The following is a 113767-nucleotide window of genomic DNA, read 5'->3' as shown; positions in this document are numbered from 1 at the left end:
TTCCTCTTGCTTCTTCCGAACATAGGAAAGTAGTCGTCGATCCCACTGCTCCTTGTGCTTTGGACGTGGCTTCTTGGCGCGCTTGTCGCCAGTCGACGAACCTGTGCTGTGGCCGTGCCCAGTAGCCTGGTCACCATCTGGCGCATCCTTTTCTCGTGCGCCCTTAGACCCGGTTCCAGGTTGCCCTTGATCGGGCGGCGGCACATCCTTGGGAGGAGCTTTCGGCTCACCTGTCGGCCGACTCGTACCAGGCCGATCCGCTGTGCGTTCTCCGCCTTTGGGCGCGTCGGCTGGCGCGGTATCCGGCTTGCTCTCTGGCTGGTAGCCGGGGTCGGTCGTGCTCCCCATGTCGTCCAAAGCCGACGAGGTCAAGTCATCTGCCTGTCCGCTTGCGCTTTCAGCATCCAAGTACGGGATACCTGCATCGGTCAGTTCTCGGTGAGCCTCCTCAACAGGTATGCTCATCAGCGGTCGAACGCTGAGGGTCAGTTTCGATATCTCGCTTCCAGACTCTTCCGGCATCAACTGGTGGAAGATGGCATTCAGGACGTGGGGCCAGCTGCGATTCCCCACCGGTCGCGCCAAGATCAGCTGGCGTTTGTCGATGTCATAGAAGGTATGCGCTGCCGAGGGTGGAGCCGAAGCCCAATCCCCGCCAACGTGCACGGACGCTTGGATGCGCACGAGCTCGTAGCTAATGGCGGTCAGCTCTGAAAGCGAGTTCCGCACCTTTTGTTTGACTGGCGTCGGTTTGTCGTGGAGCAATCGCGCAAGGATGTCGATCCGCTCCATCAGCTTGTCGGCAAGCTGCGGTTCCTCAGTCTTCTGTCCATCAACGAACTCAAGCGCAACCTCAGCGCTCTCACTGAGCCGCCTGACCCCGACCTTCTCAATGAACGGCCACAGCTCGGGGGCAGGTTTGCACAGCGCCCGGTCAAGCTCCGCATTGAAGAAACCTGCGTGCCACTCGCTGTCCTGAAGAAGCACTTCGTCAGGATGCGTGGGCTGCCCCATGAGGTTCAATATCGTTGGTGCCTCTTGCAACCTTCGAATGTCCGGGGCACCAATCTCCTCACGCTCGTCTGCTGCCGCCACGCCCATCAAGCAGGTGTCGTACACCGATCGATCCGCCCCTGCGACGGGCTTCGACTGCTCGAAGTACTCGCCGACGATGTCCAGCAGGATGTCGACGTAGTCTCGGCCCTCGGGTGCGTTCTTCACTCCGATTGCGGTGAACAGCGGCTTGAACGCCTCAAGATTGCCAGGAATGGTGAAGGCGCAGCGCCCGAGCTGCTGGGGCGACCAGTAAAGCTGATTCGGGCGGACAAAGCTCTTCTGACTCTCGACATAGATGCACCGAGAGCCAGCCAATGTCGAGATCAGCGGATCGGAACGCTGTGCCCGCTCGTTCAGCACCTGGTAGGTCGAAACGTGAGGCTGAGCGCCGGTCTTCACGCAGTACTGCAAATGGTCGATGACCAGCCTCGTTTCCGGATTGATGGTGACGTCCAGATCTTCCAGTAGCTCCGTTTTCAGGCGTGCCGTGTTTCTGAAATCGAGAATGTTGGCCTGCGACCTGAATGCCTCGGCGCGGTATGGCGCGTACAGATCGCCACCAGAGTGCCAGTTCTCCGTATCGCTTTCAGCTGGGAAGCACGCCACCCCACGGAGGCTGTCGATCGCACCCTGGAAGAACGGCTTCTCACTCCATTCCTCGTAGTGCTCACACAGGACGTAGAAGGCATCGCCGCTGGCGCGCTTTGCATCTTCCGTCGGCAGGTACTTCTCTGCGATGAAGAGCATCCGCTCCACCAGGTGCTGCGCAAGTGGTGACCGGCGTATTCCGAGGCTGTCGATGAAAGTGTGGACCGACCGGGCGTTGGGCACCCGACTGGCATCGAGCCAAAGGTGCGTCGCATCGCCAAGCACCTTCACCAAGTCATCGGTGCGCCTGTAGGTGTTGGTAGGGCGCGACCAACGCCCGTCCTGCGTCGGCACGATCGGCAGTGCACCCAACAGCCGGCGGATGTTCTCGTCATTCACGAGCGCCGGATGGCTGGCCAGTTCACTGATCAGGCGGGTGTACTTCTGCGCATCCAGCGGCCCGTCATCATTGAAGAACCTCGGCAGCACGTTCTGTACGAATGCCTCGATCGTCTGCGTCTGAACGCCAAGCTTGCTCGACACGAACTCTCTGGCGGAATCAGTCAGGACGGACGTTTCAAGTAGGTCGGCCTGCCCAGTGGGATCGGTGAAGTTGCCAGGCAGGAGCGCTTGGGTTGCCTTGATCAGACCTCGACTTGATAGCCAGATCGGCAGGTTGCGAAGCGCCTGGTACACCGCCTTCTCGACATTATCCGGACGGTCCAGATCCGCGAACATCGCATACAGGTCGCGCAACTCTTGCTGTTCAACGCCGATGACATCTTCGACGGGCTCGGTGGCGCACATCGAGCCGATATGATCGACGACCGCACCGAGCTCAAGCTGTCGCATCAGTCGCGCAATCTTTGGGAATCCGAGAATGTGATGCGCTGCAATCGCCAGCCTGGGCAGAAGGGAAGCGAAGCGCCCAGCCTCCAGCGCGGCAGGCACCACAAAGGATTGGCTGATCGTGACGGCGTACAGATCTTCTGTGACGACAAAGGGGATAGCCAGCAATCGCTGAATGGCCGGGTTCGTGGGGGGGGTCTGATTCGCAGTCTCCGGCAACAGATCGTTGACGATGCTCCAAAGCGGACGGTAGAAGCTCTCCAGCCTTGCCGCTTCGACTTGCACCTGACCAGGAACCTGCTGCGCCATCGCTTGCTCAAGCAGGGTCACCAACCGGTCGAAAGTGAGGATTGGCGCGCCCAGCTGGTTTATCGCGGTCTGGAACGGCCGCAGATCTTCGGCGACCAACCTTCCACCGACCTCCAGTAGCGTCTTCGCCTGATGGCTTGTCAGTGGGCCGCGCGGCAGGAAGACCCCGCTGGGGCGCTGAACACTACCGTCTTGGGCCAGCGCAATGTTTGCCTGGGTTCCAGTGACCTTCAATCGTTCCCAAAATCGCTTGAAGCAAGTCGGGTGGTTCGATGGTTTCGATAGCTCAAACGCCCGCGCCAGGATCTGCCAGAGCTGAACGTCTCCCAGCATCTTCAGCAGGCCATCAGGGTCTCTGGCAAGTTCGGTAGCGGCGGCATCGATGAGCATCTCGTTCCACGCCTGCTCGTGTTGGTGCCCAGCGAAGATGACTGCCTTTCGATCGGACTCTGGAAAGAAGTCCGCATTGATGTGCATCGGCAATCCGGTCGACTGCTCGGTGGGCAAGAACGCGTAAAGCACCCCCTCGGCCAGGGGCTCGGGATCGATTCGCAACCCGATGCTGATCTTGGTGCCGCGACCGAGAGACTCAAGGCGGGGATGCGAGGCATACAGCAGCGCAGCAGACTCTGCAACATCGGCCCGCAAGATGTGCCATTGCTCCACCTCGCCACTCGGGCGGAAACTGACGATCAAATCAGACCCATCACCTCGGTCCAGGTCGCATGCCAACAGCAGTTCGCCGTTTCGCCGAACTTCCGCTGTCCGGACATGCCGGAGGAACAACAAGCTCTTGCGAAGGACCTTCTGAAAATCTTCGACGAGCTGATCGATGTGAGCGGTGCTGACGTGCGACACCCCAAGCGCAAGTCGAGCTTCGGTATTGGGGTCGTCTGCCCAAGGCAAGAAGAACGTGGTGCCTTCGGGTTGCTCGAATGGCTCGATGAACCACTGTCCTTCTTCCGGGTGAAGTGTCAGCTTGATCCCAGAGGACAGGATCTCCGGGTGGTCCGTGACCTGATAAGTCGAGACGAAGCCGATGCCGAAGCGACCGATGTTTTCGCCACGAGAAAGCTTCCCCCCGCTGCCGACATCCGCGATTCGGTGGTAGTCGCAGCTGTAGTTGTCGCTGGCAATGAAGCTGCAAGGCCGCGTGTGCAGATCACCACAGTAGGTGAACTTGCCACTATTGACGACAAGCAGGCCCCGGTCAGTGATGTCGAAGACAACCGATTCTGCTTTGGCGTCATCCGCGTTTTGGATGAGCTCAAGAGCCATGACGTCGTAGCCCTGCAGCCCGGCAAGGTGGCTCCGTATGTTTCCAAGCAGGTTCGCGGTGTACGAGCCGCTTCTGCGGGGTTGGGTCTGCTGATCCATTTTTGTTCCGAGCCTTTCCCCTGACTGGGCCGTTCTATTTCAAGCGCATTATTCTTGCATTGTTCTTGCATTGTTCTTGTTCAGTCCGTCGCCCAAAGCTGGTCGTTGTCCTGCGTCGCGGCCCAGAAGTCGTCAAACAGCGCCAGCTTGGCTTCACGCACCGTCGGGTACGCCTTCGCGCCAAACCAGTCGCCAATCTTGTATCCCCATCGCCCCGTCTTGGTCGGGTACACCACCAGGTTGCGACCATCGACGTTCAGGAAGCTGTTGCCTTTAGCCGAGACTCGCCACTTGCGGTGGAGCCAGCGAGTGCGACGCGATGCGCGATTCCTGAGTCGCGCCTCGCGGCGCTTGGGACCGTCGTAGTCATCGCTCATCTTCTCCGCGCACACGCAGCCAACGTCCAACGCTTCTTCCACATCGGGGTGCTCCATGATGTGGACATAGCGGATCTTCTCGTTTCCGCACATCTGGCATGTCGCGTAGTCGGTGTCGTCAGCAGGCTCGCCGTCGGCCCGAAGGTCGACGACGTCCACACAGTGCCACCCCTTGTGGGGCACGCCCGGCTGATCCCAACGATTACCGTTCATGCTTGGCCTCCAGTGTCTTCAGTACATCACTTCATAATCACTATGCGACGGATAAACGTCTAATTTAATACGATAGACACATTCTAGAGCAGCTTATATACTTCCCGCAATGACCCGTACATGCCTTCGCTAACCTGAACGAGCACCCCAGGATGTCGAACGAACAGCTAGCAGAACTCACCCAGCCACAGCGCGACCGCCTCGCGTTCGTGGAGTTGCGCGTGCGCTTCATCGGGGAGATCCGCCGCCAGGACCTGGTTTCGCGTTTTGGCATCCAGTCGGCGGCGGCCAGCCGGGATCTGGCGCTCTACAAAGACCTTGCCCCCGGCAATATCGACTACGACTCCAAGGGCAAGTCGTACATCCTGGGCCCGGACTTCCGCCCGGTCTTCGACTTCCCGCCAGAGCGTGTGCTGTCTTGGCTGACCCAAGGTTTCGGCGACGGCGAGCCCGTGCGGCTCAAGGCATGGGTCGCCAGCGAGAGTCCTTCAAGGTTGACGCACCCCGATCTGGATGTGCTGGCGAGCGTGACGCGGGCGATCCACCAGGAATGCCCGCTTGCCATCGAGTACCACTCCATCTCGAATGGCAAGGCCGAGCGCCAGATCGTGCCGTTCGCGCTGATCGACAACGGTCTTCGGTGGCACGTTCGCGCCTTCGACCGCAAGTCGAAGGAATTCCGTGACTTCGTGATCACGCGCATCAAGCAGCCGCAGGTGTTGAAGGGCGAGAAACCAGCGCCGCACGAACTCAGCGACCAGGACATACAGTGGACCCGCATCGTGGAGCTGGAATTGGTACCCCACCCCGATCAGCCGCGCCCTGAGATAACCGAGATGGACTACCGGATGGAGGATGGCTCTTTGCGGTTGAAGCTGCGTGCAGCCACCGCTGGGTACATCTTGCGCAAGTGGAGCGTGGACTGCTCGCCCGACCACAGTCTACGTGGCCACGAGTACCGGCTGTGGCTGAAAGATCCGCTGGCGATCTATGGCGTCAAGAACGCCGTGCTGGCACCCGGCTACCGGTCTCCTGACCAACAGCGGCTCGAAGCCGCGTCGGACTGAGGGGCACTGCGTGCTGGCAAAACTCGAACGACTCATCGGCGAAATCGGCGACCTCAACAGCAAGCTGGTTCTGCTGGTCGGTGCAAGCCGCAGCGGCAAGACCAAGCTGCTGCGCGAGCTGGGCACCAAGCTCAACATCGAGCCCCTGAATGTGGGCCTGGAGCTGGGCCGCCGGTTGGCTGCGACGCCGATCAACAAGCGGGGCTTCTCAGCCGGTGAGTTGCTGCGTGAGATCGCTGACAAGGAACGCACCGACGATCCGCTGCTGCTGGACAACCTCGAACTGTTGTTCGAGAGGGGCTTGCAAATCAACCCGCTTGATCTCGTCAAGCGGCTGGCCCACTCCAAGTGCGTCGTGGCGGTGTGGCCGGGCGAGCTGCGGGGTGATCGGCTGATCTATGCCGACATCAGCCACCCAGAACATCGCGACTACAGCCGTGACGGCGTGGTCGTTCTAGAAATTTGACGTACAGGGGAAGAGAGAACCATATGGCCCTAAACATGAAATACGGAGATCTGATCCAGTTCGAGCAGATCGAGTCAGTCATTCAGCTGCTCGATGCGGGGCGCCCGGACGAAGCCAAGAAGCTCGTCTCGACCTACGTCATCTCCGACGACATGGCCGAGCGGATCTCCAAGCTCATGGTTCCCCAGCTCAGCTTCGACGACTCTGTCGACCACAAGGGCGTGCTGATCGTCGGCAACTACGGCACCGGTAAGTCGCACTTGATGTCGGTGCTGTCGCTGGTGGCCGAGGATGCCGCCTACGCACCGATGATCCGCCACGCCAAGGTCGCCGAGGCTGTCGCCCCGATCGCTGGTCGCTTCAAGGTGTTGCGCATCGAGGTGGGCGGCCTGGAAATGCCGCTGCGCCAGATCATCACGCAGCAGCTCGAACGCTTCCTGGAAAAGCTCGGCGTCAGCTACACCTTCCCGGCAGCGGACCAGGAGCTGAACAACAAGGAATCGTTCGAGGAGATGATGGCCGCGTTCGGCGAGAAATTCCCGAACCAAGGCGTGCTACTGGTCGTCGACGAGTTCCTGGAATACCTGCAGTCGCGCCGCGACCACGAGCTGGTGCGCGACCTGGCCATCCTGCGCCAGATAGGCGAAGTGACCAAGCACCTGAAGTTCCGCTTCGTGGCCGGCGTGCAGGAAGCCATCTTCGATAGCGTGCGCTTCCAGCACGTTGCCGACAGCATGCGCCGCGTCAACGAGCGCTTTACGCAGATCCTGATCGACCGGCAGGACGTGAGCTTTGTCGTCTCCGCACGCCTGCTCAAGAAGACGGCCGACCAGCAGAACAAGATCCGCGAGTACCTGACGCCGTTCGCCAAGTTCTATGGCTCCATGAACGAGCGCATGGACGAATACGTTCGGCTGTTCCCGGTTCACCCCGACTACCTCAAGACCTTCGAGCAGATCCACTTCACCGAAAAGCGCGGCGCACTCAAGACCATCGAAGCCGCCATGCTGGCGATCCTAGACCAGGACGTTCCCACCGACCGGCCACTGTTCATCAGTTACGAGAGCTTCTGGCAGACCATCAAGACCAACTCGGTCCTACGCGCCGACCCGAACATCAAGGAAGTCATGCGCGTCTCCGAGGTGCTGGAGTCGCGCGTGCAGCAGGCTTTCACGCGCCCAGCCTACAAGCCGATGGCGCTGCGCGTCATCAACGCGCTGGCCGTTCACCGCCTGACCACGGGTGGCGACATCCACATTCCCATCGGCCCCACCGCCGCCGAGCTGCGCGACGCCCTGTGCCTGTTCCAGCCGGGTGTGGAAGACATGCCGGGCGAACCTGCCGAGAACCTGCTGTCGATGGTGCAGACCGTCATGCGGGAAGTGCTCAAGACCGTCAACGGGCAGTTCATCTCCAAGGCACCGGACACGGAGCAGTACTACCTCGACCTCAAGAAGGACATCGACTACGACGCGCAGATCGAAAAGCGCGCCGAAGCCCTGTCGGACGATGCGCTGGACCGGGCCTACTACAGCGCCGTCAAGGCACTGATGGAATGCAGCGACGACCTGCGGTACCCCGGCTTTCAGATCTGGCAGTACCAGCTCGAATGGCAGGAGCGTCGTGTCGAACGCATGGGCTACCTGTTCTTTGGCGCCCCGAACGACCGTCCCACGGCGCAGCCCGAACGCGACTTCTACGTCTACTTCATCCAGCCCTTCGACAAGCCCAAGTTCACAGACAACAGCCTGTCGGACGAAGTCTTCTTCCGGCTCACGGGCCTGGACGACGACCTCAAGCGCCATCTGTCCTCATACGCCGCAGCGCTGGATCTGGCGTCAACCGCCAGCGGCGGTGCCAAAGCCATCTACCTCTCCAAGGCCCAAGACTTCCTGCGCGCCATGAGCAAGTGGCTGCAGGAAAAGCAGATGACCGCCTTCGAAGTCACCTACCAGGGCAAGAAAAAGAACCTGCAGGAGTGGTCCAAGGGCGTGTCGCTGCGTGACCGTGCGCGGCTGGGCCCGGATGAGCGCATCAACTTCCGCGACGTCGTGAACGTCATCTCGGGCCTGGTGCTCGGCCAGCGCTTTGTGGACTTGTCGCCCGAATACCCCACGTTCTCGGTGCTGGTCACCGAAGCCAACCGCAAGCAGCTTGTTGGCAATGCACTGCGTGCGCTCGCTGGTGGCACCCGTACCAAGGACGCCGTCGCGGTGCTGGACGCCCTGGAGCTTCTGGATGGCGACCGGGTGGACCCGGCCAAGTCCCGCTACGCGCTGGAGGTGCTGACCCGCCTCAAGGCCAAGGGCCACGGCCAGGTTCTCAACCGCAGCGAATTGCTCTCGGGCACCTCGGACGTCGAGTACTTCGCGCCCGTCAAGTACCGCCTGGAGCCGGATCTGCTGATCACGGTGCTGGGTGGTCTGGTCTATTCCGGCGACCTGGTGATGTCGATCACTGGCGACAAGATCGACTCCGGCAAGTTGGTGCAGCTCGCCGAACGTTCAATCGAAGAGCTCAAGCAGTTCAAGCACGTCGAGGCACCGAAGGAGATCAACCTTGCGGTGCTGCGCTCCCTGTTCGAACTGTTCGATCTGCCTTCCGGCCTGGCGCAGAAGGCCAGCCAGGGCGACACCGAGCCGGTAATCAAGCTGCAAGACAAGGTCAGCGCGCTGGTGCCGCGCGTGCTGAAGGCGGGGTCCGACCTGCAGCAGGGCAAGCTCAGCTTCTGGGGCCAGAACCTCTTGCGCGAGGAAGAAGCCAAGGACTGGCACGTCCGGCTGGACGCGCTGAAGAAGTTCACCGAGTCGCTCACGCCCTACAACACCGTCGGCAAGCTCAAGAACCTGCGCGTCACGCAAGAAGACATCGACGGCCAGAAGAAGAATCTGGAAGTCCTGGCAGCCGTCGAGCGCCTGCTCGAACTGGTGGTCGAGCTTGGTGGCACGGCCTCCTACCTTTCCCAGGCCGAGATGGTGCTGCCGCCCGAGCACGCCTGGGTGAAGCAAGCCGAGGCTGCCCGCAAAGCCTTGCAAGCCAAGCTCAGCCTGGACCGCTCGGCCGAGCATGCCGCCGAGTACCGGCAGACGCTCAACCAGCTCAAGAAGGACTACATCACTGCTTACATCGCCAGCCACAGCAAAGCGCGGTTGGGGGTGGCCGAAGACAAGGCCCGCAATGGGCTGCGCAAGGACGACCGCCTGCTGGGCCTGCGCATTCTGGCCGGCGTGTCGTTGATGCCCACAAGCCAGCTCACCGCGTTTGAAGAGTCGCTGAACGGCTTGAAGAGCTGTTCGTCGCTGGACGAGCCCACGCTGATGACCGCAGCGGTCTGCCCGCACTGCCAGTTCCGCCCATCCGCAGAGCAGATGGAGCTGATCCCGGCCGCCAACCGCCTGCACAAGCTGGACGAAGACCTGGACCAGTTGCAGGCCAACTGGCAGCAAACCCTGCTGGAGAACCTCGAAGACCCGTTCACCCAAGACAGCCTCGGCTTGTTGCCGGCGGCCAGCAAGAAGCTGATCGACGACTTCCTGACATCACGCAAGCTGCCCGAACCGATGACCACCGAGTTCGCCAATGCCGCGCAGGAAGCGCTGTCGGGGCTGGAGAAGATTAGTGTCAAGAGTGATGAGCTCAAGCAGGCCTTGCTTCAGGGAGGCTCGCCTGCCAAGCCAGACGAGTTGCGCAGCCGCTTCGACACGTTCCTGAACGATCGCTGCAAGGGCAAGGACTCGACCAAGCTGCGCTTCGTGATCGAATAATGGAGTAAATCCTATGCTATTAACATCTATCAAGCTTACCAACTTCTTAAGTTATGGAGATCATTCTGAAGCCATACAGCTTGAGCCACTAAATGTGATCATTGGTTCAAATGGCGCAGGCAAATCGAATTTGCTTGAGGCAATTGAACTGATTAAGTCCGCGCCAAAGGATTTGATTGCACCCATTAGAGATGGTGGTGGCGTGCGTGACTGGCTATGGAAAGGTGCCGCAAAACCAATGCCTGCCTCGTTGGATGTAGTAATTGATTACCCCAAAGGGCCATCCGGCCTGCGCTATTCCTTGAGCTTTACCGAGGTATCCCAAGGTTTTGAAATTCTTGATGAGCGTGTTGAAAATGCCAGGCCGGATACTGGCCATCAGGCGCCCTATCTCTATTACAAATTCGAAAATGGGCACGGCGTGCTTAACGTTAAGGGGAAGAACCGTAAGCTACAGCGAGAAGACATTGAGCCGAACCAGTCCATTCTTTCCCAGCGGAAAGACCCTGATCAGTATCCAGAGCTTACATTTCTTGGCAACACATTGACCAAGATTCGGCTCTATCGTGAGTGGAGCTTTGGTCGGTTTACTGTCCCGCGAACGGCACAGAAAGCCGACTTGCCAAACGACTTTCTTGAGCCTGACTGTAGCAATCTTGGCTTGGTTCTGAACCGCCTTCAAGAAAACCATGAGCTTAAACAGCGACTCATCAAAGAGTTGCGAGCCTTGTACGAAGGCATTCAGGACTACTACGTCAAAATTGACGGGGGCACGGTTCAGGTGTTTTTTCAAGAACGGATCAATGCCCGGATTGTTCCAATGCCAGCCACGAGGCTATCTGACGGCACGCTGCGTTACTTGTGCCTGCTCGCCATTCTCTGTCATCCCAATCCACCGCCGTTGGTGTGCATCGAGGAGCCTGAGTTGGGGCTACACCCCGACGTATTGCCAAGACTCGCCCAACTTCTCAAGGATGCGTCTGAGCGTACCCAGTTAATTGTCACAACGCATTCCGACGTGTTGGTTGACGCGTTAACAGATCAACCCGATGCCGTTTTGGTGGCAGATAAAGGTGATAAGGGAACTACGCTTACTCGACTAAGCAAAGAGAAGCTCAAGCCATGGCTGGAGAAATATCGGCTGGGGCAACTCTGGACGCGCGGTGAGATTGGGGGCACGAGATGGTGAAGCTGTATGTCGAGGGAGGCGGGGATACGGCTGCACTCAAAACCGCTTGCCGTGAAGGCTTCACAGCCTTCATCACTAAAGCGGGAATAACCAAGCGCCCTCGAATCGTTGCTTGTGGTAGCCGCCGTGATGCCTTTGAGTCTTATTGCATTGCTATAGCCAGTGGGGAAGAGGCTGTGCTTCTGGTAGACAGCGAAGCACCAATTGCGGCCCTACATCAACAAGGTGCGGATGCCGATAAATGGCAACCATGGCCGCACCTCAAAAATCGTCCGGGTGATGGGTGGGATAAGCCCGAGGACGAACCCGATACCGATTGCCACTTGATGGTGCAGTGCATGGAAAGTTGGTTCCTCGCCGATCGTGCAACGCTTAGAACTTTCTTTGGACAAGGTTTCAAAGAGAACCAGTTGCCAGCTGCCACCAATTCAGTTGAGCAGGTGGCTAAGACCCAGGTCTACGACTCGCTGGCCAACGCTACCAAGGACTGCAAGACCAAGGCGCAATACGGGAAAGGCGAGCATTCGTTCAAGCTTCTGGCGGAAATATCCCCCGTGAGCGTGACTTCTGCTTCGCCATGGGCCAAGCGCTTTATCGATGAATTGAAAAAGAAGATGGGTGCCTGATGGACCTGCTTACCAGAGCACAACAGCAAGGCCCGGTGGATTGCCTCGGTCAGAGCTTTCCGAGCGAGCAGGCCCGGCGCGATCACTTCCTGACGCTGCTGGCCGAGAAGCTGAAAGACCCGGCATTTCGCAAGACGGAAGGGTTCCCGCAGGGCACCGATGAAGCCATCCTGGCGATGTCCGACCCGCCGTACTACACCGCGTGCCCGAATCCGTTCCTCGAAGAATTCGTGCGCCACTACGGCAAGCCCTACGACCCCAGCGCGAAGTATAGCCGAGAGCCGCAAACCATCGACGTGTCAGTGGGTAAAACCGACGCGCTCTACAAGGCACACGCATATCACACCAAGGTGCCGCATCTGGCCATCGTGCCGTCTATCCTGCACTACACCGAACCAGGCGACATCGTGCTCGACGGCTTTGGCGGCTCTGGCATGACAGGCGTCGCGGCGCAGTGGTGCGGATCGGCGCCGGCGGCATACCGGCATGAGTTGGAAATGGAGTGGAAGAAACAAGACAAGGCCGCGCCCAGGTGGGGCTCGCGTCGCGTCATCCTCAACGATCTGTCGCCTGCTGCTACGTTCATCGCAGCCAACTACAACCTGCCATTCGACGTGGAGTGCTTTGCAAAGGCGGCTAAGCAACTCCTCAAGGAAGTCGAGCAGGAACTTGGCTGGATGTATGAAACGACCCATACGGACGGCAAGACCAAAGGTAGGGTTGAATTCACAGTCTGGAGTGAGGTGTTCACGTGCCCGCATTGCGCGGGCGAGGTCAACTTCATTGATGAAGCGCTTGACGAGGACAGCAAAAGAGTTAGGGACACCTTCCCATGCCCACATTGTGGTGCAGATCTGAACAAGGACAACCTCGATCGGGTCCTTGAGTCCCGAGTCGATCCTGCAAGTGGTGAGACCTGGAAGCGCGTCAAGTTTCGCCCCTCAGTAATGTCCTACGTCGCTGGCGGTGTGCGGCGCGAAAAGCAACTCGACCAAAGTGATCTAGCTGTTCTGGCGAAGATCGATGCAATGGCACTGCCGCTGGGCATGCCTACGGTCCGCTTTCCAATCGAGCAGATGTACCACGGCTCACGTATCGAGCCGAAAGGCTTTTCGAGTGTTCATCACTTCTTCTTACCCCGCGCGGGGCACGCACTTGCAGCTTTGTGGAAAAAGGCCAAGGCACAACCAGATGCGCGAATCCGTGAAATGCTGTTGTTCTTTGTCGAGCAGGGAATTTGGGGGATGTCTGTGCTGGCACGGTATGCACCGACCCACTTTTCTCAGGTTAACCAGTATCTGAACGGCGTTTACTACGTTGGCTCTCAACTGGCAGAGTGCAGTCCTTGGTACATCCTTGATGGAAAATTGGGACGACTCATCAAGGCGTTTGGCGAATTCCGAACTAACCCAAACGCAGCAGTCGTCAACACTGGAACTGCTGCCTCACTACCTCTGCGTGACGGCAGCATTGACTACGTCTTTACCGACCCACCGTTCGGCGAGAACATCTACTATGCAGACCTCAACTTTCTCGTTGAGGCATGGCATGGCGTGATCACCGACGCAACGCCGGAAGCAATCGTCGACAAGTTCAAGAAGAAGGCGCTTCCGGAGTACCAGCACCTGATGCAGCGCTGCTTCGCGGAGTACTTCCGCGTGCTCAAGCCCGGCCGCTGGATGACAGTGGTCTTCTCAAACAGCAAGGCGGCGGTCTGGAACGCGATTCAAGTGGCGTTGCAGCAAGCGGGCTTTGTGGTGGCCGAAGTCACTGCGCTCGACAAGGTGCAAGGTAGCTATCGCCAAGTCACCTCCACAACAGCAGTGAAGCAGGACTTGGTGATCTCGGCCTACAAGCCAAACGGCGGCCTTGAGGATCGGTTCAATCAGCACGGCCCGACCGTCGACTCGGCGTGGGACTTCGTGCAGACGCACTTGAAACAGTTGCCGGCAGTCAAAGTCACGTCTGGCTATCCGCAGGAGCTGCTGAACATCGTGGAACGCGACCCGCGGCGCGTCTACGACCGCATGGCGTCTTGGTTCATCCGCCACGGCACGATGGTGCCGATCTCAACGCCCGAGTTCCTGGCAGAGCTGCCGGTTCGGTTCCGTGAGACGGATGGCATGGTGTTCCTGCCCGAGCAATTGGTCGAGTACGAAAAGGCGCGTGCGCGTATCCCGCAAGTCGCGCAAGCGGAGTTGTTTGTCTCCGACGAGCGCAGTGCCATCGACTGGCTGACCAACTTCTTGCTAAAGCGTCCATCCACTCGCTCAGAAATCCACCCGGAGTACATCCCGCAGATCGGCTCGGCCAAGCGCAAGGGCGAGATCATCCCGGAGCTGGACCAGCTGCTGGAAGACAACTTCATCCAGTACGACGGCACCGGCGATGTGCCGAGCCAGATCCACAGCTACCTCTCCACTAACCACAAGGATCTGCGCAGCCTCGACAAGAGCAACCCGGCGCTGGTGGCCAAGGCCAAGGACCGCTGGTACGTGCCCGACCCGAACAAGGCCCAGGACTTGGAGAAGAAGCGCGAGAAGACACTACTCAAGGAGTTCGAGACCTACAAGGCATTCGCCGGCCGCAAGATCAAGGAGTCGCGGCTTGAGGTGCTGCGCACCGGCTTCCGTGCGGCATGGGCCAGCAAGGACTACGGAACGATCATCAGCGTCGCCAACAAGCTGCCCGAGGAGACGCTGCAAGAGGACGAGAAGCTGCTCACCTTGTATGACCTGGCGCTGACCCGTACCGAGTCAGGTGCCTGAGCGTGGCAGAAATCGGCTTCAGCGTGGGTGACTGGTGCTGGCTGACCCGGCAGGCATCGCCCTGCCGGGTGATCGAGCGCCAGGATGTGTGGGGCGAAAGCGCCTACCGCGTCTGGCTGCCGGCCAAAGACGCCGTGGTGCGTACCCGGGCGCAGGATCTTGCGCCGTTGGCAAGCATCCGGCCGACCGTGGAGCAGATTCTGCACACTACGGCGGCGGCCAAGCTGCTGGATGCGCTGGAAGACAACCTGCTGCTGGCGCCGATTCAGTCCAGCGTGGTGCCGCTGCCGCACCAGCTCTATGCACTGAACCGGGCCATCAGCCGCGACCGCATTCGCTACCTGCTCGCCGATGAGGTGGGCCTGGGCAAAACGATTGAGGCAGGCCTGGTGCTGCGCGAGCTGAAGTTGCGTGGCCGGGTGAAGCGGATTCTGGTGGTGGCGCCCAAGGGGCTGGTTCGCCAGTGGCAGGCGGAAATGCGGCTGCACTTCGGCGAGAAGTTCCAGTTCATCGAGCCTTCGGAGCTGGCGGCCTTCCGCCAGTGGCGCAGCGGCGCCGTGGGCGACGAAGACAACCTGTGGCGCATGCATGACCAGGTGATCTGCTCGCTGGACTCGGTCAAGCCTCTGGAGGCACGGCGCGGCTGGAGCCTGGAACAACTCAACACCTACAACCGCGAGCGCTTCGAGGACCTGATCTCGGCCTCGTGGGATCTGGTCATCATCGACGAAGCCCATCGCATGGGCGGCAGCACCGAGCAGGTGGCCCGCTACAAGCTCGGAGCAGCATTGGCCGAGGCATCCCCATACTTGTTGCTGCTGTCGGCCACGCCACACCAGGGCAAGACCGACCAGTTCATGCGTTTGATGCAGTTGCTGGACCGCGAAGCGTTTCCGGACGAAAGCAGCGTCAACCGGGACCGGGTGCGTCCCTTCGTGATCCGCACCGAGAAGCGTGCGTCGATCAACGCCGAAGGCCAGCCCCTGTTCAAGCCCCGGGTCACCCGACTGCAGGCTGTGGCCTGGCAGGCGCGTCACAACGCCCAGCAGCGCCTGTACGAAGCAGTGACCGACTATGTGCGCCACGGCTATAACCAGGCAATGGCCGCCAAGCAGCGCCACATCGGCTTCTTGATGATCCTGATGCAGCGCCTGGTGACATCCAGCACGGCGGCCATCCGAACCACGCTGGAAAAGCGCCAGGCCTTGCTGGAAGCACCACAGCCCCAAGGCAACCTGTTCGAGAGCACCAGCCCCGATGAGTGGGCTGACCTGGACGGGCAATCGCAGGTTGATCTGGCCGTGCAAGCCAGCGGGTGGGAGCTGGAGAAGTCCGAGGTTGAAACCTTGCTGGCGTTGGCGCGCGAGACCGAGGGTTCGGGCACCGATGCCAAGGCCGAGGCTCTGCTGGAGCTGATCTACAAGCTGCAGCAAGAAGAAAACGACCCGGCGTTGAAGGTGCTGATCTTCACCGAGTTCGTGCCGACACAGGCGATGCTGGCGCACTACCTGGAGAGCCGGGGCTTCTCGGTGGCCACGCTGAACGGCGGCATGGATCTGGATGCACGCTCGCGGGCGCAGCAGGTCTTCTCCAAAGACGTGCGCATCCTGATCTCCACGGATGCTGGCGGCGAAGGCCTGAACTTGCAGTTCTGCCACGTCATCGTCAACTTCGACATGCCATGGAACCCGATGCGCATCGAGCAGCGCATCGGTCGTGTGGACCGTATCGGCCAGCACCATGTGGTGCGCGCCATCAACTTCGTCCTGGAAGACACGGTGGAACACCGCGTGCGCCAGGTGCTGGAGGAAAAGCTCGAGGTCATCGCCCAGGAATTCGGCGTGGACAAGGCGTCGGACGTGATGGACTCGGTGGAAGCCGACCCGATGTTCGACGAACTGTTTGTGCACAGCCTCCAGAACCCGGACGCGATCGAGCAAGAGTGCGATGCGGTGGTGTCGCAGCTCCGTACGACCCTCGCCGAGTCAAAGAAGAGCAGCGATTTGCTGTCGGAAGCGCACGATCTGGACGCAGACGATGCACGCAAGTGGCGGGACCACCCCGCGCAGTTTTGGTTGGAGCGGGCGATCACCAGTGGCTTGGCAGCACGCGGGGGCTCGGCGACCAAGGTTGGCAAGGCATGGAAGGTGAAGTGGGCGGACGGCAGCGAATCGGCACAGGCATGCTTCGACGCCCGGACGGCGGACGAAAACCCCGAACTGGATTGGGTGACGCTGGAAGACCCACGGGCACGGGCTGTCATCAGTGAGCTGCCTCGATTCGTCGCCGGCCAACAGCTGCCTGTGATTCGCGTGACGGGCTTGCCCGATTCCGTGCGCGGCATCTGGTCGCTGTGGGAGATCAGCCTCGTCGCCGAGGGGCTCAGCCGCAAGCGCTTCCTACCGGTGTTCGTGACTGAGGACGGGCGCACCTTTGTTCCCACAGCCAAGCGGGTCTGGGATCTACTGCTGACCGAGACCGTCGATGTGCATGCGGTGAGCGGCGCTGAAGATGCGGTGAGATGGTTCGATGCTTCGCAAGCCGCTGCGCGGACGCAAGGTGAACGGATCTTCAAAGAGCTGCTGGACGAACACCGCACCCGGCTCAAAGAAGAGCGCGAGCGCGCCAGCTACGCCTTCGAAGCCCGGAGTCAGGCGATTGGCCGTATCGGCTTGCCGGCAGTGCGGGAGCACCGGCGCAAGCGGCTGCAACAGGAACACGATGCGCGCATGGCATCCCTTGATGACGCCGAGGCCAGTGTGCCGGACCTGAACGCAGTGATGTTGGTGCGCGTCTCCGGAGATGTGTTGCCCGGAGGGCTGCAGTCATGAGCCACTGGACGGATCGAATCCTCAGCCAGTTCACCGCAGACCTGACCCGGCTTTGGGTAGCGTGTGACCCGGACGAAGTGCTGCTCGACGAGAAGCTGCTGGCCGAGCTGCGCAGCCGTGGCTTCGAAGTGATGCTCTATGAGGATCCGTTCTCCTTCCGTGCCGAGTTTGAAGAGCGGTATCGCGGTGCCTGGGATCGTAGAGAGGCTGGCCCGGCGCCGTCGCTGGTTCTGCACTTGCGTGGCGCTGACCAGAACGTATTGCCTTGGGACATCGTGCACCACGGCCGTGTGGCGCGGCTCAGCTTGGCCGAGTTGTTCCCTCGGCTGGCCTACAGCACGGTCAAGCAGGTGGAGCCGGAGCACCTGGCAGTGCTGTTCGATGCCCACGAAGCCGAATTGCAGTCGGCTCGCGGCGAGAACGAGTCCAAGGACTTCATCCTGGAACACGTCTACCAGCTCACGCCGCGATCCATCCGCACGCCCGTCGATTTCTGGCGCGAGTTGCTGCGAATGCACTTCGCCAACCGCTCATTGCCGCCACTTTTTGCCAAGCATGCCGCCGGCATCTTGCAAGGCAAGGGATTGTTCGCAGATCAACCCGTCGCGGCGTGGCTCTCCTCAAAGAGCGTGCTGCTGCGTGTTGTGCAGGATGCGTGGTACCGCTACCTCACCGGTCAGGGTCTGGATGGCTCCCGCACGGGCGAACCCCCGCCGCCAGACTACGTCGCCAAGATCGAGATCCCGTTTGACCACTCCGATGTGCAGGTGCTGGTCGACTCGATGTTCCTCGACGGCACCCTGCATCCGATGGCTGTCCACAGCGTCCCGGCTGCCATGCCAAGCTGGATCAAGGCGGGAATCGTTCAAGACCCGGCTGCATTGCAGGCCCTGGTGCTCAAGGGCGTCGATGGTCTGATTGCATCGATCCCATCGGAAGCGGCGTCGCACAAGGACTGGAGCGAGTTTGCTAAGCGCTACGGCGAGATCCTGGCCCGCGCTCATGGGCTGCCGGGCGCTGAGGGTAGCGAGCAACTCTCGAAGGTGCGCTCGACAATCAATGCGCTGCATGCGCAGACTGACGGGCGACTGCAGGCATGGGTTGCAGCCAAGCACTATGCCGACCTGATGCTTCAGCCGGTCACCAAGGGGCCGGTCATGGTGCACCACATTCCGCGCTTCTTGCGGCATCGACGGGCAGCGGGTGAGACGAAGGTGGCCTTGCTGGTCTTCGATGGCCTGGCATTCGATCAATGGGTGCAGATCAGGGAACGGCTGATCGCCAGCACGAAGCGCTTTGCCTTCGATGAAGGCACGTCCTTCGCGTGGCTTCCCACAGTGACATCGGTTTCGCGCCAGGCGCTGTTCTCGGGTCTCAAGCCACGTGAGTTCGATGACTCCATCGACCGGACCGACAAGGAGGAAACGCTGTGGAAGACCTTCTGGCAGAACGAAGGCGTGAACCCGAATGAGGTCCTGTACCGCCGTGCTCTGCGACAGGTGGATCAGCTCGACGCGCTGGAATCGGACCTGACGGATCGTCGGCCGAAGGTGTTGGGTTTGATCATTGACGAGGTCGACGACCGGCTCCACAAGGAACGCTCCAAGAAGGACGTGGCCCTATGGATCGGGAACTGGCTGGCGACCGGCTTCGTCGATCGCTTGTTCTCGATGCTGCTGGACAAGGGGTATCACATCTACCTCACCGCCGATCACGGCAACGTGGAGTCCACGGGCGTTGGCAGGCCCAACCAGGGCGTCATCGCGGAGACGCGCGGGGAGCGCGTCAGGGTCTATCGAAGTGAATCGCTGTTGGCCGACTCCGCCGCCGCGTACCCCAGCACGGTGAGGCTGGATATCGCTGGACTACCCGCGAACTTCATGCCCCTATTCGCAGGCGGGCGAACAGCCTTTGTTCCCGAGGGTGACCAGGTGGTGGTCCACGGAGGTGTCTCGATTGAGGAGCTGATCGTCCCCTTTGTGAACGTCAGTTATGTGATTGGTACCGAATGAATTCATCATCCCCTCAAATCGGCTTTGATCGGTTCATTCAGCTTGATTGGGCGGCTGCGGCACTGAACATTCGTGCAGGCACAGCCGGACTGGATGATCTGAATGCACTGCTCGCCGAAGCCGGTCTTAGCGTTGAAGCCAAGAAGAAGACTCGCACCGTACTGAATCGACTGTGGCTTGAGCCGCGCGCCAGTCTCGTCGAGTTCGCCGATCGCGGCGTATCCCTCTACAAGGTGCAAACGGACATTCCGATTGCCGCGCTGTGTTGGGGAGTGGCGATTGCGACCTACCCCTTCTTCGGAAAAGTGGCCGAACTGGTCGGCCGTTTGTCCGCCCTGCAAGGTGACTGCGCTTCGGCCGAAGTGCATCGCCGGATGAGTGAAATCTACGGCGAACGTGAAGGCACCCGGCGTATGACCAACATGGTCATCCAAAGTCAGGCGAGCTGGGGCGCCGTGGAACGGGTGGAAAAAGGCAAGCGCGTGATCCGCCTGGCACCCACGACCATCGACAACGACGAACTGACGGCCTGGCTCATTGAAGCCGCTGTGCGCTACACCGGCAAGCCCGTGTCGGTGCCTACCTTGCAATCGCTGCCGGTGCTGTTCCCGTTCACGCTGACACGGCCGTTGGCCTATGTGATTTCGAACAGCCCGGACCTGGACCTGCGTTCAGAGGGGCCGAGCAGTCAGTTTGCCGCCTTGCGCACCACGATCTGAGGACATCGATGAACACAAAAACAGATAACTCGAGCGCACAAGCGAGCTGGTTTGTTGGCGCAAGCTACGGGGGCACCGACGACCAGTTGCCACGCTTTTTGTCCGAGGGGATTTGGGAGAACGGCTACGAGGACAAGCATCTGGACGTGGTGCGATCAATGCGGCCAGGCGATCGGATCGCGGTCAAGTCGTCGTACACGCGCAAGAATGGGCTGCCCTTTGAAAGCCGTGGACAAGCGGTGTCGGTGATGGCCATCAAGGCGATCGGCACGATCACCGAGAACCTGAATGATGGCCAACGCGTCAAGGTTGACTGGACAAAGGTCGAGCCGGTTCGTGAGTGGTACTTCTACACGCACCGGGGGACGGTTTGGCGTGTTCTGCCTGGTGAGTGGAAGACGGATGCATTGATCGCATTCGCATTCGACAACAAGCCACAGGACGTCGAGCGTTTCCGAAACGCGCCCTACTGGCGGGAACGCTTCGGGACAGCGGCACCCGACACGCATCGCTTCGGCTGGACAAAGTTCTACGAAGCGATCGCCGACAAGCTGCTCACGTATCGCGCCAACAGGGCCGCCCTCGTGGAAGGTATCCGGGATATCTCCGTACGTGTCGACGGACTCGGTCACCTGGCAGAGGACAAGTATGCGGATGGCACCACGGGCTTCGTGAAGGACATTTGCCCGTTCACGACGATGGGTCTGTTCAATCGGGGCATCAAGGATTCCAACCGCAAGATCATCGCGACCGAGTTGGCCAAATTCCTGGGCGTCGACGAGCCTGTTCCAGAGACGTTCGAAGGCATCCCGCTGCTGAACAACTTGAAGTCCTGGTACTTTCCATTCGAGATCAATCGCGCCACCGACCACATCGACTCGCTTTGGGGCGTCTTCGCAGCGGGCATCGCGTATGCAGATACCGACGATGACCTTGCCCGCGAGGAGTTCGCCAAGGCTTTCGACAGCGCGAACGGGCGCCGAGGCGTCGCATGGAACTTGACGTTCGGCCTTTACTGGATCAGGCCTTGGGCATTCCTGAGCCTTGATCACAACTCTCAGGTCTACGTCAGTAAGAAGCTCGGCGTGCCGATTGGCCTTCACGGCCCGAAAAGACGCTGCAACTCGGCCGATTATCTTGCTGTGATGGACGCACTGGAGCCACGCTTCCAAGAAGCGTCTTACCCAGTTCACTCCTACCCTGAGCTGTCGCTGGAAGCGTGGGTCTACAAGGACCCCACCAGCGAGGCAACAACTTCCGACGCGGGCACAGAGAATGACGGCGAGGATGATGCCGATGACGTCGCACAGGAGGCCGTACGAGCTGCAGCCCCGATCGTTCCGTACTCTGTTGAAGATATTCTCAAGGATGGGTGCTTTCTTGAGCGGGCCGAGATCGATCTTCTGCTCGATCGGCTGCGTACCAAGAAGAACCTGATCCTGCAGGGTCCTCCGGGTACCGGCAAGACTTGGCTGGCCAAGCGGCTGGCCTTCGCGTTAATGGGGCAGAAGGACGACAGCAAGGTCCGCGCGGTTCAGTTCCATCCCAACCTTTCCTACGAGGACTTCGTGCGAGGGTGGCGCCCGACTGGCGACGGCAAGTTGTCGCTGGCGGACGGTATCTTCATGGAAGCGATCAAAGCTGCGTCCAAAGATCCTTCTTCAAGGGTTGTCGTGGTGATCGAGGAGATCAACCGTGGCAACCCTGCGCAAATCTTTGGTGAGCTGCTCACGCTACTGGAGGCTGGGAAGCGCACGCCCAATGAGGCTTTAGAGCTCTGCTATCCCGATGCAGACGGTAAACGACGTCCCGTCCACATTCCGGAAAATCTCTATGTTGTCGGCACCATGAACATCGCTGACCGATCTCTGGCGCTGGTCGATCTCGCGCTGCGTCGCCGTTTCGCATTCGTTGGTCTGGAGCCAAGGTTAGGCCCTGCGTGGCGGGATTGGGTGGTCAAAGAGAGTGCTGTTGATCCAGCTATGGTGGCGGATATCGAGCATCGGATCGCCGAGCTGAACGACCAGATTGCGGCTGATGCTCGTCTTGGCAAGCAGTTTCGAATTGGCCACAGCTACGTGACACCAGCGCATCGCCTTGAAGCGGGCGACACCAAGAAGTGGTTCCAGCAGGTTGTGGAGACGGAGATCGGCCCGCTGCTGGATGAATACTGGTTCGACGCGCCCGACGAGGCACAGAAGGCGATTGCACGGCTGACGCAGGGTTGGTGATGAACGCCGTCGCAGAACAGGCAAAGAGGACATCCGCGAGCGCAGAGGGATTCATCGGACGCATTCCGGTGCGCAACCTTTGGCTGCTGATGCTCTATGCCTCGGACCTGTTCCGCACTCGCGGTATCGGCAAGGTCGGTCTGGAAGACAGCCCGGACGATCTGCCAGACCTGGTCGCCGAGATCCTTGCCCACGCGGTTGAGGTGCGGCAGCGTCGGCGTCTTAGCCTTGGCTATCGTTCTTGGGATGCCGTACTGAATCGAGTGCGTGGCCGCATCGATGTACTGACCACCGAACGCCATCAGTTGCTGGATCGCGGATTGGTGGCGTGTAGGTTTGACGAACTGACCATCGACACACCGCGCAATCGCTTTGTCCGAGCCGCCCTGGAAACCATCTCCAGAATCGTGCGGAGGAAGGACATAGCCCATCGCTGCCGCTCACTTGCGAGTGGCATGAAGGCCATGGGCGTGTCTGGCGATGCGCCCACGCGAGCCCAAATGAGCGCTGATCGTTTTGGCCGAAACGACGCAGACGACAGGTTCATGGTGACGGCCGCGAAGCTGGCTTTTGATCTCGCGCTACCTACTGAGGCATCTGGATCGAATGTGCTCTCTTTGCCGGATCGCGAGGTCACGTGGGTGCGTCGACTATTCGAGCAGGCGGTGGGCGGGTTCTACGACGTGGTATTGAGCCCACAAGGATGGCGTGTGCAGTGCGGTGGGACGCTGGGGTGGCAAATTGAGCAGAGGACAGCTGGGATCGACAAGATCCTGCCGACAATGCGAACCGACGTGGTGCTCGACCACCCAGCAGCCGGGCGGCGGATCGTGATCGATACGAAGTTCACATCGATCGTGACGAATGGTTGGTATCGCGAGGAAACTCTGCGCAGCGGCTATGTGTACCAGATTTACGCCTATCTGCGTTCTCAGGTCGGGCGCGGCGATTCGCTTGCAGATTGCGCGAGCGGATTGTTGCTGCATCCCGCTATCGGCCAAGCGGTCGACGAGACGGTTGTCATCCAGGGTCAGGACATCCGGTTTGCTACTGTGGATCTGTCGGCCTCGCCGGCTGATATCCGATCGCAGTTGTTGCGCTTGTGCAAGGCGAAGCTTCAATAGCGCGGACCAAGACAGCAGCGCCACTCTACAGCTTGGCTGAAGGGTGGCATTTGCTCCTCTGTTCTCCAGACCCAGGCGCCCTGCGCACCGATTCCCGCAATTGCCTTTTCTTTGGAAAGCCGCTCTTTCGGGTCCGTGAAAGCGCTCACCACATGCAACGGAACCGGCGCCGCCCCGGCATCCAGCAGCAAGGCATTCGGAAAGGCCGCCGCACTCCGGGCGTCATAGCGCAGCGGCTTGACGAAGCGGCGGTGCTGGGCGATCAGTGCGTCGACCAGGGGGAGTTCATGCACGCCCTCGACGGGAATCCAGTGCTCGCTGGTCAGCATCAGACTCGCCGCATCGATTTCGTAGGTGTATTCACGGCGGGCGCGGATCAGGGCGGCCATGACCACTCGGACGGGGTGGCCGGTATCGGCATCGCGCGCCTCGAACAGCGGAGCGAACGCCCGCTCGATCCGCTCCCAACTCCGGCCGGCGATCAACAGCGGCGCATCCGGCATGTGGCGAATCCAGACTCGACAGCCCTGACTCGTCGCCTCGCTTGCCTTGAACTCGCCGATCACGATGGCCAGCGGCGTCTGCCCGTCCTTGGGGCGCAGCACGGCCAGTTTCTCGCGCCGGCGCTGTGCCGCCTCGGCCTTGGCGCTTTCGCTGAAGGGTTCGGGCACATACAGACGCTCGGCCAGCGGCACGCCCTTGACCACGATCTCCTCGGCGGCCTCCAGCAGGTACTTGCGCAACACGCCCTGGTTGCGTTTGCCCGCCATCGCCGGGCTCCAGCGGTTGAAGCCCGCGCGCTCGAACAGGAAATGCATCAACGCCCGCAACGTCATCTGCCGCCGCGGCACGCCGATCTCCGCCACCTCCTGGGGTTCGCCGCGCGGCAAGCCGCGCCCTAGCACCCGTGTCCAGGGAAAATCCACCCGCAATTCGACCCGGCCCGGTTCCGACTCCAGCACCGCTTCACCGACCAGTTCGCCCAGCCCGGACTGCAGGACCTCCGGCTCGTAGGAGGGGCAGCCCGGATGGTGGGCGCTGCCGCTGTCCGGCATGCGCTTGACCACGAACTGGCGATGCCGCGCCACGTACATCTCCACGCCGCCGGGCACGCATAGGCATCTCGGCCGCTCGGGTGTCTCGTAGACATGGGCGAGCGCCTCCTGCAATTGTGGATCGTCCGCGCCGATCACGCGGCCCTTGATGGCGAAGCGTTGGGAGTCCATGGCGAGCTCAAATCAACTCATCGAGCAGTTCCGCCAGCGTCGGCTTGGGCCGGGGCAACAGCTCCCGCACCGCGCTGCGCTCGCCGATGCCCAGGATCGCGCCCACCTGATCCTCGTCGGCCCCGCGCTCATACATCCGCGATATCACGGTGAGGCGCGCCGACTGGGTGCTCAACCCCTTGAGTTCGGCGTAACGGAACAACTTGCGGTAGATCTCCAGCAGCGCCCGGCAGACGTAGCGGTTCTGCCCCGGCTCGCCATTGTTGGGCGTGATCTTGTAGGGCTCGCCGCTCGGGGAAAGGAATAATCGGCTACCCGGGTCCAAGCCACGGTAGATATCCGGCCCACCCAGGCCATGCCCGCCGGCGAGACGCTCGCGGAAATAGGCGGCCAGCGCATCGTCGAGCCGGCTGCTGCTGAAGTACAGTGGCCGGAGTTTGCCGTTGATCGCCGCGTCGGCGCGCAGCTCCGATTCCCTGCACACGCTGCCATCGGCATGCAGGTAGTCGCGCACCTCGATCCGTGCGATCTCGAGGGGGCGCAGGCCCGTGGCGAACAGCATGTAGTACAGGGCCAGGTCATGCCAGGTGCGACTGGTGCGTCCCTTGATGCGCACCGCGCCCTGGGCCACCTCCGGCGCCGACAATACCCGCGCCGGACGGGCGCCGACCGGCGGCTGGGGCTCGAAGCCCTCCAGCGCGACCAGGATGGCGTCCCGATGCAGGCGCAGCCGCCGCACGAAAGCCGCGCCTTCCTCCTTGAGACCATCCACGCCCACCACCTGGGTAAGTTGGACCGCGACGGATTTGATGCGCCGCTCGACCGCCGTGCGTGAGACGCCGAAGCGCACGGCCACCGCCTCGTAGGTCTCACCGGCAATGACGGCACGGAGCATCTCGACCGATTGCAATGCGTTCTCGAAGTGCTTGCTGATCTCCTCGTTGTCCTGCATGACTTGCTTCTCCCATCATCTCTCGATCGTCATGAGCTCGAATGTTCGAGCGCCGACGCACCCTTAGCCAGGCGAAAACGCCGGGAAAGGCGCGGGATTTCGTCATCAGGCCGAGCGCGCCGCCGTCGCCGAAGAAATGGCCGGCCGGACCGATGAGCGCACGCGCGACGCATGTGGCGGGTCGGCGCCGACCCGATCGATACGCGAACGACGCCGCCGTTGCGAGCCGAGCCGGTCCCCGCTCATCCCCATGCCCTTCACCCGGGCTGGCCTTGCTGCGCGATCCATCGGCGGATGTCTTCCGCACGCCAGACGGTCACCCGCTCTGAGAGCTTGACCGGCTCGGGAAAGGTGCGCGCCTGGATGCGCCGCCAGAGCGTTGATTTGGAGATGGGAACGAAGGCCAGCACCTGGGGCTGGCGCAGGAAGCCGGTCTCGGGCAACGTCAGGGTCAAAACCGGAGCGACAGGCGTAGTTGGAAGAGCGCTGGAAGCCGCCACCTTCGCGGCGGTACTGGTACGGATGTTGGGCATGATCGGGCCTCGTCACGGCGGGTGCCGATAAAGGACATGACCTGCTCTGTTGCGGCCGCGCTAGGTCAGGATGGCGCGGGCCGATAGGGAACGCAGAACTCGACGACATGCCGCCGGCGCCCCGGTCGCGCGGCATGGAAGGATGCGCAAGAAAGTGACTCCCACCGCATGACGGCCAAGGACATCCGGGTCGGGAAAGATCAGCCGATCCGCACCGGCACCGCGCAGCACGCGCGACGGCGGATCGTCGGGCAACAGGCAGGTATCGACTGCGACGCCGCCACGAGAGCGGTGCGGGTACCCATGGGGTCAGGTCAGCCTGACGACGTGGAACCTGTCGATACGATATTGAGGCCCGTGGGCCGACGCAAGACGTTCCGGGACGTGCTTGCCTCAATAGGCCGCGTCCGCCAGCGATTGGAGATGGCACGGGTGCCGAAACCATTCCAGCACGCCGTGATCAAGGTCGCGGTCCAGAAGTCGGATCGCTGACGAAGCCGATCCGGCTCGAACCCGCCATGGCGAATAGGGCCATGATGTGAGCCAAGGTTTCGAGGGGCGCCAGGGTATCCGACCGCGGGAAGAGTGTCCGGAGGGTTTCGCGCACGAACTTTGGCCGGGCGGTCCATTTCGCCCGCAATGGGTGGGAATACGTGCTATTTCGAGCGGCTGCCCAAGTAATCACAACAGTTCCGCACGACCGTCATGACGAATGCCCGATCGTCAGACCCCAGTTCGGAAATCCATGCGCCAAAGGTCGCCGCTTCGCTGGCCTCTTCGGGCACTTCCTTCGATAACAGGTCGCCCGCAGAGCATTGGAGCGCCACCGCAAGCCTGTCCAGCGTCGGCAGGGACGGCAAATGAGCTCCGCGCTCGATGCGTGAGATGGTTTCGGCATCGACGCCGACCCGCTCCGCGACTATCTCCTGTGTCCATCCCAGCTGTTTGCGCCGCCCGGATAGGTTTCCCCCCAGTCGCTTCGCCAGACGGGCGGATTCTTTTTTCTTGACCGCCATCGTGTTGTCCTTTCACTCAACAAGAATGACGGTCACTGGACTATCGAAACAGGGGTTCTTATGTGGTTTTGGTTATCATCATCGTTGTTGATACCGGGGGCGCATGACAAACGGGTCCGATGGGATTGCGGCAATCAACGCTAATCACCAACTGAAGGCACCGTGCTTTCCAGGGCTTCCACTAGCCGTACAGCGGCCTCCACCTCCGTCGAAACGACGGCCGGGTCGCCGTCCGACCCGGGCTTGTCCGCGCCACTCACTACGCCCACTGCGACGGCATCTTGCCGGCTTCCTTCGCTACGGCTGTCGCCACTGCGCGCGTCCATGGCGTTCATCCGCCGCCGCAGCCCCATTGCAAAATTCCGTGCGCCATTGGCGACGTCGCGCACCTCCCGTTTGAGAGTGGCACGCTGGACGTCCACCGCCTGGGTGGTGATCACTTCGTGAATCTCCAGGGTCTGCAGCAAGGGCATCAGTTGGTCGAGTTTGCCCAGCACCTCCAGGAACCGGCGCCCGATCGATGACAGCACATGGACGTCCACATCCAGGGGCACGGTGTCGTAGGTTGCCGTGCTGGTGATGCCATGCGCTTTGAATAGCGCTTCGGCGCCGTCGATAGCGTGGTTGAGGTTTGCGGTCACGGCGTCCATTTGGGCTCGAATGGTGTCCTCGATCTTGGCGACGTCCTCGTGTTCGAGCCGCGTGCGGGCGATCACCGAGATGAAGTGGGTATTGAGCTGCAGCGTGTTGAACAGCCGCGCAAAGAAACGCTTGCCCTCGGCGCTGGTGAAACGCGTCGGCATCTTCAGGCTGGCCGCCTCGACGCGTCGGAAATCGGCCTTGGCCTCCTTGGCGAGAATGCGGGCGTTGACGGCCCCCTGGTCTACCTTGACGATCTGGATCTCCGACATGCTGTGCTCCTCGAAATACCGCGTTCGGGCCGATCATCCGTGCCGGCATACGCATTCGCCACTGGAAATGGCCGTGGCCTGAGGGGGCTTTCGGCATCGGGGCCGATTTGGACTGTTTTTCGGGATTGACCTGGCCATCCGGTCGCACTACCTTGATGTCATGCAGTAGCTGGCCCTGCATTCAAACAAGGCAAGCCCTGGAGTTTTCTGTCTGTCGCGTATGCCATCGGCTTTGCCGCTGCCGCGTGCGCCGATCTTGCCGGCACCGATTAGGGTGCCCGTCCACCCGTGCCATCGAGGCAAGTTTTCGAGGCAGGGGCGCGGCGCTTCCGAGCTTCCGTAAGCGCCCCTCCCCCGAAAGCCTTCCTCGATCGGTAGCTGGCATACCGATCACCGCGGTTCTCACCGCCCGTTCAAGCCAGCCCTGGAGCTTCTTCCCATGGCGCCGTTCCGCCCGTAGCGGGCCGGCAGTTTCTCACCCCACGGGGGCATATGCCCCCAGTCGTGGTGCGCGTTGCCTCCAATCTTTTCCTGGAGCCAACGATGCTGAATCAGAGCGTATCCCCCCGAGTTCCCCGTCCCACGCCCGTGGGCCCTGTTTTGCCGCCCATGGCGGCCGCCTCGCGTCACCGTCCGGCGGCGATCCCCGATCGTGCAGCCCTGGACGCTTTGCTCGACGGCGAGGATGTCCCCGTCGAATGGAGCGAGGAAGACATCGTCTTCCTGCATTGGCGCTTGCTGCAGGAGGTCAGCCATCTGGCCGACCCCGCAACGCCGCTGGAAGAGAAGTTCGACACCCTGCGCTGGGTGTTCAGCGAGCGCGAGAAGGACGGCATGCCCTTCTCCTTCGTGAGTTGCTTGCGTGTCGTCGGCTGCAGTCCGCTGTCGCCGATCGCTTACTGCGGTCTGGTCGACGCGGAGGAAGTGCGCGATCGCATCCGCCACAGCCTGAAGGCCTGGTTCAACGCCACGCTCGAGCGCTACCCCGACTGGGTGTGCGAGGCCGTCGTCCACAACCCTGAATGGGTCGAGGCACGGCTCGCCAAGAACCCCCAGTGGATCAACGAGCAAATCAAGCGGATGGCGGTGCAGGGCGACCTGTTTGCCTGACGCCGTCTTCCATTTCTTGGGTTTGTCGCCAACGCGAAAGCCCCACCCCTTTCAAGGAGTCGTCATGACCACTATCAAGGATGTCCTGTGCCTGATGGCGATCTTCGTCGCCTACGGCATCGTCGGACGCCTGGATTATGAAGACGCGGTACGGATGGAACAGATCCGGCGGGAACGGCTGCACGCCGATTGCCTGACGGCGACGCCGACGGACCGCGAGGCGCTGGCGCGGATCAACGATCTGCCCTTCGATCCATCCACCCGCCGCACGGACGGGCGCGCGCCCGAGGACGAGCAGCCCTGTACGCCGCGCATCTTGTGAGGAGGCCGCCATGCATACCCAAACGCGCATGACGAACGACGCCCCGTCCCTGCTGACCGTCCAGGCGCCGGAAGACATCGAGTTCCTGGTCAAGGAAAGCGAAGTCCTCACTGGCCGGGCCGGCCGCACCTTCGTCATCGCCGGCGCCGACTGGCTGGCCTACCGGGTGCATTGGCATCCGATAGGTCTGAAGGTCGAACGGCTCGATGCCGAGGGCCGGGTCCTGAGCGCCCAGCACCTGCTGCCCCGTGAGTTCCTCGGGCACAGCCTGATCGAGGCCCTGGCCGCCGGCCAGTTGTTCACGCCACCGGTCCGCCCCGTCGGCTGACTAGGTGTTCTTCCCCCTTGGCGGGCCCGTCCCGCCAGGATCGGGTTCCGCCTGCACTCATGGAGCATGTCATGCAGATACAGGTTCGAATCAATGAGGAAGGTGCGCTCAGTAACCAGCGCTATGCCTTCACCGATCGCTTCACGCTCGTCTCCGAGCTGTTGCAGAACGCCCGCCGCGCCGGGGCGATGCGCATCGAGATCCATTACGACGCCACGGCGCAGGTGCTGCGGGTGGAAGACGATGGCCGAGGCCTCGATGACTTTCAGAAGCTCTTGAGCTTTCACGAGTCGGGTTGGGATGCGGCCACCAGTGCCGAGGAGCGCCCTTTCGGGGTGGGCTTCTCTAAGTGCCTGTACGCCGCCACGCGCTGCATCGTCGCCTCAAAGCATCAGCGGGTCGATATCGACACCGCGGCGGCACTGGCCAAGGCGTCCATCGAGGTGGAGCCCATCACCGAAGCCGTTGCCGGTACCCGGATCGAGTTGCACGGCGTTGACCTGCCCGACCTGGGCAATCGCATCGAGAGCTTGTGCCTGGGTTTTCCGGTGGACGTGCTGTTCAACGGCAAGCCGCTCACGCGGCGCTTTGCCGCCGCGCATCTGGCGACGATGGCCAGCCCGATGGGTACGGTCCACCTCACCGGTACGCGAGACGGCAAGTTCAGCTACAACACCATGGTCTTCCTCCAGGGCTTCTGTGTCATGAAGCCCAACTACTGCCAGTTCGACGAGGTCAATGTCGTGCACCTGGATTCGCGCCAGTTCATGGCGCGCCTGCCGGATCGCGACAAGCTGATCGACGAGGACGTACAAAGAAAGCGGATCGATACCGAGTTGAAGGCCTGCTGGCGCCAGACTCTGGAGGTCGCCAAGACCCAGCTTTCGCCCGAACGCTTCGTCGCAATCTATTACGCGGCGATGCGCGCCTGGGGTCATGTGGATCTACTGAACGATCTCGACGTGCTGCCCGACGAATTGTTCGATGAGATCGTCGACTATCCGATCCAGGATGACGACCGAAGCTATGTCCGGCAAGTTGCCGTAGCCCCCACCCGCCAAGCCGTCGAAAGCGGCGCGGTGACTCTGGTCTCCCTCGACTGGTTGGACGACGACAACGCGGCGCGCTGGATGTTTGCCCGGGCCAAGGGCTATCTGGTTTTCGACTGGATCGGCCTGAATTCCGAGCACTGGGCGTGGCGCCATGTGCGCTTTCTGGATCAGGAGACGGTGCAGGTCGAGGCGGTGTCCGAACAGGTCCGCGTCCAGTTGGAAGGACGCTGGGTGTGGCCCACCGTGATCCTGTGCGAGGCCGTGCGCCTGCGCACCGGCAGCAAGGTCGTCGAAGTCACCGACAAGGGTATCTGCCACCATGGTGTCTTGTACATCCCGGCCGGCGAGACCTCCGGTGAACCGCTGCGGCAGGCCTCGTCCTTTATCGACGAAAACGACCAGTTCCTCGCTTCGGACCTGGACGCGGACCGCGACGCGCTGGCGGACCTCATCCGTCGCCTGCGTTCGGTCGATCCGGTGCAGACGCTGGACTCGCTGCTGCAGGAATTGCGGCTGGGCAGGTATCCCCTGCTGCACGGCAAGGCCTTCCAGGTCACCGTGGGGGTGGGTGCTGCGCCGGGCCATTCGGTGGCCCTGGTCGCCGAAGCGGGTTCCGCCAACAATGGAGCTTGCCATGCAGGATCGTGAGTACGCGGCCCGCATCGAAGCGGTCAAGCAGCGTGCCCATGGCCGGTGGACGGAAATCCTGGCGAGCTTGGGCGTGGATGAACGCATCCTCAAGCGGCGCAACCTGCCTTGCCCGTTGTGCGGTGGCACGGATCGGTTCCAGTACACCGACAAGTTCGGCGAGGGGAACTACCACTGCCGTCAGTGCGGCCCGGGTGGTGGCTTCAAGTTGCTGCAAGCCGCCATGGGCGTGGACTTCAACACCGCGCTGCGTGACGTCGAGCGCTGCCTGGGAATGATGCCGGTGACGGCACCGCCCCGAAGCTGCGAGCCTTCGGCCGAGCGCATGAAGAAGCTGGCCCAGCGCATCTGGACTGAAGCCCGGCCGGTGACGGTGGGCGACGAAGTCGATCGCTACCTGAGCGGACGGGGTCTCGCCCTGCCGGTGTATCCGAAGGTGCTGCGCTTCCACCCTGCCCTCGGCTATTACCAGAAGGAAGCCGCCGGCAAGTCACGCAAGGTGGCCGAGTACCCGGCGATGCTGGCCTGCATTCAGGGTGCCGACGGCCACGCCGTGACGCTGCACCGGACCTATCTGCGGGATGGCGGCAAGCTCGCGGCGCTCGATGCGAAGAAGGTGCTCTCGGCCGGGATCAACGGCGCCGCGGTCCGCTTGTTCGATGCGACCGAGGAACTGGCGATCAGCGAAGGTATCGAGACCGGCCTCGCCCTGCATCTGGCGACCGGCAAACCTGTCTGGGCTGGCCTCAACGCCGGCAACCTGGAGAAGCTGTGGCTGCCCGACACGGTGCGTAAGGTCTGTATCTATGCCGACAACGACGCCGATGGCGACTTCGCCGGCCAGGCCTTCGCCTTCGCGCTGGCGCGCCGGTTGAAGCGGGAAGAGAAAACGACCGGTCGGCGGCAGGTGCGGGTGTTCCTGCCCAAGCACGCCGGCACCGATTGGGCCGACGTCTGGCGCCAACGCCTGGAAGCCCAGGCGCCGCGTGCGGCATGAACATTTGATGAAGGGTGCGGCCAGTCGGCTGCACCCGCCTTTTCAGCGGCACTGCATCAGGCGGTGACGGTGAAAAGGCCCATTTGTTTGCCCCACTGGTAGTTGTCACACCAGGCGGCGCCCCCACGGCACCGCGAAGACAGCCCTGGAGTTCCGGCGCGATTTCTCGCGCCCTTTTTGGACCGGCAACCGCCGGTCCGTCATCGACCCTGGCGGGGATGCGCTTCCCCCGAGGGGTGATGCCGTCTCCGCTTTTCTTTTCCGACAAGGAGATTGCTATGAAAAACGGACGTTCTCTCGTCAGCCTGGCCCAGGAACTGGAGCGCCAGCTGCATTCGAAGAAGGACCTGATCGTGCCCTCGACGCTGGTGCGTCATGCCACCGACGATCTGGGGGGCACCCGACTCGTCATCGAGGAAGGCGGCAGCCCGGTGCACTACGGCGTCACACCCCTGGCACGTCGCCAACTGGCGGACAAGCTGAAAATCCCGTATGCCTATTTCGAGCGCATGCGCGAAGACCAGCCGGCCCTGCTCGATCGCAATGTGAACACCTGGCTGCAGAGCGAGGAAGAGCGGCGAATGCTGCGTACCCTGGACGGTCAGGTGCGCGCCGTGTTGTCGGATCGCTACCGCCGCCTGGACAACTTCGACCTGGCCGAGAGCGTGCTCCCCATCCTGCAGCAACTGCCCGAGGTACGCTTCGAGTCGGTCGAACTGACCGAGACGAAGATGTACCTGAAGTGCATCACGCCACGCCTGAAGTACGAGATGGCGCCCGGCGATGTGGTTCAGGCCGGAGTCGTGATCTCGAACTCGGAGGTCGGCCAGGGGACGCTGTCGGTGCAGCCGCTGCTGTTCCGGCTGGTGTGCAGCAATGGCTTGATCGCTGCCGACCGCTCGCTGCGCAAGACCCACGTGGGACGCGCGCTCGGTGGCGAGGATGAACGCATCCAGGTCTACCAGGACGACACCTTGCGCGCCGACGACAAGGCCTTCTTCCTCAAGGTGCGCGACGTGGTGCAGGCGGCAGTGTCGGAGGCGACCTTCCGCCAGACGGCACAGAAGATGCAGAAGACGCTCGCCATTCCGCTGGTGGGCGACCCGGTGAAGACGGTCGAGGTGCTGGCCCAGCGCTACACGCTGAACGACAACGAGCGTGCCGGCGTGCTGCGCCATCTGATCGCCGAAGGCCAGTTGTCCGGCTACGGCCTAGTCAATGCGGTGACGCATTACAGTCAGGAGGTCGAAGACTACGACCGCGCGACGGAGTTCGAAGCATTGGGCGGCCGGCTGATCGACTTGCCGGCCCATGAGTGGAAAGGGTTGGCGGAAGCGGCCTGATCCCATAGATCGTTGAAAGCCGGGTCGGGGCGATTGCCCCGGCCCGGCCTTCAGCCATTCCACGATGTCGTCATGACACTGAATTCGACCGTTGCATCCCGCCCGGCGTGGTCGCCAGAATCCGCTCGGCGGCGGCGCGATTCCCCAAGCGACGGCTTCGATCGGACCTTGCGTGTGGCAAGAAGACCGATACCCCTCGCTACCCTGTAAGTGCTATTGCCATACAGTGTTCAGGGTAACTATTCTGATCCATTCCGCCCGCACTGCAAGCCATCGCGCCGGATCGCCCACGAGGCTTTCCGACGTCGACGCCTGAGGCACCGATCGCACGAGGGCTAACCGGAGACCAGGACCATGAGCCACGTGACGCTTACCGATGCCGAATGGATCAACCTGAACGTGCTCGTCGTCATACGCGCCGGTCTTCAGTATGACATGGCTTCGACCTGCTGCAGATACGGGCTCAACACGGAGCAAGCCAACTATCTCCGGAGCTTGAGCCTCGACGATCTGTGGTCCCTGGTGATCCACGTCGGCGACACGACCCTGTTCCCGCCGCGCGCCGACCTGGTGACGCTCTTGAGCGCGCCGCGGCCGCTGGCAGGCCCCATGGCACTCGTTCATCCACCCAAGCCCTTGGAAGGGCGGCGGTAGGAACCGTTATCCATGCCGACCCGCGGCGACCGGCACCTGCGCGCCATACAACTGGCGAAGCAGTTGGCGGCGCTCGGCGCACGGCTGAAGACGATCCACCTCATCACCGGCATCCCGCCGCGCCAGGTGCAGTCTCTCTTCTTCCCCGATGCCCGATCCATCCCCCGTGGACGCGCCCCCGATTCGGCCGACTGGTACCACGGCGCCAACCTCATTCTGCGTAGCGACGCCTGCCTCATTGGCGCCAGATACCGCCAGTTGCGCAACCAGGGACTCGCGGCCGGCGAAGCCCTGGTCTTCGCCTACCGCGCCTACCAGGCCGCCACGCTCCCGCCTTACCGCATTAGCCTGGACCGGGCCTTCAACCTCGTCTCCTATATCGATGGCATCTGGCTGGCCAGCGCACCGACGCTGTCCGTGCTGACCTGCCCCGGGTGCGGCTGCGAGTTCATTGTTGCGGTCGGCACCGTGGCACACCGCGGTGAACCTTGCCCCTTCTGCAAGCTGCTGGAACGATTTCACCTGGACCATCGCATCCAAGCCTCATACCCGGCTCGCCCCGCCCTCGACATGACCGAGCGCCAACTGGGCATGCTCGCGCTTTTTCACAAACTTAGCCCCGAGGCCGAAGGCGATAGCCCCTCGGAATAGGTCGCGTTTCAGCGCGACAAGCGAGATAGCCGGCCGAAGAATGGCCACTTCGCATTCTTTCCGGTATCGCTGTGCCGCCATGGCCGCCACACCAACGTCCGCAACTTCTTACCCCGCCTCCGACCCGGGTTTCGCCGCCGTGCCGGTCGAGGATCTGCTCGCCGGCGAAGCGGACCTGATCGCACGCATCAAGCTCTGCTACGGCATCGACCGGGACAGCTTCGAGCGCGATGTCCTAATGCTGGTGCGCCGCTACGCCGCCTGCGTGCATCTGCTGCCGGCGACCGCCGACAACTACTTCAGCAAGCCGGGTGGTCTCTTGCGGCTCGGCCTGGAGACCGCTTTCTTCAGCCTGCAAGGCACCGACGCACACATTTTTTCGGGGCGGATGAGCATCTCGGCACGCCGCCAACTGGAACCGCGCTGGCGCCATGCAACCTTCATCGCGGGGCTGTGTTGCGAATTGCACCGGCTGATGAGCCATATCATCGTCACCGATGCCGCCGGCGAGGCGTGGCCGGCCTTCCTGCGGCCGCTGGCCGACTGGCTGGCAACCCGCGGCAGCGAGCGCTATTTCCTGCGCTGGCGGCCCCAAGCCGTCGAGGCGCGCGGCCTGGGCCTGTTCGCCCTGCCCCATGTGGTGCCGCCCGCGGTGATGGCCGACCTGTCCGAGGGCAACGCGGTCATCGTGCCGTACCTGCTGGCCAGCATCGGCGGCATCCCGGTCTATCGCGATCACAATATCCTCGACGAACTCGTCCGCCGCTCGCTGGCGCTGGTCATCGACCGCAACCTGGTCGCCAGCGCCGACCGCTACGGTTCGCCACAATACGGCTCGCACCTGGAGCGCTACCTGGTCGACGCCCTGCGGCGGCTCACAAGCGGCAACTCGGCCTGGATCGCCAATCGCGAGAAGTCGCGCCTGTGGTTCGGACAGGACGGTCTGTTCCTGGTCTGGCCCGGCGCCGCCGAGGATGTCCACCAACTACTCGAAGCCGACCAACTGGCCGGCATCCCCAAGGCGCCCGAGACAATGCTGGAACTGCTACTGGCCGCTGGCGTGTTCGAAGCGGCAGCAGCGGGCCGCGCGACTTGGTCCATCCAGCCGCCCGGCGCCAAGGCCCCGCTGGAAGCCGTCAAGCTCTCGGCCCCGGCCATTCTCCTCGCCGGAATCGATCCGCCACCCGTCGCCTTACCCCAGGCACTGGAATTCAAGCCGGCGTCTGCGCCAGTTGCGCCGCAAACGCCTCCATCCATACCACCGGCGGCACCGGTGAAGAGCGGCACCCAGTTGTCGCTCATTCCGCCGTCCGAGCCGCCCGCCGAGAGTGACGTCCGCGTGACGTCGGTCGAGGAAACACCCGAATCACTCTCGCTGGAACCGGCGACAACACCGCCTTCGGCGACATTCGCATTGCAAGCCCCGATGCGTCTGAACCCGGTCGTTCGCGACGCCCTGGCCGAGGCCGTTCGCACCCTGAACGATGGCATGGGTCCGCCCACCGTGTGCACCGTCGCCCAGGGAGTATTCGTACCGCTGGAGGAATTCGGGCGGCGCGGCGTCCAGCCATCCCTCGCCATGCGTGCCCTCACCGAGGCGAACCTGCTGGTGAAACCCAACCGCAATGGCCCGCCGACGCTGTCGCGTGAATTCAACGGCAACCCCACCGTCGGCATCGTGCTCGATCCGCGGTGCGTAAGCGGACTCGATCTGGCGGGCTTTGCAGCACCACCGGCGGAGGGAAGCTGAGATGCTGGTACGCCGCTACGAGATGCCCTGGCGCCGGGCCTACGAGATCTATGCCGGCATCAATTGGTGGCTGGCGCTGCTCTATTTCCTGGGGGTAGGCGTAGCCGGCGCTCTCCCCCTTCAATTGGCCCTGCCGCTGGCACTCGTCTGCTTCGCGAAGGGCGTGCTGCGGGTGACCCAGGCCCTGCGCATGTTGGTGTTGCGCGCTTCCCTCGGTGGACGGGGCATCGAGGTCGTCGGTACCGACGACCTGGCTCGATGGTGCCAGGATCCGGCCTTAGTGTTCCTGGGCTTCGGCTTCGAATGGCAGCCGGTGCATTCGCAGCGGCTCTACGAACTGGCCAAGATCGACTATCGGGAGTTCGCCGTATCGCCGCGCCTGCTGCAACTTTTGGGCTACGACAGCAAACCCCAGCCGGACGCCGAGATCGGTCTGCCCTATATTCATGGCGTCGAGCCGAAGGAAGGCCCGTTGCACCGGCCGCTGCAGAACTTCGAGGGCGGTACGTTGCTGGTGGGCACCACCCAGTCCGGCAAGGGAGTGGCACTCGCCAACCTGATCACCCAGGCGATCCGGCGCGGCGACGTGGTGATCGTCATCGATCCGAAGAACAGCCGGCGCCTGAAGCGGGTCGTGGAGCGCGCCTGCGCCGACTACCGCGAGCCGGATACCTTCATGGAATTCCACCCTGCCTTTCCGGAGCGGGGGGTACGGCTGGATTTCACCTTCAACTGGCAGAAGCCCACCGAGATCGCCTCGCGTATCCAGTCCATCATGCCGCCGGACACAGCCGGCGCCTTCTCGGCCTTCGGCTGGGATGCCGTCAACGTCGTGGTGCAGGGCCTGGTCGAAATCGAGGAACGGCCGAACCTGATGAAACTGACCAAGTACATCGAGGGCGGCATCGAGCCGGTGCTGGAGAACTCGCTGCGCCGCTACTACGATCAGACCCTGGGCGTCGGCTGGCGCGAACTGCCAGACATGAAGAAGCTGCTGCACGATGCCCAGCGCGGCAACATTAAACGGCCGTCGGAGGCGGCCAGCGCCGACCTGATGGCCTTCGTCGCCTACTACGAGCACTTCATCGCCCAGAACCAGCGCAACAAGGTGATTGATGCCCAGGTGCGCACCTTCCGCCACAACCGCGAACACTACCAGAAGATCACCGCCAACCTGTTACCCATCCTGTCGATGCTGACGTCGGGCGACCTGGGGCGCAGCCTCTCGCCGGACCCCTTCGACGCCGACGACAGGCGGCCCATCATGAACTTCGAGAAAATCGAGCGCGCCGGCCACGTGCTCTACATGTGCTTGGACTCCCTGCCGGACCCCTCGGTCGCCTCGGCCATTGGCGCCCTGGCGCTCGCCGACCAGGCGGCGCGCGCCGGCATGCGCTACAACCTAGGCGGCTACCGACGCATCGCGCTCTTTGTCGACGAGGTCTCGAACGTCATCAACCAGCCGCTGATCGAGATCCTCAACAAGGGCGCCGAGGGCGGCATCTTCACCACCTGCGCGATGCAAACCCTGGCGGACTTGGCCAAGCGACTGGGCAGCGAGGACGCGGCGCGCATGGCGCTGGGTAACCTCAACAATCTGATCGCCCTGCGTACCAAGGATCGGCCGACCCAAGACTTCGTGGTCGAGACCTTCGGCAAGACGGCGATCCATACGGTGCGGGTAGGCTTGAGCCACGGGTCGGATGCCCACCTGGGCGACTTCTCGTCGAGCTATTCCACCCAACTCACCGAGAGCTTTGAGGAGATGGTGCCGGCCGATGTGCTGGGCAAGCTGCCCAACCTACAGTACTTCGCCTCGGTGTCGGGCGGCCGGATCATCAAGGGACGGTTTCCGATCCTCGATCCCGATGCGGATACGTGCCGCGCCCCGGGAAAGGCGACCGCATGATCCGCGCCGTCGCCGTGTTGTCGTTGCTCGTCCTGCTGGTCCTGGTGCTGTACGTGCCGTCGGCCCATCCCCCGGAGCGCTTCCTCGCGCAGTTACGCGCCGAGCATGAGGCGGCCGCCGCCTACTGGGGGGCCGAGCCCGCCACCCGCATGCTGGATCGGGCGATGCGCATGCAAGATTCGACGGCCGAAGTCACGCCAATTCCTGCCGCGAAGGATGCGCCTTCGCCAGCCGGCGTGAACGGCGTGGTGTCCCGGGAGATGTCCTCGGTCAACCAGCGCCTCTTCAACAACGCCTACTTCCGCGCCGTCGACGCGCTGCTCCTGCTGGCCAGTTATCGGCTGTCAACGCTGCTCGAATGGCTGCCCTGGCTGGCGGTATTCGTGTTGGCTGCAGTCGTCGACGGCGGATTCGAGCGGCTCATCAAGGCCAAGGAATTCCTTCAGCACGATCCGGAAATGTTCGCGCTGTACGCCAGCCTGGGGATCGTGATCCTCTGCGCGACGGTCATCGGCTTCGTGCTGCCGGCGATGCTGCATCCGCTGCTGCTGCCGTGCGTCCCATTAGCGGTCGGCGTGCTGGCCGGGCGGGCGCTGGGGTGTTTTCATCGTCGGGGATAGCGGCCAAGTCGATCTGTGAGCGGATTCGATTACATTACATATAGAAACCGTAGCGAATCTGCGGGCTATCGGATTCTTCCAGGTACTTCATGATCTCGCCAACCTTGCGGGCGCACCCCAGGGTCACAGGATATTTGCCGTCAAACTGGGTGTTGTTCCAGTTCATCTTGGTCAAACCCAGTATCTCGCGTGCGAGAAACGCGGGAGACTCTTCGGATCGCACAATTCGCAACTCAATCGGCTGAGGAATGTAGAGACCTGTGTAGGTCTGGTAGTACCACACAGAACCCCGTGTATAGAGCAAGTGGCGATGGTCATCGATCCCAACGAGCGTTCCCCTGAATGGCGGGTAGTTTCCTTCGCGGAACAAGCGCAGCGTTGAGTCAAGAATGGTGACGAAATCAACCGTATCAATCCGCAAATCACGCGCGGCACTGGTGAGTCCATCAATTTCCTCGGGCGAGAAGTTGGACGATTTATGAATCACCACCCGCGCCGGATACGTCCGCAGTGCCACTCGGTACTCGTTCAGCGCTGCCGTGAGAAGATCATAGGCTTGATTGACAGAAAGATGTGGCACACGGTCATCCCTCGTCATATCCACGGGCGTTCCCCTAAGGATCAACCCGTTGCCCAACTCATCAAATATTTGAGCCAAGCTTGTATTCAGGACTTGGCGGTCTCTACTCCTGTAAAACGCGATTCCGACAGCGCATGAAGAAGGTCGTGCATCATCAGCCTTGAGTTTCCATGGCACCCGCGGGCCCGCTTTGTAATACAGAGCCGTACTGAAATTCCATGCTTTCGTTGCATCATCCTGCTGACCCTTCTTATTGCTTTCCAGCGATACTGCGCGGATCAATTGAAGCGGCTTACCGAGATGCATGGCTTTCGCCTTTAGCGCACGCCGGAAATTCAGTTCCGAGGGAACCTCGACGCTCGCCTCCAGACTCTCCTCCAACGGCGCGCGTTCCTCAATTGCAATTTTCTTGAAAAGAATTTCCGGAATAACACATACGATCACATCTACGGGCCGATTCTGCGCCAAGAACTTGATGTGTTCGTAGTAAATCTCGATAGCCTTCAATACGCGCTGACGCCAGTCCGTAATTGCGAGCACATCGTCGATATCGCCTTTCCTGATTGATCGGACAAGATCTTGTCCGAACACGAATCTGGCGCCGTACCCACTCTCAGGATTGAATCCGCAGAATGGCACACGCAAGTTGGGCTGCCGCGCATCCTCTGGAGCAGCAATCCGACTGGCGCAGCGTTCGATCCACTTCCCCAAGGCTTCGTTGCAGTTAGTCGTTCCAACCCCACCAACGATCACGTCTGTACGCCGTGTTCCCATTGATAAGTCAAAAACACCGTAGGCGTCCACACCACGTCGCGGGCAGACATGTTCACCGGTGGCGAACTGCAATCGCGGTTCGCTAATGTGTTCAAGCTTCATGGGGTATCAAAAAGGCCCTTGATGGGGGACGTGTCCTCGTCCTCAACCAGATCGCGCAAAGGAAGCCAAGCATCGTCATCCAGTGCAGGATGATTGGCAAAGCTCACAGCGTTACCGAATGTCATGGTCGATGCAGGACCGGCCGTGACCGAAAAGAGATCATCCTGGTCCAGTGCACCTAGCCACGACGTCAAAAATCTAAAGTGGTCCGATACCGTTCGGTTGACTTCCTTACGCTTTAGCCAACTGATACTTTCATCGGCGTAAGCGGAGCGACGGAAGTCGTCGCCGTAACTAAAAAACCAGTCAGGGGTAAGCGCTATATACCAACCGTCGTCGGCACGCACAAAGTCAGCGCCAAATGCAAAATGCTTGCAGACGAAGAGTTTGTTCGGATCATTCTTATTCAGCTTCCTCTCGAATACGCGTCGAGTCGAAGTCTTCTGCCCTACCCAAGTTTCCTCGCGGAGCAGGTCGTTGTCTTTGAGCGGCATAAAGACAAAGAGGCCGTCCTCATGCTTCCAATGCACCCCGTGCTTGAAGAGCTTCTGCTGCAGAGAGAACCTTAGCAACGATTTGAATATGCGCTCGTGATCGTCATCAATACCGTAGAACTCCCTCGAACCGAGCGGCGTGACCGTGCCGCATTCGATGAGTTTCGCGAATGGCCCATGCTCGTCATCGAGGGCGTGAAATGTAATGAGCCGATTGGCATTGACTTCGTAATCGGACGGGGCACGAAGATTCAGGCTGGTCAAAATCTCACGGACCACCTTACGTTCGTTTCTATGGCGTTTTCCTTGCCGCTTCCCGTCATCGGCTCGAAGATCGGCTACATAAATCGTCGAAGGAAAATAAACTTCCAGGAGGTTGAGATTCACCTTTTCGAACACAGAGGTCGGCGGATCGAAATCAGCCTCGGCAAGCCCACTCGATACGCCGCCGCGTTGGTAGCTGCGAAGAACTTCCAGAACGGCGAGGAGTTGTCTTGGATTTGCGTTCGCAGCCCGAGATGCAAGGTCTCGATAATCCATCACATCGCGGTCAGCGATGAAATCGATGGCTCCCTCCGTCGCGCGGTTCAGGGCCGCTTGTGAATAGCTCCCCTGTTTGCGCGTAAGCACGTAAACAATCAAGCGGTCGTACCGCTCATTGAGTCGATATGATCGAAATGTCTCGATCGAATTCTTGATCTTATCCAACCCAGAAGTGGACGTAACTTGAATCGCGACTCTTGCGTTGTCATCCGCAAGATCAATCCCTGGGAAATTGGTCTTCTCGTCCATATTCAGATTGCGCAACTGGTTCCAACCAAAGAGTTCGCGCATCAACCCAAGAACGAGGTTCTCGGAAACCTTGTTTATGTCATATAGCTGCATCGCAGACGACGTTTCGATCTCAACTGCGAGCTGAGCCAGCGAGGTATTGAACTCGTTGAGAAGATCAAGATGCTTCATACCGAGACCTCATGGAATTGCCCGTGGTCAGCACTTCTGGCGTGGACGCGTTGGAAGCTCCGAAGTGCGGCGAAATGGCTGTCATACAACGCCGTGGTAGCCTGGCGCAAGCATGGCACTCTCGACCGCATACAACGTTGGCGTGTTGCGTAGCCAAAGATGATGAGAGTTCGCTGGCAAGGAATGATCCGCCGAGCAGTCAACCTGCCATCGATGAAGCGCATATCCCGCAACAGCAGCGCGAACCTTGGCACGAAGTACGCCGTCGACCATGCCATAGTCGGCGACAACAGCCTCTGGGTGCGCAATGCCAGGGTGGGGGACCAATTCCAGTTCGACTATTCGATTCCATTGGATATCCGAGATAAGCGTTTCATGTTCCTCAACAGGATTGGACAAAGGCTGAACCTTGCCAATCCGATTGGCCACGAAGTCCCCGAAGCGAGCATTCTTTCGGTCATAAGCACGCACATGCCAACGAGTACCGTTATCGACCAACGCGAGCGGCACAATCACGCGCTGAGAAGATCCCGACGACAGGGAAAGATAGGAAACACGGGTCGCTTGCCCTTGATGAACAGCGCGCGCTAACGAGGCGAGTTTGTCGATGGGTGGCGGCGCCAACAAACCAGCACCATCTGTGGGCAAAAATCCCTTTCCTGGTTGATAGACGCCATCCCCAATTCCTTGGCGGAGCCAGGTAAGCGCGCGCTCGGCTGACAGTTCGAATAGCGGGCTAAAGTGGTCACCGAGCGCATACAACTTGGCGCTCACGTCGTAACTCAAATTGCGCGGCGCAAAAGTCCGATACGTCGTCAGGTCGCGAGTTGCAGCTGCGGGTGCAATTCCAAACCGATTTTCGATATCGGCACGCCGAACCTCGCCACAGAAATAGACCTTCACTTCAATAAAGGCCAGTCGCTCGCGCTGCGCTTGGCTCAGCGTCTCAAGATGAATCGTTGGCGATGAAGAAGGCATGGATGAGGGTTCAAGGGCAGTCCGCACCATCATAATCAATTCTCCGACTGACGTATATTGTTTTGATGATCATCATCAGTCTAGCAGTTTCAGGTAATGATTTTCCGTGGGCACGGAGCACAACGAGGGCACCAGGGATCGCGCAGCTCTCGACATCGAATTCCGGGTGATCTGATGCCGAAATCCCCCGCCTAAGAACGCCATTCCCGGGAGACACCAGGACCACGACTGCCTACTCTTCAGTCATGCGCTCGCACGCGCACTACGCCGCCAATGAACCGAGGTAAGCGCCATGACCATCACTACGCAGACGCTGCGACAGGACAACGCTAGGGTCCGCACAAGAGATGCGGAACTGCAGGACGTCATCGAGACTCGCTTGTGGCTCGAAGAACACGACTGGCTATACGGCCTGCTGCGTAGTGACGACAATGTGTCGCCAACTTTCCGCTTCCCCGATCTCATTAGCGCCAGCGTCTCCCTGGTCTTCGCTCACTACGATGCGCCGGTTCGTATCTTCCAGTTCCTGGGTACCGAATTGGTACTGCGCCCGCCCCAGACACCGCGCCGCCGCGAATCGATGTGGCGAAGCCAATACCAGTTGCTGCTCGACCTGCAACGCTCACCGGCCAATCGGCACCCCAATCCAAAGTTTCAACTCGACCAACTGACGACCGCCTGCGTTGCCCTGTGCCGGACAGAGGATGGCTTGGGTGCCGCCGTCCTGCGACAGGCACGCCGCAACATGGCCGAACGCTCCCATCGCGGGCGGGAAGCGCCACCCGGCTGAGGTCTGCATCGCCTCAACTCTTGCCCCTTACTGGCATCCACCCGCTCCTCACCCGCTTGCTCACCGTCACCCTGCCCGGGCTAGACGCCGGACTTACCCGAACCCGACCCAGACCGTCCGCGCACCGCCGACGGCCCTGACCTCACTGCCCGCCGGCTGGCGGGTCGTTCCGGTTTCGTTGGAGAGGTGACTCATGCGTCTGCCGCTGCACTTTGCTGGCCTGACTGCCCTGGCCGTCCTGGCGACCGCGCCCGCCCGGGCTCGGGCCTGCTGGGAGGAGGCAGCCCAGCGCTACGGCATCTCGGCCGACCTGCTTTATGCCGTTGCCCGGGTCGAATCGAACCTGAACCCCCAGGCCGTCAACCGCTCGCACCTCCAGCGCACCGGGTCCTACGACATCGGCCTCATGCAAATCAACAGCGGTCACCTGCGGACCCTGTCCCGGCACGGCATCACGGAAGCCGATCTCTTCGATCCGTGCACCAACATCCGGGTCGGCGCATGGCTGCTGGCCGACAGCTTTTCTCGGCGGGGTGCAACGTGGGATGCCGTCGGCGCCTACAACGCGGCCTGCTCGCAACTCAAGGGCAAGGACTGCGTCGAGGCCCGCGCTCAATACGCCTGGCGGGTGTACCGCCAGTTACCCACGCAACGCAGCGCGCAGTTGGGCAAACACTTGGTAGCGACGGCGACGACGATTCCCGCCCTGATGTCGGTGAGGGTCTCGCCATGACAGCCCAGTTCCTGCGCCGCGTCGCTGCGCTCAGTCTCGTCGCCAGTTGTACCGCCCTCGCATCGTCGTGCAGCCTGTTCCGCACATCGGTGCCGGCCGAGGTCACATTGGGGATGCACGCGGCGACGCCTGCGCAGGTGGCCCAACTCGACTTCGGCCGCCAGGCCAGGTTCGCGAAGTGCGTGCCCCCGGCATGCCCCACCCGCACACCCAAGACGCTCGCGCCGGAAACGCCCAGCCAGCCGATCGCGCGCGAAGCCGCAGTCACCCCGGCCGAATCCGTCGCCCCCGCGCCCTTGGCGCAAGACCCTGCGACGGAGGCGGAAAGCTCGCGCACGGTCATCGTGCAGTTCGGCCTGGGCAGCGCCAAGCTGAGCTCCGCCGCGCGCTCCCAACTGAACCGAGCCATGGGCGACCCGCTCCACGTGCGCCGCATCAAGATCGTCGGCCGCACCGACAGTACCGGGCCGTTGGCCTTCAATGAATCGCTGGCCCTCGCCCGCGCCATCGGGGTTCGCGACCACCTGCGCAAGACGCATCCGACGCTGGCCGCCACGCTGACGCTGCAGGCTCGCGGGGCGTGCTGCTTCATCGCCTCGAACGACACCGTGGCCGGCCGCACGCAGAACCGGCGGGCCGAGGTGGTCTTTCAGATGACCGACGAGCACCTGCCATGACACCGCACCGGTCGCCCGCTCACATCCCAGTCCTTCACCCGTCGAGCGCTTGCGCTCCCACCCGCAGGCGCATCCCTACGCTCACCCGCCTTCCCACCCCTATCCCACTTTCAACGCTCCATCCATGCCCGGAGGTTTTCATGAACACTGCAGATCTTGTTTCTTCCCCCCGCGTCACCACACGCAAACCGATGACCGTCGCGATGCTGCTGGCGATGATCGTCGTCGGCCTTGGCACCGCTTTTCCCGGCTATGCCTTGGACCTGGTCGCCTTCACCGGCATCACTGGACCACTCACCTCGGCACTGACCCAGATCGCCGCGCTCGGACCGGGAATCAAGGCCCTGGTCGGATTCGTCGGTTTCGTGGTCGCGCTCATTTCGCTCTCCGCGCTGCGCAACTTCGGCCCCGTCCTCTTTTACGTGGGCCTCGCCATCTTCGCCGCCGTGGGTCTCGTGATCGCCGGCGCGATCATGGGCGCGGTGGTCTGAACCAGCGGCATCGACACCCAGGAGACCGATATGCAAGCGGACACCTACATCCCGCGACGTCTCGATGACCAATGGAAGATCGGCTTCTGGGATGTCGATGTCGCCGCGCCGATCCTGTTCATGTTCTTCGTCGGCTACCTGTCCGGCAGCAGGCTGTCCTTCGCCGTCTGCATGGCGATGGGCATCTTCGTCTCGCGCTGGATTTCGCGCCTCAAGGCAGACAAGCACCCGGCCTTCGCCATCCACTGGCTGTACTGGCATCTACCCGCCAGTCCGATGACCGCCATGCGCGCCACGCCGCCGTCGCACATCCGCCGCATGGTCGGCTGAGCCCGGAGAAAGCCCATGGACTTCGAACGGCTCAATGGCGACATCAAAGAGATGCGACGCCGCAATCGCGGGCTGGGCCTGGCGGTCGGCGCGCTCGCTGCCGGCCAGATTCTCGCCCTGGTGGTGATCCTCAACCTGCTCGGGACGGTGCGCACCGTGGTCGTGCCGCCCTCGCTCAACAAAACCTTCTGGGTAACCCGCGACCAAGCCAGCAACGAATACCTCGAGCAGATGGGCAGTTTCATCGCCTGGCTGGTGCTCGACGTGACGCCGGCCTCGATCGACTGGAAGAAGGACATCCTGCTCGGCTACGTCGAACCCGACCAGTACGGCCCGCTCAAGACGCGGCAGGAAGTGGAGGCCGAACGCTTGAAGCGCATCAACGCCTCCACCGTGTTCGCGCCCCAGCAACTCGTACCCAGCGAAGAAGGCCAGAGCATCGTCATCCGCGGTCGCCTGCGCACCCTGGTCAACGGCTTCGAGACTGCCAACGACCTCAAGGCCTACCGGGTCGAGTTCAGCTACGCCGGTGCGCGCATGCATTTGAAAAGTTTCAAGGAGGTGCCCAATGCCGGCAACTGAACCAACCCAAGCCCGATCCCCGCATCGGTTCATCCTTGTGCTTCGGCACGGATGGGCGATGAGTGCCGCAATCGCCGCAACGGCCGCCGTCTTCGCCTTGACGCCTGTGCCCGCCCACGCGCTGCAGATCGTCGAGGCCAGCGACGGCGTGTCGGTCGAAGCCATCGTGTCGATCAAGGAGCCGACCCGCATCCGCATCGACGGAACACCAATCACCGACGTGTTCGGCAACATCCATTCGAGTCATTGCGGCGCGGCGACGCCCCTGCCCGCCACGCCGGGTATGAGCAGCACAGCCCCCGGCGGCGGTGTCAGTTCGGCGATCAATCCGGCCGGCGAGGTCGTGCTCGAGTGCGACCGCGACAAGGGCGAAATCTACGTTCGCCCGGTCGGCGATTCCGTGAAACCGATCAACCTGTTCGTCTCATCGGCGAGCACCACCTACACACTGCTGTTGCGCCGCGCGGATACCCCAGCCGACACCATCGTCATCCGCGACAAGACGCCCAGGGCGTTGAAGCCAGCCACAGCAGCCCAGGTGGCCGGGCCGTCACCCAACCCGGTCCGCGCAATGAAGGCGCTGCTGGTTGCGATGGCTTCGGACCGGGTGCCGCCCGACGTCCGCGTCGAAGAGACCCATCGCTCGGTCCCCCTGTGGATCGAGGCGCGCTTTTCACTGGTGCGTCAGTACGAAGGGCGCGGCCTGATCGGCGAGAAGTACCTGCTGCAGAACGTCAGCAATGCCCCCATGGTGCTGGCCGAACCGGAGTTCGATCGCGAGGCCGGCGGCGTCGCCGGCGTCAGTATCGAGCAGCACAACCTGCGCCCCGGCGAGAGCACCAGCGTCTACGTGATCCGCCGAGGAGAGGCGCCATGACTACGCCGCAGCAGCCCTTCCTGTCCCTGCGCGGCCTGCCGCAACGCCTGTCGCAGCACGTGTTGCAGCACCTCTCCCCCCGGCAGCGCCAATACGCCATGCTCAGCGCTTTGTTGGCCGGCGGCGTCGGGCTGCTCTGGCTGATCTTCGCCTTCACCGGCAACAGCCCGAAGACCGGCGCCGCCCAAGCGTCCGCCGGGCAACCGAGTGCGGTCACCAACATCGGCGTGATGCCACCCGGCGGCCAGGTCAATCCAGTGGATCAGTGGGTCGGCACGGCCGGACGCAAGCTCGCCCAGTACGAGAACGAACGTGAAGAGCAAGGACGGCTCAACAAGAACGTCCAAGCCTTCGAAGCGAAGACCATGCAGCGCTTCGCGGACCTGGAACAGCGGCTGACCTCGGCACAGCAAGCCGCCGCCACCCCGGCGGCGCCCACCCCCGTCGCGACCACGCCGACCGCTCTGCCGCCGGCGGCGAGCCTGCCCCCCGCCCCGCCGCCTTCCAAAGGGTCGCCCCCCGGCGTGATGCCAAGCGGCACCCCAGGCGACGCCTTGCTCTCGACGCCGCTGGCAGCGCCGCAGCCCGCGATCACGCGCATCACCGTCGCAGACCGATCCCGCACCGGCACCGGCGCTCCGGTCGCGAACACCGGTGTCAATGCGGACCCGGCCTCGGGCGGCACTTCGCAAGCTGTCGCCCGGACCGTCTCCACCTTCCTGCCGGTGAGTTTTACCCGCGGCACGCTGCTGGGCGGGCTGGATGCGCCGACCGGCGGCCAGTCCCAGTCCAATCCCCACCCGGTCCTGATCCGCCTTTCGGACAACTCGGTCCTGCCCAACCGCTTTCGCGCCGAATACCGCGAGTGCTTCGTGATCGCGGCCGGCTACGGCGACATCAGTTCCGAGCGCGCCTACCTGCGCACCGAGAGCCTGTCCTGCGTACGTACCGACGGCGCCACGCTGGAAGTCAAGATCCAGGGCAGCGTCTATGGCGAGGACGGCAAGGTCGGCATGCGCGGGCGCCTGGTCACCAAGCAGGGCCAGATGCTCGCCAATGCGCTGCTGGCCGGCGTGGTCAGCGGCATCGGCCAGGGCCTGGCCACCTCGTCGACGGAATACAGCACCTCGGCGCTGGGCACGGTCGCGAGCGCCACCGGCGCCGAAGCCTACCGCGCCGGTCTCGGCAGCGGCGTCGGCAAGGCGCTGGACCGGCTGGCCCAGTACTACATCAAGCTCGCCGAGAACACCTTCCCGGTCATCGAGGTGGATGCCGGCCGCGAAGTCGACGTGGTGATCACCAAGGGCGTGCGCATCGACGTCCCCATGACGGCGAGCGACCCGTCTTCCGCACGCCTCGCCCACTCCCCCAACTCCCCCGAAACCCGCTATCTGGAGACCTCCGACGATGGCAACTACTGAACCCCTGTGCCGTCCCCGGCGCGTGGTCGTCGCGGCCTTGAGCGCGACACTGCTTGGTGCGTGCGTCTGCGCCGACGCCGCCACGCCGGACGAGAAGCGCCTGCTGGCGGCCTTGCAGAAAGGCCATCCGGGCACACACTTCACCGAGGTCACCCGCTCGCCCATCGGCGGCCTCTATGAAGTCTGGATGAACGGCAACGTGGCCTACGTCTCGGCCAGCAACCCGCGCTACTTCCTCTTCGGCCACCTGTTCGATACCGCGACCCTGCGCGACATCACCGGCCCGAAACTGGCGCAGGCCAACAGCGTGAATGGCGCCCAAGGATCGGCCCCGGAAACCGAGCGCACGGCAGCGCCCCCCGTCGCCTTCGATCAACTGCCGCTTAGTGATGCGATCAAGACGGTCCGCGGCAATGGCCAGCGCAAGGTGGCCGTCTTCAGTGATCCCAACTGCCCCTACTGCAAACAACTGGAGCCCGAACTGGCGGGCCTCGACAACGTCACCCTCTACACCTTCCTCGTCCCCTTCCAGGGCGAGGCCAAGCCGATCGCCATCTGGTGCGCTGGGGATCGCGCAGCAGCCTGGCAGCGCCTGATGCTCCACGGCGACGACAGTGCGCTCAAGACTGATGCCGCCTGCGACCACCCGATCGCCCGCAACCTGGCACTGGCCCACCAACTCGGCGTCCAGGGCACGCCCACCCTGATCTGGGCGGACGGCAGCCGCACCGAGGGCTTCGTGGGGCGTGCGCTGCTGGAAGGACGCCTCGCGCAGATCGCTTCACCAACGACCCCGCAAGCCACCGCGGAGCAGCAGCCATGAAGACGCTCGTGCTGCGCATGGGCGCCCTCTGCCTGCTGCTCCCCTTGGGCGCCTGCATGAACATGTCCGGTTTGGGCGGCGACTCGAAGTACGCCTGCAAGGCCCCGGAGGGTGTCGCCTGCGACTCGGTGTCGGGCACCTACGCCAACGCCGTCCACAACAACCTGCCCAGCCAACGGGCCAAACGGTCGGCCGCCCCGCGAAAAGAGGCATCCGAAGCGAACCCTCCCGAATCGGCCCGGCCCGCCCCATCGTCCGTCGCCACCGGCGATGCCGACACGGCCGTCACGCCCAGCCCCTTGCGTTCCCAGGCCCGCCTGCTGCGCTTGTGGATCAAGCCCTGGGAAGACGCCGACGGCGATCTCTACGACCAGGGCTACGTCTATGTCCAGGTGGACAACGGCCAGTGGCTGATCGACCACGTCCAGCGCCAGATCCGCGACGCCTATGCGCCACTCAAGGCGCCTCCGAAGTCGGCAACGGAAGCCACCACCGAGCCGAACGCCGGCACCAACGCGCCGGCCGCGCCGATCTTGCCGCAACGGCCTCCGTTCGCCGGGCCCAATGCCAACCGTGCGCAGTGAGGTCGCCATGAACGCCCCCCACAGCAATTCCCCGATCGCCCCCCATCGCGACCGCCGGCAGGCGCAGCGCTTCCCCTTCGCCCAGCCGGTGGATACGCCGGCCGAGCAGTTCGCCAACTGGCTGCCCTACTCCGCCTATCTCGCCCCCGAAAAAATCTTCGTCAACCGCGACAGCATGGGCGTCATGCTCGAGCTCATGCCGCAGTCGGGCGCCGACGAGCGCATGGCGGAAGTCCTGGTCTCGCTCTATGCCAACTGCCCGCCGGGCACCGGCATCCAGTTCCACCTGTTCGGCTCGCCCCAGGTGCGCACCCAGTTGCGGCATTACGCCAACCTGCGGGTCGAGGACGAGGATCAGGCGGAGCAGGCCAAGCAGTGGGGCCGGCCCGCCCGCAACGGGAACCTGTTCAGGAAACTCGCCCGCCAGCGCGTCGGCCACCTGCTGCAGGGCGCGCAGAAGTCGCTCACCGCTGGCTTCCACTACACGATCCGGGATTTCCGGCTGATGCTTTCCGTCGCTTTTCCCGGCGACCCCGAGGATCTCAACAAGCGCGACGAGTTGATGGCGCTGCGCGATTCGATCTCGTCCACCCTGCGCTCGGCCTCGCTCCCCAACCGCGTCTGCGATGCCGCCGACCTGATCAACTGGTGCGCCCTCTTCACCAACCCCGACCGCATCTCCCAGACCGATGCGCCGGACCTGCACTACGACGATGGCCGCGAGTTGCGCGACCAGATCGTGGACTTCGACACCATCCAGGACCCGCACCCCAGCGGCCTCACCCTGTGGAAGGAAGCCAGCCCCGAGGTACTGGAGGCACGCTTCTTCTCGATCAAGAGTTTTCCGGAACGCTTCGCGCTGTGGCAGATGGGCTCCCTCATCGGCGACCTGATGCAGCCGGCCTTGCAATACAGCGCGCCTTTTCTGCTCACCCTGGGCGTGCAGGTGCTGGACCCCAACGTCACCAAGTCGGTGGTCACCGCCAACCATGTGCGGGCCACCCAGAACGCCAAGTCGAAGATGGCCGACGTGATGCCGGACGTGAATAAGAAGCTCCAGGACTGGACGGCGGCAGCGGATGCCATCGACACCGGCGGCAGCCTGGTGAGCCTGTATCACCAGTTGGCGCTGTTCACCGCCCCGAACAAGGCGGTCGCCGCCCACGAAGCGGCCAACGCCATCTGGCGCGGCCGCGGCTTCCAGCTCAATGCCGACGCCTACATGCACCGCCAGGCGCTGCTGGCGAGCCTCCCCATGACGCTGACCGAGAGGTTCCACCGGGACCTGGTCAAGATGCGGCGGGTCACGCGCAAGACCATGGCCAACGCCATCCACATGGCGCCGCTGATCGCCGAGTGGCGCGGCACGCGCACCCCGGCCCTGGTCTTCGGCGGCCGCCGCGGCCAGTTGATGACGCTGGACATCTTCGACAACGACCTGGGCAACTACAACTTCGCCATCATCGGCGCGCCGGGCTCAGGCAAGTCGGTGCTGATGAACGAGATGGCCTGGTCCTATCGAGCGATCGGGGCCAAGGTCTGGATGCTCGACCTCGGCCGCAGTTTCGAGAAGCTGTGCCGCAAGGCCCAGGGCACCTATATCGAGTTCCGCCCCGACGTTGACCTCTGCCTCAATCCCTTCACCCACATCGTCGACATCAACGAGGACATCGACATGCTGGTGCCCGGCATCGCCAAGATGTGCTCGATGCAGCACGCGCTCGAAGAGGTCCAGTACAAGGCCATCTCGGCCATGGTCCTCAAGCTCTGGCGGGAGTACGGAAACGAGTTGCGCATCACGGGGCTGCGCGACGCCTTCAAGGGCGGAACCATCGAGGAACTGGGCGTGGTGGGCGACCAGCGCATCAAGGACCTCGCCATCATGCTCAACCCTTATGCCAAGGGCGGGCAGTACGAGCGCTTCTTCGAGGGCAAGAACAACGTCGACTTCTCCAACGACTTCATCGTCATCGAGAATGAGGAGTTGAAGCGCCGCCCGGACCTGCACGCGGTGGTCAACATCCTGCTGCTGCACCGGATCACCGGCGAGATGTACCTGACCCGCAACCGGCGCAAGGTGCTGTTCGTCGACGAACTGAAACAGCAACTCGGCGACATCGGCGCCGACGATCCGGTCAAGGCCGCCGTGATCGAGGAAGCCGCCCGGCGTGCCCGCAAGTATGGCGGCGCACTCGGCACCGCGACCCAGAGCGCCGACGACTACTACGGCTCGGCGCAGATGGAAGCGGCCTTCAACTGCTCCGACTGGGTCTTCCTGCTGCGCCAGAAGCCGGAATCCATCGAAATGCTCGACCGCAAAGGCCGGCTCACCATGGACGAGCCGAAGAAGCGGCTGTTGAACTCCCTGCGCACCGAGGCCGGCGTGTTCTCCGAGGTGTACATCTCCTCCCCCGTGGGCGAAGGCGTGGCCCGCAACATCCTCGATCCGGCCACCCATCTGCTCTTCTCCAACAAGTTGGAAGACAACGCGCCCATCGATGAACTGCGTGCCCAGGGCCTGTCCATCGACGAGGCGATCGGCGAACTGCTGCGCCGCCGGGGGCACGCGGTATGAAGACCACCGTTGCCCAATGGCTGGCACAGGGCCTGGTCACCCTGTTCGTGGTGGCCGCCTCGCTCACGGCCTACGACCGCCTGGTGCTACGGCCGGCTCTGGTCATCGGCGTGGTCGATGTGGCCGAAGTGTACCGCGCCAAGGAAGCCGAGTTCACCCAGATCCTCACCAAGGCAAGTTCGGAAGAAGACCGCCAGAAGGCGCTGTTCATGGCCCGGGCCTTCGCCCAGCGCCTGCCGCTCGCCCTCGATGAGTTGCCGCGGGAATGCAACTGCCTGGTGATCCTCAGGACCGCCGTGGCAGGACCGACGCCGAATACCGTCGACCTGACGGCGCAGCTGCGCAGAAAGGTGGCCGCGCCATGAACCCCGAACCGGTCCAACAGGCACTGCCGCGTACCGCGTCGAACCCTGGCAGAGGGCGGCGAGTCGTCAAGCATTTTGCCGATTTCCTGCGCCATGTGCGCCGCCGCTGGGTTCTCTACCTGCCGATCTTCGCGATCTGGGGCTTGGCCTATGGCCGGCTCTTCATCGACGCGACGCCACGGCTGCCCGTGCTCTTCAACTGGACGCCAAGTCTGCCGTATCGCATCGCCTGGCTGGTGCGCGGAGCCCACCCCCTGCGGCGCGGCGACTTCATCGTCTACTCGTTCGACGGTGAGGCGCAGGCGCGTTACCCAGGGCTGCGCGGCCAGCCCTTCTTCAAGATCGTGCGGGGCTTACCGGGCGATGCCGTGACCGTCGCCGGTCGGCACGTGGCGATCAACGGCGAGGAGGTCGGCGTGGCCAAGCTGCAGGCCTACGACCATAGTCCGCTGGTACCGATTACGCCCACCGTCATCCCGCCCGGGCACTACTACGTGCAGGGCACCAGCCCCGACTCCTTCGACTCGCGCTACCAGGACAGCGGCCTGGTACGGGCCGAGCAGGTGGTCGGTGTCGTGGTTCCGCTGTATTGAAAGGCGCGCCATGACCAAGGCCCTTCTGCTCCTCGCGCTGCTCGGCCTCTTGACCCAGCCGGCCGCCCGGGGCCAGTCCAGTCCGGCCCGCGGGCCGATCCACGGGGCGCCGACGACGCCAGGGATCAATGACATGCCGCTGGCCGACTATCTCGGCCTCCTGCGGCAAATCGCCCCCGCCGCCGAGGCGGGGGCCAAGGACTATCTCGCCGATTTCGAGCAACGTTGTGGCCGGGCACTCACCACGACCGAGTTGCGCCAAGCGATGTCGGACGGTGACGGCGATCCGGTGCTGATGGGGCTGATCCGCGCCAGCCACCGGCGCGATACCGCCGCCCGCGAACAACTCGCCGGACAGATCCGTTGCCCGGCCAGGGGGGCGCGATGAAACGCTGCATCGTGTCCGCTCCCCTCGTGCTCGGCCTGATGCTGGGCGCGGCTGGCGCGCGGGCCATGGATCTGGGCGTCATCGGTCCGACCTACGAGATCAGCGAACCCCATCTGCTCCAGATGATCGAGCAGCGCCTGCGCGAGAAGGAACGAAGCGGCGAACTCGGGCGCCTGGAAGCAGAAGCCCGGAAACGGGGCATCGCGACCGTGAAGAATCCGCCGCCCGTCACCGGCCTGCGGCCGACCGACACGGTGCGGACCTTCTACTTCGACCCGAGCTTCACCCTGGATCGCAACATCTTCGGCCCCCAGGGCGAATTGCTGTTTGCCGCCGGGACGCGCAAGAACCCGCTGGAGGTGGTGTCGCTGTCCCGGCACCTGCTGTTCTTCGATGCCCGCGACCCGCGTCAGGTCGGCCGCGCCCGGCAGTTGATCGCCCTCTACCAGGGCCGAGTGAAGCCGATCCTGGTCGGCGGCTCCTACCTGGACCTCATGCAGTCCTGGCACGTCCCGGTCTACTACGACCAGCAGGGACTGCTCACCCGCCGCCTGGGCATCACCCAAGTGCCGGCCCTGGTGTCGCAGGACGGGCTGCGGTTGCGTATCGACGAACTGGCGGTGTCCCCATGAATGCCCATCGCGGCCTCGTTCGTTTCCTGTTCGCCGCCGTCCTCGCCTGCGCCGCCGGCCCCAGCCTCGCCGCCGGTGCGGCCACCTGCACTGGCAAGTTTCCCAATCCGATCACCGATATCTGCTGGTCCTGCATCCTGCCGATCAGCATCGGCAGTGCGCGCATCGCCAACTTCGGCGACCAGGAGGACACCGACAACCCATCGAGCCCCGTCTGCAGTTGTGGCGTCAATCCGGTCATCGGACTCTCTATTGGCTTCTGGGAGCCCGCACGGCATGTCGAGGCAGTGCGCAAACCATTCTGCCTGGTATCGCTCGGCGGCATCGATCTCGACCCGGGCATTCCGGCGCCGGAAGCGGCGCGCTTCACGCGCCCCGAAGGCGATGGCGACGGCGGCAGCTTCTACCAGGCGCACTTCTACGTGAACCCGGTGATGTACTGGCTGGACGTGGTGACCGACTTCCCCTGCCTGGAAAAGGGCTCCTTCGATCTCGCCTACCTCACCGAGGTCGATCCCCTGTGGACCGACGACGAACTCACGTTGATCCTCAATCCGGACGCCGTGCTCTTCGCCAATCCGGTCGCCATCGCCGCCTGCGCCGCCGACTGCGTCGCCGCTTCGGTGGGCTTCGGCCTCAAGGAGCTCTTCTGGTGCGCCGGCTGCCAGGGTGGCATTTACCCACTCGACGGCCACGTGCCCTACCACCTGGGCGGCGTGCGCACGGCCGCGCTGATGGCCCAGCGCCTGACCGCCAAAATGCACCGCGAACTGATCGCCTGGGGCTGGCACGGCACGCCCGGCCTGTGTGGACCGTATTTCGAGCCGGTCATGGACAAGACCGCCTACAAGACCCAACTCACCTATCCGATCCCCAACACCGACAAGGAGGCCGGCCGCTGCTGCCAGCCCTTCGGGCGCACCACGGTGCTCTGGGGCGCCGGCAAGGAATACCCGGTGCGCGGCGAGGACTTCGCCTTCATGTTATTTCGCAAGAGGAACTGCTGTGTGGGCTTCTGATCTCCGTCCTTCTGCCTGGGCCCTCGGCCTCACCGCCGCACTCGTGGCGAGCGCGCAGGCCCTGGCGCAAAACCCGCCGGCCATCACCGACGCGGACATCGAACGGGTCCGCCGGGAAATGCCGACCGTCACCGACCAGGACATCGACGCGGCGCGGCGGAAGTACGCAACACCCAGCGATGCCGAACTCCGATATGCACCGGTGCCGCCCCCCAACGTCGAGGCGCTGCCCCAGCCCCTCAGCCGCCCCCCGATCGACCTCGAAGCGCTGGCGCGGGGCTATGCATTGCGAGCGGAGGCGATGACTCAGTCGCAGGGGCTGGCGACCGGGCCCGGGCTGTTGGTGTTCGTCAGCCTGTCCATGCCCCGGCCCACGCTGCAAAGCCTCATCGACCAGGCCGCGCGGGCCAAGGCATCGATCGTCCTCCGGGGCTTCGCCAACGGCTCGCTGCGCGACACCGTCGCCCAGGTGCAGGGCCTGATCGGTTCCCGCCAGGTGGCCGTTCAGATCGATCCCCAGGCCTTCGACCGCTATGCCGTCACCCGGGTACCGTCCTTCGTGCTGGTGCGCGACGGCACCCGCCCGGTTGCCTGCGCCAGCGGCAGTTGCGCGCCGGCCGACAGTTTCCTGCGGACCTCCGGCGACGTGAGCCTGGACTACGCGCTGGAACACATGCGGCGCTCGGCACCCGGGTTCGGCCCGCCCGCCGACACCTTCCTGAAACGGATTAAGGGATAGGAGGCCACGATGCGCCGCTGGGTCACCTGGATCACGCTCGTCTGCTTTGTCACGACGCAGACTGCCGCCGTCGCCAGTCCGTTCGAGGAAGGCACCGCCGCCGGGCAGGCGGCCAATCCCGTCATCCGGGGGACGGTGAATACGCCGAGTGCATCGAGTGCCGTGCCGGGCTACACCACGACGCCACCGGAAACCACGTACTACGGCCAGCCCAGCCTGTCGGGGGCGGCCAATGCCCGCCTGGCCGCCTGCGCCACCAGTATCGATGATCCCGTCTGCCAGGCGCAGCGCGGTGCCGTGACTTCGGCCAACACGCCGCGCACCCCGGTCTCGGCCTACGACCCCGCCGTCGCCGCCGCCCGCGATATTGCAGGCAATCCGTCGAGCGTGCTGGGCAGTCTCGCCAACTATTACTCGGGTTGCACCACCGCCGAGATCACCACGCCCGTGGGTACCACCACCAAGGTCTGCAACCGTTACAGCGGCGTCGGCAACTACACCACCCGGCGCGATCTGACGGTCCAGGTCGAACTGCTGCCCAGTTGTGCCGAAGGCACGTGGTTCGCCCACGGCCAGGTCAACCGCAACGGTGCCGACTACATGGTGGCCGAGGCGCAATGCCGCATCCGCGCCGATGGGTTGCAGCGTTTCCGCTTCTACGCCGCCGGCGGCATGGGCGCCTGCATCGGCTGGCAGGCCCTCGATCTGCCGATTGCACCGGCTACCCAGGCGGCCTATGTCACCGACCTGTCGCCGCATTGGCAGGGCTACTGCTGGCACCCATTCAAGGTCGTGATGATGCCGGGATCGGGCTGCGCGAGCGGGACTTGCAACTACACCTTCCAGTTTGGCACGCCGGTCTATGCCTGCCCCGCCGGGACGGTGCGCGGCGATACGCTGAGCACCTACTGGGCCGGCATATTCCTCACCGCTGGTGCGGCCGACCAGTGCTTCACCCTCACCGTCCCCGATGCCAATACCGGCTGCCCCGTCGGGAGCACGGCGATCTACGACGACAGCGGGATGCAGTGCGCCGTACCCGCCGGGGCCGCCACGCTCACCGGCGCCTCGGGCTGGAGCCTGCCCTTGTCCTTCGTCCAGCCGACCATGGAGCAGCACGAGACGGACGTCTGGGTCGACCAAAGTGCCGTGCTGACGGCGGGCGGCCGCTGCACCGTGACCACTGCCGACCGCTGCGTCGACGGCCCCGCCACCAAGACCATCGACGGCCGAGCCGTCACGCGCGCCTGCTGGTCCTATGAGCGCACTTTGACCTGCGCCGCCGGCGCCCCGGTGGACGAGTGCGCCCCGATGGCGAGCAGCGGTTGCACGCCAGCCACCAGCACCTGCAAGCAGATGAATGCCGCAACGGGCTTATGCGAAATCACCCAGGCCACCTACACCTGCCCGGTCAGCGCAGAGACCGCTACCACCGCCTCGAACTGCCCTGCCAACGTCTATTGCCTGGGCTCGAACTGCTTCAACACAAGCTACACCAACGACGCCGACTTCGCGCGCTCGATGTCCTTGATGGAAGCGGCACGCGAAGCCGGCGTGTACCTCGATACGGACAACATGCAGGTGTTCAAGGGCGAGTCAAACAAATGCCGGGACCGGCTTTTCAAGAACTGCTGCTATTCCGACTCGGCCGGGGCCGGCATGACCAACCAGAGTCTGTTCGGTACGGGCTCGCGACTGGTGTACGACGTCCTGATGAACGCCGACAACCGCGAGTTCCTCTACCAGGGCATGCAAGCCCTGTTGTTCAGCGGCGGATTCAGCGGCAGCTTCACCACCTATGGCGTCACCGTCGCCGTCAATGGCACGGCACTGCCAGCAGGCTCGGCCGTTGTCTACTCCGGTGAGAACTTGGTGATCGCCTTCGATCCCTGGTCCCTGGCGATCGCGGTCGTGATCTACATCGTCGTGTCGATGTCGTCCTGCAACGAGGACGAAGGCAAGCTCGCGATGAAGGAAGGGGCCGGCCTGTGCCATAGCATCGGAACCTATTGTTCGTCGTGCATCCGCATCCTCGGCGCCTGTGTCGCCTGCATCGAGCACACCACCGGCAAGTGCTGCTTCAACAGCAAGCTCGCGCGCATCGTCAACGAGCAGGGCCGCGTCCAGGTGGGCAAGGGCTGGGGCTCCGGCAAGAACCCCGACTGCTCGGGCTTCACCATCGCGCAACTGCAGAGCCTGGACTTTGCGGCGATGGACCTCTCTGAGTTCTATGCCTCCATCGTCCCGACGCTGCCCAGTGTCGGAACGATCCAGGGCAGCAACGCCTCGCGCCTCACCACCTGCTACTACGGACAGGGGAAATGCCAATGAAGCCTGTCTATGCCGCTGCGCTGCTCGCCGCATTCGCGTTGCCCGTCTTCGCCGACGACGTGCTCCGCACGCCGGTGCCCGATGCGCGCCCGGTGATGCTGGCCGCCCTCCAGGCGACCGACGGGCAGGCCCACGGCGTTCTCACCGGCGAGATGGCGGATGCGATCACGAGGCGCTTCGGTGCCACCTCGCCGATCTTCATCGACGTGACGACCGAGAAGCGCTATGCCCAACCGGGTTGCAGCCGGCTAAAGGTCACGTTCTGGCAAGACGGCGTTCTCCTGCCCGGCGCGACGACCCCGCGCCGGCAGACGATGGCCTTCGGCATCAACTACTGCCTCGACGGCCGGCCGCCGCAATCCCTGAAGTAGAGCCTGTATGAAGCGCTTCGCGTTCCCCATACCCGTCCGCTTGGCGCTCGCGCTGGCCTCGATGCTGGGCGCCAGCGCCGCGTCGGCCCAGGATGCTGCTGCGCGCTACTGGTCCGAGAGTTGGCGCGGCTGGCATTTCTACGAGGATCCCATGCCCGAGGAACGGGAACGTCAGCCGCTGCCGGACAAGGTGGTGCCCGCGGCACCACCGGCTCTGCCCTCGAAAGCCCCGGAATTGGTCGAGTTCGAACGCATGCAGAAGACGCTGGAAAACACCCGCAACATCGCCATCATGCGGCCGACCGAGGCGAACGTACGCCGCTACATGGAACTCGAGTCCCAAGTGGTCGCGCGTGCCTCCTATTTCGCCGACGTGGCGCAGCGGGTCGCCTGGGCCACGCCGGCCCTCGATCCGACGCTGCAAGGTCGGCCGGTCAACGCCAAGGCGCTGGAGGTATTCGAGCAGACCGAGTTGGTGGATCGATCCCGTTCGATTGCCGAACTGGGCAAGGACCACGTGCTGTTCTTCTTCTACCGCTCGGATTGTCCGTATTGCCATGCATTTGCGCCTACCTTGGCGGCCTTCCAGGCGCGCCACGGCATCCAGGTCGTGGCCATCAGCGTCGATGGCGGCCCGATGCCGGGCTTCCCCCAGGCGCGTACCGACAACGGCATCGCCACCGCCCTGAAGGTCGCCCAGGTGCCCGCCGTCTTCCTGGCCCAGCCCTTCACCGGAAAGATTACGCCCATCGGTTTCGGCGTGCTCTCGGAATCCCAGTTGCTGGAACGCATCGCCGCCGTGTCCGGCCCGCAGACCGAGGCCATGCTGCCCGGAACGACGCAACGTCTTGCCCTGCCCCAGGAGGCCCCATGAACCACCCCGACCATCACCCGTTGTGGCGACCCTCCGCCGCGCTGCTGGCGTTGCTGCTGGTGATCTCGCCGCTGCCGCTGCGCGCCGGCGACCTGAACACGGAAGTGAATGACATGTTCAACAACCTGGGCGCCATCGGCAACTACACGGCCCCGGGGGCCTTCCGCGGCCAGACCTTCAATACCTACACCGGCGGCAACCTGATGATGCGCTCGCCCAACAAGGTCTATCAGCTCGCAGCCATCCAGTTCCCCAGCGCCAAGGCCGGCTGCGGCGGCATCGACGTCTTCGGCGGCAGCTTCAGCCACATCTCGGCCACCGAGTTCAAGAACATGCTGAGAAACATCACGGCCGCCCTGCCCGGCATTGCCTTCCAGTTGGCGCTCGAAGCGGTTTCACCCCTCTTGGGCGGACTCACCAAGTGGGCCAAGGGGCTGGAGACCTGGATCAACAACGCGCGCATCAACTCGTGCGAGACGGCCAAAGCCATCGTCAGCACGGCCGCCGAGTCCGTCGGCTACAGCTCGCAGGAAACCTGCGCCGACCTCGCCGTCGAGATGGGCCTGGAGAGCGACCGGGATGCGGCGCGCCGGCGTTGTGGCTCCGACCGGCCCGGCATCCTGGCATCGGCACGTTCCTCCAGCGATCCGAATGTGAAGAACAAGGCCCCCTTTGTCGGCAACCTGACCTGGAAGGCGCTGCAGTACACGGGTTCCTACCTCGACGATCAGGAGCGCGAGCTGATCATGAGCCTGGTCGGCACGATCATCTATTACCCGGAAGAATCGGCCCGCGACCCCGAGCCGATTGCGCCCACCCTCACGTCGATCAGCCAGTTGCTGTACGGCCAGAGCGCGGCGGGCGGCACGGATGTCATCCAGCACATGCTGAAGTGCAACGACTACACCAACTGCGATGTGGTGACGCTGAACACCGGTTACACCCACACGCCCTTCACTGCCAAGGTCGAGGCCTTGATGCGTTCCATCGCCGAGAAGATCGCCACGCGCACTGCCATCCCCAACAATTCGACCGAGGTCGGCTTCGTGAACCAGACCACCGAGCCGGTCTACAAGATGCTGTCCATCGGCACCAGCATCCCGGGCTCCGGCCTCTCCGACAGCCTGATCGCCCAGTACCGCGACGTCATCGCCGCCGACTATGCCTACGTTTTTCTGGAGCGCAACCTGCGTCTGGGCATGGCCGCCCTGGACAAGAACTACACGTTGCAGCAGACGCAACGTGACCAGGCCAACCAGATCCGCCAGCGTGCCCAGGCGATGCTCCTGCAACTGTCGCAAGAAAAGAACCTGCTCTACCAGAAGGTGGGTTCCTTCCGGGCGGTGGCTAGCCACCTGGAACAGCTCGAGCGCCAACTGCGTTCCAGCATGCCGCAGCACGTGATGGACATGCTCGGCCAGCAGGCCGCCTATCTGTCGCAGTAGCGCAGACGGAATTGCGCGAGGAGAGGGAGCGCCATGTGGGAAATCTACGCCTATCAGAATGCCGACAGCCTGTTCGGTGTCTTCAACGCCGCCGCCGCAATCCATGCATCGGGGGACTACCTGTCGGCTGTAGCCGCTGTCGCCTTCTGCGGCTTCGTTGCGGCGCTCATCGCCTACGCCTTCGCCCCCGAGAAACTGCAGGGCTGGAAATGGTTGGGCACGGTGGTGCTGGTTTTTTCGGTGCTGATCGTACCCAAGGTGACCGTGGGCATCATAGACAAGACGGGCGGCTCCGCGGTCAAGGTGGTCGACAACGTGCCCTTCGGCGTGGCCGTCCTGGGCAGCCTCACGAGCACCATCGGCAACACGCTGACCGGGCTTTTCGAGACGGCGTTCCAGGTCATTCCGGGCATCGGCGCCCTGCCCGCCGAGCTGAGCTACCAGCAGAACGGCCTGATGTTCGGCAATCGCCTGATCCGCGAAACCGGCAACGTGGTGTTCCAGGACCCGGCGTTCCGCACCGACCTCATCAACTTCATCCACAACTGCACGACCTACGACCTCATCGACGGCACCCTCGATCCGGCCACCTTCTCCGCGTCCGACGATGTCTGGCCGCTGATGGCCTCGCCCAATCCGGCACGGTTCAGCACGTTGACCGCCGCGGGCGGCAGCGTCGGCGTCGACACCTGCCCGAACGTGTACCAGAGTCTCAATGGGCGACTGCCGGCGCAGATCACCCGCATTCAGGGGCGCCTGGCCTTCCAGCTCAACCCGACGCTGCCCGGTGCCGCTGCCGCGGCCGTCATCGCCGGGCAAATTCAGCAGGCCTATCTCAAGAACAGCATCGCCACCGCCGCCGCCACGGCTGCCGACCTCATCCGGCAGAACGCGGTGCTCAACGCACTCGAGGACACCAGCAAGATCGTCGGCCAGAAGGTCAATGATCCAGCGGCCATGGTGCTGGCGGTCGGCCGGGCCCAGGCGGTGGCCCAGCAGAACGCGACCTGGCTCAACTACGGCAAGGTGGCCGAGCAGGCCCTGCCGGTTTTCCGCAATGTGGTCGAGGCGGTGACCTACGCGATGTTCCCGCTCTTCGTACTGCTGCTCCTGCTCACCAGCGGACGCGAGACGATGCTGGCCTTCAAGGGCTATGCGGCCGTGCTCATCTGGATCCAGCTTTGGCCGCCGCTCTACGCCATCCTCAACTACATGGCCTCGATCTACGCGGCCTACGATCTGGCGGCCGCGGCGGACCTGGGCACCGGCACCAAGGCGCTGGCCCTACAGACCGCCTCAACGATCTACTCGCGGGCGATCTCGGGCGAGGCCGTCGTGGGTTACCTCGCCATCAGCATCCCCTTCATCGCCTGGGCGGCCTTGAAGCGCATGGAGAATTTCGGGACGGCGCTGGTCGGTGGGCTATCGGGCCTGCAGGCGATGATCTCGGGTGGCACCTCGGCATCCACCGTCGGCAACGTTTCCATGGGGAATGTGGGGATGGATCAGATGCAACTGGCGCCCAACCGCACCTCGGCTTTCATGGGCAGTTGGCAAAACGATCTGAGCGGGAACACGTTCTCGTCGAATGCGCTGACCGGGCGAACCGCCGTCAGCCTGCTGCGCAACCAGGGGTTTGCGTCGAGGGTGGTGTCGATGCGGGTGTCCGAGCAGGATGTGGTGCAGGCAAGTCGGCAAGCCGACTCCGCACGAAACGAGGCTGTCGCAGCCAGCACTGAGCGCGCGGCCGTGCTATCGGAAGCATTATCGCGCGGGCTGACCAACTTGCACTCATCGCGCAGGAGCAGTGGCTCCACGTCCAGCAGTTTCGAGCAGGTGGGCGAAACACTGAACAGGCTGGATCAGATATCAAAGAGTGTGGCCGATAGCACAGGACTGTCGCAGTCTCAAGTTGCCAGTATCGCGTTTGGAGCAGCCGGCCACCTGGGATTAAACGCCGGCGCAGTTGGGGGTCGGCTGAACGCCAGCGCGGACAAAAGTTACCTGTCTGGCTTATCGGCACAGGAACAAAAGGTCCTGGGCAGCATGAGCAACGAACAGTTGGCAGAGTTCAAACAGTTCGGCGACAGGGTGTCGCGCGACGCGAGCTTCATGAGCACGATAGCCAATGATTCGCGCGAAGCGCGCGACATGACTGCTCGCCTTGCTTTCACGCATGCACGATCGGAGCGCGCTGAGGCGAGTCTCGCTGAGCGTACGGCCTTCGCGGAGCGCATGTCTGCCGCCCACGAGAAGGGAGAAACCATTTCCATCGACATCGCTCAGGACCCGCACAACCTGGAGATGTTCATGCGCTATGCTGACCAGTACGGCGGCAACAGCGCCGCAGCCCATACCCTGATGGAATCCGAATTGGCGCGACAATCTCTTCGCCCGAATCGAGTGTTCTCCGACGGGGCCGCATTACCGGCCTCCTTTGGCGATATCCGGGACCAGCATGCGCATCAGCGAGGCGATGGTGCCCTGACGCCCGATATAGCCAGGCTGCACCAATCCAACCGGGAACAAACATCACGGTTTGGAAACGCCAAGCCGTCGCAGGAAACTGCCCCAATGGTGTCGCCTGTCCGAGAGGAGGTTCGTACCAAAGGCAATAAAATACGATCGGATGCAGAATCGAGCCGCACAAGCTTTGACGCCAAGGCTGAGATCATCAAGACTGATGACGGAACGCTTGCATCGAAGAAATCGCTGCTGGTGCAGTCAGGTAAGCAGGTCGGTAAGGACGCTGGAGCGACACTCGACAACGCAAAGGATGTAGTGAAGGACTTGTTGCGAAAGTAGTCAGCCGAGCCTATCCGGGTCGAACATGTGCTTGCCGGGTTCAGCTTCAGATGGCTTCATGAATGGAGGATGGCCTTTGTCACGCCAGTAGTTCGCAGCTAGATCCTTCGGCGTGGTGCCCATCCCGGGGAGCGGATTCTCGTCCCATTCAAGGGGCTGCCGCCCCTTCCAACCAATGCTAGCCAGCGCCCCGCCAATGGGCGCTCCGAAAAGTGCGCCGACGCCCATCATTACAAGGCGGGTTCCCCAATCGGTATTCGCAGCAGCGATCAAGCCGATTAGCGCGCCCAGCGCGATGAAAACTATGAAGATGAGTTTTCGCATTCCGATCGACTCCTACTGACTCAGGATATCCATATGGCAAGTTTAGACCACTATGCCAATATGATCCTCGGCACGCCCCATCAGATAACCATCAAACGGCAACTGATATCGTTAAGCAACGCTGGCGGCACCGCGTCTAATGGGCACCACGCTCGCGCTATTCTTGATCCAGGCATCCAACATGTCAGCCCAGGCCTGAAGCATTGCTCGGCGCTGCTCGGCGTACTCAGCCTTGTTGTAGATAGCACGTACACCGCGCTGTTCATGTGCAAGGCACTTCTCGATCCAGTCGCTGTTAAAGCCTGCCTCATGCAGTAGCGTGCTGGCCGTGCGGCGCAAATCATGCACGGTGAAGGGCTCAAAGTCCTCGCCCCGATCATGGACCACTTTCACGGTGGCGTCGATCACCCGGTTCAGCGTGGCCGAGCTGATAGGCAACTCGGTCTCGTACCGTCCCGGATGCAGGTACGAACTGGCACTGAAGCAAGTTTTGAAGGCCACCAGAATATCGAGCGCCTGCTGGCTCAGGTACACGTTGTGCGGGCGCCCTGCCTTCATACGGTCCTTCGGGATCGTCCAGATTGCCGTCTCGAAGTTCACCTCGTCCCATTTAGCCTCGATGAACTCGGTCTTGCGCACCAGTGTCAGCAACATGAACTTGACCGCTAGGCGCAACGTGGACATCGTCGCTGTGTGCTCAAGCGCGTTGAAAAAGGTATGAATCTCGGCTGGCGTCAGCGCTCTGTCGCGAGCTTTGAATGTGGCAATGGCACTGGGTCGAATCGACGCGGCGGGATTATCGATCTTCAATCCGCGAGCCTGAATGAATCGAAATACCTGCAACACGATCTCGCGAGCGTGGACGGCCGGCGCTGCCGCGCCACGCTCTTTGATCTTCTCGCATCTGGCCATCAGACGTACCGGGGTAATTTCTTCCAGTTTCAGACGGCCAAACTCATCTGCCAGGTTGCGATCATAGACCGACTTACGCATGGCCTTTGTGGACTCGGCCAGATCAGCCTCCGCGAAGTACTTTTCTGCCCAACTACCAAACGTGAGCGCGTCAGCAGCTTCGGTCCGCTTCTCAACCTTGGAACGTGAGGGGCTCTCGCCCTGCTCGACGGATCGGTGCGCCCGTGTCATCAATAGGCGCGCCTCTGCCAGAGACACGGACATGCCATAGTCCAACTCGTCCAGTTCGCGCGGCTTCTTGGCGCCGACCGTCGGGTCGTACTTGCCTATCACCAGGGTCTCGCGGCGTCCATTCACCCGGTAGTCAAACCGAAAACTGACAACCCCAGTCCGCGTAACAGCGGCATAGAGCCCCTGCTGGTCAACAACCTTGTAAATCTTCCCAGTGGGCTTCAACGCCCTTAATTGCATGTCAGTGAGCATCTGATCCTCCGTAAACTGATACCGTCAACCGATACCGTCAACGCAGTTGACGGTATCAACTTGGGTCGTTCAAGGACCAGATCTCGATACCGTCAGCAATACCGACACTTTAGTCGGGCTTTACTAGAACGGCGTGAGACGCCATGAGACGCTAACTGGTTGTTATAGCGGGTAAATTGCAGAAAATCCGGACGGCGTGAGACGACTTGAAAGGATGATATTTTATTCCCACTCGATGGTCGCCGGCGGCTTGCCGGAAATGTCGTAGACCACCCGGTTGATGCCGCGCACCTCGTTGATGATGCGGTTCGACACCTTGCCGAGCAGGCTGTGCGGCAGCTCGGCCCAGTGCGCGGTCATGAAATCCTGGGTCTGCACGGCGCGCAGGGCGACCACGAATTCGTAGGTGCGGCCGTCGCCCATCACGCCGACGCTACGGACCGGCAGGAAGACGGCGAAGGCCTGGCTGGTCTTGTCGTACCAGTCGGCCGCGCGCAGTTCGTCGATGAAGATGGCGTCGGCGCGGCGCAGCAGGTCGGCATATTCCTTCTTCACCTCGCCGAGGATGCGCACCCCGAGGCCGGGACCAGGGAAGGGATGGCGATAGACCATTTCGTGCGGCAGGCCGAGGGCGATGCCGAGCTCGCGGACTTCGTCCTTGAACAGCTCGCGCAGCGGTTCGAGCAGCTTCAGGCTCAGCGTTTCCGGCAGACCGCCGACGTTGTGGTGGCTCTTGATCGCGTGCGCCTTGCCGGTCTTGGCGCCGGCCGACTCGATGACATCCGGGTAAATTGTTCCTTGCGCCAGCCACCTGGCGTTGGGCAATCTGGCCGCCTCGGCCTGGAAGACCTCGACGAATTCGCGGCCGATGATCTTGCGCTTGGCTTCCGGGTCGGAAACGCCCTTCAGATGGCCCATGAACTGCTCGCTGGCATCGACATGGACGACCCTGACGCCTAGGTTGCGGGCGAAGGTCTGCATGACCTGCTCGCCCTCGTTGAGGCGCAACAGGCCGTTGTCGACGAAGACGCAGGTCAGCTGCTCGCCGATCGCCTTGTGCAGCAGCGCCGCGACGACCGAGGAATCGACGCCGCCCGACAGGCCGAGGATGACCTCGTCGCTGCCGACCTGGGCACGCACCCTGGCGATCGCCTCGTTAACGTAGTCCGGCATGTTCCAGTCGTGGCCGCAACCACAGATTTCGTGCACGAAGCGGGCGATCATCGCCTTGCCCTGGATGGTGTGGGTCACCTCCGGGTGGAACTGGACGGCGTAGAAGCCGCGCGCCTCGTCGGCCATCGCCGCCACCGGGCAGGATTCGCTGCTGCCGATGACCTTGAAGCCGGCCGGCAGTTCGGTGACCTTGTCGCCGTGGCTCATCCACACTTCGAGCAGGCCGTGGCCTTCAGCGTTGGTCCGGTCCTGGATGCCCTTGAACAGCCGGGAATGGCCGCGGGCCCGCACCTCGGCGAAACCGAACTCGCGCTTGCCCGAACTTTCGACCTTGCCGCCCAGCTGCTGCGCCATGGTCTGCATGCCGTAGCAGATGCCGAGCACCGGGACGCCCAGTTCGAACACCGCCGGCGGCGCCTTCCAGTCGAGCGACTCGTAGACCGAATTCGGGCCGCCCGAGAGGATGATGCCATTCGGCTTGAAGTCGCGGATGAAGTCGTCGGAAACGTCGAACGGGTGCAGTTCGCAATAGACCTGCTGCTCGCGGACGCGGCGGGCGATCAGCTGGGTGACCTGGGAACCGAAATCGAGAATGAGGATTTTCTGGTGGGACATGGTGGAATGTACCGGTTCAGCGATAAAAGAAAAAAGTGCCGGAAAATCCGGCACCTGTCAGAGATCGAACTTGCTGGCGCCCATCCGGTCGAGATAGAGCAGCAGCTGGGAAAAGGCGATGACACCGCCGATGCCGACGACAACGACGAGCACCTTGAGCCAGATTGGCCACTTGCTCATCGCGTTATTCGACGTGGTAGTTCGGCGCTTCCTTGGTGATCTGAACGTCATGAACGTGCGATTCGCGCACGCCGGCTGACGTAATCTCCACGAAAGTGGCGCGCTCGTGCATTTCGGCGATCGTCGCACAGCCCAGGTAGCCCATCGAGGAGCGCACGCCGCCCATCAACTGGTGAATCACGGCCAGCACCGAGCCCTTGTAGGGAACCCGCCCCTCGATGCCTTCCGGAACGAACTTGTCGACATTGGCCGTGGCTTCCTGGAAATAACGGTCGGACGACCCCGCCTGCATGGCGCCGAGCGACCCCATGCCGCGGTACGACTTGTAGGAGCGCCCCTGGAACAGTTCGACTTCGCCCGGCGCTTCCTCGGTACCGGCGAACAGGCCGCCGAGCATGACGGTGTCGGCACCGGCGGCGATCGCCTTGGCAATGTCGCCGGAGTAGCGGATGCCGCCGTCGGCGATCATCGGCACGCCGCTGCCCTTGAGGGATTCGGAAACGTTCTGGATGGCCGTGATCTGCGGCACGCCGACGCCGGCGACGATACGCGTGGTGCAGATGGAACCGGGGCCGATGCCGACCTTGACCGCGTCGGCGCCACTGTCGACCAGTGCGCGGGCCGCATCGGGCGTCGCGATGTTGCCGCCGATGACTTCGATCTGCGGAAAATTCTTCTTGACCCAGTTGACGCGGTCGAGGACGCCCTGCGAGTGGCCATGCGCCGTATCGACGACGATGACGTCGACGCCGGCCTCGGCCAGCAAGGCGACGCGCTCCTCGGTTCCCGCGCCGACGCCGACCGCGGCGCCGGCACGCAGGCGACCTGAAGCGTCCTTGTTCGCCAGCGGGTGCTCGGTCGATTTGAGAATATCCTTGACGGTGATCAGGCCGCGCATGCGGAAGTCATCGTCGACAACCAGCACGCGCTCCAGGCGGTGCTTGCGGATCAGTTCCTGGGCATCCTCGACGCTGGCGCCCTCCTTCACAGTCACCAGGCGCTTGCGCGGCGTCATGATGGCCTTGACCGGCTGGTCGAGATTGGTTTCGAAGCGCAGGTCGCGGTTGGTGACGATGCCGACGACCTTGCCCGCCCTGTCGATCACCGGCAGGCCGGAAATCTTGTACTGGCGGGTGATCTCGATCACGTCACGCACCGTCATCGACGGCGAAACCGTGATCGGGTCCTTCAGGATGCCGGACTCGAAACGCTTGACCTTGGCCACTTCGGCGGCCTGCTGCTTCGGCGACAGGTTCTTGTGGATGATGCCGATGCCGCCTTCCTGGGCCAGTGCGATGGCGAGACGGCCTTCCGTCACGGTATCCATTGCCGCGGAGAGCAGCGGCAGGTTCAGGGTGATGTTGCGCGTCAGCCGGGTGGACAGACTGACATCGCGCGGCAAAATCTGGGAATGGGCGGGGACGAGCAGGACGTCGTCAAAAGTTAGGGCTTTTTGCAGAATGCGCATGGCCTTTGATCCAAGGTCACAAAAACGTATTATACAGAAATCGAACAAAACTCTGGATGACCATGAAAAACGCCTTGGTTTTTGCCCTCGGAATCGCGTTGACCGCAACCGTCGTGACCAGCCATGCCCAGACCTACCAGTGGCGCGACAGCAACGGCCGACTGGTGATTTCCGACCGGCCGCCCCCGCCCGGCATTCGCGAAGTGCGCAAGATGGACACCTCGCCCGCGCCGGCACCAGCGGCCGCAAGCGGCGCGGCGCAGGAAAGCGCGCCGCGGACGACCGCGGAAAGGGAAATGGATTTCAGGAAGCGTCAGCAGGAAGCCCGTGAACGGAGCGAGCGCGAGGCCAAGGATGCCGCCGCCACGGCCCAGAAGCGGGAAGCCTGCGAACGCGCGCGCCAGCAATTGGCGATCCTCGAATCGGGCAACCACCGGATGGTCGTGCCCGACGGCAAGGGCGGCGAGGTGTTCGTCGAGGGCGAAGTCAAGGAACAGGAGATGGAACGCGCCCGGCAGGTGATCGCCGAGTCCTGCAAGTAATAAAGGGCGACCCTTTCTACGCCTCGGAGGCGTCGGCATCGCCGGCGCCTTTTTTCATGACCTTGCCCTCGGCCGCGCGCTGCTTGCGCACTTCCTTGGGATCGGCGATCAGCGGCCGGTAGATTTCGACGCGATCGCCTTCGCGCAGCGGGCTGTCGAGCTTGGACAGCTTGGCGAAGATGCCGAACTTGTTCTTCTTGAGATCGATTTCCCGATGCTTCTCAAGAATGCCCGAGGCCTCCAGGGCTTGCTGCAGGGTCGCGCCAGCCGGCAGCTTGACGGGAACCAGCAGCTGCTTCTCGGGCAGGGCGTAGCAGACTTCGACATTCAGCATTTCAGCCATTGCTTTCTCCATAGACCTGCGCGGCACGGCGCACGAAGGCATCGACGAAGGTATTCGCGATGTGGCTGAAGACCGGACCGATGACCTTCTCGAAAACCTTGCTGGAAAACTCGTAGTGCAGCTGGAACTCGATCTTGCACGCATGCTCGGCCAGCGCCCGGAAATGCCAGGAGCCTTCGAGACGACGGAAAGGTCCATCGACCAGGAGAATCTTCATGGCGCCGGGAAATTCCTTGTCGTTCTCGGTGGTGAAGCAGGATTTGACGCTGTGATAGTTGATGTGCAGCGTCGCCACCGTGCGTTGCGCATCGCGATACTTGACCTCGGTCTGGCTGCACCACGGCAGGAAGGCCGGGTAGTCCTCGCAACGATCCACCAGCTCGAACATGCGTCCGGCGGATTGCCCGATCAGTACGGATTTTTCGACCAGTGCCATGCGTCGAGAGGGTTCCTGAATCCTGTAGAATGCGCGATTTTAAAGGATCACCCGGCGGCATGAGCATCACGGTCAACAAAAAAGCCTTTCACGACTTCTCCGTCGAGGAGAAGTACGAGGCTGGCATTGCCCTCGAAGGATGGGAGGTCAAGGCCATCCGCGCCGGCCGGATGAACATCAAGGAATCCTACGTCATCATCCGGAATGGTGAGATATTCCTGATCGGCATGCACATCACTCCGCTGGCGACCGCCTCGACCCACGTCAACCCCGACCCGACCCGTACCCGCAAGCTTTTGCTGCACGACCGGGAGATCATGAAGCTGATCGGCAAGGTGGAACGCGCCGGCTACACCCTCGTCCCGCTCGACCTGCATTACACGCGCGGCCGCATCAAGCTCGAGGTCGGCCTGGCCAAGGGCAAGAAGCAGCACGACAAGCGCAGCGACGCGCAGGAGAAGGATGCGAAGCGCGAAGCCCAGCGCGCGATGAAGGAACGTCTGCACTGAGGTGAGCATCGACACCCTGCTCTACTGGGTCGGCATGGCCGCGGTGGCGGTCAACGCACTGACCGGCGTCCTCGATTCCGGCCGCAAGCAGATGGACCTGATCGGCGCCCTGCTGGTCGGCGTGGCGACGGCGCTGGGCGGCGGCACCATCCGCGACCTGCTGCTCGACCGCAACATCTTCTGGGTGGTCGACCAGGCCTATCTGATGACGGCGCTGGGCGCCGGCCTCGCCACGTTTTTCGTCGCCCGCTCGCTGCCGGTGCCGCCGAAGCTGTTCCTGATCCCGGATGCCATCGGGCTGGCGCTATTCACCATTCTCGGCACCCAGATCGCCCTGCAATGGCATGTGCCGTGGCTGGCCGCCAGCCTGATGGGCGTCATCACCGGCGTGGTCGGCGGCGTCCTGCGCGACATCCTGTGCAACGACGTGCCGCTTGTCTTCCTGCAGGGGGAGCTTTACGCGACAGCGGCCTGGATCGGTGCGCTGTCGCTGATCGGCCTGCAGGAAATCGGCATCCCGCCGGTCGCCGCGGCCTGGGCCGGCATGGCCATCGTGCTCGGCCTGCGCCTGCTGGCCATGCGCTTCCACATCACCCTGCCCGCCTTCGGGCAACAGAAGCCGTCCTGATTCGGCACGCTCAACGCCCGGCCAGCAACTGGCCGACGTCGGCGACGATGTCGTCGACGCTGGCGGTATCCCTGACGTAAAGGCGCAGGCGCCCGGCCGGATCGTATATATAGGCACCGGCCGAGTGGTCGAGCACGTAGCCGAGGTCGCTGTCGACAGTTTTGCGGGCGCTGAAGATGCGGAACGCCTCGGTCACCTTCCGGGTTTCGTCGGCATCGCCGCGCAGGCCGAGAAACGACTGGTGGAACCAAGGGACGAAATCCTTCAGGCGCGCCGCGCTGTCGCGCTCCGGATCGAGCGTGACGAACAACACCTGCACCTTATCCGCCGCCGGCCCCAGCGCTTTCATCACCGCCGCCAGGCGCGCCAGCATCGTCGGGCAGATATCGGGACACGACGTATAGCCGAAGAACAGGATCACCACGCGGCCGCGAAAATTCGCAAGCGCGCGCCGCTGCCCGTTGTGGTCGCTCAGTTCCAGTTCAGTGGCGAAGGTGGCGCCGGTCAGGTCGGTGTTGCGGAACGCGACCGGCGGCCGCTCGCAGGAGGCCAGCAGCAGCCAGCAGGAATACGCGAGAAACAGGCGGCGATCCATCGCGAAATTTTCTGAACTATTTCCGGACGACCGATTCTGATGGCAAAGATCAGTTCTCACAAGGGGAGGGAACGGGATGAAAAGACCTGCGCCAGACAGTCGACCCGCCGGAAACACGGCGATGAATCTCCTCCGCAGAATTTTGCGACACCCCCTTGGCTGTCTCGCCCTGGCGCTGCTCCCCAATCTTGCCGGTGCCGCCTACAACTTCAATTTCCCGGAACCGGTCACGCCGATCGCGCGGGAAACCCTCCACATCCACAACGAGTTCATGCTTATCATCACCATCCTGTTCGTGGTGGTGTTCGCGATCATGATCTACTCGATGATCAAGCACCGGAAGAGCGTCGGCCACCAGGCCGCCAGCTTCACCGGCCCGCGCAGCGCACTGCAATGGTTGTGGGTGCTGATTCCCTTCGCCATCCTGCTCTTCATCGACTTCGTGCTGATGGGCATTCCCGCAGTCAAGGCCATCATCACGATGGAGGACACCAAGACACGTGCCGACATGGTGCTCAAGGTGACCGGCATGCAGTGGAAATGGCAGTACGAATACCCGGAGGCGGGTGTCAGGTTCATCAGCACACTGGCGACGCCGCGCGACCAGATCGCCAACGCCGAAGCCAAGGGCGAACACTACCTGCTGGAAGTGGACAAGCCGGTGGTTCTCCCGGTCGGCAAGAAGGTCCGCATCCTGCTGACGTCGACGGATGTCATCCACACCTGGTGGGTACCGCAGTTCGGCGTCAAGCGCGACACCATTCCGGGCTTCCTGCGCGAAACCTGGGTCAACATCGAAAAACCAGGGATCTATCGCGGCCAGTGCGCCGAGTTGTGCGGCAAGGATCACGGCTTCATGCCGGTGGTCGTGCACGCCGTGCCGGAAGCGGAATACCTGGCCTGGCTTGAGGCCCGGAAAGCCGAGGCCCAGGCCGCCGCCGGCAGCAGCGACCGGACGTGGAGCAAGGATGAATTGATCGCCGAAGGCAAGACGGTCTACGAGAAGCAGTGCGCCGCCTGTCACCAGAACGAAGGTCAGGGCCTGCCCCCCGCCTTCCCGGCGCTGGCCGGCAGCAAGATCGTCAACGGGCCGCTGCTCGACATGAACGGCAAAGCGGCAAAGGACGGCCACGTGGATCGCGTGTTCAACGGCAAGGCCGGCACGGCGATGCAGGCGTTCCGCAATTCGCTGTCGGATGTCGAGCTGGCGGCGGTGATCACCTACGAACGCAACAGTTTCGGCAACAAGATGGGCGACATGATCCAGCCTGCCCAGATCAAGGCCCTGCGCTAGGAGGACGGACATGAGCATTGCCACTACCCATCCCGCCGAAGCACCCCACGAACACTATCCGTCCGGCCTGCTGCGCTGGCTGACGACGACCAACCACAAGGACATCGGCACGATGTACATGACGTTCGCGCTGGTCATGTTCTTCGTCGGCGGCATCATGATCCTCGCCGTGCGCGCCGAACTCTTCCAGCCCGGCCTGCAACTCATGCGGCCGGAGTTTTTCAACCAGCTGATCGGCGTGCACGCGCTGGTGATGATCTTCGCGGCGCTGATGCCGGCCGCCACCGGCTTCGCCAACTGGATGATCCCGCTCATGATCGGCGCCCCCGACATGGCCCTGCCCCGGCTCAACAACTGGGGCTTCTGGCTGCTGCCGCCGGCCGCCATCCTGCTCACCCTGCCCTTCACGCTGGCCCTGTTCGGCATCGGCGACGGCGCCATCGCCACCGGCTGGACCTTCTACGCGCCGCTCTCGGTGCAGGGCGGCATGGGGGTCGATTTCGCCATTCTCGCCGTGCATATCCTGGGCATCTCGTCGATCATGGGCTCGATCAACATCATCGTCACCATCTTCAACATGCGGGCGCCGGGCATGACCATGATGAAGCTTCCGCTCTTCGCCTGGGGTTGGCTGATCACCGCCTTCCTGCTGATCGCCACGCTGCCGGTGCTGGCCGGCGCGGTGACCATGCTGCTCACCGACCGCCATTTCGGCACGCATTTCTTCAATGCAGCCGGCGGTGGCGACCCCATTCTCTTCCAGCATCTGTTCTGGTTCTTCGGGCACCCCGAGGTGTATATCCTGCTGTTGCCGGTGTGGGGGCTGATGCCGCACGTGCTGTCCACCTTCTCGCACAAACCGGTCTATGGCTACACGGCGCAGGTCTATGCCTTCATCGCCATCGGCGTGCTCTCGGTGGTGGTATGGGCGCACCATTTCTTCACCGCCGGCATGCCGGTGCCGGCGCTGATCTACTTCATGTTCAGCACCATGGCCATCTCGCTACCGCTGGCCGTACTCTTTTTCTGCTGGATCGCCACCATGTGGAAGGGGGCGATGAGCTTCGAGACGCCGATGCTGTTCGCCGTCGGCTTCATCGTCCTCTTCGGGATCGCCGGGCTGACCGGGCTGATCCTCGCCGACGTGGCGGCCGACGCCCAGTACCACCACAGCTACTTCGTCGTCGCCCACTTCCATTACGCGCTGTTCGCCGGCGGCATCATGGGGGTGATGACCGGCGTTTATTACTGGCTGCCGAAATGGACCGGCCACATGTACAACGAGAAGCTGGGCAAGCTGCATTTCTGGCTGACCGTCGTGTCCTTCAACCTGACCTTCATGCCGCAGTTCTTCCTCGGCCTGGCCGGCATGCCACGGCGCATCCCCGACTACGCACTGCAGTTCGCGGAGTTCAACGCCATCTCGACGGTCGGCGCCTTCATCCTGGGCTTCAGTCAGCTGATCTTCGCCTGGAACGTCTGGTCCTGCGTGCGCGGCGGCGCCAAGGCCGACGGCCGGGTCTGGGAAGGGGCCGACGGGCTGGAATGGGAACTGTCGTCGCCCCCGCCGCACCATAGCTGGGAAGTTCAGCCGCAGATCAAATAGCCCCGGAGGCGCCCATGGAACAACCGTTCGACAGCGAAGACCTGGCAAAACGCCGAACCGCTTCCCGCCGGCTCGGCTGGCTGATCGCCGCCATCGCCCTGCTGCTTTACGTGGCCGGCCTGTTCATCAAGCGTTGAAGCCATGGAACAGGCTCACCCGGCACCGCAGGACAATGCGCGACTGATACGCCGCCTGCTTCTGCTGGTAGCCGCGGCATTCGTCTTCGCCTTCGCCATGGTGCCGCTCTACAACGTGCTGTGCGAAGTCACCGGCTTCAACGGCAAGACCGGCGCCCCGGGGCCGGCGCGCGACGGCTTCTCGGTCGGCGGCCTGAAGGCCGGCACGGCGCCGGCCATGGTCGTAGACGTCACGCGCACGGTCCGCGTCGAATTCACCGGCACCGTGATGCCGGGGCTGCCGTGGGACATGCGCCCCCTCACCCTGAGCCTCGACATTCATCCGGGCGAACTGCAGCAGGTCAGCTACCTGGTGCGCAACACCTCGGACCGCGAGGTGACCGGGCAGGCCGTTCCCAGCGTGACGCCCGGCCAGGCCGCCCAGCATTTCGACAAGATCGAATGCTTCTGCTTTTCGCAGCAGACGCTGGGACCCGGCGAAGCGCGCGAGATGCCGCTCGCTTTTATCGTCAAACCGGAGGTCGACCGCGACATCGCCCACATCACGCTGTCCTACGCCTTTTTCAGCATCGACGGCCAGCGCCAGACGCTGACCGCCCGGGAGGTCCAATGAAAACCAGTGCTGCCCATGGCGCGCCCCGCGACCACTATTTCGTTCCCCAGCCCAGCCTCTACCCGGTCATCCTGTCCGGCGGAATGTTCCTGCTGGCGCTCGGCTTCATCCAGTCGATCAATGGTTTCCTGCTCGGGCGCTGGGTCATGCTCGGCGGCTTCGCGGTCATTCTCTACGTGCTTTTCGGCTGGTTCGGCAAGGTCATCGGCGAATCGCAGAGCGGCGCCTACCGCGACTGGGAAGACCGCTCCTTCCGTTACGGCATGATCTGGTTCATCGCCACCGAAGTCATGTTCTTTGCCGCCTTCTTCGGCGCCCTGTTCTACGTGCGGATAATCTCGGTTCCCGTGCTCGGCGGCATGGCAGAAACCCACGGCACCAGCCTGTGGCCGGATTTCAGCGGCACCTGGCCGACCAGCGGGCCGAAGGGCACGCCCTTCACGCCGATGGGCGCGTGGGGCATCCCGGCGCTCAACACCGCCCTGCTGCTCAGCTCCGGCGCGACGGTCACCTGGGCGCACTGGGCGCTGCTGCGCGGCAGGCGGACACAGCTCAATCTCGGGCTGGCCGCCACGATCCTGCTCGGCGCGACCTTCCTCGGCTTCCAGGCCTGGGAATACCACCACGCCTACAGCGAACTCGGCTTGACCATGGGTGCCGGCGTCTACGGCGCCACCTTCTTCATGCTCACCGGCTTCCACGGCTTCCACGTCACGCTCGGCACGGTGATGCTGCTGGTCATCCTGCTGCGCTGCCTGAGCGGCCATTTCACCGCCGAGCGCCATTTCGCCTTCGAGGGCGTCGCCTGGTACTGGCACTTCGTCGACGTGGTGTGGCTGATCCTCTTCGTGTTCGTCTACTGGCTGTAGCCGGGAATGAACCCGAAACGGAATCCGATCAACAGCAGGAGGAAAAGAAGGATGGACAATCCGATGCGCCAAGTCAGCAACTTCGCTGTGCGCACGCCGCTGCCCCGGTCGCGGTAGAGAAAGAAGAGCCCGGAAAACAGGCTGACCACGATGGCCAACAAGAGCAGCACCACCAGCAACCTGATCATCGGCGAACCTCCCGAGCGACTTGTCGCTCGCCAGTATGCGCGCCGGACCGCGGCACCGGCAAGGAGCAGCCGGCGGCAGGTGGCGCTGCTCGGCGGCTTGCTGCTGGCCGTGCTGCTGCCCGCCTTCATGTCGCTGGGGCTGTGGCAATGGCGCAAGGCCGAAGCCAAAACGAGCATGCAACTGGAACTCGACCAGCGCAGCGGCGACGCGCCGGTCGCGATGCCGACCGCTCCCGCCGATGGCGAGTCGCTGCGCTACCGGCGGATCGTCCTGCGCGGCACCTACGATGCGCCGCGCCAGGTCCTGATCGACAACCGCACGTACCGCGAACAGGCCGGCTACCATGTGATCACCCCGTTGCGCCTCGAAGGCTCGACGATGCACGTTCTGGTCAATCGCGGCTGGCTGCCGGCCGCCGCCGATCACCGCATTCTTCCAGTCGCCGATGCACCGGCCGGAACGGTCGAAGTGACGGGTATCGCCGTCGTTCCCGGGCAACGCTTCTTCAACCTCGCCGCGCAGCCGGCGAACGGCTGGGAACCGGTCTGGCAAAACCTCGACCTCGAACGATTCCGCCAGACCTTGCCCTACCCGCTGCAGCCCGTCGTCGTCCAGCTCGATGCGACGGCGCCCGGCGGCTACCTGCGTGACTGGCCGCGCCCCGACGAACGCGCCGACCGTCACCGCAGCTACGCCCTGCAGTGGTTCGGCTTCGCCGTCGCCAGCCTCGGCATCTGGGCCTATTTCCTGGTGCGCCGGCCATGACCACCGCCCACACCCTGCCCGCGCCGCGCCCCCGCAACGGCCTCACCATGCTGGCGCTGGTCGCCGGCCTGCTCGCGCTGCCCTTCGCGGTCGCCGCCGGCCTTTACCTTTTCGGCTGGCAGCCGGCGCGCACCGCCAATCACGGCCAATTGGTCGATCCCCCGCGCCCGCTGCCGGCCAGCGGCCTGCTGACACCCGAGGGACAGGCGCTGGCGACGGCGGACCTGGGCGGCAAATGGCTGTTGCTGTTGAATGGCAGCGGTCCCTGCGACGCCGGCTGCGGCGACCGGGTCGACGAGATGCGCCGCATCCAGGTTGCGCTCAACAAGGACATGGGTCGCCTGCGCCGCGTCGTCCTCAGCGACCATCCGAACGATGCCGCCCTGGCGACCGCCCGCAGCCTTCAACCCGATCTGGTCATCGCCACGGTGCCGGACGGCTGGCTCACCGGCGCAACCGGTACTGCCGGCTACCGCCTGCACATCGTCGACCCGCAGGGCCGGCGGATCATGGATTACCCCCCCGAGGTCGCCGCCAGGGACGTGCGCGCCGACCTCGAACGCCTGCTCAAATTCGCCTGGACCGGTTAGGAGACCACAAATGCAAACCGTTGCCGCATCCACGCTATCCCTCGGCCAGCGTCTTACCGCTTTCACGCATCTGTGCAAGCCGCGGGTGAACAGCCTGATCGTGTTTACCGCGATGATCGGCATGTTTCTCGCGACCCCGGGTTTTCCGCCGCTGCTGCGCTTCCTGGTCGCCTCGCTCGGCATCGCCCTAGTCTCCTTCGCCGCCGCCGCCCTCAATTGCCTGGTCGAACGCACCGTCGACGCCAAGATGGCGCGAACCAGCTGGCGCGCCACGGCGCGCGGCGACATATCGGCGCTGGAAACCGTCACCCTGGCGACCCTTCTCGGCGCCGCCGGCCTCTGGCTGCTGCACACCTTCATCAACGACCTGACGATGTGGCTTACGCTGGCCACCTTCGTCGGCTATACCGTCATCTACACGCTGATCCTGAAGCCGGCGACGCCGATGAACATCGTCATCGGCGGCGCTTCCGGGGCCATGCCGCCGCTGCTGGGGTGGACGGCGATGACAGGGCAGATTTCGGCCGAGCCGCTGGTGCTCTTCCTGATCATCTTCCTGTGGACGCCGCCGCATTTCTGGTCGCTGGCCTGCTACCGGCGCGACGACTATTCGCGCTCCGGCCTGCCGATGCTGCCGGTCACCCACGGCATTCCCTTCACCTGCCAGCACATCCTCTGGTACACCGTGATGCTGGCCGCCGCCAGCCTGATTCCGGTCTCGCTGGGCATGAGCGGCAACTTCTACCTGGCCGCCATCGCCCTGCTCGACCTTGTCTTCCTGGGCCTTGCCGTTGCGCTCTGCCGCACCTACAGCGACGCCCTGGCCCGCCGCACCTTCCGCTACTCGATCCTCTACCTGACCCTGCTCTTCGCCGCCCTGTTCGCCGACCGCCTGATCGCCTTCTAAGCGCTCCGCAAAAATGCGCCTCTACCGCCGCCTGCTGCTCGCCGCCACCGTACTGGCGTTCGCCGTCATCGCGCTGGGCGCCTACGTGCGACTCTCAGACGCCGGCCTCGGCTGCCCCGACTGGCCCGGCTGCTACGGCCACTGGCTGGGCGTTCCCGACGAAATGCACGAGCAGCTGGCGGCACAGGCGGCTTATCCGGCACGCCCGGTCGAAACCGCCAAGGCATGGAAGGAAATGATCCATCGCTATTTCGCCGGCACGCTCGGCCTGCTGATCCTGGCCATCTGCGCGCTCGCCTGGCGTCCGGCATGCCGCGAACGACAGTCACCCGCCCTGCCGACCGCGCTGCTCGGGGTCGTCGCCCTGCAGGGGGCGCTCGGCATGTGGACCGTCACCCTGCTGCTCAAGCCACTGATCGTCACCCTCCACCTGCTCGGCGGCATGACCACCCTGGCCCTGCTCATCGCCATGGCTTTCCGCGACCGCTTTCTCGCGCCGTCCGCCTGCGAGGCCGGTGCAGGGTTGCGCCTGCCGGCGGCCGGCGCCCTGCTCGTCGTCATCGGCCAGATCGCCCTCGGCGGCTGGGTCAGCAGCAACTACGCGGCGCTCGCCTGCCCGGATTTTCCCCTGTGCCAGGGGCAGTGGCAGCCTGCCGCGGATTTCGCGCAGGCGTTCACCCTGCGGCGCGAGCTCGGTTTCGACGGGGATGGCGGACTGCTCTCCGGCGCTGCCCTGACCGCAATCCACTGGAGCCACCGCCTGGGCGCGCTGGCGGTTCTTTTCGCGGTCGGTACGCTGGGGCTGGGCCTAGTCCGCAGCCATGACGGTCACTGGCGCGCCTGGGGCATCGCGTTGCTCGGGCTGCTGCTGCTCCAGATCGGGCTGGGTATCGCCAACGTCCTGCTGGCGCTGCCGCTGGCACTCGCCGTCGCCCACAACCTCGGCGCCGCCTGCCTGCTGAGCGCGACGCTGGCGCTCAATATCCAGCTCCACAAAGCAAAAAGCCCTGGCCGTCCATCGACGATCAAGGGCTTTGCCGTAGCTGGCGGAGTGGACGGGACTCGAACCCGCGACCCCCGGCGTGACAGGCCGGTATTCTAACCAACTGAACTACCACTCCGCGGTCGGTCGCCCCGAGGGAACGGGGCGACGCAGAACGGCGCGGACTATAGCACAGTGCGCGCAATTCCGTCCGGCATGGCGTTCGCTTGCCACTACAATCCGGTGTTTCGTTCGCAATCGGCAAAAATGATCGACACCGGCACACTCAATTTCGTCTGGTCGCAGGCGCTTGTCGCCGGCTTTGTCGCCGCCGGGGCAGGACATGCGGTGATCTCTCCCGGTTCGCGGTCGACGCCGCTGGCGCTCGCCATGCTGCGCCAGCCCGGCCTGCAATGCACGGTTGCGGTCGACGAGCGCAGCGCGGCATTTTTCGCCCTCGGCGTCGCCAAGGCAAGCCGCCGCCCTGTGCTGCTGCTGGCAACCTCCGGCACGGCACCAGCCAACTGGCTGCCCGCCATTATCGAAACCAGCCAGGCCGGCGTGCCGCTGATCGCGATTTCCGCCGACCGACCGCCGGAACTCCAGAATTGTGGCGCTAACCAGACCATCGACCAGGTCGGTCTGTTCGGCAGCCACGTGCGCGCCAGCCATCCGCTGGAGGCGCCGCACCCCGGTTTCGATCCCTGCTGGCTGCACCGGCTGGCGGCCCGCGTCGCCGAACAGGCAAACTGGCCGTACCCCGGGCCGGTGCATGTGAACCAGCCCTTTCGCGAGCCGCTGCTGCCCGCTGGCGAGGTGCCTGCACCGGTGCTGCCGGCAGGCATTGCCTTCGCCCATTCCGAACTGCCGGCCGACCCGACTGCGATCGCCCGGCTGGCCGAATCCATCGGCGGCCGCCCGGGTTTGATCGTCTGCGGCGAGTTGCCGGCGAAAAACGGCCTCTTTTCGGCGTTGACCGCGCTGGCCGAGCACCTGGCCTGTCCGATCCTCGCCGAACCCCTGTCCGGCCTGCGCTTCGGTCCTCACCCGCGGCACCGGCTGCTGACTCGTTACAACGCCTGGCTCGCCGACCGCGAATTCGCCGCCAGCCATCGTCCCGACTGGATCCTGCGCTTCGGCGCTTTCCCGGTAACCCGCAATCTGCAGAACTTCGTCGCCGCCGCGCCTATCCAGGCACTGGTCGATCCCTGGCCGCGCCATAGCGACCCGATGCACCGCCTGACCCACCTGTTGCGCGCCCAACCGCTGGCCGCCTGCCAGGCCCTGCTCGCCGCCCGGCCGCAACCCTGCCCGGGCGGATGGCACGACGCGCTGGTCGAACGCGACGCACAACCACCGGATATGGGCGACGCCTGGCACATCCCTGTGCTGGTCGACGCAATTCCGGAGGCCAGCGCGCTGTTCATCGGCAACTCGCTGGCCATCCGCCAGTTCGACACGCATTCCGGCAGCGCCAGGCGCACCATCCACTGCTACGGCAACCGGGGCGCCAGCGGCATCGACGGCAACATCTCGACGGCGCTCGGCCTGGGCGAAATCCACGGCCGCATCGTCGCGCTGCTCGGCGACCTGACCTGCCAGCACGACCTCGGTGGCCTCGCCCTGGCCACCGGACGCGACGCCGTGATCGTTGCGGTCAACAACCACGGCGGCGGCATTTTCGACCACCTGCCACAAGCCGCCCTGCCGGAATTCGAACGCGGCTGGCGCACGCCGCAGCAGATCAGCTTTGAACACGCGGCCGCCGCCTTCGGCCTGAGCTACGCGCGCGCCGACAATGCCGCGGCATTCCGGCAATGCCTCCAGCAGGCCATCGCCGCCGCCGGCCCGCATCTGCTCGAAGTTCAGGCTTAGCAGGAAGCGATGATGGCCATTACAAAAACAATCAACAAATTTATATCAAATTGATATACTTATTGGCATGCACATCATTTCACTGAAGATGTTGAGGGAGTTCTGGGAGAAACACCCAGAGGCTGAGCAAGTGCTGAAGGACTGGCATTCAGTTCTGGAGAAATCCACCGCCAAAGATTTCAACGAACTGAAGAACACATTCAACTCGGCCGACTATGTCCCTCCCTACACGGTGTTTGATGTGGGCGGTAACAACTATCGAGTGATTGTCGTCGTGCATTACAAGTTCAAGAAGGTCTATGTCCGCGAAGTGATGACGCATCGGGAATACGACAACTGGAACAAGCGATACAGAAAAGGAAAGGTGTAATCATGCAAGCCACACAAAGCCGTTTTGACATCCGTGCTATCCAGACTACCTGGGCCAAGTTCGATGCCATGGCTCATATTCGTCCGATCCATGACGAAGCTGACTATGACCGCATGGTTGCCCTCATGAATGACCTGCTCGAAGTGGTTGGCGACGATGAGGACCACAAGCTGGCTGGCCTTCTGGAGCTTGTCGGCGATCTGGTTTCCAACTACGAGCGCGAACACCTCGCCATCGAAGCTTCCGAGCCGAAAGATGCCCTGCGCTTCCTGATCGAGGCCAAGGGCCTGAAACAGGAAGACCTTTCGGGTATCGTCGCACAAGGCAACCTGTCCAATATCCTTGCCGGTCGCCGCAAAATATCTGCAACGCTGGCCGGAAAGCTTGGCGAATTCTTTGGCGTCAGCCCCGCGCTGTTCATTCCCAAGGTTTGACCGTCTGCGTCGCCACCCACCTACGAGGTCTCGAAACCCATGGAATGGAGCCAAGCAGAAGTTGAAGCTACGGTCGCCGACTATCTGCACATGCTATTCATGGAGCTGTCAGGACAAAGCTACAACAAGTCGGCTCACCGAAAGCAACTGCTGGGCAGGCTGAACGACAGGTCGGAAGGCGCAATTGAGCGCAAGCACCAGAACATCAGCGCCATTCTTCTGGAGAATGGCTGGCCCTACATCAACGGCTACAAACCCTTGGGCAACTATCAGGGCATGCTCAGGAAGATTGTCGAAACGCGACTGCGCAACGACCGACTGCTCGACGAAGCCGCGATCCAGGCAACCGTTTCACCGGCCACGACGCCCCTGCTGCAAGACTATGCGAAAACGCTGGTCAATCCCCCGGAACGGCATTGGGTGGCGAGAGAAGCAACCGCCGTTTATCGGCTGCCGCAGCAACGGGACTACCTTGAACGGGAAGCGCGCAACATCTCGCTGGGGCATGCCGGAGAAGTGTTCGTAGTCAACTTCGAACATCTGCGGTTACGCGCCCATGGCCAACCCAAGCTGGCCGACAAAGTCGAGCATGTTTCTCGGAGCCGGGGCGATGGTCTCGGTTTCGATGTGCTTTCATTCGACACCGATGGCTGCGAGAGATTCATCGAGGTAAAAACGACAGCGTTTGGCAAGGAAACTCCTTTCTTCATTAGCCAGAACGAAGTCAGTTTTGCCAAGGAAAACGCAGCGCAGTTCCATCTCTACCGGCTATTCGATTTCCGCCGCAGTCCCCGACTGTTCGACCTTCCCGGCGTAGTCGATCAACACTGCAATATGAGTCCGACCAACTACATCTGCCGGTTTGCTTGACATGCCCCGATCGAAGCCGCTTGGCTTCGGCCTCTCCGCCCGAGCACTGCTAGAATTCGTCCCTTTTGGCCGCCCTGAAACCGATGAGCAAGTCTGCCGACAACCCCAAGCACACTCCGATGATGGTTCAATACCTCGGGCTGAAAGCGCAGCATCCCGGCACCCTGCTTTTTTACCGGATGGGCGATTTCTACGAGCTGTTCTACGAGGATGCCGAGAAGGCGGCGCGGCTGCTGGACATCACGTTGACCACGCGCGGGCAGTCGGCCGGGGTGCCGATCAAGATGGCCGGCGTGCCCTTCCATTCGCTGGAGCCCTACCTGGCGCGGCTGGTCAAGCTGGGCGAGTCGGCCGTGATCTGCGAGCAGATCGGCGACCCGGCGACCAGCAAGGGGCCGGTCGAGCGCGCGGTGTCGCGCATCGTCACGCCGGGCACGCTGACCGACGCGGCGCTGATCGACGACAAGCAGGATCTCTGGCTGCTCGCCGTGACGACGCTGCGCAACACGGCCGGCATCGCCCGCCTCAACCTCGCCAGCGGCGAATTCATCCTGATCGAGGTGCCGGCCGAGCAGATTCCGGCGACGCTGGAGCGCATCCGCCCGGCGGAAATCCTCTATCCGGAAAGCTGGACGCCCAATTTCGGCGCGGGTAACGCAAATTCGGCCGCCTGCACCCGCCAGCCGGACTGGTATTTCGACTTCGATTCGGCCCGGCGCCTGCTCTGCGACCAGTTCGAGGTCGCCTCGCTGGCCGGTTTCGGCGCCGAGGGCCTGAAACCGGCGATTGCCGCTGCCGGCGCGCTGCTGCAGTACGCGCAGGCGACGCAAACGGGCAAGTTGCCGCATCTGCGCGGGTTGACCGTGGAAATCGAGGGCGCCTACCTGGGCCTCGACCTCGCCACCCGGCGCAACCTGGAATTGACCGAAACGCTGCGCGGCCAGCCGTCGCCGACCCTCTTCTCGCTTCTCGACAACTGCGTCACCAGCATGGGCTCGCGCCTGTTGCGCCACACGCTGCACCATCCGCTGCGCGACCGGGCGATTCCGGCCGCCCGCCACGGCGCCGTCGAGGCGCTGCTCGACGATTACGGTCGACTGGCCGGCGAAGCCAGAAAAGCCTTGCGCGGCATCGCCGACATCGAGCGCATCGCCGGCCGCATCGCCTTGCGCAACGCTCGCCCGCGCGACCTCACCAGCCTGCGCGAATCTCTGGCCCGGCTGCCGGAACTGCGCGCGCCGCTGGCCGGCACGACATCCAACCTGCTGACGCAGGCCTTCGCCGAACTCGACACCCCGGCCACGGCGCTCGACCTGCTGGTACGCGCCATCGCCGCCGAACCGGGGGCGCAGGTACGCGACGGCGGCGTCATCGCGCCGGGCTTCGACGCCGATCTCGACGAACTCAGGTCGCTCAACGACAACTGCGGCGCCTTCCTGGTCGACATGGAAATCCGCGAGCGCGAGCGCACCGGCATCGCCAGCCTCAAGGTCGAGTACAACAAGGTGCATGGCTTCTACATCGAGGTCACGCACGCCAATGTCGACAAAATTCCCGACGACTACCGCCGCCGCCAGACGCTGAAGAACGCCGAGCGCTACATCACGCCGGAGCTGAAGGCCTTCGAGGACAAGGCGCTGTCGGCGCAGGAACGCTCGCTGGCGCGCGAGAAGCTGCTCTACGAGCAAATCCTCGACGCCCTGCTGCCGGCCGTGCCGACGCTGCAGACCATCGCCCGTGCCGTCGCCCAGCTCGACCTGCTGGCCGGCTTCGCCGAGTCCGCCTTGAAGCGCAACTGGTGCAAGCCGGAATTTGCCCCCGAAACGCAGTTGACCGTGGCCAGCGGCCGCCATCCGGTGGTCGAGAACGAACTGGCGCAGAGCGCCGAAACCTTCATCGCCAACGACTGCCTGCTCGCCGACGAGCGCCGCCTGCTGCTGATCACCGGCCCGAACATGGGCGGCAAATCGACCTACATGCGCCAGGTGGCGCTGATCGCCCTTCTCGCCCACATCGGCAGCTACGTGCCTGCCGACCGCTGCGTGCTCGGGCCGCTCGACCGCATCTTCACCCGCATCGGCGCCTCCGACGACCTCGCTTCCGGCCGGTCGACCTTCATGGTCGAGATGACCGAAGCGGCGGCCATCCTGCACCATGCGACGGCGCAAAGTCTCGTGTTGATGGACGAGATCGGCCGCGGCACCTCGACCTTCGACGGCATGGCCCTGGCCTTCGCCATCCTCCGTCACCTGATCGAAAAGAACCGCAGCCTGACGCTGTTCGCCACGCATTACTTCGAGCTGACGCGGCTCTCGCACGAATATCCGGAGCTCGCCAACGTCCATCTCGGCGCTGTCGAGCACAACGACCGCATCGTTTTCATGCACGCGGTCGAGGAAGGCCCGGCCAACCAGAGCTACGGCATCCAGGTTGCGGCGCTGGCGGGGATTCCCGGCGCCGTGGTGCGCGCGGCGCGCAAGCAGTTGCGCGAATTCGAGCAGCGCGCCGCGGTCGATCCGCTGCAACCCGACCTGTTCGCCCAGGGCGCCTCCGAACCGGCCGAGCCCGAGCCGCATCCGGCCATCGAGCGCCTGGCCGCCCTCGACCCGGACAGCCTGACCCCGCGCGAGGCGCTTGATGCCCTCTACGCGCTAAAGGGACTGTTGCGTTGAAGGATGCCCTGGCACGTGCTGCGGTCAACGGCATTTTTGCCCTGAAAATCGTGTTGACCGTAACACTCGCCGGCTGGGGCTCGCTGGCCGCCGGCGAAACCTGGCGTTTCGCGGTGATCGGCGACACCCCCTACTCGGACAGCCAGCGGCGCGAGCTGCCGCGCATGCTTGATGCCATCGCCGAACACCATGTCGACTTCATCGTCCACATCGGGGACATCAAGAACGGCCAGAGCCGCTGCGACGACGCGGTGTTCATCGACCGCCAAAAGCTCTTCGACGCCACCCCGCAGCCGTTCATCTTCGTTCCCGGCGACAACGAGTGGACTGATTGCCGGCGCGTGTCGAACGGCGCCTACGATCCGCTCGAACGGCTGGATTACCTGCGCACGCTGTTCTGGCTGCAGCCGAAGTCGCTCGGCCGCAAAGCCATCGCGCTGGAACGCCAGGCCGGCGCCTACCGCGAGCACTCGCGCTTTCGTCTCGGCCCGGTGTTGTTCGTCACCCTCAACCTCCCGGGCGACGACAACAACTACGGCAGGCGCGACGAACCGCGGCCGGAATTCACGGAGCGCAACCCGGCCGTGCTCGCCTGGCTGACCGACAGTTTCGCCCTCGCCCGGCGCGAGCACCTGGCGGGAATCGTCCTGATGTTCCAAGCCAACCCCGGCTTCAGGAATTTCTCAGAGGGGCTGCCGCATCGCGGCTTCCGGGAATTTCTCGAAACCCTGCGCCGGGAAACCCTGCGCTTTCCCGGGCAGGTCGTCGCGGTTCATGGCGACTCCCACATCAGCCGCATCGATCAGCCGTTGCGCGATGGCAACGGGAAAAGGATCGGGAATTTCACGCGCGTCGAAACCCACGGCTACCCGCAGATGGGATGGACGCGCGGGATCTTCGATACCGATTCACCCACGCTGTTCAGGTTCGAAACCCACCCCTGGCCGCCGGCCGCTCAGTGATGGTGCTCGTCGCCTTCGTCGCCGGCATGGACATGGCCATGCTCGAGTTCCTCGGCGCTGGCCGGGCGAATCGCCGTCACCGTGCAGGTGAAGATCAGCGCCATGCCTGACAGCGGGTGGTTGCCGTCGAGGACCACCTTGTCGTCGGCGATCTCGGTCACGCGGTAGATGATGAAATCCTCGTCGTCGCCGCCTTCTTCCGGCCCGCCCTCGAACTGCATGCCGACCTGGAGTTCCTTGGGGAAATCCTTGCGCGGCTCGACCTGGACCAGTTGCGCATCGTAGTCGCCGAAAGCCTCGTCCGGCTGCAGCTTGACCTGCACCGACTCGCCGATCTTCTTGCCCTGCAGGGCCTCTTCGATCTTCGGGAAGATGTCCTCGTAGCCGCCGTGCAGGTAAACGAGCGGCTCGCGGCCTTCGTCCACCACCTCGCCATCCGGGTCGGTCACATGGTAGTCGAGGGTGATGACGGTATTCTTGGCAACCTGCATGTTCATATCTGGAGTTCCTGGTATTGGTCGGCATTCCCGGCGCATCGTGAGTGCATTTGGGCGCGCCAGTCAAGGTTTGGTGCCCGGACGGACGGGAAGATTCTACCATCTGCGAATTGCGACACCGAACTGAAGCGGAGCACTTAGCCTGCCACAGGAAACATCGCGAGAAATCCTCGCCGGAGAATGTTAAAGTTCGGCGTCATCAATCTTGTTCTTGGTTACTTTTACAGCAATTGCCGGATCCCCATGAGGGCCGTTGGCCGTTTAGTTCTGGCCAGGCAAATGCTGTCTGGCAAACGAACCCGCTAAGAAATTGACCCCGGTGCGGAACCCGCTCGCTGTTCGTTTGGACAAACCGTGAATTCTGCTAGTCATCATCGGCCGCCACATCGAAATTCCGGTTATTGAAACATGACGATTTACTACATTAAATCCGGATCCGCGACCGAGGAAATGGACCTTGGACCAGCCATCGAGGCAGGTGCCAGTGCAACCGTTTTCGCAGTTCTCGGCCCCGGGCAGTTCAGCGACAGCACCGCGAAAATCTATCTTGACCCACGTTCGTGCCATGCCGAGAAGCTTCAGGCACTGATCGATGATGCACCGTCGAAAGTCTGGTTCGAAGCCAATTCCGCATCACGCTACCCCCATTTTGCGTGGCCACAGGTCATTGTCCATACGCAAGACAAGGTTTCAGGTGAATTGGCGCCAATTGGCTACTTGATGCCCAAAGTCGATCCGCGGGCGGCGGTGACGTTGGACGCATATTTTCATCAGAAGCTTGCCGAAACATACAACCTTCCCCCTGAAAGCCTCTCGCTGCAACGTCGTCTGGATGTGGCGATCGGTCTTTGCGGATTGCTCGCCGACCTTCATTCAAAAAACATCCATTGCATCGACTTCAATCCGAAAAACATCCTCATACAGCGGGCGCACGGTCTCGTAACTTTTCAGAATTGCGACGGCTATTCCGTCGTCTCGAAAAATGGCACGCCATATCCTGCCACGCAGTATTCAAAAGGCTACGTTGCACCGGAGGCACTAAAACGCGGTGCCAAACCGGGTAATCTCGGGGAAGCTCAAGACTGCTTTGCACTGGCGGTTGCGCTATTCCAGATTTTCAATTTCGGCATCTACCCGTATTCGGGCGTTATCCGACCTGGGCATCCCCAGGCGGACGATGCAGACGACCGGGCCAAGCGGGGTTATTACCCATACGGACTGAATCAGAACCCTGCGATCGCGCCGCTGCCGCAATCGGTACATGACCTCCTGCCGATCAAGCTACGGCAGCTGTTTGATCGGGCTTTTGTCGCGGGAAACTCCAGGCCAACGGCCAAGGAATGGACCATTGCCCTCTTCTCGCTCAAGAAAGCCATCAGATGGGCCCCCTGTCCTGCCTATCCAGACGACGCCGAGCACATTCATTTCGACGGCTTGCCCTGCAGCAGATGTGAACTCGAGCGCCGCATCAAGGTGCAGAAGGAAATTCGGGCGCCAGCCACGGCAGTCGAGGCCAAAGTCGAAACGACACAAGCAACGGTCAGCCCACCACCGGCAAGCCCCCCTGCGGATAGCCTGCCAGCCCCGGCAAAGCCTGGCCGCCGGGGAAGCGAGCTTCTCAAATATCTGGCTGCCGGCGCCATCGTGTCGATACTGGTATATCTTCTATCAACCAACGACGATCCGCCCCGGCAGGTTGCTCGGCAGATGCCCCCGGACGCACCTCGGCAAGCGGTCGTGCAGCCACGGACCAATCCGGAGACGGCGATCGCCGAAAGGATGCCGGACGTTGGGGGTGAAGAGCGGAAGCCCTTGTCGCCCGGCGAAATTTACTGGTGCATCGCCAAAAGCCACCGGATTGACGTCATCAATGAAGTTCTGGAAAAGGAGCAGGTAAAAGCCCCGGCTTTATTCCAGGCATCGCTCGAGGATTACACGGCCCGCTGTGAAAAATACCGATATGAGCGAGAGGATCTGGCCAAGGTCCTGGATTACTTCGCAACCCGCAAAGCGGGTTTGGCTGATGCGGCGGTCGCCGAGGCACATCAACTGATAGCCGATGCGCAACGCGTGGCTTCCTCGCAAAGCACAAGCAATGATGTTGTGGCACGAACGCCAGCCCCCAAACCGGTTTTGACAGCGAACACTTCAACCACATCCGGCCGGCTCGAACCGGAAAAGCCGCGCAAGCCGCCGGAGCGTCGCCAAACCACCGAGCAGTCCCCGGACTACGATCAGCCACGCCCCGTGGTGATCGAGGCACGTCCGGCCAGTCTATCGCTTCTGAGTGCAATCACGCGGGGCGACAGGGCGAGCGTCGAGTACTATCTTGACAAGGGGGCGTCGCCGAATGCCCCGCTCTCGACCGGTGCGACACCCCTCAAAACAGCCGTAGTGTCACACAATGTGGGCGTTGCGGAGGTTCTCCTGAGGCGCGGCGCAGACGTGAATCTGCGGGACAGTACCGGCAAGACGGCACTCCAGTGGGCCCGACTTGGCAATAGCGACGCCATGATCGCGATGCTGCTTCGTTATGGGGCGACCGAGTAACACGCAGAAGTCGCGAAGCGATCCGACAGTCCCCGGCGCTGGCGCCACCATCTGAAGGGAGCGCCAGGTTTGGGGGAGCAGGTTACGAATTCAGCTCCTTGACCAGGCGCAGCACTTCGAGTGCGTGGCCCTTGTAATTGACGTTGTAGAGGGCATGACGGATCACACCCGATTTGTCGATGACGAAGGTGGAGCGGGCGATGCCGAATTTCCGGTGACCATCGACCTCCTTGGCCTGCCAGACCCCGTACTGCTTGCAGACGACACCCTCGGTATCCGACAGCAGCTCGGTGCCGATGCCCTCCTTGTCGCGGAATTCCGCGTGTTTCAGGCACTCGTCGCGGCTGATGCCGAACAGGACGCAGTCCTGCTCGAGAAAATCCTCTTCATGATCCGAAAAATCGGTCGCTTCTTTGGTGCAGCAGGGCGTTCCATCCTTCGGGTAAAAGAACAGAACGACGTGTTTCGCGCCTTGGTAAGTCGCCAGCTCGACAGTCTCCATGTCGGCATCGGGCAATGAAAACGCGGGGGCCTTTTCTCCAACCTTGAGCAGCATGTTGTTCTCCTGAAGCGCTCTGCGTGGGTCCTGCTGTGAGCGATTCTAGCGGAGGCATCTGCTGCGGTCGACGCCTTTATTTGGCCTATTTTCCGGGAACTTTTTCGGGAATCTGCACGAAGGTTTCGTCCTGGCGGATCATCCCCAGTTCGAAGCGGGCCCGCTCCTCGATGGCGTCGTAGCCCTGTTTCAGGTCGCGGACTTCGGCATCGAGGCCCGCGTTCCTGATTTCCAGCTTGCGCGTGACTTCCTTCTGCTGCTGGAGCTGACGGTCGTACTCCCAGACCTTCAGCCAGCCGCCCTTGCCCAGCCACAACGGGTATTGCAGCAGGGCGATGAGGGCGACGAGGCCGACCGTCAGCCAGCGCATGGCCCGCTATCAGCGCAGGTTGTAGAAGGTTTCGCGGCCCGGGTAGGACGCGGTGTCGCCGAGATCCTCCTCGATCCGCAGCAGTTGGTTGTACTTGGCGATGCGGTCCGAGCGCGACAGCGAGCCGGTCTTGATCTGGCCGGCGTTGAGGCCGACGGCAATGTCGGCGATGGTGCTGTCCTCGGTCTCGCCGGAGCGGTGCGAGATTACGGCGGTGTAGCCGGCGCGCTTGGCCATCTCGACGGCGGCGAAGGTTTCCGACAGGGTGCCGATCTGGTTGATCTTGATCAGGATCGAATTGCCGATGCCGCGCCTGATGCCTTCCTTGAAGATCTTGGTGTTGGTCACGAAGACGTCGTCGCCGACGATCTGCACCTTGTCGCCGAGGCGGTCGGTGAGCAGCTTCCAGCCGTCCCAGTCGGCTTCGGACATGCCGTCCTCGATCGAGACGATCGGGAACTGGTCGGCCAGGTTGGCGAGGTAGTCGGTGAACTGGGCCGAGGTCAGCTGCAGACCTTCGCCGGACAGGTGGTACTTGCCGTCCCGGTAGAACTCGGACGCCGCGCAGTCGAGCGCCAGCAGCACGTCCTGGCCCGGCACGTAGCCGGCGTTCTCGATCGCCTGCATGATGATCTGCAGGGCTTCGGCATGGCTGCCGAGGTTGGGGGCGAAGCCGCCTTCGTCGCCGACGGCGGTCGAATGGCCGGCCTTGTCGAGCAGCTTCTTCAGCGCGTGGAAGATCTCGGCGCCGCAGCGCAGGGCCTCGCGGAAGGAGGAGGCACCGACCGGCATGACCATGAATTCCTGGATGTCGAGGCTGTTGTTGGCGTGCTCGCCGCCGTTGATGATGTTCATCATCGGCACCGGCATCTGCATCGGGCCCATGCCGCCGAAATAACGGTAGAGCGGCAGGCCGGATTCCTCGGCAGCGGCCTTGGCGACGGCCATCGAGACGGCGAGGATGGCGTTGGCGCCGAGACGCGACTTGTTGTCGGTCCCGTCGAGGTCGATCATGGTCTGGTCGATGAAGGCCTGTTCCTGGGCGTCGAGGCCGATGATCGCCTCGGAGATTTCGGTATTGACGTTCTCGACTGCCTGCATGACGCCCTTGCCGAGATAGCGGCCGGCATCGCCGTCGCGCAGCTCGATCGCCTCGCGCGAGCCGGTGGACGCACCGGAGGGAACCGCCGCCCGGCCCATGACGCCGCTCTCCAGCAGCACATCGGCTTCGACCGTGGGATTGCCACGGGAATCCAGAATCTCTCGTGCAACAACATCAACGATGGAACTCATATTTATTCCTTGTTTTCAACAGATTGAACGAACTACTTAAACCAGATTATTACTACAGGCCGTAGCCTGCTTGTTGTTATTTCAATTCCTCGAAACCGGCCGCCTTGACCGCCCGGTCGAGTGCCACCAGCGTCGTCAGCAGCGCTTCCATGCGCACCAGCGGCCAGCTGTTGGGGCCGTCAGACCAGGCCTTCTCCGGGCACGGATGGGTTTCCATGAAGAGGCCGGAAATCCCCACGGCCACCGCCGCCCGCGCCAGCACCGGGACGAATTCGCGCTGGCCGCCGGACGTCGTGCCCTGCCCGCCCGGCAACTGGACGCTGTGGGTGGCATCGAACACCACCGGGCAACCGGTTTCGCGCATGATGGCCAGGCTGCGCATGTCGGAGACGAGATTGTTGTAGCCGAAGGAGGCGCCGCGCTCGCAGACCATCAGGTTGTCGGCGCCGTTGTTCACCTCGCGCGCCTTGTCGACGACGTTCTTCATGTCGCCGGGCGCCAAGAACTGCCCCTTCTTGATGTTGACCGGCTTGCCGCAGGACGCCACGGCATGGATGAAATCAGTCTGCCGGCACAGGAAGGCCGGCGTCTGCAGCACATCGACCACCGCGGCGACGACCGCCACGTCGGGGATGTCGTGGACATCGGTCAGCACCGGCACGCCGATCTGGCGTTGCACTTCGGAAAATATCCGCATCCCTTCGTCGAGGCCCAGTCCGCGTACCGACTTGCCGGAACTGCGGTTGGCCTTGTCGTAGGAGGCCTTGAAAATGTAGTTGATGCCCAGTCGACCGCAGACTTCCTTCATGTAGCCGGCCACATCGAGGCACAGTTGCTCGGATTCGGCGGTACAAGGGCCGGCGATCAGGAAAAAAGGCTGGTCAAGACCAGCCTCGAAACCGCAGAGCCTCATTTGCCCTTGGCCTGTTGATTGGCCAGCGCCGCCTTGACGTAGGAGGTAAACAGCGGGTGACCCTGGCGCGGATTGGAGGTGAATTCCGGGTGGAACTGGCAGCCGACGAACCACGGATGGACCTCGGCCGGCAATTCGACCATTTCACAGAGATCGGTGCCCGGCGCGCGCCCGGCGACCTTGAGGCCCTTTTCTTCCAGTTGGGCGAGCAAGGTGTTGTTCACTTCGTAGCGATGGCGGTGGCGCTCGGTGATCTCGGCGGCACCGTAGATCTCACGGGCCAGCGAGCCTTCGGCCAGCTTGCAGACCTGGGCGCCGAGACGCATCGTGCCGCCGAGGTCGGAATCCTCGCCACGCTTCTCGACCTTGCCGGAGGCGTCGAGCCATTCAGTGATCAGGCCGATCACCGGGTACGGGGTGTCGCGCACGAATTCGGTGGAGTGCGCGCCGGCCATGCCGGCCACGTCGCGGGCGAACTCGACGACGGCGAGCTGCATGCCGAGGCAGATGCCAAGGTAGGGCACCTTGTTCTCGCGGGCGTAGCGGATGGCCGCGATCTTGCCTTCCGTACCACGTCGACCGAAGCCGCCCGGTACCAGGATGGCATCGACGCCCTTCAGCACGCCGCAACCATGCTTCTCGATGTCTTCCGAATCGAGATAGCGGATGTCGACCTGGCATCGGGTATGGATCCCGGCATGCTTCATCGCCTCGATCAGCGACTTGTAGGACTCGGTCAGGTCGACGTACTTGCCGACGAAGGCCACCGTCACCTTGTGCTGCGGGTTGGCCAGCGCCTCGACCAGCCTGTTCCAGATCGACAGGTCGGCCGCCCGGGCCAGGATGCCCAGCTTGTGGCAGACGATCTCGTCGATCATCTGCTCGTGCAGCATGGCCGGGATCTGGTAGATCGAATCGGCGTCCAGGCACTCGATGACCGCTTCCGGCATCACGTTGCAGAACAGCGCGATCTTGCGCCGCTCCTCGACCGGGATCGAACGGTCGGCGCGGCACAGCAGGATGTCGGGCTGGATGCCGATCTCGCGCAGTTCCTTGACCGAGTGCTGGGTCGGCTTGGTCTTCAGTTCGCCGGCGGTCGGGATGTAGGGCAGCAGCGTCAGGTGCATGTAGCAGACGTTGTTGCGCCCCTCCTCGATGCCCATCTGGCGGATGGCCTCCAGGAAAGGCAGCGACTCGATGTCGCCGACCGTGCCGCCGACTTCGACGATGGCCACATCGGCGCCCTCGGCGCCGGCCTTGATCTTGCCCTTGATCTCGTCGGTGATGTGCGGGATGACCTGCACCGTCTTGCCGAGGTACTCGCCGCGGCGCTCCTTCTTGAGCACCGAGTCATAGATCTGGCCGGTCGTGAAATTGTTGCGCTTCGACATCTTGGCGCTGGTGAAGCGCTCGTAGTGGCCGAGGTCGAGATCGGTCTCGGCGCCATCCTCGGTGACGAAGACCTCGCCGTGCTGGAAAGGACTCATCGTGCCGGGGTCGACGTTGATGTAGGGGTCGAGCTTGAGGTGGGTAACCTTGATGCCGCGGGATTCCAGAATGGCCCCCAGCGACGCGGCAGCGATGCCCTTGCCCAGAGAGGACACGACACCGCCTGTAACGAAAACGTATTTGGTCATGGAAAGACAGGCTGCGGGAAAGCCGAATGATAGCCGAAAAGGGGGCATTTCCTCAAACGGGCATCATCTATAATCCGCCTCAATCCAATCACCGGTGTTTCCCCATGTCCGAGTTCGCTTTTGACGTTTCCATCGAAGATTTCGAAGCCAGGGTGCTCCAGCCGGCCGAGACCGTGCCGGTCGTCGTCGACTTCTGGGCACCGTGGTGCGAGCCCTGCAAGGTGCTGAAGCCGATGCTGGAAAAGCTGGCCGAGGAATTCAAGGGACGCTTCCTGCTGGCCAAGGTCAATTCCGATGAATTTCCCGAACTTGCCCAGCATTTCGGCGTGCGCAGCATTCCCTCGGTCAAGGTGCTGTTCCAGGGCCAGCTGGTCGATGAATTCAATGGCGCCCTGCCCGAAGGCCAGGTCCGCGAATTCCTCGAACGCATCGCCCTGCCCGCCGGCCCCGGCGGCAACCTGCGCGAGGAAGCCGCGGCGCTGGTCGGCGAAGGCAGGCTTGAAGAAGCGCTGGCCAAGCTGGTCGAGGCGAGCCACGCCAGCCCGCAGGACCAGGCCATCCAGCTCGATGCCATCGACGTACTCATGCAGCTCGGCCGCAACGACGAAGCGAAGCAGCTGCTGGCCGGCGAATACACCGCCGAACCCGACCGCGCCAACGCCCTGCGCGCCCGCCTGGCGCTGGCCGACGGCGCCGCCGACACGGCGGCGATCGAAGCCCGCCTCGCCGCCAACCCGGCCGACCACGCCGCGCGCCTGGAGCTTTCCCGCGCCTACGCAGCGCAGAGCCGTTTCCGCGAGGCCATGGAAGCGGCACTGGAAGTCGTCGTCCGCGACCGCTTCTTCGGCGAAGGCGCCGGACGCAAGGCGATGCTGCAGCTGTTCGAGGCGCTCGGCGGCAGCGAGCAGCACGACGACCTGATCCGCGAGTTCCGCCGCAGGATGTCGGCCGCGCTGAACTAGACGCTGCCGAAGGCATCGGCCATGCAGCTCTTCTACACCGATGTCTTCGTCCTGCCGTTGCCGGCCGGACACCGCTTCCCGATGGAAAAGTATTCACGGCTGCGTGAGGCGCTGCTCTCCAGCGGCGACTTCGCCGCCGGCGATTTCCATCTGCCGCATGCTGCCAGCGACGAGGAACTGGCCCGCGCCCACGATCCCGAGTACATTCACCAGGTCAGTTGCGGTCGACTGTCCGAAAAGGCCCAAAAAGCCATCGGCTTTCCGTGGAGCGCCGGCATGGTCGAACGCTCGCGCCGCTCGGCCGGCGCCACCATCTGTGCCTGTCGCTCGGCGCTCAGTAACGGCGGCGTCGCCGCCAACCTGGCCGGCGGCACGCACCATGCCTTCCGCGACCGCGGCGAAGGCTTCTGCGTCTTCAACGACGCCGCCGTTGCCGCCCGCGCCATGCAGGCCGAAGGGCGCGCCCGGCGCATCCTGGTCGTCGATTGCGACGTCCATCAGGGCAACGGCACGGCCAGCATCCTCGCCGGCGACGACAGTGTCTTCACCTTCTCCATCCACGGCGCGCGCAATTTCCCCTTCGCCAAGGAACAGAGCGACCTCGACATCGAGCTGCCTGACGGCTGCGGCGACGACGCCTACCTGGCCCGCCTCGACGACGGCCTCGCCACCGCCTTCGACCTCGCCCGCCCCGACCTCGTCATCTACCTCGCCGGCGCCGACCCTTACCACGACGACCGTCTCGGCCGCCTCGCGCTCTCCTTCGCCGGTCTCGCCGAACGCGACCGCCGCGTCCTCGCCCGCTGCCGGACGCACGGCATTCCGGTCGCCATCGCCATGGCCGGCGGTTACGCACGGCAGATCGACGACACCGTCGCCATCCATGCCACTACCATCCGGCTGGCGCGGCAGATTCTGGGCTAAACAGCTAGAATCAACGCATGGACGACGCCCTCTACCGCAGCCAAAGCCTGCGCCGGATCGAAGCGGCGCACAGCGACGAACCGCTGATGCAGCGCGCCGGCGCCGCCGCCGCGGCCTGGGCGGCGGAACTCGCCATCCAGCGCGAACGGCCGATCCTCGTCCTCGCCGGTCCGGGCAACAACGGCGGCGACGCCTTCGAGGCGGCCCGCTTGCTGCGCGAACAGTTCTTCGAACCCTGCGTCGTCTTCGCCGGCGCGCCCGGCCACCTGCCGCCCGATGCGGCGGCGGCCTACCGGCGCTTTACCGACGCCGGCGGCACCACCTGCGACGACATCCCCACAGGGCGCCAGTGGGCGCTGATCGTCGACGGCCTGTTCGGCATCGGCCTCGCCCGCCCGCCGGCCGGCCGCTACGCGGCGTGGATAGAGTCGGCCAACCGGCTGGCCGCCCGCGACGCCTGCCCGCTGCTGGCGCTCGACTGCCCCTCCGGATTGAACGCCGACAGCGGCCAGGCCTTCGCGCCCTGCATCAGCGCCAGCCACACCCTCACCTTCATCGCCGCCAAGCCGGGCCTGCTGACGGCCGACGGCCCCGACCGGTGCGGCGAGGTCCGTGTCGCCGACCTCGCCCTCGCGCCGGAAGCCGAAGTGGCGGCCGACGGCCGGCTGGTTCGGCGCGCCGGCTTCGCGTCCCACCTCGCTCCGCGCCGGCTCAACAGCCACAAGGGCAGCTACGGCAGCGCCGGCATTCTCGGCGGGGCGCCGTCGATGGTCGGCGCCGCCTTCCTCGCCGGACGGGCCGCCCTCAAGCTGGGCGCCGGCCGCGTTTACCTCGGCCTGCTCGACCCGCACCCCCCGGCCTGTGACCTGCTGCAACCCGAATTGATGCTTCGCCGCCCGGCGGCATTGCTGCAGGCCGACCTGACCGCCCTCGCCTGCGGCCCCGGCCTCGGGGGCAGCCTGGAGGCGATCGAATTGCTGGAAACGGCCATCGCCGGCGAACTGCCGCTGCTGCTCGACGCCGATGCGCTCAACCTGGTCGCCAGCGAAGGCAACCTGCAGGTGGCGCTGGCCAGCCGCGGCAACCCGGCGATCATGACGCCACACCCGGCCGAAGCAGCGCGCCTGCTCGAATGCGGCACCGCCGACGTACAGGCCGACCGCATCGCCGCCGCGCAGGAAATCGCCGAGCGCTATCGTTGCCACGTGGCGCTGAAAGGTTGCGGTACCGTGATCGCTGCGGTCGACGGCCGCTGGTGGATCAATTCCACCGGCAATCCCGGCATGGCCACGGCCGGCATGGGCGACGTGCTGAGCGGCCTCGTCGTCGCCCTGCTGGCCCAGGGCTGGCCGGCCATCCCCGCCCTGAGCGCCGGCGTTCACCTGCATGGCGCGGCAGCCGACCGGCTGGTTGCCGCCGGCGTCGGTCCGATCGGCCTGACGGCCGGCGAAGTGATCGACGCCGCCCGTCGGACATTCAATGAATGGGTCGCCGCCACTCAGGCCGGTTGAGCCCGTTTTGCCCATGCCGATTTCCCAGACAGTACAATTCCTCGTTTAGCCCCAGCCAGCCGCTTCCATGTCCATCAAATTCGATTACCCGCTCGCCGCCGAAATCACCCGCAACGTCGATGCCGCCCTGGCCGAGGACATCGGTCCCGGCGACCTCACCGCCAGCCTCGTGCCTGCCGCGCGCACTGCCCGCGCCACAGTCATTTCGCGCGAAGCCGGGGTGCTTTGCGGCCGCGCCTGGTTCGACCGCTGCGTCACGCTTCTCGACCCGGCGGCGGAGGTCGTCTGGCGGGCCGCCGACGGCGACCTCATCGCCACCAACCAGGTGCTTTGCGAAATCCGCGCCAACGCCCGTGCCCTGCTCTCGGCCGAACGCAGCGCACTGAATTTCCTGCAACTGCTCTCCGCCGTCGCCAGCAAGGCACGCATCTACGCCGATGCCATCACCGGCACGAAGGCGCAAGTGGTCGACACGCGCAAGACCCTGCCCGGCCTGCGCATCGCGCAGAAATACGCGGTCCGCTGCGGCGGCGGCGGCAACCACCGCCTGGCGCTGTGGGATGCCATCCTGATCAAGGAAAACCACATCCATGCCGCCGGCGGGATAGCGCAGGCGCTGTCCGCGGCCCGCATGGTTGCGGAAACGGCCGGCGACCGCTGCAAGTTCATCCAGGTCGAGGTCGAATCGCTGGAAGAACTGCAGGTCGCGCTGGCCGCCGGCGCGACGATGATCCTGCTCGACAACTTCACGCTGGCGATGATGCGCGAGGCGGCGGCCATCAACGCCGGCCGCGCCGTGCTCGAAGCTTCCGGCAACGTCGGCCTGGAAACCATACGCGGCATCGCCGAAACCGGCGTCGACCGGATCTCCGTCGGCGCCCTGACCAAGGACGTCAAGGCGCTCGACCTCTCGATGCGCTTCCAGGACTAGCGACAGACGCTAGGCGTGGCGGGCGTTTTTGGTCATAATCGCTCCGCATCGGTAGAAAACAACGATCACCCAGGGGAGTATCACATGCTGTTCGCGCTGTTCTATGTAATCGCCATCGTCATTCTGGTTCTGCACTTCACCGGCTTCCTCGCCCGGCACAACCTCGAATGGCTGGTCTTGGTGCTGGCCGGCGCCGTTTTCCCGGCGGTCATCTACCTGTAGGTTTTCTCGCCACCAGATCGATCAGCGCCGACCGACCCGCGTGGGCGCTGCCTTCTTCAATCACTTCCTCGTGTTCGTGCAGCAGCACGATCTCCCAGTCGGCGAAAGTTTTCCGCAACATGACCTCGGTGTAGAGGTTTTCCACGGCTGACGGACCGCCGGTGCGGTATTCCAGCTGTTTCGGCATGTAGCCCTGCAACAGGAGCCGGCCGCCCGACTTCACCGCCTGTTTCATCCCCGCTATCTGGCACGGCCAGGAACCTGTTCGGCGCGGTGCAGAACAGGTATTCGTCGCCCGCGTCGCGATAGCGGGCGGACCAGAAGGCTTCGTGATCGAAGGTGCTCATCGTTCCCCGGTTTGAAAATTGCTTCGGTTTTCGCCGGGCAACGGCGCCCGGGCGGCATGCAGATACCACGCTATTGTGCAGCAGCCAGGAATCCAGGGGTCAGCGGCGACACCGGAAAGACAGTCATTCATACAACCATCGTCAGGATTGCGACAAACCATGAAAACACTGATCCGGGTCACCGAAATATGGGTACCGAACAAGGCCCGCACCCATCTTGAATTCTTCGACGGTCTCTACGGCGAACTGGGCGATTTCAAGGGGGCCAGCGAGACCATGCTTTTCGCCTACGACGAGGGCCTGCCGGGCAAGGCCTGGGCGGCGCGCCGGCCGGTCATCCTGCCGCGCTTCGAGAACTCCTATTTCCTGCGCATCGACGCGGCGATCAAGGCCGGGCTGACCGCCGCCATCGCCCTGCCGATCTTTGCCGGCGACTACCTGCAGGCGGTGATCGTCTTCTTCATCGGCGATGACGCGGAAAACGTCGGCGGCATCGAGGTCTGGAGCAACACCCCGGGCGAGTCCCCGGAAATCGGCATGGACGACGGCTACTACGGCACCGCCGAAACCTTCGAATGGACGGCCCGCCACACTAGGTTCCGCCCCGGCTTCGGGCTCCCGGGCACGGTTTGGCAGAGCGGCATGCCGGTCATCATGCAGGACCTGCTCAGTTCCAAGCGCACCCTGCGCCGCGACAGCGACGTCAGGATCGGCATCAGCAAGGGAGTCGGCATTCCCTGCTCCTTCGACGCCGCCAGACAGACCGTGGTCATGACCTTCCTCTCGGCGCTGGGGACGCCGATCGCCCGCCGCTTCGAAATCTGGGTCCCGGATGACGAGGGCAAGGCGCTGCGCTTCGGCGCCGGCGATTGCGACCAGCAGCCGCATCTCGCCGAATGCCATGGCGACGCCCGCATCGCACCGTGGGAAGGCGCCCTCGGCGAAGCCTGGCAAAAGGGCGTGCCGGCCGTGCGCAGCAACCTGCTGTTCGAGCCCGGCGCCGCCGCACGCGCCGCCACGGCCGCCGGGCTGGGCGCGATGGTCGTGCTGCCGGTTATCCAGGACGGCCGCTTCAGGGCGGCGGTGGCCTGGTACTTCTGAAACGACGCAGGGCGGCCGCCGCCGCCCTCCCCGGCCGAGCGGCGGTGCTTCAGACGCGGTCGACGATGAACTGCTTGATCGCGGCGACGTCCGGATCCATGACCACGACGCGCTGCGGTAGTGCCTCGATGCCCGCCAGATCGGCCGGACGCACCGGTTCGGTGCCCAGTGCCTCGCGGATGGTTTCCTCGAACTTGGCCGGCTGGGCGGTTTCGAGGACGATCATCGGCACGCCGGGCTGGCGGTTTTCCAGCGCGACCTTGAGGCCGTCCGCCGTGTGCGTGTCGAGCATGACGTTGTAGCGGCCCTGCGCGAAACGGATGGTCCTGATGCGGTCGTTGTGCGTGCTCTTGCCGGAAACGAAGCCGAAATCCGGCATTTTTTTCCAGTGGACCGTAGCCGACAGGTCGAAGGCCTGCCCCTTGTCGACCTTGGCCCACAGTTCGGCGACGATGGCCGGATCGCGGCCGACGAGGTCGAAGACGAAGCGCTCGAAGTTCGAGGCCTTGGAGATGTCCATCGACGGGCTGGAGGTGACGCTGGTTTCGGCCGAGGTGCGCGGGCGATAGACGCCGGTGCGGAAGAACTCGTCGAGCACGTCGTTCTCGTTGGTGGCCAGCACCAGCTTTGCAATCGGCAGGCCCATCTGGCGCGCAATGTGGCCGGCGCAGATGTTGCCGAAGTTGCCCGACGGCACGCAGAAGGCGACCTGCTCGTCGTTCGATTTCGTGGCGAGGAAATAGCCCTGGAAGTAATAGACGATCTGCGCCGCGACGCGCGCCCAGTTGATCGAATTGACGGCGCCGATCTTGTACCGGGCCTTGAATTCGGCGTCGTTCGAGACGGCCTTGACGATGTCCTGGGCGTCGTCGAACATTCCGCGCACCGCGATGTTGAAGATGTTGGCGTCCTGCAGCGAATACATCTGGGCGCGCTGGAAGGCGCTCATTTTGCCGTCCGGCGAGAGCATGAAGACCTTGACGTTGTGCTTGCCGCGCATCGCGTACTCGGCGGCCGAGCCGGTGTCGCCGGAGGTGGCGCCGAGGATGTTGATCGCCTCGCCGCGCTGGTCCAGCACGTATTCGAACAGGTTGCCGAGGAGCTGCATCGCCATGTCCTTGAAGGCCAGCGTCGGGCCGTTCGACAGCTCCTGCGTGTACAGGCCGTCCTCCAGTCGGGTCAGCGGCGTGATCTGCCGCGCATCGCCGCCGTTGCGGGTGTGGCAATAGACTTCGGCGGTGTAGGTCCTGGTGACCAGCGCCCTGAGGTCGGCAGCCGGAGTGTCGGTGATGAAGCGGGAGAGGATTTCGTAGGCAAGGTCGGCGTAGGAGAGCTTGCGCCAGGCATCCAGCTCCGCCCGCGTGACCTGCGGGTAGCTTTCCGGCAGGTAGAGCCCGCCATCCGGGGCCAGGCCGCCGAGGAGGATGTCGCAGAAAGCCTGGGGCGCGGCGTGACCGCGGGTCGAGATATAGCGCATGGCGAAGCCCTGAAAAGCGAAAAACGGCGATTTTACCGCGTCGACCGCGACACACGCACGGCTTGCAACAGCCCACCGACGAACAGGAGCAATCCGCCGGCCACCAGCGGCCCGGCGACGACGTCGAAACCGGCCAGCAGGGCCAGCGCCGCCGCAAGGAACAAGAGCGCCCGCCAGCCGCCGGTGGCGGCCAGTTTGTCGCGCATCAGGCGGCGCACCGGCACGGCCGGCCCCGGCCAGCGCCAGACCGGCAACAGCTGGCTGAGCGCCCCGGTCACCAGCGGCAGCAGGAAGCCGGCGCCCCAGGCGAGCAGCGTCGGATGTGCCGGCAGCAGCCCGGCCCCATGCGCCACGCCGGCCGCTAGCGTCAGCAGCAGGCCGGTCACCGCCGCCAGCAGGGACGCGGCGACCCCGTCGGCGAGCATGACCCGGAATCCGAAGCGCCTTCCCCACTGCCCGACCAGGCCGAGGGCGGCGACCAGCAGCAAGGCCGCGCCCGGCGCCGCGAACGGCCAGATGACCGCGGCCCCGGTGGCGATCACCAGCGCCCCGCCAGCCACCAGCCAGAGCCGGCGGCGCAACCAGCTGCCGGCTTCGGGGTCGGGCTTGCCGAGCGCCGTCGGCAGCAGCACGGGCAAGGTGCCGAGCGCCGCCAGGCCGACCAGCCCGAGGGCGTTCAGATGCAGGTGGAAGATGCGCAGCGCCTTCCAGTATTGCGGCCAGAGCGGGATCAGCAGCGCCGCCAGCAAGGCCAGCATCAGGCAGCCGAGGGCGACGCCGTACCAGCGCCAGCCGGGATGCGGCGAACCGAGGCTGGCGCGCGCCCGGCCGGCGATCCAGTTGAGCAGAATGGCCGTCAGGAAGAGGTCAACCGCAGCCGCCACATGCAGCAGCCCGTGCGGCAGCCAGCCCTGCATGGCGGCGACGGCGACCAGCCCGGCCGCCTGCGCGACGGCGGGCAGGCGGGCGATCGACCGTCCGGGGTCGCCGGTGCGCGTCAGCACCGGCACGAAATGACTCATGGCCGCGAAGATCAGCGGCACGATGCCAACGGCGAACGCCAGGTGCGCCACCGCCAGCGGCGAGCCTGTCCCGCTCAGCGCCAGAACGGCGCTGCCCAGCAAGGCGAGAAGGGTCAGGCTCGCGGTCTGGAGCAATCAGCTGACGACCGCGAAGTCGATCACGATGGCGCCCGGCTCGCGCTGCTTGTACTCGATGTTCAAGTGCTCTCCGTAGCGGGCCTGCAGCTGGGCGAGCAGCGGCAGCGGATCGTGGTCGTTGCAGAAGCGCATGGTCTCGCCGGGCTGCAGCGCATCCAGCGCGCCGAAGATGGCGGCATGGCGGAAACGCTTGGCGATGCCGCGCGCGTCGAAGGGATAAAGGGCTTCAGGGGTGGTGTGGTTGCAGACATGAATGGCTTGCATCTTAGCTCCTCGGGTGGCTTGCCGGAATGGCATGGGCGAATTCTGCCGGGGCCGGCGGACGCTTTCCTTGATGCGAATCGCCCATGACCACAAGTCGGCGAGGGGTAATGGATCATTCGCGGCCGGTTGCGGTCGACGCCCGAAAACAGCCAATTTTCATTTTTCGCGACAGGCCTGTGGGATAATTGCCGCCGTTACCCGCAACACCGCAGCAGGCATGGCAAAAGACTCACCGATCCAGTTCAAGGGCACCTCGCTCAAGATCATCCAGACGCAACTCCGCACCACCGACCCCGCCACGCTGCACGCCGCACTGGCCGAACTCACCGGCAACAGCCCGGATTTCTTCGAGAACGAGCTGGCGGTCCTCGATTTCAGCAAGGCCGAGCATCTCCCGGACGCCATCGACTGGGGACAGATCCGCGACCTGCTGCGCAGTTCGGGCCTCGCCGCCGTCGCCACGCGCGGGCTGCCGGATGCGCTGGCGGCGGAAGCCGCGGCGGCCGGCCTGCCGGCGGTCGGCGCCGACGCCCTGAGCCGCCCGCCCCGCGCCAGGACTGTCGAAGAATCCCCTGCCGCCGAATCGGTCGCGCCCGCCGCCCCGCCAGTGCCCGAGCCAGCGCCACCGGCCACGGCGGCAGCACCCGAACCCCCACCGCGCACCGTCATCCTCGACAAGCCGCTGCGTTCCGGCCAGCGCTTCTATGCGCGCGGCGGCGACCTGGTCGTCACCGCCATGATCAGCGCCGGTGCCGAAGTCATCGCCGACGGCAACATCCACGTCTACGCCCCGCTGCGCGGCCGCGCGCTGGCCGGCGCCAGCGGCGACAAGGAAGCACGCATCTTCACCACCAGCATGGAGGCCGAACTGGTTTCCGTCGCCGGCATCTACCGCACTTTCGAGGCCGGCGTGCCCGACGAACTGACGCGCCAGCCGACCACCATCAGCCTGCGCGACGACGGCGGCGAACTGCGCCTCGACGTCGCCGCCCTGGCGCTCCGCTAAACATTCAATAACTTCCAGCAACTTCCCCAGCGAGAACATCACATGACCCGAATCATCGTCGTCACTTCCGGCAAGGGCGGGGTCGGCAAGACCACCACCAGCGCCAGCTTTTCCACCGGCCTCGCGCAGCGCGGCTTCAAGACCGCCGTCATCGACTTCGACGTCGGCCTGCGCAACCTCGACCTGATCATGGGCTGCGAGCGACGCGTCGTCTACGACCTGATCAACGTCATCAACGGCGAAGCAACGCTGACCCAGGCGCTGATCAAGGACAAGCACTGCGAGAACCTGTGGGTGCTGCCCGCCTCGCAGACGCGCGACAAGGACGCGCTGAACGAGGCCGGCGTCGAGCGCGTGCTCAAGGAGCTGGAACACCAGGGCTTCGACTACATCGTCTGCGACTCGCCGGCCGGCATCGAATCGGGCGCCGTGATGGCGCTGACCTTCGCCGACGAGGCGCTCGTCGTCACCAACCCCGAGGTCTCCTCAGTGCGCGACTCCGACCGCATCCTCGGCATCCTGCAGGCCAAGTCGCGGCGCGCCATCGAGGGCCGTGAGCCGGTCAAGGAACACCTGCTCATCACCCGCTACAACCCGGCCCGTGTCGAGGCTGGCGAAATGCTTTCTTACAAGGACATCCAGGAAATCCTGCGCGTGCCGATCATCGGCGTCATTCCCGAATCCGAGGAAGTGCTGCAGGCCTCCAACCAGGGCGCACCGGTCATCCACCAGAAGGACACCGACGCCGCCGAGGCCTACCACGACGTGATCGCCCGCTTCCTCGGCGAGGACAAGCCGCTGCGCTTCGTCGACTACGTCAAGCCGGGCCTGTTGAAGCGCCTGTTCGGAGGCAAGTGAGATGTCCTGGCTCCAGAAACTGTTCGGTAACCAGCCGAAAACCGCGCAGGTCGCCAAGGAGCGCCTGCAGCTCATCATCGCCCACGAGCGCGACGGCGGCGGCCGCGCCAACTTCCTGCCCGACCTGCAGCGCGAACTGATCGCCGTGATCTCCAAGTACGTCAAGGTGAACCCCGACGACATCCGCGTTTCGCTGGAAAAGCAGGACCGCTACGAGGTCCTCGAAGTCAAGATCGAGCTGCCGGAAAAGGCCTGAGAAAAAAGGTTCATCGCGCTTCCCCGGAGAAGGCGCGATGAACCAAAAAAAAGGGGGCCCGAGGGCCCCCGAAAGGAACGAGACGACGGTGCTGTTCTCCGAAGTCTCTCCCGCAGAGTTGCTTAGTGCGCGTGCGCGCCGGCAGCGCCGAGCCCGGTCTGGGCACGGACGAACTGCTCGTCGTAGGCCTCGGCCTCCTTGGCGGCGCGGGCGCTCTTGTCGGTGACCGACAGCAGCCAGGTGACGAAGAAGGCGAGCGACATCGAGACGATGGCCGGATGGTCGTAGGGGAAGATCGCGGCCTTGTTGCCGAGGATCTTGACCCACACGGTCGGCGACAGGACGACCAGACCCACCGACGACACCAGGCCGGCGATGCCGCCCCACAGCGCGCCGCGCGTGGTCAGGCCCTTCCAGTACATCGACAGGATCAGCACCGGGAAGTTGACCGACGAGGCGACGCCGAAGGCGAGCGCGACGAGGAACAGCACGTTCTGGTCCTTGAAGGCGATGCCGAGCAGGATGGCAGTGATGCCGAGACCGACGGAGGCGAAGCGGGTCACCTTCATTTCCTGGGCGCTGGTCGCCGTGCCCTTCTTGATGACGCGGGCGTAGAGGTCGTGCGAGATGGCGGAAGCACCAGCCAGCGCGAGACCGGAGACGACGGCGAGGATGGTGGCGAAAGCGACCGCCGACAGGAAGCCGAGGAAGATGTCGCCGCCGACCGCCTTGGCGAGGTGCATGACCGGCATGTTGCCGCCGCCGATCAGCTTGCCGCCGACCTGGCCGCCCTCGAAGAAGGCCGGATTGGTGCCGACGATGGTGATCGCCGCGGCGCCGAGAATCATCGTGACCAGGAAGAACAGGCCAATGAAGCCGGTGGCGTAGAACACCGATTTGCGAGCTTCCTTGGCGTTCGGCACGGTGAAGAAGCGCATCATGATGTGCGGCAGGCCGGCGGTACCGAACAGCAGGCCGAGCGACAGCGACAGCGCGGAGATCGGATCAGCCATCAGCGAACCCGGAACCATCAGCTTTTCGCCCATCTTGTGCGACTCGATGGCCTTGGTGAACAGGTTCTCGAAGGACCAGCCGAATTGCGCCATGGTCAGCAGCATCAGCGTGATGCCGCCGCCGAGCAACAGGCAGGCCTTGATGATCTGCACCCAGGTGGTCGCAGTCATGCCGCCGAAGGTCACGTACACCATCATCAGCACGCCGACGACGACAACAGCATAGTTGTACTCGAGACCGAAGAGCAGCTGGATCAACTGGCCGGCGCCGACCATCTGGACGATCAGATAGAAGCAGACGACGGTCAGCGAGCCCATCGCCGCGAAGGTGCGGATGCGGTTCTGGTCGAGACGGTACGAAGCGATGTCGGCGAAGGTGAACTTGCCGAGGTTGCGCAGACGCTCCGCCATCAGGAACAGGATGATCGGCCAGCCGATGAAGAAGCAGACGGCGTAGATGAAGCCGTCGTAGCCCTTGAAATAGACCATCGAGGTCAGGCCGAGCAGGGTCGCGGCGGACATGTAGTCGCCGGCGATGGCCAGGCCGTTCTGGAAGCCGGTGATGCCGCCGCCGGCGGTGTAGAAGTCAGCCGTCGACTTGGTCTTGCCGGCCGCCCACTTGGTGATACCGAGCGTGGCGATGACGAAGACCATGAACATGGCGATGGCGCTGAAATTGATCGGCTGCTTCTGGACCCCCTCGATGGCGCCCGGGGCCGCAAGAACGGTGAACGAGACGGCCAGCAGGCTGCCGGCGATCAATGCGGTGATCGAGCGTTTCATTTGCGCGCCTCCTTGAGGACTTCCTCGTTCAGCGAATCGAATTCGCCGTTGGCACGGCTGACGTAGACGCCGGTCAGCAGCCAGCCGCCAAAGACGATCAGCGCGGCGATCGGCCAGCCGATGGTGATGACGCTGCCTTCGCTGATCTTGGCCGCGAACAGCTGCGGCTGCAGCGAGACGAGCAGCATGTAGGTGTAGTACGGCACGAGCACGATCAGCGATAGCAGGATCGCAAAGCGCGTGCGCTTGCCGACCATTTCGGCGAATTTCGGATTGCTCCGGATCTTCGCGTAGATGTTGGATTGGGACATGAAACCTCCTCGAAACTCCGTTGAATAAATTGAAAAAGCGCTGCTGTTCTCTTGGTTTTATGGGTTTTTTCCGGGTCGACCGCAGCAAGGCCGCCGTCGCCCCGGTCAATCGCTACATGTTTGGATAGTTCGGCCCACCACCGCCTTCCGGCACCGTCCAGTTGATGTTCTGGGTCGGGTCCTTGATGTCGCAGGTCTTGCAGTGCAGGCAGTTCTGGCCGTTGATCTGCAGGCGCGGCTTGCCCTCCTCCTCGCCGAGGATTTCATAGACGCCGGCCGGGCAATAGCGCGTTTCCGGCGCACCGAACTTCGCATAATTGACGCTGATGGCGACGCTCTCGTCCTTCAGGCGCAGGTGGCACTGCTGGTTTTCCTCGTGGTTGGTGGCCGAGAGGAAGACCGACGACAGGCGGTCGAAGGTCAGCTTGCCGTCCGGCTTCGGGTAGGCGATCTTCGGATGGCTGTTCTTGTCGCCGAGCTGCGTGTGGTCCTCGTGGTGATGCAGGGTCCACGGCGCCTTGCCCTTGAACACGTAGGTGTCGATCGCGCCATAGGCCAGCGCGCCCCAAAGGCCCCACTTGAAGGCCGGGCGGATGTTGCGCACCTTGTACAACTCGTCCCACAGCCACGACTTCTTGATCTGCTCGGCATACTCGGTGGCTTCCGGACCGGCGCCTTCCCTGAACAGGTGTTGGAACACGGCTTCGGCGGCGACCATGCCCGACTTCATCGCCATATGCGTGCCCTTGATCTTCGGCACGTTGAGGAAGCCGGCGGTATCGCCGATCAGCAGGCCGCCCGGGAAGGTCAGTTTCGGGACCGACTGGTAGCCGCCTTCCGACAGCGCGCGGGCGCCGTAGGAAATCCGCCGGCCGCCCTCGAAAGTGCCGCGGATGGCCGGATGCGTCTTGTAACGCTGGAATTCCTCGTAGGGCGACAGCCACGGATTTTTGTAATCGAGGCCGACGACCATGCCGACCGCCACCAGGTTGTTTTCCAGGTGGTAGAGGAAGGAACCGCCGTAGGTGTCGCTCTGCAGCGGCCAGCCGACGGTATGGACGATGAGCCCCGGCTGGTGCTTCGCCGGGTCGATTTCCCAAAGCTCCTTGATGCCGATGCCGTAGGTCTGCGGATCGACGCCGTCGCGCAGGTCGAATTTCGCCCACAGTTCCTTGGTCAGCGAACCGCGGCAACCCTCGGCGAAGATCGTCTGCCGGGCGTGCAGTTCCATGCCCGGCTGGAAGTTGTGGCCGGGCTGGCCGTCCTTACCGATGCCGAGGTCGCCGGTGGCGACGCCCTTGACCGAACCGTCCTCGTGGTAGAGCACTTCGGCGGCGGCGAAGCCGGGGTAAATCTCGACGCCGAGCGCTTCGGCCTGCTCACCGAGCCAGCGCGCCAGGTTGCCGAGGCTGATGATGTAATTGCCGTGGTTGCCCATCTGCGGCGGCGTCGGCAGCTTGAACGAGCCCGTCTCGCTCAGGTAGAGCAGGCGGTCCTCGCCAGCCGGCGTGTTGAGCGGCGCGCCACGGTCCTGCCAATCGGGGAACAGCTCGGCCAGCGCGTGCGGTTCGAGCACGGCGCCGGACAGGATGTGGGCGCCGATCTCGGAGCCCTTTTCCAGCAGGCAGACCGAAACTTCCTTGCCGGCCGCGGCCGCCAGCTGCTTGATGCGGATCGCCGAAGACAGCCCCGAAGGGCCGCCGCCGACGATCACGACATCGTATTCCATCGCATCGCGATCGGTACGCATGGCCGGGCTCAGAACAGGGTTTCAGGCAAGCCGAACACCGACTCGGCACCGCCCGTCACTTCCGCGGCATAGGCAGCGGCAAACGGCAGTTGGTGGGCGGCGAAGTAGCTCGCCGTGGCCAGCTTGGCCTTGTAGAAGTCATCGGTGCTGCCGGCAGCCAGCTTGGCGCTGGCAATCGCGGCCGACTTGGCCATCAGCCAGCCGCCGACGACGATGCCGGTCTGCTTGAGGAAGGGCACCGAGCCGGCATGGACGGCAGCCGGGTTGGCTTCATAGGTCGCCAGGATCCAGTCGACGGCCTTCTGCTGCGCGGCAATGGCACTCTTGAGGTTGGCGGCGATACCGGCCAGGCCGGCCTGGCCTTCGAGTTCCAGGGCGGTGGCCGACATTTCGGCGATGAGCGCCTTCATGGCGGCGCCGGGCACCTTCTCGCGAGCCAGCTTGCGGCCGACCAGGTCGTTGGCCTGGATGGCCGTCGTGCCTTCGTAGATGGTGGTGATGCGCGAATCGCGGTAGTACTGCGCGGCGCCGGTTTCCTCGACGAAGCCGACACCGCCGAACACCTGCAGCGCGGTAGACGATAGCTCGACGCCCTGCTCCGTGCTCCAGCCCTTGATCACCGGCGTCAGCAGGTCGATGCGGGCCTGCGCGGCGGCGTCGCCGGCATGCGCCTTGTCGATGTTGGCCGCACCGTAATAGGCCAGCGTGCGCATGGCTTCGGTACGGGCCTTGCAGTCCATGAGCAGGCGGCGGACATCCGGATGGTGCAGGATGGTCTTCTTCGCGCCGGACTTGTCGCCGATGATGGCGCCCTGAACACGCTCGCGGGCGTACCACAGGGCATGCTGATAGGCACGCTCGGCGATGCCGACGCCTTCCAGGCCGACGTTGACGCGGGCGTGGTTCATCATCGTGAACATGTAGCCGACGCCCTTGTTCTCTTCGCCGATCAGGTAGCCGATGGCGCCTTCCTTCTCGCCGTAGGACATGACGGCGGTCGGGCTGCCGTGGATGCCCAGCTTGTGTTCGATCGAGGCGCAGATCAGGTCGTTACGCTTGCCCAGCGAACCGTCGTCATTGACCAGGAACTTCGGCACCAGGAAGAGCGAAATGCCCTTCAGTCCCGGCGGCGCGTCCGGCAGGCGGGCCAGGACGAGGTGGATGATGTTCTCGGCGACGTCGTGTTCGCCCCAGGTGATGAAGATCTTGGTGCCGCTGACCAGATAGCTGCCGTCGCCAACCGCCTTGGCCTTGGAGGAAATGGCGGCGAGGTCGGAGCCGGCATTCGGCTCGGTCAGGTTCATCGTGCCGGTCCACGTGCCTTCGACCATCTTCGGCAGATACTTCTGCTTCAGTTCGTCCGAGGCGTGGTGGGCGATGGCTTCGATGGCGCCGCCGGTCAGCATCGGGCACAGGCCGAAGGCCATGTTGGCGCCCTTCCACATTTCATTGACGGCCATCGAGACGAGCGCCGGCAGGCCCTGACCGCCGTATTCCGGCGAGAAGGGCATGGACATCCAGCCCGTTTCGGCGAACAGCTTGTAGGCCTCCTTGAAGCCTTCGGCCGTGGTCACGACGCCGTCCTTGCAAACGTGACCGACACGGTCGCCGACCTTGTTGATCGGATCGAGGACGCCGGTGGCAAACTTGGCGGCTTCGTCGAGAATGGACTCGACGAGTTCGACGGAACACTCCTCGTTGCCTGGCAGGGCGCAGATGTCTTCGAGGCCGACGACCTCGTTGAGGACGAACTGCATGTCGCGGATCGGAGCGATATAGGTACTCATACGGGTATCTCCTGGTTATTTTTGGGTTTAAACAGCGGCGGCCAATTGCGGCACGGTTTCAAAGAGGTCGGCGACGAGTCCGTAGTCGGCGACCTGGAAGATCGGCGCATCGGGATCCTTGTTGATGGCGACGATCACCTTCGAGTCCTTCATCCCGGCCAGGTGCTGGATCGCCCCCGAGATGCCGATCGCCAGGTAGAGTTGTGGCGCGACGATCTTGCCGGTCTGCCCGACCTGGTAGTCGTTGGGCACGAAGCCGGCATCGACCGCAGCACGGGAAGCGCCGAGCGCGGCGCCGAGCTTGTCGGCGAGCGGTTCGAGCAACTGGTGGTAGTTCTCCCCGCTGCCCAGGCCGCGGCCGCCGGAGACGATGATCTTGGCGGCGCCGAGTTCGGGACGCGCCGACTTGGTCAGCTCGCGGTTGGTCAGGGTGGTCTGGGCCGTGTCATTTGCTGCGGCGATGGCTTCGATGGCGGCACTGTTGCCGCCAGCGACCGCATCGAAGGCGGTGGTACGCACGGTGATGACCTTGACGGCATCGGCGCTCTTGACCGTGGCCAGGGCGTTGCCGGCGTAGATCGGACGGACGAAGGTGTCGGGGCTGTCGACGCCGGTGATTTCGGAGATCTGGGCGACATCGAGCAGGGCGGCGACCCGGGGCAGCAGGTTCTTGCCGAAGGTGGTGGCCGGGGCGAGGAGGTGGCTGTAGCCGGCGGCCTGGGCGATGACGAGGGCGGTGAGGTTCTCGGCGGTCTGGTCCTGGTAGTGGGCGGCGTCGGCGACTTTTATCTTGGCGACGCCCTGCAGGCCGGCGGCCTGTTGGGCGGCGGCCTGGCAGTTGGCGCCGGCGACGAGGACGTGGATGTCGCCGCCGATCTTTGTGGCGGCGGCGATGGTGTTGAGGGTGGCGGCCTTGAGGCTGACGTGGTCGTGTTCGGCAATGACGAGAATGGTCATGGTGTTTCCCCTTAGATCACTTTCGCTTCATTGCGAAGCTTGTTGACGAGTTCGGCGACGTCGG

The 113767-nt window shown here is 63.6% G+C and carries 106 protein-coding genes, 1 tRNA gene and 1 pseudogene (1 of these 108 cut by a window edge); 73 read left to right on the top strand and 35 right to left on the bottom strand.

Translation table 11 applies throughout. The features are described 5' to 3' along the window. Positions 1-4179: the 5' portion of a DUF3883 domain-containing protein gene (locus GH660_RS08885; protein WP_153146313.1), read on the bottom strand. The gene continues 606 nt to the left of window position 1, outside the view; the window shows 4179 of its 4785 coding nt (coding positions 1-4179); its start codon is at positions 4177-4179; its stop codon lies off the left edge, out of view. 80 nt (positions 4180-4259) lie between these two features. Then, positions 4260-4769, bottom strand: coding sequence for a hypothetical protein (locus GH660_RS08880; RefSeq protein ID WP_153146312.1), 510 nt, complete (start codon positions 4767-4769; stop codon positions 4260-4262). A 152-nt stretch (positions 4770-4921) separates the two neighbouring features. Here GH660_RS08880 and GH660_RS08875 point away from each other — a divergent pair, with 152 nt between their 5' ends. Genes GH660_RS08875 through mcrC form a run of 11 tightly spaced genes read left to right on the top strand, consistent with a single transcriptional unit; the run spans position 4922 to position 23566 of the window. Beyond that, the gene (locus GH660_RS08875; RefSeq protein ID WP_153146311.1) at positions 4922-5836 is read left to right on the top strand and encodes a WYL domain-containing protein; all 915 of its coding nucleotides are present in this window, start codon (positions 4922-4924) and stop codon (positions 5834-5836) included. Between the two features lie 10 nt (positions 5837-5846). Next, a complete protein-coding gene (brxF, locus tag GH660_RS08870) occupies positions 5847-6302 on the top strand; it encodes a BREX-3 system P-loop-containing protein BrxF (RefSeq protein ID WP_153146310.1) in 456 nt (151 codons plus the stop codon). Positions 6303-6337: 35 nt separating this feature from the next. After that, positions 6338-10066, top strand: coding sequence for a DUF6079 family protein (locus tag GH660_RS08865; RefSeq protein WP_153146309.1), 3729 nt, complete (start codon positions 6338-6340; stop codon positions 10064-10066). A 13-nt stretch (positions 10067-10079) separates the two neighbouring features. Beyond that, the gene (locus GH660_RS08860; RefSeq protein ID WP_153146308.1) at positions 10080-11255 is read left to right on the top strand and encodes an AAA family ATPase; all 1176 of its coding nucleotides are present in this window, start codon (positions 10080-10082) and stop codon (positions 11253-11255) included. After that, on the top strand, positions 11249-11881 hold the full coding sequence (locus tag GH660_RS08855) for a DUF4276 family protein (RefSeq protein WP_153146307.1): 633 nt from the start codon (positions 11249-11251) through the stop codon (positions 11879-11881). Before GH660_RS08860 ends, GH660_RS08855 begins: the two co-directional genes overlap by 7 nt. Further along, positions 11881-14649, top strand: a complete 2769-nt coding sequence (locus GH660_RS08850; protein WP_153146306.1) for a DNA methyltransferase — start codon at positions 11881-11883, stop codon at positions 14647-14649. Before GH660_RS08855 ends, GH660_RS08850 begins: the two co-directional genes overlap by 1 nt. A 2-nt stretch (positions 14650-14651) precedes the next feature. Continuing rightward, positions 14652-17480, top strand: a complete 2829-nt coding sequence (locus tag GH660_RS08845) for a DEAD/DEAH box helicase (RefSeq protein WP_153146305.1) — start codon at positions 14652-14654, stop codon at positions 17478-17480. Next, complete coding sequence (gene pglZ / locus GH660_RS08840; RefSeq protein WP_153146304.1) at positions 17477-19492, top strand: BREX-3 system phosphatase PglZ; 2016 nt, start codon at positions 17477-17479, stop codon at positions 19490-19492. The genes GH660_RS08845 and pglZ overlap by 4 nt, the downstream gene beginning before the upstream one ends. Further along, positions 19489-20211, top strand: coding sequence for a hypothetical protein (locus tag GH660_RS08835; protein WP_153146303.1), 723 nt, complete (start codon positions 19489-19491; stop codon positions 20209-20211). Before pglZ ends, GH660_RS08835 begins: the two co-directional genes overlap by 4 nt. A gap of 8 nt (positions 20212-20219) precedes the next feature. Beyond that, positions 20220-22442 carry an AAA family ATPase gene (locus GH660_RS08830; RefSeq protein ID WP_153146302.1) on the top strand — a complete coding sequence of 741 codons (2223 nt, stop codon included), beginning with the start codon at positions 20220-20222 and terminating at the stop codon, positions 22440-22442. Beyond that, positions 22442-23566 (top strand): 5-methylcytosine-specific restriction endonuclease system specificity protein McrC, encoded by a 1125-nt coding sequence (mcrC, locus tag GH660_RS08825; RefSeq protein WP_153146301.1) that lies wholly within the window; start codon positions 22442-22444, stop codon positions 23564-23566. Before GH660_RS08830 ends, mcrC begins: the two co-directional genes overlap by 1 nt. Here mcrC and GH660_RS08820 read toward each other — a convergent pair. From GH660_RS08820 to GH660_RS08810, 3 genes are all read right to left on the bottom strand, one after another. Continuing rightward, positions 23560-24792, bottom strand: a complete 1233-nt coding sequence (locus tag GH660_RS08820; RefSeq protein ID WP_153146300.1) for a DUF1173 domain-containing protein — start codon at positions 24790-24792, stop codon at positions 23560-23562. The genes mcrC and GH660_RS08820 overlap by 7 nt on opposite strands. A 7-nt stretch (positions 24793-24799) precedes the next feature. Next, positions 24800-25744 carry a site-specific integrase gene (locus GH660_RS08815; RefSeq protein WP_153146299.1) on the bottom strand — a complete coding sequence of 315 codons (945 nt, stop codon included), beginning with the start codon at positions 25742-25744 and terminating at the stop codon, positions 24800-24802. Positions 25745-26001: 257 nt separating this feature from the next. Then, positions 26002-26277, bottom strand: a complete 276-nt coding sequence (locus tag GH660_RS08810; RefSeq protein ID WP_153146298.1) for an AlpA family transcriptional regulator — start codon at positions 26275-26277, stop codon at positions 26002-26004. Between the two features lie 168 nt (positions 26278-26445). On the opposite strand from GH660_RS08810, the gene GH660_RS08805 reads away from it, so the two are divergent. After that, a complete protein-coding gene (locus GH660_RS08805) occupies positions 26446-26769 on the top strand; it encodes a hypothetical protein (RefSeq protein ID WP_153146297.1) in 324 nt (107 codons plus the stop codon). Positions 26770-26933: 164 nt separating this feature from the next. Here GH660_RS08805 and GH660_RS08800 read toward each other — a convergent pair whose 3' ends face one another. Together GH660_RS08800 and GH660_RS08795 are read right to left on the bottom strand one after the other, a co-directional pair. Next, complete coding sequence (locus GH660_RS08800; protein WP_153146296.1) at positions 26934-27293, bottom strand: helix-turn-helix domain-containing protein; 360 nt, start codon at positions 27291-27293, stop codon at positions 26934-26936. Positions 27294-27433: 140 nt separating this feature from the next. After that, positions 27434-28204 carry an AcaB family transcriptional regulator gene (locus GH660_RS08795; protein WP_153146295.1) on the bottom strand — a complete coding sequence of 257 codons (771 nt, stop codon included), beginning with the start codon at positions 28202-28204 and terminating at the stop codon, positions 27434-27436. 609 nt (positions 28205-28813) lie between these two features. On the opposite strand from GH660_RS08795, the gene GH660_RS08790 reads away from it, so the two are divergent. From GH660_RS08790 to GH660_RS08740, 11 genes are all read left to right on the top strand, one after another. Continuing rightward, positions 28814-29314, top strand: coding sequence for a hypothetical protein (locus tag GH660_RS08790; protein WP_228276423.1), 501 nt, complete (start codon positions 28814-28816; stop codon positions 29312-29314). 64 nt (positions 29315-29378) lie between these two features. Further along, complete coding sequence (locus tag GH660_RS08785) at positions 29379-29636, top strand: hypothetical protein (RefSeq protein ID WP_153146293.1); 258 nt, start codon at positions 29379-29381, stop codon at positions 29634-29636. 10 nt (positions 29637-29646) lie between these two features. Then, the gene (locus tag GH660_RS08780; protein ID WP_153146292.1) at positions 29647-29964 is read left to right on the top strand and encodes a hypothetical protein; all 318 of its coding nucleotides are present in this window, start codon (positions 29647-29649) and stop codon (positions 29962-29964) included. 71 nt (positions 29965-30035) lie between these two features. Further along, positions 30036-31664 carry an ATP-binding protein gene (locus GH660_RS08775; RefSeq protein ID WP_194266271.1) on the top strand — a complete coding sequence of 543 codons (1629 nt, stop codon included), beginning with the start codon at positions 30036-30038 and terminating at the stop codon, positions 31662-31664. Beyond that, positions 31651-32661: a toprim domain-containing protein gene (locus GH660_RS08770; RefSeq protein WP_153146290.1), complete on the top strand. Its 1011-nt coding sequence runs from the start codon at positions 31651-31653 to the stop codon at positions 32659-32661. Before GH660_RS08775 ends, GH660_RS08770 begins: the two co-directional genes overlap by 14 nt. 278 nt (positions 32662-32939) lie before the next feature. Next, positions 32940-34004 (top strand): DUF932 domain-containing protein, encoded by a 1065-nt coding sequence (locus GH660_RS08765; RefSeq protein ID WP_153146289.1) that lies wholly within the window; start codon positions 32940-32942, stop codon positions 34002-34004. A 354-nt stretch (positions 34005-34358) separates the two neighbouring features. Further along, a complete protein-coding gene (locus GH660_RS08760; protein WP_153146288.1) occupies positions 34359-34658 on the top strand; it encodes a hypothetical protein in 300 nt (99 codons plus the stop codon). A gap of 12 nt (positions 34659-34670) precedes the next feature. After that, positions 34671-35309: a FlhC family transcriptional regulator gene (locus GH660_RS08755; RefSeq protein ID WP_153146287.1), complete on the top strand. Its 639-nt coding sequence runs from the start codon at positions 34671-34673 to the stop codon at positions 35307-35309. 79 nt (positions 35310-35388) lie between these two features. Then, positions 35389-37059, top strand: coding sequence for a MobH family relaxase (mobH, locus tag GH660_RS08750; RefSeq protein ID WP_228276422.1), 1671 nt, complete (start codon positions 35389-35391; stop codon positions 37057-37059). A 1-nt stretch (position 37060) separates the two neighbouring features. Next, positions 37061-38968 (top strand): conjugative transfer system coupling protein TraD, encoded by a 1908-nt coding sequence (traD, locus tag GH660_RS08745; protein ID WP_153146285.1) that lies wholly within the window; start codon positions 37061-37063, stop codon positions 38966-38968. Continuing rightward, the gene (locus GH660_RS08740) at positions 38965-39588 is read left to right on the top strand and encodes a DUF4400 domain-containing protein (protein ID WP_153146284.1); all 624 of its coding nucleotides are present in this window, start codon (positions 38965-38967) and stop codon (positions 39586-39588) included. The genes traD and GH660_RS08740 overlap by 4 nt, the downstream gene beginning before the upstream one ends. A gap of 34 nt (positions 39589-39622) precedes the next feature. Here the strand turns inward: GH660_RS08740 and GH660_RS08735 are convergent, their stop codons facing one another. The 3 genes from GH660_RS08735 to GH660_RS08725 all read right to left on the bottom strand — a co-directional run bounded on the left by GH660_RS08735 (position 39623) and on the right by GH660_RS08725 (position 43512). Continuing rightward, positions 39623-41044 (bottom strand): hypothetical protein, encoded by a 1422-nt coding sequence (locus GH660_RS08735; RefSeq protein WP_153146283.1) that lies wholly within the window; start codon positions 41042-41044, stop codon positions 39623-39625. Next, positions 41041-42501 (bottom strand): SMEK domain-containing protein, encoded by a 1461-nt coding sequence (locus GH660_RS08730; RefSeq protein ID WP_153146282.1) that lies wholly within the window; start codon positions 42499-42501, stop codon positions 41041-41043. Before GH660_RS08730 ends, GH660_RS08735 begins: the two co-directional genes overlap by 4 nt. Before the next feature lie 81 nt (positions 42502-42582). Continuing rightward, complete coding sequence (locus GH660_RS08725) at positions 42583-43512, bottom strand: WYL domain-containing protein (protein ID WP_255478809.1); 930 nt, start codon at positions 43510-43512, stop codon at positions 42583-42585. A gap of 259 nt (positions 43513-43771) precedes the next feature. On the opposite strand from GH660_RS08725, the gene GH660_RS08720 reads away from it, so the two are divergent. From GH660_RS08720 to GH660_RS08615, 22 genes are all read left to right on the top strand, one after another. Further along, on the top strand, positions 43772-44269 hold the full coding sequence (locus GH660_RS08720; RefSeq protein ID WP_153146281.1) for a hypothetical protein: 498 nt from the start codon (positions 43772-43774) through the stop codon (positions 44267-44269). Positions 44270-44462: 193 nt separating this feature from the next. After that, the gene (locus GH660_RS08715; protein WP_153146280.1) at positions 44463-45002 is read left to right on the top strand and encodes a lytic transglycosylase domain-containing protein; all 540 of its coding nucleotides are present in this window, start codon (positions 44463-44465) and stop codon (positions 45000-45002) included. After that, the gene (locus tag GH660_RS08710) at positions 44999-45679 is read left to right on the top strand and encodes an OmpA family protein (protein WP_153146279.1); all 681 of its coding nucleotides are present in this window, start codon (positions 44999-45001) and stop codon (positions 45677-45679) included. Before GH660_RS08715 ends, GH660_RS08710 begins: the two co-directional genes overlap by 4 nt. A gap of 140 nt (positions 45680-45819) precedes the next feature. After that, the gene (locus GH660_RS08705) at positions 45820-46170 is read left to right on the top strand and encodes a hypothetical protein (protein WP_153146278.1); all 351 of its coding nucleotides are present in this window, start codon (positions 45820-45822) and stop codon (positions 46168-46170) included. A gap of 30 nt (positions 46171-46200) precedes the next feature. Next, a complete protein-coding gene (traL, locus tag GH660_RS08700) occupies positions 46201-46500 on the top strand; it encodes a type IV conjugative transfer system protein TraL (RefSeq protein ID WP_042330495.1) in 300 nt (99 codons plus the stop codon). A gap of 15 nt (positions 46501-46515) precedes the next feature. Further along, positions 46516-47082, top strand: coding sequence for a type IV conjugative transfer system protein TraE (gene traE / locus GH660_RS08695; protein ID WP_153146277.1), 567 nt, complete (start codon positions 46516-46518; stop codon positions 47080-47082). 58 nt (positions 47083-47140) lie between these two features. After that, on the top strand, positions 47141-47959 hold the full coding sequence (locus tag GH660_RS08690) for a type-F conjugative transfer system secretin TraK (RefSeq protein ID WP_228276421.1): 819 nt from the start codon (positions 47141-47143) through the stop codon (positions 47957-47959). Next, entirely contained in the window at positions 47956-49380 is a 1425-nt protein-coding gene (locus GH660_RS08685) for a TraB/VirB10 family protein (protein WP_153146275.1), read from the top strand. The genes GH660_RS08690 and GH660_RS08685 overlap by 4 nt, the downstream gene beginning before the upstream one ends. Further along, positions 49367-50203 (top strand): DsbC family protein, encoded by an 837-nt coding sequence (locus GH660_RS08680; RefSeq protein WP_153146274.1) that lies wholly within the window; start codon positions 49367-49369, stop codon positions 50201-50203. Before GH660_RS08685 ends, GH660_RS08680 begins: the two co-directional genes overlap by 14 nt. Then, positions 50200-50787 (top strand): type IV conjugative transfer system lipoprotein TraV, encoded by a 588-nt coding sequence (traV, locus tag GH660_RS08675; protein ID WP_153146273.1) that lies wholly within the window; start codon positions 50200-50202, stop codon positions 50785-50787. Before GH660_RS08680 ends, traV begins: the two co-directional genes overlap by 4 nt. 7 nt (positions 50788-50794) lie before the next feature. Beyond that, positions 50795-53362, top strand: coding sequence for a type IV secretion system protein TraC (gene traC, locus GH660_RS08670; RefSeq protein WP_194266270.1), 2568 nt, complete (start codon positions 50795-50797; stop codon positions 53360-53362). Continuing rightward, positions 53359-53727, top strand: coding sequence for a hypothetical protein (locus GH660_RS08665; RefSeq protein ID WP_153146272.1), 369 nt, complete (start codon positions 53359-53361; stop codon positions 53725-53727). The genes traC and GH660_RS08665 overlap by 4 nt, the downstream gene beginning before the upstream one ends. Beyond that, positions 53724-54320, top strand: coding sequence for a conjugative transfer signal peptidase TraF (gene traF / locus GH660_RS08660; protein ID WP_153146271.1), 597 nt, complete (start codon positions 53724-53726; stop codon positions 54318-54320). Before GH660_RS08665 ends, traF (GH660_RS08660) begins: the two co-directional genes overlap by 4 nt. Before the next feature lie 10 nt (positions 54321-54330). Then, positions 54331-54708: a hypothetical protein gene (locus tag GH660_RS08655; protein ID WP_153146270.1), complete on the top strand. Its 378-nt coding sequence runs from the start codon at positions 54331-54333 to the stop codon at positions 54706-54708. Then, entirely contained in the window at positions 54705-55340 is a 636-nt protein-coding gene (gene traW, locus GH660_RS08650) for a type-F conjugative transfer system protein TraW (protein ID WP_153146269.1), read from the top strand. Before GH660_RS08655 ends, traW begins: the two co-directional genes overlap by 4 nt. After that, the gene (gene traU / locus GH660_RS08645; protein WP_153146268.1) at positions 55337-56359 is read left to right on the top strand and encodes a conjugal transfer pilus assembly protein TraU; all 1023 of its coding nucleotides are present in this window, start codon (positions 55337-55339) and stop codon (positions 56357-56359) included. The genes traW and traU overlap by 4 nt, the downstream gene beginning before the upstream one ends. 43 nt (positions 56360-56402) lie before the next feature. Continuing rightward, the gene (gene trbC, locus GH660_RS08640; protein WP_228276420.1) at positions 56403-57098 is read left to right on the top strand and encodes a type-F conjugative transfer system pilin assembly protein TrbC; all 696 of its coding nucleotides are present in this window, start codon (positions 56403-56405) and stop codon (positions 57096-57098) included. Positions 57099-57107: 9 nt separating this feature from the next. Next, positions 57108-59429 carry a type-F conjugative transfer system mating-pair stabilization protein TraN gene (gene traN / locus GH660_RS08635; RefSeq protein WP_153146267.1) on the top strand — a complete coding sequence of 774 codons (2322 nt, stop codon included), beginning with the start codon at positions 57108-57110 and terminating at the stop codon, positions 59427-59429. Beyond that, positions 59426-59800, top strand: a complete 375-nt coding sequence (locus GH660_RS08630; RefSeq protein ID WP_153146266.1) for a hypothetical protein — start codon at positions 59426-59428, stop codon at positions 59798-59800. The genes traN and GH660_RS08630 overlap by 4 nt, the downstream gene beginning before the upstream one ends. A gap of 61 nt (positions 59801-59861) precedes the next feature. Further along, positions 59862-60674 (top strand): conjugal transfer protein TraF, encoded by an 813-nt coding sequence (gene traF / locus GH660_RS08625; RefSeq protein WP_255478806.1) that lies wholly within the window; start codon positions 59862-59864, stop codon positions 60672-60674. Next, positions 60671-62119, top strand: coding sequence for a conjugal transfer protein TraH (locus GH660_RS08620; RefSeq protein WP_153146264.1), 1449 nt, complete (start codon positions 60671-60673; stop codon positions 62117-62119). The genes traF (GH660_RS08625) and GH660_RS08620 overlap by 4 nt, the downstream gene beginning before the upstream one ends. A 33-nt stretch (positions 62120-62152) precedes the next feature. Continuing rightward, on the top strand, positions 62153-64924 hold the full coding sequence (locus GH660_RS08615; RefSeq protein ID WP_153146263.1) for a conjugal transfer protein TraG N-terminal domain-containing protein: 2772 nt from the start codon (positions 62153-62155) through the stop codon (positions 64922-64924). Here the strand turns inward: GH660_RS08615 and GH660_RS08610 are convergent, their stop codons facing one another. The 5 genes from GH660_RS08610 to guaB form a co-directional block, all read right to left on the bottom strand. Continuing rightward, positions 64925-65248, bottom strand: a complete 324-nt coding sequence (locus tag GH660_RS08610; RefSeq protein ID WP_153146262.1) for a sulfite exporter TauE/SafE family protein — start codon at positions 65246-65248, stop codon at positions 64925-64927. 111 nt (positions 65249-65359) lie between these two features. Next, positions 65360-66643: a site-specific integrase gene (locus tag GH660_RS08605; RefSeq protein ID WP_153146261.1), complete on the bottom strand. Its 1284-nt coding sequence runs from the start codon at positions 66641-66643 to the stop codon at positions 65360-65362. Positions 66644-66865: 222 nt separating this feature from the next. Further along, positions 66866-68431, bottom strand: coding sequence for a glutamine-hydrolyzing GMP synthase (gene guaA / locus GH660_RS08600; protein ID WP_153146260.1), 1566 nt, complete (start codon positions 68429-68431; stop codon positions 66866-66868). A gap of 57 nt (positions 68432-68488) precedes the next feature. Next, on the bottom strand, positions 68489-68611 hold the full coding sequence (locus tag GH660_RS18130) for a hypothetical protein (protein ID WP_255478805.1): 123 nt from the start codon (positions 68609-68611) through the stop codon (positions 68489-68491). 4 nt (positions 68612-68615) lie between these two features. After that, the gene (guaB, locus tag GH660_RS08595; RefSeq protein WP_153146259.1) at positions 68616-70079 is read right to left on the bottom strand and encodes an IMP dehydrogenase; all 1464 of its coding nucleotides are present in this window, start codon (positions 70077-70079) and stop codon (positions 68616-68618) included. 62 nt (positions 70080-70141) lie between these two features. On the opposite strand from guaB, the gene GH660_RS08590 reads away from it, so the two are divergent. Then, complete coding sequence (locus GH660_RS08590) at positions 70142-70621, top strand: DUF4124 domain-containing protein (RefSeq protein ID WP_194266269.1); 480 nt, start codon at positions 70142-70144, stop codon at positions 70619-70621. A 16-nt stretch (positions 70622-70637) separates the two neighbouring features. On the opposite strand, the gene GH660_RS08585 is transcribed toward GH660_RS08590, so the two are convergent. Together GH660_RS08585 and GH660_RS08580 are read right to left on the bottom strand one after the other, a co-directional pair. Then, positions 70638-70964 (bottom strand): RnfH family protein, encoded by a 327-nt coding sequence (locus GH660_RS08585; protein ID WP_153146257.1) that lies wholly within the window; start codon positions 70962-70964, stop codon positions 70638-70640. Continuing rightward, positions 70957-71400 carry a type II toxin-antitoxin system RatA family toxin gene (locus tag GH660_RS08580; protein ID WP_153146256.1) on the bottom strand — a complete coding sequence of 148 codons (444 nt, stop codon included), beginning with the start codon at positions 71398-71400 and terminating at the stop codon, positions 70957-70959. Before GH660_RS08580 ends, GH660_RS08585 begins: the two co-directional genes overlap by 8 nt. 59 nt (positions 71401-71459) lie before the next feature. Between GH660_RS08580 and smpB the strand changes: the two genes are divergently transcribed. After that, complete coding sequence (gene smpB, locus GH660_RS08575; protein ID WP_153146255.1) at positions 71460-71909, top strand: SsrA-binding protein SmpB; 450 nt, start codon at positions 71460-71462, stop codon at positions 71907-71909. A gap of 1 nt (position 71910) precedes the next feature. Continuing rightward, entirely contained in the window at positions 71911-72537 is a 627-nt protein-coding gene (locus tag GH660_RS08570; protein WP_368666111.1) for a trimeric intracellular cation channel family protein, read from the top strand. Between the two features lie 10 nt (positions 72538-72547). Here GH660_RS08570 and GH660_RS08565 read toward each other — a convergent pair whose 3' ends face one another. Beyond that, a complete protein-coding gene (locus GH660_RS08565) occupies positions 72548-73132 on the bottom strand; it encodes an SCO family protein (protein ID WP_153146254.1) in 585 nt (194 codons plus the stop codon). Between the two features lie 121 nt (positions 73133-73253). On the opposite strand from GH660_RS08565, the gene coxB reads away from it, so the two are divergent. The 5 genes from coxB to GH660_RS08545 are packed head-to-tail and all read left to right on the top strand — an operon-like array spanning position 73254 to position 77651. Beyond that, on the top strand, positions 73254-74426 hold the full coding sequence (gene coxB, locus GH660_RS08560; RefSeq protein WP_153146253.1) for a cytochrome c oxidase subunit II: 1173 nt from the start codon (positions 73254-73256) through the stop codon (positions 74424-74426). 10 nt (positions 74427-74436) lie between these two features. After that, positions 74437-76032, top strand: a complete 1596-nt coding sequence (gene ctaD, locus GH660_RS08555; RefSeq protein ID WP_153146252.1) for a cytochrome c oxidase subunit I — start codon at positions 74437-74439, stop codon at positions 76030-76032. A 14-nt stretch (positions 76033-76046) separates the two neighbouring features. Next, positions 76047-76169, top strand: a complete 123-nt coding sequence (locus GH660_RS18125; protein ID WP_255478804.1) for a hypothetical protein — start codon at positions 76047-76049, stop codon at positions 76167-76169. Positions 76170-76173: 4 nt separating this feature from the next. Beyond that, entirely contained in the window at positions 76174-76782 is a 609-nt protein-coding gene (locus GH660_RS08550; RefSeq protein WP_153146251.1) for a cytochrome c oxidase assembly protein, read from the top strand. Further along, positions 76779-77651, top strand: a complete 873-nt coding sequence (locus tag GH660_RS08545) for a cytochrome c oxidase subunit 3 (protein ID WP_153146250.1) — start codon at positions 76779-76781, stop codon at positions 77649-77651. The genes GH660_RS08550 and GH660_RS08545 overlap by 4 nt, the downstream gene beginning before the upstream one ends. Here the strand turns inward: GH660_RS08545 and GH660_RS08540 are convergent. After that, positions 77639-77839 (bottom strand): twin transmembrane helix small protein, encoded by a 201-nt coding sequence (locus GH660_RS08540; RefSeq protein WP_153146249.1) that lies wholly within the window; start codon positions 77837-77839, stop codon positions 77639-77641. The two genes, GH660_RS08545 and GH660_RS08540, sit on opposite strands and share 13 nt — an antisense overlap. Between GH660_RS08540 and GH660_RS08535 the strand changes: the two genes are divergently transcribed. The 4 genes and pseudogenes from GH660_RS08535 to GH660_RS08520 all read left to right on the top strand — a co-directional run. Continuing rightward, complete coding sequence (locus GH660_RS08535; protein ID WP_228276419.1) at positions 77802-78605, top strand: SURF1 family protein; 804 nt, start codon at positions 77802-77804, stop codon at positions 78603-78605. The genes GH660_RS08540 and GH660_RS08535 overlap by 38 nt on opposite strands. Then, positions 78602-79195, top strand: a complete 594-nt coding sequence (locus tag GH660_RS08530) for a hypothetical protein (protein ID WP_153146248.1) — start codon at positions 78602-78604, stop codon at positions 79193-79195. Before GH660_RS08535 ends, GH660_RS08530 begins: the two co-directional genes overlap by 4 nt. 10 nt (positions 79196-79205) lie before the next feature. Next, positions 79206-80102, top strand: a complete 897-nt coding sequence (gene cyoE, locus GH660_RS08525) for a heme o synthase (RefSeq protein ID WP_153146247.1) — start codon at positions 79206-79208, stop codon at positions 80100-80102. A gap of 13 nt (positions 80103-80115) precedes the next feature. Continuing rightward, a pseudogene (locus tag GH660_RS08520) lies at positions 80116-81012 on the top strand (heme A synthase); the annotation flags it as partial. 134 nt (positions 81013-81146) lie between these two features. On the opposite strand, the gene GH660_RS08515 reads toward GH660_RS08520, so the two are convergent. Beyond that, positions 81147-81223: transfer RNA gene (locus GH660_RS08515), tRNA-Asp, on the bottom strand. Between the two features lie 128 nt (positions 81224-81351). Between GH660_RS08515 and menD the strand changes: the two genes are divergently transcribed. The 6 genes from menD (at position 81352) to GH660_RS08485 (ending at position 88267) form a co-directional block, all read left to right on the top strand. Then, on the top strand, positions 81352-82959 hold the full coding sequence (menD, locus tag GH660_RS08510; RefSeq protein ID WP_194266268.1) for a 2-succinyl-5-enolpyruvyl-6-hydroxy-3-cyclohexene-1-carboxylic-acid synthase: 1608 nt from the start codon (positions 81352-81354) through the stop codon (positions 82957-82959). Between the two features lie 67 nt (positions 82960-83026). Continuing rightward, positions 83027-83329 carry a type II toxin-antitoxin system HigB family toxin gene (locus GH660_RS08505; RefSeq protein ID WP_153146245.1) on the top strand — a complete coding sequence of 101 codons (303 nt, stop codon included), beginning with the start codon at positions 83027-83029 and terminating at the stop codon, positions 83327-83329. A 2-nt stretch (positions 83330-83331) separates the two neighbouring features. Then, the gene (locus GH660_RS08500) at positions 83332-83763 is read left to right on the top strand and encodes a type II toxin-antitoxin system HigA family antitoxin (RefSeq protein ID WP_153146244.1); all 432 of its coding nucleotides are present in this window, start codon (positions 83332-83334) and stop codon (positions 83761-83763) included. Between the two features lie 39 nt (positions 83764-83802). Then, positions 83803-84633, top strand: a complete 831-nt coding sequence (locus tag GH660_RS08495) for a DUF3883 domain-containing protein (protein ID WP_153146243.1) — start codon at positions 83803-83805, stop codon at positions 84631-84633. Between the two features lie 83 nt (positions 84634-84716). Continuing rightward, entirely contained in the window at positions 84717-87305 is a 2589-nt protein-coding gene (mutS, locus tag GH660_RS08490) for a DNA mismatch repair protein MutS (protein ID WP_153146242.1), read from the top strand. Further along, positions 87302-88267 (top strand): metallophosphoesterase, encoded by a 966-nt coding sequence (locus GH660_RS08485; protein ID WP_153146241.1) that lies wholly within the window; start codon positions 87302-87304, stop codon positions 88265-88267. Before mutS ends, GH660_RS08485 begins: the two co-directional genes overlap by 4 nt. Here GH660_RS08485 and GH660_RS08480 read toward each other — a convergent pair. Further along, positions 88261-88764: a peptidylprolyl isomerase gene (locus GH660_RS08480; RefSeq protein ID WP_228276418.1), complete on the bottom strand. Its 504-nt coding sequence runs from the start codon at positions 88762-88764 to the stop codon at positions 88261-88263. The genes GH660_RS08485 and GH660_RS08480 overlap by 7 nt on opposite strands. Before the next feature lie 408 nt (positions 88765-89172). Here GH660_RS08480 and GH660_RS08475 point away from each other — a divergent pair, with 408 nt between their 5' ends. Next, positions 89173-91314: an ankyrin repeat domain-containing protein gene (locus GH660_RS08475; protein WP_153146240.1), complete on the top strand. Its 2142-nt coding sequence runs from the start codon at positions 89173-89175 to the stop codon at positions 91312-91314. A gap of 82 nt (positions 91315-91396) precedes the next feature. Here GH660_RS08475 and GH660_RS08470 read toward each other — a convergent pair whose 3' ends face one another. From GH660_RS08470 to GH660_RS08450, 5 genes are all read right to left on the bottom strand, one after another. Beyond that, complete coding sequence (locus GH660_RS08470) at positions 91397-91867, bottom strand: peroxiredoxin (RefSeq protein ID WP_153146566.1); 471 nt, start codon at positions 91865-91867, stop codon at positions 91397-91399. An 88-nt stretch (positions 91868-91955) separates the two neighbouring features. Further along, positions 91956-92240, bottom strand: coding sequence for a cell division protein FtsB (gene ftsB / locus GH660_RS08465; protein ID WP_153146239.1), 285 nt, complete (start codon positions 92238-92240; stop codon positions 91956-91958). Positions 92241-92249: 9 nt separating this feature from the next. Continuing rightward, the gene (eno, locus tag GH660_RS08460; RefSeq protein WP_153146238.1) at positions 92250-93533 is read right to left on the bottom strand and encodes a phosphopyruvate hydratase; all 1284 of its coding nucleotides are present in this window, start codon (positions 93531-93533) and stop codon (positions 92250-92252) included. A 76-nt stretch (positions 93534-93609) separates the two neighbouring features. Then, positions 93610-94446 carry a 3-deoxy-8-phosphooctulonate synthase gene (kdsA, locus tag GH660_RS08455; protein WP_153146237.1) on the bottom strand — a complete coding sequence of 279 codons (837 nt, stop codon included), beginning with the start codon at positions 94444-94446 and terminating at the stop codon, positions 93610-93612. Next, positions 94443-96083, bottom strand: a complete 1641-nt coding sequence (locus tag GH660_RS08450; protein WP_153146236.1) for a CTP synthase — start codon at positions 96081-96083, stop codon at positions 94443-94445. Before GH660_RS08450 ends, kdsA begins: the two co-directional genes overlap by 4 nt. Before the next feature lie 104 nt (positions 96084-96187). Here GH660_RS08450 and GH660_RS08445 point away from each other — a divergent pair, with 104 nt between their 5' ends. From GH660_RS08445 to GH660_RS17875, 5 genes are all read left to right on the top strand, one after another. Beyond that, positions 96188-97045, top strand: coding sequence for a tetratricopeptide repeat protein (locus tag GH660_RS08445; protein WP_153146235.1), 858 nt, complete (start codon positions 96188-96190; stop codon positions 97043-97045). 21 nt (positions 97046-97066) lie between these two features. After that, positions 97067-97969, top strand: coding sequence for a histone deacetylase (locus tag GH660_RS08440; protein WP_153146234.1), 903 nt, complete (start codon positions 97067-97069; stop codon positions 97967-97969). Positions 97970-97986: 17 nt separating this feature from the next. Further along, positions 97987-99480 carry an NAD(P)H-hydrate dehydratase gene (locus tag GH660_RS08435; protein ID WP_153146233.1) on the top strand — a complete coding sequence of 498 codons (1494 nt, stop codon included), beginning with the start codon at positions 97987-97989 and terminating at the stop codon, positions 99478-99480. 67 nt (positions 99481-99547) lie between these two features. Further along, positions 99548-100411: a carboxylating nicotinate-nucleotide diphosphorylase gene (gene nadC / locus GH660_RS08430; protein ID WP_194266267.1), complete on the top strand. Its 864-nt coding sequence runs from the start codon at positions 99548-99550 to the stop codon at positions 100409-100411. Positions 100412-100495: 84 nt separating this feature from the next. Further along, positions 100496-100633 (top strand): hypothetical protein, encoded by a 138-nt coding sequence (locus GH660_RS17875; protein ID WP_194266266.1) that lies wholly within the window; start codon positions 100496-100498, stop codon positions 100631-100633. Here GH660_RS17875 and GH660_RS08425 read toward each other — a convergent pair. Further along, positions 100620-100868 (bottom strand): hypothetical protein, encoded by a 249-nt coding sequence (locus GH660_RS08425; RefSeq protein WP_228276417.1) that lies wholly within the window; start codon positions 100866-100868, stop codon positions 100620-100622. The genes GH660_RS17875 and GH660_RS08425 overlap by 14 nt on opposite strands. Positions 100869-101139: 271 nt before the next feature. Between GH660_RS08425 and GH660_RS08420 the strand changes: the two genes are divergently transcribed. Continuing rightward, complete coding sequence (locus tag GH660_RS08420; RefSeq protein WP_153146232.1) at positions 101140-102081, top strand: GAF domain-containing protein; 942 nt, start codon at positions 101140-101142, stop codon at positions 102079-102081. 49 nt (positions 102082-102130) lie between these two features. On the opposite strand, the gene thrC is transcribed toward GH660_RS08420, so the two are convergent. The 3 genes from thrC to GH660_RS08405 are packed head-to-tail and all read right to left on the bottom strand — an operon-like array spanning position 102131 to position 104982. Further along, positions 102131-103558 (bottom strand): threonine synthase, encoded by a 1428-nt coding sequence (gene thrC / locus GH660_RS08415; RefSeq protein ID WP_153146231.1) that lies wholly within the window; start codon positions 103556-103558, stop codon positions 102131-102133. Between the two features lie 32 nt (positions 103559-103590). After that, positions 103591-104715, bottom strand: a complete 1125-nt coding sequence (locus GH660_RS08410; protein WP_153146230.1) for a hypothetical protein — start codon at positions 104713-104715, stop codon at positions 103591-103593. Continuing rightward, positions 104716-104982: a DUF2249 domain-containing protein gene (locus tag GH660_RS08405; RefSeq protein WP_153146229.1), complete on the bottom strand. Its 267-nt coding sequence runs from the start codon at positions 104980-104982 to the stop codon at positions 104716-104718. It abuts the gene before it with no gap. 217 nt (positions 104983-105199) lie between these two features. On the opposite strand from GH660_RS08405, the gene minC reads away from it, so the two are divergent. The 3 genes from minC to minE are packed head-to-tail and all read left to right on the top strand — an operon-like array spanning position 105200 to position 107102. Next, positions 105200-105988 (top strand): septum site-determining protein MinC, encoded by a 789-nt coding sequence (gene minC / locus GH660_RS08400; RefSeq protein ID WP_153146228.1) that lies wholly within the window; start codon positions 105200-105202, stop codon positions 105986-105988. A gap of 42 nt (positions 105989-106030) precedes the next feature. Continuing rightward, entirely contained in the window at positions 106031-106846 is an 816-nt protein-coding gene (gene minD / locus GH660_RS08395; RefSeq protein ID WP_153146227.1) for a septum site-determining protein MinD, read from the top strand. A gap of 1 nt (position 106847) precedes the next feature. Further along, positions 106848-107102 (top strand): cell division topological specificity factor MinE, encoded by a 255-nt coding sequence (minE, locus tag GH660_RS08390; protein WP_153146226.1) that lies wholly within the window; start codon positions 106848-106850, stop codon positions 107100-107102. A gap of 122 nt (positions 107103-107224) precedes the next feature. Here the strand turns inward: minE and GH660_RS08385 are convergent, their stop codons facing one another. From GH660_RS08385 to GH660_RS08365, 5 genes are all read right to left on the bottom strand, one after another. Beyond that, on the bottom strand, positions 107225-108898 hold the full coding sequence (locus GH660_RS08385) for a cation acetate symporter (protein WP_153146225.1): 1674 nt from the start codon (positions 108896-108898) through the stop codon (positions 107225-107227). Further along, positions 108895-109209, bottom strand: coding sequence for a DUF485 domain-containing protein (locus GH660_RS08380; RefSeq protein WP_153146224.1), 315 nt, complete (start codon positions 109207-109209; stop codon positions 108895-108897). Before GH660_RS08380 ends, GH660_RS08385 begins: the two co-directional genes overlap by 4 nt. 112 nt (positions 109210-109321) lie before the next feature. Beyond that, positions 109322-110959, bottom strand: a complete 1638-nt coding sequence (locus GH660_RS08375) for an electron transfer flavoprotein-ubiquinone oxidoreductase (protein WP_153146223.1) — start codon at positions 110957-110959, stop codon at positions 109322-109324. A gap of 8 nt (positions 110960-110967) precedes the next feature. Then, positions 110968-112746, bottom strand: coding sequence for an acyl-CoA dehydrogenase C-terminal domain-containing protein (locus GH660_RS08370; protein ID WP_153146222.1), 1779 nt, complete (start codon positions 112744-112746; stop codon positions 110968-110970). Positions 112747-112773: 27 nt separating this feature from the next. Continuing rightward, positions 112774-113703 (bottom strand): electron transfer flavoprotein subunit alpha/FixB family protein, encoded by a 930-nt coding sequence (locus GH660_RS08365; RefSeq protein ID WP_153146221.1) that lies wholly within the window; start codon positions 113701-113703, stop codon positions 112774-112776. Positions 113704-113767: the final 64 nt, after the last annotated feature.

This window comes from Dechloromonas sp. H13, from assembly GCF_009469615.1.
In the GTDB taxonomy this organism is placed as follows: Bacteria; Pseudomonadota; Gammaproteobacteria; order Burkholderiales; family Rhodocyclaceae; genus Azonexus.
This window is presented reverse-complemented; position numbering and strand designations above follow the sequence as displayed.

Coding starts and splice junctions, on each gene's coding strand:
- GH660_RS08425 (WP_228276417.1), bottom strand. CDS start 100,868: ATGAAACAGGCGGTGAAGTCGGGCGGCCGGCTCCTGTTGCAGGGCTAC.
- GH660_RS08780 (WP_153146292.1), top strand. CDS start 29,647: ATGCATACCCAAACGCGCATGACGAACGACGCCCCGTCCCTGCTGACC.
- GH660_RS08440 (WP_153146234.1), top strand. CDS start 97,067: ATGCAGCTCTTCTACACCGATGTCTTCGTCCTGCCGTTGCCGGCCGGA.
- traC (WP_194266270.1), top strand. CDS start 50,795: ATGAACGCCCCCCACAGCAATTCCCCGATCGCCCCCCATCGCGACCGC.
- GH660_RS08785 (WP_153146293.1), top strand. CDS start 29,379: ATGACCACTATCAAGGATGTCCTGTGCCTGATGGCGATCTTCGTCGCC.
- GH660_RS08495 (WP_153146243.1), top strand. CDS start 83,803: ATGGAATGGAGCCAAGCAGAAGTTGAAGCTACGGTCGCCGACTATCTG.
- GH660_RS08855 (WP_153146307.1), top strand. CDS start 11,249: ATGGTGAAGCTGTATGTCGAGGGAGGCGGGGATACGGCTGCACTCAAA.
- GH660_RS08865 (WP_153146309.1), top strand. CDS start 6,338: ATGAAATACGGAGATCTGATCCAGTTCGAGCAGATCGAGTCAGTCATT.
- GH660_RS08475 (WP_153146240.1), top strand. CDS start 89,173: ATGACGATTTACTACATTAAATCCGGATCCGCGACCGAGGAAATGGAC.
- GH660_RS08655 (WP_153146270.1), top strand. CDS start 54,331: ATGACCAAGGCCCTTCTGCTCCTCGCGCTGCTCGGCCTCTTGACCCAG.
- GH660_RS08545 (WP_153146250.1), top strand. CDS start 76,779: ATGAAAACCAGTGCTGCCCATGGCGCGCCCCGCGACCACTATTTCGTT.
- GH660_RS17875 (WP_194266266.1), top strand. CDS start 100,496: ATGCTGTTCGCGCTGTTCTATGTAATCGCCATCGTCATTCTGGTTCTG.
- GH660_RS08720 (WP_153146281.1), top strand. CDS start 43,772: ATGACCATCACTACGCAGACGCTGCGACAGGACAACGCTAGGGTCCGC.
- GH660_RS08800 (WP_153146296.1), bottom strand. CDS start 27,293: ATGGCGGTCAAGAAAAAAGAATCCGCCCGTCTGGCGAAGCGACTGGGG.
- GH660_RS08770 (WP_153146290.1), top strand. CDS start 31,651: ATGCAGGATCGTGAGTACGCGGCCCGCATCGAAGCGGTCAAGCAGCGT.
- GH660_RS08765 (WP_153146289.1), top strand. CDS start 32,940: ATGAAAAACGGACGTTCTCTCGTCAGCCTGGCCCAGGAACTGGAGCGC.
- cyoE (WP_153146247.1), top strand. CDS start 79,206: ATGCAAACCGTTGCCGCATCCACGCTATCCCTCGGCCAGCGTCTTACC.
- GH660_RS08725 (WP_255478809.1), bottom strand. CDS start 43,512: ATGATGGTGCGGACTGCCCTTGAACCCTCATCCATGCCTTCTTCATCG.
- GH660_RS08585 (WP_153146257.1), bottom strand. CDS start 70,964: ATGGCTGAAATGCTGAATGTCGAAGTCTGCTACGCCCTGCCCGAGAAG.
- GH660_RS08875 (WP_153146311.1), top strand. CDS start 4,922: ATGTCGAACGAACAGCTAGCAGAACTCACCCAGCCACAGCGCGACCGC.
- menD (WP_194266268.1), top strand. CDS start 81,352: ATGATCGACACCGGCACACTCAATTTCGTCTGGTCGCAGGCGCTTGTC.
- traE (WP_153146277.1), top strand. CDS start 46,516: ATGGACTTCGAACGGCTCAATGGCGACATCAAAGAGATGCGACGCCGC.
- ftsB (WP_153146239.1), bottom strand. CDS start 92,240: ATGCGCTGGCTGACGGTCGGCCTCGTCGCCCTCATCGCCCTGCTGCAA.
- GH660_RS08830 (WP_153146302.1), top strand. CDS start 20,220: ATGAACACAAAAACAGATAACTCGAGCGCACAAGCGAGCTGGTTTGTT.
- GH660_RS08775 (WP_194266271.1), top strand. CDS start 30,036: ATGCAGATACAGGTTCGAATCAATGAGGAAGGTGCGCTCAGTAACCAG.
- GH660_RS08420 (WP_153146232.1), top strand. CDS start 101,140: ATGAAAACACTGATCCGGGTCACCGAAATATGGGTACCGAACAAGGCC.
- GH660_RS08790 (WP_228276423.1), top strand. CDS start 28,814: ATGGCGGCCGCCTCGCGTCACCGTCCGGCGGCGATCCCCGATCGTGCA.
- GH660_RS08685 (WP_153146275.1), top strand. CDS start 47,956: ATGACTACGCCGCAGCAGCCCTTCCTGTCCCTGCGCGGCCTGCCGCAA.
- GH660_RS08755 (WP_153146287.1), top strand. CDS start 34,671: ATGCCGACCCGCGGCGACCGGCACCTGCGCGCCATACAACTGGCGAAG.
- GH660_RS08610 (WP_153146262.1), bottom strand. CDS start 65,248: ATGCGAAAACTCATCTTCATAGTTTTCATCGCGCTGGGCGCGCTAATC.
- GH660_RS08540 (WP_153146249.1), bottom strand. CDS start 77,839: ATGATCAGGTTGCTGGTGGTGCTGCTCTTGTTGGCCATCGTGGTCAGC.
- GH660_RS08375 (WP_153146223.1), bottom strand. CDS start 110,959: ATGCGTACCGATCGCGATGCGATGGAATACGATGTCGTGATCGTCGGC.
- GH660_RS08710 (WP_153146279.1), top strand. CDS start 44,999: ATGACAGCCCAGTTCCTGCGCCGCGTCGCTGCGCTCAGTCTCGTCGCC.
- GH660_RS08590 (WP_194266269.1), top strand. CDS start 70,142: ATGAAAAACGCCTTGGTTTTTGCCCTCGGAATCGCGTTGACCGCAACC.
- GH660_RS08835 (WP_153146303.1), top strand. CDS start 19,489: ATGAATTCATCATCCCCTCAAATCGGCTTTGATCGGTTCATTCAGCTT.
- GH660_RS08805 (WP_153146297.1), top strand. CDS start 26,446: ATGACGGCCAAGGACATCCGGGTCGGGAAAGATCAGCCGATCCGCACC.
- GH660_RS08795 (WP_153146295.1), bottom strand. CDS start 28,204: ATGTCGGAGATCCAGATCGTCAAGGTAGACCAGGGGGCCGTCAACGCC.
- guaB (WP_153146259.1), bottom strand. CDS start 70,079: ATGCGCATTCTGCAAAAAGCCCTAACTTTTGACGACGTCCTGCTCGTC.
- GH660_RS08445 (WP_153146235.1), top strand. CDS start 96,188: ATGTCCGAGTTCGCTTTTGACGTTTCCATCGAAGATTTCGAAGCCAGG.
- GH660_RS08730 (WP_153146282.1), bottom strand. CDS start 42,501: ATGAAGCATCTTGATCTTCTCAACGAGTTCAATACCTCGCTGGCTCAG.
- GH660_RS08505 (WP_153146245.1), top strand. CDS start 83,027: ATGCACATCATTTCACTGAAGATGTTGAGGGAGTTCTGGGAGAAACAC.
- GH660_RS08435 (WP_153146233.1), top strand. CDS start 97,987: ATGGACGACGCCCTCTACCGCAGCCAAAGCCTGCGCCGGATCGAAGCG.
- GH660_RS08615 (WP_153146263.1), top strand. CDS start 62,153: ATGTGGGAAATCTACGCCTATCAGAATGCCGACAGCCTGTTCGGTGTC.
- GH660_RS08385 (WP_153146225.1), bottom strand. CDS start 108,898: ATGAAACGCTCGATCACCGCATTGATCGCCGGCAGCCTGCTGGCCGTC.
- traL (WP_042330495.1), top strand. CDS start 46,201: ATGCAAGCGGACACCTACATCCCGCGACGTCTCGATGACCAATGGAAG.
- kdsA (WP_153146237.1), bottom strand. CDS start 94,446: ATGAGGCTCTGCGGTTTCGAGGCTGGTCTTGACCAGCCTTTTTTCCTG.
- GH660_RS08620 (WP_153146264.1), top strand. CDS start 60,671: ATGAACCACCCCGACCATCACCCGTTGTGGCGACCCTCCGCCGCGCTG.
- GH660_RS08690 (WP_228276421.1), top strand. CDS start 47,141: ATGAGTGCCGCAATCGCCGCAACGGCCGCCGTCTTCGCCTTGACGCCT.
- GH660_RS08820 (WP_153146300.1), bottom strand. CDS start 24,792: ATGGACTCCCAACGCTTCGCCATCAAGGGCCGCGTGATCGGCGCGGAC.
- GH660_RS08630 (WP_153146266.1), top strand. CDS start 59,426: ATGAAGCCTGTCTATGCCGCTGCGCTGCTCGCCGCATTCGCGTTGCCC.
- GH660_RS08760 (WP_153146288.1), top strand. CDS start 34,359: ATGAGCCACGTGACGCTTACCGATGCCGAATGGATCAACCTGAACGTG.
- GH660_RS08580 (WP_153146256.1), bottom strand. CDS start 71,400: ATGGCACTGGTCGAAAAATCCGTACTGATCGGGCAATCCGCCGGACGC.
- GH660_RS08450 (WP_153146236.1), bottom strand. CDS start 96,083: ATGACCAAATACGTTTTCGTTACAGGCGGTGTCGTGTCCTCTCTGGGC.
- traU (WP_153146268.1), top strand. CDS start 55,337: ATGAATGCCCATCGCGGCCTCGTTCGTTTCCTGTTCGCCGCCGTCCTC.
- GH660_RS08500 (WP_153146244.1), top strand. CDS start 83,332: ATGCAAGCCACACAAAGCCGTTTTGACATCCGTGCTATCCAGACTACC.
- GH660_RS08550 (WP_153146251.1), top strand. CDS start 76,174: ATGGAACAGGCTCACCCGGCACCGCAGGACAATGCGCGACTGATACGC.
- GH660_RS08735 (WP_153146283.1), bottom strand. CDS start 41,044: ATGAAGCTTGAACACATTAGCGAACCGCGATTGCAGTTCGCCACCGGT.
- traD (WP_153146285.1), top strand. CDS start 37,061: ATGCTGGTACGCCGCTACGAGATGCCCTGGCGCCGGGCCTACGAGATC.
- mutS (WP_153146242.1), top strand. CDS start 84,717: ATGAGCAAGTCTGCCGACAACCCCAAGCACACTCCGATGATGGTTCAA.
- GH660_RS08370 (WP_153146222.1), bottom strand. CDS start 112,746: ATGAGTACCTATATCGCTCCGATCCGCGACATGCAGTTCGTCCTCAAC.
- GH660_RS08665 (WP_153146272.1), top strand. CDS start 53,359: ATGAAGACCACCGTTGCCCAATGGCTGGCACAGGGCCTGGTCACCCTG.
- nadC (WP_194266267.1), top strand. CDS start 99,548: ATGTCCATCAAATTCGATTACCCGCTCGCCGCCGAAATCACCCGCAAC.
- GH660_RS08365 (WP_153146221.1), bottom strand. CDS start 113,703: ATGACCATTCTCGTCATTGCCGAACACGACCACGTCAGCCTCAAGGCC.
- traV (WP_153146273.1), top strand. CDS start 50,200: ATGAAGACGCTCGTGCTGCGCATGGGCGCCCTCTGCCTGCTGCTCCCC.
- mobH (WP_228276422.1), top strand. CDS start 35,389: ATGGCCGCCACACCAACGTCCGCAACTTCTTACCCCGCCTCCGACCCG.
- pglZ (WP_153146304.1), top strand. CDS start 17,477: ATGAGCCACTGGACGGATCGAATCCTCAGCCAGTTCACCGCAGACCTG.
- GH660_RS08380 (WP_153146224.1), bottom strand. CDS start 109,209: ATGTCCCAATCCAACATCTACGCGAAGATCCGGAGCAATCCGAAATTC.
- GH660_RS08535 (WP_228276419.1), top strand. CDS start 77,802: ATGGCCAACAAGAGCAGCACCACCAGCAACCTGATCATCGGCGAACCT.
- minD (WP_153146227.1), top strand. CDS start 106,031: ATGACCCGAATCATCGTCGTCACTTCCGGCAAGGGCGGGGTCGGCAAG.
- GH660_RS08605 (WP_153146261.1), bottom strand. CDS start 66,643: ATGCTCACTGACATGCAATTAAGGGCGTTGAAGCCCACTGGGAAGATT.
- eno (WP_153146238.1), bottom strand. CDS start 93,533: ATGAGTTCCATCGTTGATGTTGTTGCACGAGAGATTCTGGATTCCCGT.
- traF (WP_255478806.1), top strand. CDS start 59,862: ATGCTGGGCGCCAGCGCCGCGTCGGCCCAGGATGCTGCTGCGCGCTAC.
- traW (WP_153146269.1), top strand. CDS start 54,705: ATGAAACGCTGCATCGTGTCCGCTCCCCTCGTGCTCGGCCTGATGCTG.
- GH660_RS08815 (WP_153146299.1), bottom strand. CDS start 25,744: ATGCAGGACAACGAGGAGATCAGCAAGCACTTCGAGAACGCATTGCAA.
- minC (WP_153146228.1), top strand. CDS start 105,200: ATGGCAAAAGACTCACCGATCCAGTTCAAGGGCACCTCGCTCAAGATC.
- GH660_RS08880 (WP_153146312.1), bottom strand. CDS start 4,769: ATGAACGGTAATCGTTGGGATCAGCCGGGCGTGCCCCACAAGGGGTGG.
- GH660_RS08565 (WP_153146254.1), bottom strand. CDS start 73,132: ATGGATCGCCGCCTGTTTCTCGCGTATTCCTGCTGGCTGCTGCTGGCC.
- GH660_RS08405 (WP_153146229.1), bottom strand. CDS start 104,982: ATGCAAGCCATTCATGTCTGCAACCACACCACCCCTGAAGCCCTTTAT.
- GH660_RS08850 (WP_153146306.1), top strand. CDS start 11,881: ATGGACCTGCTTACCAGAGCACAACAGCAAGGCCCGGTGGATTGCCTC.
- ctaD (WP_153146252.1), top strand. CDS start 74,437: ATGAGCATTGCCACTACCCATCCCGCCGAAGCACCCCACGAACACTAT.
- traF (WP_153146271.1), top strand. CDS start 53,724: ATGAACCCCGAACCGGTCCAACAGGCACTGCCGCGTACCGCGTCGAAC.
- minE (WP_153146226.1), top strand. CDS start 106,848: ATGTCCTGGCTCCAGAAACTGTTCGGTAACCAGCCGAAAACCGCGCAG.
- GH660_RS08715 (WP_153146280.1), top strand. CDS start 44,463: ATGCGTCTGCCGCTGCACTTTGCTGGCCTGACTGCCCTGGCCGTCCTG.
- thrC (WP_153146231.1), bottom strand. CDS start 103,558: ATGCGCTATATCTCGACCCGCGGTCACGCCGCGCCCCAGGCTTTCTGC.
- GH660_RS08860 (WP_153146308.1), top strand. CDS start 10,080: ATGCTATTAACATCTATCAAGCTTACCAACTTCTTAAGTTATGGAGAT.
- GH660_RS08680 (WP_153146274.1), top strand. CDS start 49,367: ATGGCAACTACTGAACCCCTGTGCCGTCCCCGGCGCGTGGTCGTCGCG.
- traN (WP_153146267.1), top strand. CDS start 57,108: ATGCGCCGCTGGGTCACCTGGATCACGCTCGTCTGCTTTGTCACGACG.
- GH660_RS08480 (WP_228276418.1), bottom strand. CDS start 88,764: ATGAACATGCAGGTTGCCAAGAATACCGTCATCACCCTCGACTACCAT.
- GH660_RS08810 (WP_153146298.1), bottom strand. CDS start 26,277: ATGCCCAACATCCGTACCAGTACCGCCGCGAAGGTGGCGGCTTCCAGC.
- guaA (WP_153146260.1), bottom strand. CDS start 68,431: ATGTCCCACCAGAAAATCCTCATTCTCGATTTCGGTTCCCAGGTCACC.
- GH660_RS18125 (WP_255478804.1), top strand. CDS start 76,047: ATGGAACAACCGTTCGACAGCGAAGACCTGGCAAAACGCCGAACCGCT.
- GH660_RS08530 (WP_153146248.1), top strand. CDS start 78,602: ATGACCACCGCCCACACCCTGCCCGCGCCGCGCCCCCGCAACGGCCTC.
- GH660_RS08740 (WP_153146284.1), top strand. CDS start 38,965: ATGATCCGCGCCGTCGCCGTGTTGTCGTTGCTCGTCCTGCTGGTCCTG.
- mcrC (WP_153146301.1), top strand. CDS start 22,442: ATGAACGCCGTCGCAGAACAGGCAAAGAGGACATCCGCGAGCGCAGAG.
- GH660_RS18130 (WP_255478805.1), bottom strand. CDS start 68,611: ATGAGCAAGTGGCCAATCTGGCTCAAGGTGCTCGTCGTTGTCGTCGGC.
- smpB (WP_153146255.1), top strand. CDS start 71,460: ATGAGCATCACGGTCAACAAAAAAGCCTTTCACGACTTCTCCGTCGAG.
- coxB (WP_153146253.1), top strand. CDS start 73,254: ATGAATCTCCTCCGCAGAATTTTGCGACACCCCCTTGGCTGTCTCGCC.
- GH660_RS08705 (WP_153146278.1), top strand. CDS start 45,820: ATGAACACTGCAGATCTTGTTTCTTCCCCCCGCGTCACCACACGCAAA.